Annotated in this window: 98 protein-coding genes and 1 tRNA gene (1 of these 99 cut by a window edge); 47 read left to right on the top strand and 52 right to left on the bottom strand. The window is 61.6% G+C overall.

Going from position 1 to position 88,324, the window contains the following annotated elements:
- On the bottom strand, positions 1–303 hold the 5' end (the start) of the coding sequence (locus MOV63_RS04650; RefSeq protein ID WP_247032016.1) for a Crp/Fnr family transcriptional regulator. The gene continues 411 nt to the left of window position 1, outside the view; only the first 303 of its 714 coding nucleotides appear in the window; it begins with the start codon at positions 301–303; its stop codon lies beyond the left edge, outside the window.
- 219 nt (positions 304–522) lie between these two features.
- On the opposite strand from MOV63_RS04650, the gene MOV63_RS04655 reads away from it, so the two are divergent.
- The gene (locus MOV63_RS04655; RefSeq protein ID WP_247032018.1) at positions 523–1,248 is read left to right on the top strand and encodes a hypothetical protein; all 726 of its coding nucleotides are present in this window, start codon (positions 523–525) and stop codon (positions 1,246–1,248) included.
- A gap of 120 nt (positions 1,249–1,368) precedes the next feature.
- Here the strand turns inward: MOV63_RS04655 and MOV63_RS04660 are convergent, their stop codons facing one another.
- Positions 1,369–2,412: a diguanylate cyclase gene (locus MOV63_RS04660; protein WP_247032020.1), complete on the bottom strand. Its 1,044-nt coding sequence runs from the start codon at positions 2,410–2,412 to the stop codon at positions 1,369–1,371.
- Positions 2,413–2,618: 206 nt separating this feature from the next.
- Between MOV63_RS04660 and MOV63_RS04665 the strand changes: the two genes are divergently transcribed.
- The gene (locus MOV63_RS04665) at positions 2,619–3,308 is read left to right on the top strand and encodes a glutathione S-transferase family protein (protein WP_247032022.1); all 690 of its coding nucleotides are present in this window, start codon (positions 2,619–2,621) and stop codon (positions 3,306–3,308) included.
- 97 nt (positions 3,309–3,405) lie between these two features.
- Positions 3,406–3,828 carry a nucleoside-diphosphate kinase gene (ndk, locus tag MOV63_RS04670; RefSeq protein WP_247032024.1) on the top strand — a complete coding sequence of 141 codons (423 nt, stop codon included), beginning with the start codon at positions 3,406–3,408 and terminating at the stop codon, positions 3,826–3,828.
- A 92-nt stretch (positions 3,829–3,920) separates the two neighbouring features.
- Here the strand turns inward: ndk and MOV63_RS04675 are convergent, their stop codons facing one another.
- Together MOV63_RS04675 and MOV63_RS04680 are read right to left on the bottom strand one after the other, a co-directional pair.
- Complete coding sequence (locus tag MOV63_RS04675; protein WP_038541736.1) at positions 3,921–4,421, bottom strand: hypothetical protein; 501 nt, start codon at positions 4,419–4,421, stop codon at positions 3,921–3,923.
- Positions 4,418–4,966, bottom strand: a complete 549-nt coding sequence (locus MOV63_RS04680) for a CGNR zinc finger domain-containing protein (RefSeq protein WP_247032026.1) — start codon at positions 4,964–4,966, stop codon at positions 4,418–4,420. The genes MOV63_RS04675 and MOV63_RS04680 overlap by 4 nt, the downstream gene beginning before the upstream one ends.
- Before the next feature lie 63 nt (positions 4,967–5,029).
- Between MOV63_RS04680 and MOV63_RS04685 the strand changes: the two genes are divergently transcribed.
- Entirely contained in the window at positions 5,030–5,926 is an 897-nt protein-coding gene (locus MOV63_RS04685; RefSeq protein ID WP_247032028.1) for a branched-chain amino acid ABC transporter permease, read from the top strand.
- A gap of 1 nt (position 5,927) precedes the next feature.
- Here the strand turns inward: MOV63_RS04685 and MOV63_RS04690 are convergent, their stop codons facing one another.
- The 4 genes from MOV63_RS04690 to uvrC form a co-directional block, all read right to left on the bottom strand.
- On the bottom strand, positions 5,928–6,386 hold the full coding sequence (locus MOV63_RS04690; RefSeq protein ID WP_247032030.1) for a molybdenum cofactor biosynthesis protein MoaE: 459 nt from the start codon (positions 6,384–6,386) through the stop codon (positions 5,928–5,930).
- A 70-nt stretch (positions 6,387–6,456) separates the two neighbouring features.
- Positions 6,457–6,714 (bottom strand): molybdopterin converting factor subunit 1, encoded by a 258-nt coding sequence (gene moaD / locus MOV63_RS04695; RefSeq protein ID WP_247032032.1) that lies wholly within the window; start codon positions 6,712–6,714, stop codon positions 6,457–6,459.
- Positions 6,711–7,298 carry a CDP-diacylglycerol--glycerol-3-phosphate 3-phosphatidyltransferase gene (gene pgsA, locus MOV63_RS04700; RefSeq protein WP_038541747.1) on the bottom strand — a complete coding sequence of 196 codons (588 nt, stop codon included), beginning with the start codon at positions 7,296–7,298 and terminating at the stop codon, positions 6,711–6,713. The genes moaD and pgsA overlap by 4 nt, the downstream gene beginning before the upstream one ends.
- Positions 7,299–7,395: 97 nt before the next feature.
- A complete protein-coding gene (gene uvrC / locus MOV63_RS04705; protein ID WP_247032034.1) occupies positions 7,396–9,441 on the bottom strand; it encodes an excinuclease ABC subunit UvrC in 2,046 nt (681 codons plus the stop codon).
- 670 nt (positions 9,442–10,111) lie between these two features.
- Between uvrC and MOV63_RS04710 the strand changes: the two genes are divergently transcribed.
- Positions 10,112–10,747 carry an outer membrane protein gene (locus MOV63_RS04710; protein ID WP_038541761.1) on the top strand — a complete coding sequence of 212 codons (636 nt, stop codon included), beginning with the start codon at positions 10,112–10,114 and terminating at the stop codon, positions 10,745–10,747.
- Between the two features lie 59 nt (positions 10,748–10,806).
- Here MOV63_RS04710 and MOV63_RS04715 read toward each other — a convergent pair whose 3' ends face one another.
- From MOV63_RS04715 to MOV63_RS04725, 3 genes are read right to left on the bottom strand one after another with little or no spacing between them, the layout of a single operon-like run.
- Positions 10,807–11,403, bottom strand: coding sequence for a glutathione S-transferase (locus MOV63_RS04715; RefSeq protein ID WP_247032036.1), 597 nt, complete (start codon positions 11,401–11,403; stop codon positions 10,807–10,809).
- Positions 11,404–11,436: 33 nt separating this feature from the next.
- Positions 11,437–12,102 carry a ribonuclease T2 family protein gene (locus MOV63_RS04720; RefSeq protein WP_247032038.1) on the bottom strand — a complete coding sequence of 222 codons (666 nt, stop codon included), beginning with the start codon at positions 12,100–12,102 and terminating at the stop codon, positions 11,437–11,439.
- Between the two features lie 50 nt (positions 12,103–12,152).
- Positions 12,153–13,031 carry a 23S rRNA (adenine(2030)-N(6))-methyltransferase RlmJ gene (locus MOV63_RS04725; RefSeq protein ID WP_247032040.1) on the bottom strand — a complete coding sequence of 293 codons (879 nt, stop codon included), beginning with the start codon at positions 13,029–13,031 and terminating at the stop codon, positions 12,153–12,155.
- A gap of 83 nt (positions 13,032–13,114) precedes the next feature.
- Here MOV63_RS04725 and MOV63_RS04730 point away from each other — a divergent pair, with 83 nt between their 5' ends.
- The 3 genes from MOV63_RS04730 (at position 13,115) to MOV63_RS04740 (ending at position 17,203) form a co-directional block, all read left to right on the top strand.
- On the top strand, positions 13,115–15,268 hold the full coding sequence (locus MOV63_RS04730) for a molybdopterin-dependent oxidoreductase (RefSeq protein WP_247032042.1): 2,154 nt from the start codon (positions 13,115–13,117) through the stop codon (positions 15,266–15,268).
- Positions 15,265–15,858, top strand: a complete 594-nt coding sequence (locus MOV63_RS04735) for an NUDIX domain-containing protein (protein WP_247032044.1) — start codon at positions 15,265–15,267, stop codon at positions 15,856–15,858. Before MOV63_RS04730 ends, MOV63_RS04735 begins: the two co-directional genes overlap by 4 nt.
- A 175-nt stretch (positions 15,859–16,033) precedes the next feature.
- Positions 16,034–17,203, top strand: coding sequence for an alpha-D-ribose 1-methylphosphonate 5-triphosphate diphosphatase (locus MOV63_RS04740; RefSeq protein WP_247032046.1), 1,170 nt, complete (start codon positions 16,034–16,036; stop codon positions 17,201–17,203).
- 10 nt (positions 17,204–17,213) lie between these two features.
- Here the strand turns inward: MOV63_RS04740 and MOV63_RS04745 are convergent, their stop codons facing one another.
- From MOV63_RS04745 to purM, 4 genes are all read right to left on the bottom strand, one after another.
- The gene (locus MOV63_RS04745) at positions 17,214–17,732 is read right to left on the bottom strand and encodes an RES family NAD+ phosphorylase (protein ID WP_105435458.1); all 519 of its coding nucleotides are present in this window, start codon (positions 17,730–17,732) and stop codon (positions 17,214–17,216) included.
- Positions 17,729–18,055 (bottom strand): antitoxin Xre/MbcA/ParS toxin-binding domain-containing protein, encoded by a 327-nt coding sequence (locus MOV63_RS04750; protein WP_172717179.1) that lies wholly within the window; start codon positions 18,053–18,055, stop codon positions 17,729–17,731. The genes MOV63_RS04745 and MOV63_RS04750 overlap by 4 nt, the downstream gene beginning before the upstream one ends.
- A 105-nt stretch (positions 18,056–18,160) precedes the next feature.
- Positions 18,161–18,844 (bottom strand): phosphoribosylglycinamide formyltransferase, encoded by a 684-nt coding sequence (gene purN, locus MOV63_RS04755; protein WP_247032048.1) that lies wholly within the window; start codon positions 18,842–18,844, stop codon positions 18,161–18,163.
- Positions 18,841–19,914 (bottom strand): phosphoribosylformylglycinamidine cyclo-ligase, encoded by a 1,074-nt coding sequence (purM, locus tag MOV63_RS04760; protein WP_247032050.1) that lies wholly within the window; start codon positions 19,912–19,914, stop codon positions 18,841–18,843. Before purM ends, purN begins: the two co-directional genes overlap by 4 nt.
- A gap of 179 nt (positions 19,915–20,093) precedes the next feature.
- Between purM and MOV63_RS04765 the strand changes: the two genes are divergently transcribed.
- From MOV63_RS04765 to MOV63_RS04795, 7 genes are all read left to right on the top strand, one after another.
- Positions 20,094–21,326, top strand: coding sequence for an AI-2E family transporter (locus tag MOV63_RS04765; protein WP_247032052.1), 1,233 nt, complete (start codon positions 20,094–20,096; stop codon positions 21,324–21,326).
- Positions 21,327–21,333: 7 nt separating this feature from the next.
- A complete protein-coding gene (hdaA, locus tag MOV63_RS04770; protein WP_247032054.1) occupies positions 21,334–22,053 on the top strand; it encodes a DnaA regulatory inactivator HdaA in 720 nt (239 codons plus the stop codon).
- A gap of 60 nt (positions 22,054–22,113) precedes the next feature.
- Positions 22,114–24,306 carry an RNA degradosome polyphosphate kinase gene (locus MOV63_RS04775; RefSeq protein ID WP_258719108.1) on the top strand — a complete coding sequence of 731 codons (2,193 nt, stop codon included), beginning with the start codon at positions 22,114–22,116 and terminating at the stop codon, positions 24,304–24,306.
- 5 nt (positions 24,307–24,311) lie between these two features.
- Complete coding sequence (gene ppx, locus MOV63_RS04780) at positions 24,312–25,832, top strand: exopolyphosphatase (RefSeq protein WP_247032056.1); 1,521 nt, start codon at positions 24,312–24,314, stop codon at positions 25,830–25,832.
- A gap of 159 nt (positions 25,833–25,991) precedes the next feature.
- The gene (locus tag MOV63_RS04785) at positions 25,992–26,189 is read left to right on the top strand and encodes a hypothetical protein (RefSeq protein WP_038541799.1); all 198 of its coding nucleotides are present in this window, start codon (positions 25,992–25,994) and stop codon (positions 26,187–26,189) included.
- Between the two features lie 96 nt (positions 26,190–26,285).
- Entirely contained in the window at positions 26,286–26,993 is a 708-nt protein-coding gene (locus MOV63_RS04790; RefSeq protein ID WP_247032058.1) for a DJ-1/PfpI family protein, read from the top strand.
- Positions 26,994–27,112: 119 nt separating this feature from the next.
- The gene (locus MOV63_RS04795; RefSeq protein ID WP_247032060.1) at positions 27,113–28,033 is read left to right on the top strand and encodes a LysR family transcriptional regulator; all 921 of its coding nucleotides are present in this window, start codon (positions 27,113–27,115) and stop codon (positions 28,031–28,033) included.
- A gap of 1 nt (position 28,034) precedes the next feature.
- On the opposite strand, the gene MOV63_RS04800 is transcribed toward MOV63_RS04795, so the two are convergent.
- From MOV63_RS04800 to MOV63_RS04810, 3 genes are all read right to left on the bottom strand, one after another.
- Positions 28,035–28,988, bottom strand: coding sequence for an NmrA/HSCARG family protein (locus MOV63_RS04800; protein WP_247032062.1), 954 nt, complete (start codon positions 28,986–28,988; stop codon positions 28,035–28,037).
- Positions 28,989–29,266: 278 nt separating this feature from the next.
- A complete protein-coding gene (locus MOV63_RS04805) occupies positions 29,267–30,625 on the bottom strand; it encodes an esterase-like activity of phytase family protein (protein ID WP_247032064.1) in 1,359 nt (452 codons plus the stop codon).
- Between the two features lie 127 nt (positions 30,626–30,752).
- Positions 30,753–31,697, bottom strand: coding sequence for an AraC family transcriptional regulator (locus tag MOV63_RS04810; RefSeq protein ID WP_247032066.1), 945 nt, complete (start codon positions 31,695–31,697; stop codon positions 30,753–30,755).
- On the opposite strand from MOV63_RS04810, the gene MOV63_RS04815 reads away from it, so the two are divergent.
- Complete coding sequence (locus MOV63_RS04815) at positions 31,696–32,103, top strand: DUF2000 family protein (protein WP_247032068.1); 408 nt, start codon at positions 31,696–31,698, stop codon at positions 32,101–32,103. The genes MOV63_RS04810 and MOV63_RS04815 overlap by 2 nt on opposite strands.
- Here MOV63_RS04815 and MOV63_RS04820 read toward each other — a convergent pair.
- Positions 32,075–32,395, bottom strand: a complete 321-nt coding sequence (locus tag MOV63_RS04820; RefSeq protein ID WP_247032070.1) for a hypothetical protein — start codon at positions 32,393–32,395, stop codon at positions 32,075–32,077. The two genes, MOV63_RS04815 and MOV63_RS04820, sit on opposite strands and share 29 nt — an antisense overlap.
- A gap of 178 nt (positions 32,396–32,573) precedes the next feature.
- Between MOV63_RS04820 and MOV63_RS04825 the strand changes: the two genes are divergently transcribed.
- The gene (locus MOV63_RS04825; protein WP_247032072.1) at positions 32,574–32,753 is read left to right on the top strand and encodes a FitA-like ribbon-helix-helix domain-containing protein; all 180 of its coding nucleotides are present in this window, start codon (positions 32,574–32,576) and stop codon (positions 32,751–32,753) included.
- Between the two features lie 27 nt (positions 32,754–32,780).
- Here MOV63_RS04825 and rnd read toward each other — a convergent pair whose 3' ends face one another.
- Positions 32,781–33,926 (bottom strand): ribonuclease D, encoded by a 1,146-nt coding sequence (rnd, locus tag MOV63_RS04830; protein WP_247032074.1) that lies wholly within the window; start codon positions 33,924–33,926, stop codon positions 32,781–32,783.
- Between the two features lie 77 nt (positions 33,927–34,003).
- Positions 34,004–35,242 carry an MFS transporter gene (locus MOV63_RS04835; protein WP_038541815.1) on the bottom strand — a complete coding sequence of 413 codons (1,239 nt, stop codon included), beginning with the start codon at positions 35,240–35,242 and terminating at the stop codon, positions 34,004–34,006.
- A gap of 222 nt (positions 35,243–35,464) precedes the next feature.
- Here MOV63_RS04835 and MOV63_RS04840 point away from each other — a divergent pair, with 222 nt between their 5' ends.
- From MOV63_RS04840 to aspS, 3 genes are all read left to right on the top strand, one after another.
- Positions 35,465–35,866: a VOC family protein gene (locus MOV63_RS04840; RefSeq protein WP_038541817.1), complete on the top strand. Its 402-nt coding sequence runs from the start codon at positions 35,465–35,467 to the stop codon at positions 35,864–35,866.
- Between the two features lie 63 nt (positions 35,867–35,929).
- Positions 35,930–36,460: an isoprenylcysteine carboxyl methyltransferase family protein gene (locus MOV63_RS04845; RefSeq protein ID WP_247032076.1), complete on the top strand. Its 531-nt coding sequence runs from the start codon at positions 35,930–35,932 to the stop codon at positions 36,458–36,460.
- 169 nt (positions 36,461–36,629) lie between these two features.
- Positions 36,630–38,420: an aspartate--tRNA ligase gene (gene aspS / locus MOV63_RS04850; protein WP_247032078.1), complete on the top strand. Its 1,791-nt coding sequence runs from the start codon at positions 36,630–36,632 to the stop codon at positions 38,418–38,420.
- 67 nt (positions 38,421–38,487) lie between these two features.
- On the opposite strand, the gene MOV63_RS04855 is transcribed toward aspS, so the two are convergent.
- Positions 38,488–39,642 carry a serine hydrolase gene (locus MOV63_RS04855; protein WP_247032080.1) on the bottom strand — a complete coding sequence of 385 codons (1,155 nt, stop codon included), beginning with the start codon at positions 39,640–39,642 and terminating at the stop codon, positions 38,488–38,490.
- A gap of 337 nt (positions 39,643–39,979) precedes the next feature.
- Here MOV63_RS04855 and MOV63_RS04860 point away from each other — a divergent pair, with 337 nt between their 5' ends.
- Positions 39,980–40,300, top strand: coding sequence for a DUF1236 domain-containing protein (locus MOV63_RS04860; RefSeq protein ID WP_038541825.1), 321 nt, complete (start codon positions 39,980–39,982; stop codon positions 40,298–40,300).
- Positions 40,301–40,377: 77 nt separating this feature from the next.
- Here the strand turns inward: MOV63_RS04860 and MOV63_RS04865 are convergent, their stop codons facing one another.
- A complete protein-coding gene (locus tag MOV63_RS04865) occupies positions 40,378–41,568 on the bottom strand; it encodes a hypothetical protein (protein WP_247032081.1) in 1,191 nt (396 codons plus the stop codon).
- 258 nt (positions 41,569–41,826) lie between these two features.
- On the opposite strand from MOV63_RS04865, the gene parC reads away from it, so the two are divergent.
- On the top strand, positions 41,827–44,109 hold the full coding sequence (gene parC / locus MOV63_RS04870; protein ID WP_247032083.1) for a DNA topoisomerase IV subunit A: 2,283 nt from the start codon (positions 41,827–41,829) through the stop codon (positions 44,107–44,109).
- Here parC and MOV63_RS04875 read toward each other — a convergent pair whose 3' ends face one another.
- The 6 genes from MOV63_RS04875 to MOV63_RS04900 form a co-directional block, all read right to left on the bottom strand.
- Positions 44,110–44,367 (bottom strand): AbrB/MazE/SpoVT family DNA-binding domain-containing protein, encoded by a 258-nt coding sequence (locus MOV63_RS04875; RefSeq protein ID WP_247032085.1) that lies wholly within the window; start codon positions 44,365–44,367, stop codon positions 44,110–44,112.
- Positions 44,368–44,424: 57 nt separating this feature from the next.
- A complete protein-coding gene (locus tag MOV63_RS04880) occupies positions 44,425–45,330 on the bottom strand; it encodes a DMT family transporter (protein ID WP_247032087.1) in 906 nt (301 codons plus the stop codon).
- A gap of 9 nt (positions 45,331–45,339) precedes the next feature.
- The gene (locus MOV63_RS04885; protein WP_038541835.1) at positions 45,340–46,101 is read right to left on the bottom strand and encodes an arginyltransferase; all 762 of its coding nucleotides are present in this window, start codon (positions 46,099–46,101) and stop codon (positions 45,340–45,342) included.
- A 126-nt stretch (positions 46,102–46,227) separates the two neighbouring features.
- Entirely contained in the window at positions 46,228–46,686 is a 459-nt protein-coding gene (locus MOV63_RS04890; protein ID WP_247032089.1) for an RDD family protein, read from the bottom strand.
- Positions 46,687–46,747: 61 nt separating this feature from the next.
- Complete coding sequence (gene hemB, locus MOV63_RS04895; RefSeq protein WP_247032091.1) at positions 46,748–47,761, bottom strand: porphobilinogen synthase; 1,014 nt, start codon at positions 47,759–47,761, stop codon at positions 46,748–46,750.
- A 93-nt stretch (positions 47,762–47,854) separates the two neighbouring features.
- Complete coding sequence (locus MOV63_RS04900; RefSeq protein WP_247032093.1) at positions 47,855–48,235, bottom strand: cupin domain-containing protein; 381 nt, start codon at positions 48,233–48,235, stop codon at positions 47,855–47,857.
- A gap of 116 nt (positions 48,236–48,351) precedes the next feature.
- Between MOV63_RS04900 and MOV63_RS04905 the strand changes: the two genes are divergently transcribed.
- Both MOV63_RS04905 and ldtR read left to right on the top strand, forming a co-directional pair.
- Positions 48,352–48,789, top strand: a complete 438-nt coding sequence (locus MOV63_RS04905) for a DUF6163 family protein (protein ID WP_038585526.1) — start codon at positions 48,352–48,354, stop codon at positions 48,787–48,789.
- Between the two features lie 233 nt (positions 48,790–49,022).
- Entirely contained in the window at positions 49,023–49,538 is a 516-nt protein-coding gene (gene ldtR / locus MOV63_RS04910; protein WP_247032143.1) for a transcriptional regulator LdtR, read from the top strand.
- A gap of 125 nt (positions 49,539–49,663) precedes the next feature.
- Here ldtR and MOV63_RS04915 read toward each other — a convergent pair whose 3' ends face one another.
- Both MOV63_RS04915 and MOV63_RS04920 read right to left on the bottom strand, forming a co-directional pair.
- A complete protein-coding gene (locus tag MOV63_RS04915) occupies positions 49,664–49,900 on the bottom strand; it encodes a hypothetical protein (protein WP_038541845.1) in 237 nt (78 codons plus the stop codon).
- A 122-nt stretch (positions 49,901–50,022) separates the two neighbouring features.
- On the bottom strand, positions 50,023–50,244 hold the full coding sequence (locus tag MOV63_RS04920) for a hypothetical protein (RefSeq protein WP_105402967.1): 222 nt from the start codon (positions 50,242–50,244) through the stop codon (positions 50,023–50,025).
- A 421-nt stretch (positions 50,245–50,665) separates the two neighbouring features.
- Between MOV63_RS04920 and MOV63_RS04925 the strand changes: the two genes are divergently transcribed.
- The 5 genes from MOV63_RS04925 to MOV63_RS04945 all read left to right on the top strand — a co-directional run bounded on the left by MOV63_RS04925 (position 50,666) and on the right by MOV63_RS04945 (position 55,927).
- On the top strand, positions 50,666–51,997 hold the full coding sequence (locus tag MOV63_RS04925; RefSeq protein ID WP_038593113.1) for a murein L,D-transpeptidase: 1,332 nt from the start codon (positions 50,666–50,668) through the stop codon (positions 51,995–51,997).
- A gap of 177 nt (positions 51,998–52,174) precedes the next feature.
- Positions 52,175–53,464 (top strand): serine hydroxymethyltransferase, encoded by a 1,290-nt coding sequence (glyA, locus tag MOV63_RS04930; RefSeq protein ID WP_038541848.1) that lies wholly within the window; start codon positions 52,175–52,177, stop codon positions 53,462–53,464.
- Positions 53,465–53,526: 62 nt separating this feature from the next.
- Complete coding sequence (nrdR, locus tag MOV63_RS04935) at positions 53,527–54,006, top strand: transcriptional regulator NrdR (RefSeq protein ID WP_007771094.1); 480 nt, start codon at positions 53,527–53,529, stop codon at positions 54,004–54,006.
- Between the two features lie 2 nt (positions 54,007–54,008).
- Positions 54,009–55,313 (top strand): bifunctional diaminohydroxyphosphoribosylaminopyrimidine deaminase/5-amino-6-(5-phosphoribosylamino)uracil reductase RibD, encoded by a 1,305-nt coding sequence (gene ribD / locus MOV63_RS04940; RefSeq protein WP_247032095.1) that lies wholly within the window; start codon positions 54,009–54,011, stop codon positions 55,311–55,313.
- A complete protein-coding gene (locus MOV63_RS04945) occupies positions 55,313–55,927 on the top strand; it encodes a riboflavin synthase (RefSeq protein ID WP_247032097.1) in 615 nt (204 codons plus the stop codon). Before ribD ends, MOV63_RS04945 begins: the two co-directional genes overlap by 1 nt.
- 14 nt (positions 55,928–55,941) lie before the next feature.
- Here MOV63_RS04945 and MOV63_RS04950 read toward each other — a convergent pair whose 3' ends face one another.
- Positions 55,942–56,463: a GNAT family N-acetyltransferase gene (locus MOV63_RS04950; RefSeq protein ID WP_247032099.1), complete on the bottom strand. Its 522-nt coding sequence runs from the start codon at positions 56,461–56,463 to the stop codon at positions 55,942–55,944.
- Positions 56,464–56,670: 207 nt separating this feature from the next.
- Between MOV63_RS04950 and ribH the strand changes: the two genes are divergently transcribed.
- From ribH to MOV63_RS04970, 4 genes are all read left to right on the top strand, one after another.
- Positions 56,671–57,129: a 6,7-dimethyl-8-ribityllumazine synthase gene (gene ribH / locus MOV63_RS04955; RefSeq protein ID WP_247032101.1), complete on the top strand. Its 459-nt coding sequence runs from the start codon at positions 56,671–56,673 to the stop codon at positions 57,127–57,129.
- Positions 57,130–57,132: 3 nt separating this feature from the next.
- On the top strand, positions 57,133–57,612 hold the full coding sequence (gene nusB, locus MOV63_RS04960; protein WP_038593118.1) for a transcription antitermination factor NusB: 480 nt from the start codon (positions 57,133–57,135) through the stop codon (positions 57,610–57,612).
- Between the two features lie 31 nt (positions 57,613–57,643).
- Positions 57,644–58,867: an MFS transporter gene (locus MOV63_RS04965; RefSeq protein ID WP_247032103.1), complete on the top strand. Its 1,224-nt coding sequence runs from the start codon at positions 57,644–57,646 to the stop codon at positions 58,865–58,867.
- 219 nt (positions 58,868–59,086) lie between these two features.
- A complete protein-coding gene (locus MOV63_RS04970; protein WP_247032105.1) occupies positions 59,087–61,228 on the top strand; it encodes a sodium-translocating pyrophosphatase in 2,142 nt (713 codons plus the stop codon).
- A gap of 81 nt (positions 61,229–61,309) precedes the next feature.
- Here the strand turns inward: MOV63_RS04970 and MOV63_RS04975 are convergent, their stop codons facing one another.
- Positions 61,310–61,825 carry an outer membrane protein assembly factor BamE gene (locus MOV63_RS04975; RefSeq protein ID WP_038541863.1) on the bottom strand — a complete coding sequence of 172 codons (516 nt, stop codon included), beginning with the start codon at positions 61,823–61,825 and terminating at the stop codon, positions 61,310–61,312.
- Between MOV63_RS04975 and MOV63_RS04980 the strand changes: the two genes are divergently transcribed.
- From MOV63_RS04980 to MOV63_RS05015, 8 genes are all read left to right on the top strand, one after another.
- Positions 61,746–62,099, top strand: coding sequence for a hypothetical protein (locus MOV63_RS04980; protein ID WP_162182319.1), 354 nt, complete (start codon positions 61,746–61,748; stop codon positions 62,097–62,099). The genes MOV63_RS04975 and MOV63_RS04980 overlap by 80 nt on opposite strands.
- Complete coding sequence (locus MOV63_RS04985; protein WP_247032107.1) at positions 62,050–62,601, top strand: ubiquinol-cytochrome C chaperone family protein; 552 nt, start codon at positions 62,050–62,052, stop codon at positions 62,599–62,601. Before MOV63_RS04980 ends, MOV63_RS04985 begins: the two co-directional genes overlap by 50 nt.
- Before the next feature lie 6 nt (positions 62,602–62,607).
- Complete coding sequence (locus tag MOV63_RS04990) at positions 62,608–63,174, top strand: DUF177 domain-containing protein (RefSeq protein WP_038541865.1); 567 nt, start codon at positions 62,608–62,610, stop codon at positions 63,172–63,174.
- Positions 63,175–63,327: 153 nt separating this feature from the next.
- Entirely contained in the window at positions 63,328–64,374 is a 1,047-nt protein-coding gene (plsX, locus tag MOV63_RS04995) for a phosphate acyltransferase PlsX (RefSeq protein WP_038549014.1), read from the top strand.
- A gap of 20 nt (positions 64,375–64,394) precedes the next feature.
- Complete coding sequence (locus MOV63_RS05000; RefSeq protein ID WP_037080647.1) at positions 64,395–65,366, top strand: beta-ketoacyl-ACP synthase III; 972 nt, start codon at positions 64,395–64,397, stop codon at positions 65,364–65,366.
- 121 nt (positions 65,367–65,487) lie between these two features.
- A complete protein-coding gene (locus MOV63_RS05005) occupies positions 65,488–65,826 on the top strand; it encodes an integration host factor subunit alpha (RefSeq protein WP_007770264.1) in 339 nt (112 codons plus the stop codon).
- A gap of 154 nt (positions 65,827–65,980) precedes the next feature.
- On the top strand, positions 65,981–66,514 hold the full coding sequence (locus MOV63_RS05010; RefSeq protein ID WP_038541870.1) for a MerR family transcriptional regulator: 534 nt from the start codon (positions 65,981–65,983) through the stop codon (positions 66,512–66,514).
- 99 nt (positions 66,515–66,613) lie between these two features.
- Positions 66,614–67,081, top strand: a complete 468-nt coding sequence (locus MOV63_RS05015) for a BA14K family protein (protein ID WP_038541872.1) — start codon at positions 66,614–66,616, stop codon at positions 67,079–67,081.
- A 126-nt stretch (positions 67,082–67,207) separates the two neighbouring features.
- Here MOV63_RS05015 and MOV63_RS05020 read toward each other — a convergent pair.
- From MOV63_RS05020 to MOV63_RS05055, 8 genes are all read right to left on the bottom strand, one after another.
- Positions 67,208–67,284, bottom strand: a tRNA-Pro gene (locus MOV63_RS05020).
- Positions 67,285–67,619: 335 nt separating this feature from the next.
- Positions 67,620–67,808: a hypothetical protein gene (locus MOV63_RS05025; RefSeq protein ID WP_247032109.1), complete on the bottom strand. Its 189-nt coding sequence runs from the start codon at positions 67,806–67,808 to the stop codon at positions 67,620–67,622.
- Between the two features lie 104 nt (positions 67,809–67,912).
- Complete coding sequence (locus tag MOV63_RS05030) at positions 67,913–68,062, bottom strand: hypothetical protein (protein ID WP_038541876.1); 150 nt, start codon at positions 68,060–68,062, stop codon at positions 67,913–67,915.
- A 73-nt stretch (positions 68,063–68,135) separates the two neighbouring features.
- Complete coding sequence (locus tag MOV63_RS05035) at positions 68,136–68,429, bottom strand: helix-turn-helix transcriptional regulator (protein ID WP_038541878.1); 294 nt, start codon at positions 68,427–68,429, stop codon at positions 68,136–68,138.
- Between the two features lie 31 nt (positions 68,430–68,460).
- Positions 68,461–69,732 (bottom strand): O-antigen ligase, encoded by a 1,272-nt coding sequence (locus MOV63_RS05040; protein WP_247032111.1) that lies wholly within the window; start codon positions 69,730–69,732, stop codon positions 68,461–68,463.
- A complete protein-coding gene (locus MOV63_RS05045) occupies positions 69,729–71,282 on the bottom strand; it encodes an undecaprenyl-phosphate glucose phosphotransferase (RefSeq protein WP_247032113.1) in 1,554 nt (517 codons plus the stop codon). The genes MOV63_RS05040 and MOV63_RS05045 overlap by 4 nt, the downstream gene beginning before the upstream one ends.
- Before the next feature lie 99 nt (positions 71,283–71,381).
- Entirely contained in the window at positions 71,382–72,542 is a 1,161-nt protein-coding gene (locus MOV63_RS05050; RefSeq protein ID WP_247032115.1) for a glycosyltransferase family 4 protein, read from the bottom strand.
- A 7-nt stretch (positions 72,543–72,549) separates the two neighbouring features.
- Positions 72,550–73,134: a polysaccharide biosynthesis/export family protein gene (locus MOV63_RS05055; protein WP_038541887.1), complete on the bottom strand. Its 585-nt coding sequence runs from the start codon at positions 73,132–73,134 to the stop codon at positions 72,550–72,552.
- A 186-nt stretch (positions 73,135–73,320) separates the two neighbouring features.
- Here MOV63_RS05055 and MOV63_RS05060 point away from each other — a divergent pair, with 186 nt between their 5' ends.
- Positions 73,321–75,549 carry an exopolysaccharide transport family protein gene (locus MOV63_RS05060; RefSeq protein ID WP_247032117.1) on the top strand — a complete coding sequence of 743 codons (2,229 nt, stop codon included), beginning with the start codon at positions 73,321–73,323 and terminating at the stop codon, positions 75,547–75,549.
- Here the strand turns inward: MOV63_RS05060 and MOV63_RS05065 are convergent, their stop codons facing one another.
- Together MOV63_RS05065 and MOV63_RS05070 are read right to left on the bottom strand one after the other, a co-directional pair.
- Complete coding sequence (locus tag MOV63_RS05065) at positions 75,550–76,809, bottom strand: GNAT family N-acetyltransferase (RefSeq protein ID WP_247032119.1); 1,260 nt, start codon at positions 76,807–76,809, stop codon at positions 75,550–75,552.
- Positions 76,810–76,928: 119 nt separating this feature from the next.
- Positions 76,929–77,141, bottom strand: a complete 213-nt coding sequence (locus tag MOV63_RS05070; protein WP_038541894.1) for a DUF2842 domain-containing protein — start codon at positions 77,139–77,141, stop codon at positions 76,929–76,931.
- A 144-nt stretch (positions 77,142–77,285) separates the two neighbouring features.
- On the opposite strand from MOV63_RS05070, the gene MOV63_RS05075 reads away from it, so the two are divergent.
- Together MOV63_RS05075 and MOV63_RS05080 are read left to right on the top strand one after the other, a co-directional pair.
- Positions 77,286–78,386: a COX15/CtaA family protein gene (locus MOV63_RS05075; protein ID WP_247032121.1), complete on the top strand. Its 1,101-nt coding sequence runs from the start codon at positions 77,286–77,288 to the stop codon at positions 78,384–78,386.
- A gap of 157 nt (positions 78,387–78,543) precedes the next feature.
- A complete protein-coding gene (locus tag MOV63_RS05080; protein WP_038541898.1) occupies positions 78,544–78,951 on the top strand; it encodes a DoxX family protein in 408 nt (135 codons plus the stop codon).
- Here the strand turns inward: MOV63_RS05080 and MOV63_RS05085 are convergent.
- The 4 genes from MOV63_RS05085 to MOV63_RS05100 form a co-directional block, all read right to left on the bottom strand.
- Complete coding sequence (locus MOV63_RS05085; protein ID WP_247032123.1) at positions 78,948–79,799, bottom strand: aminoglycoside phosphotransferase family protein; 852 nt, start codon at positions 79,797–79,799, stop codon at positions 78,948–78,950. The two genes, MOV63_RS05080 and MOV63_RS05085, sit on opposite strands and share 4 nt — an antisense overlap.
- Positions 79,799–80,731 carry an N-acetyl-gamma-glutamyl-phosphate reductase gene (argC, locus tag MOV63_RS05090; RefSeq protein WP_247032125.1) on the bottom strand — a complete coding sequence of 311 codons (933 nt, stop codon included), beginning with the start codon at positions 80,729–80,731 and terminating at the stop codon, positions 79,799–79,801. Before argC ends, MOV63_RS05085 begins: the two co-directional genes overlap by 1 nt.
- A gap of 65 nt (positions 80,732–80,796) precedes the next feature.
- Positions 80,797–81,756 carry an agmatinase gene (speB, locus tag MOV63_RS05095; RefSeq protein ID WP_247032127.1) on the bottom strand — a complete coding sequence of 320 codons (960 nt, stop codon included), beginning with the start codon at positions 81,754–81,756 and terminating at the stop codon, positions 80,797–80,799.
- Positions 81,757–81,842: 86 nt separating this feature from the next.
- The gene (locus MOV63_RS05100; RefSeq protein ID WP_038541907.1) at positions 81,843–82,634 is read right to left on the bottom strand and encodes a phenylalanine 4-monooxygenase; all 792 of its coding nucleotides are present in this window, start codon (positions 82,632–82,634) and stop codon (positions 81,843–81,845) included.
- A 149-nt stretch (positions 82,635–82,783) separates the two neighbouring features.
- Here MOV63_RS05100 and MOV63_RS05105 point away from each other — a divergent pair, with 149 nt between their 5' ends.
- Entirely contained in the window at positions 82,784–83,245 is a 462-nt protein-coding gene (locus MOV63_RS05105; protein ID WP_038541909.1) for an Lrp/AsnC family transcriptional regulator, read from the top strand.
- A gap of 66 nt (positions 83,246–83,311) precedes the next feature.
- Here the strand turns inward: MOV63_RS05105 and rpsI are convergent, their stop codons facing one another.
- The 3 genes from rpsI to MOV63_RS05120 all read right to left on the bottom strand — a co-directional run bounded on the left by rpsI (position 83,312) and on the right by MOV63_RS05120 (position 85,386).
- Positions 83,312–83,779, bottom strand: coding sequence for a 30S ribosomal protein S9 (gene rpsI / locus MOV63_RS05110; protein ID WP_037080614.1), 468 nt, complete (start codon positions 83,777–83,779; stop codon positions 83,312–83,314).
- Positions 83,780–83,781: 2 nt separating this feature from the next.
- Complete coding sequence (gene rplM / locus MOV63_RS05115) at positions 83,782–84,246, bottom strand: 50S ribosomal protein L13 (protein ID WP_037080613.1); 465 nt, start codon at positions 84,244–84,246, stop codon at positions 83,782–83,784.
- A gap of 789 nt (positions 84,247–85,035) precedes the next feature.
- On the bottom strand, positions 85,036–85,386 hold the full coding sequence (locus MOV63_RS05120) for a hypothetical protein (RefSeq protein ID WP_247032129.1): 351 nt from the start codon (positions 85,384–85,386) through the stop codon (positions 85,036–85,038).
- A gap of 87 nt (positions 85,387–85,473) precedes the next feature.
- On the opposite strand from MOV63_RS05120, the gene MOV63_RS05125 reads away from it, so the two are divergent.
- Positions 85,474–85,902 (top strand): CoA-binding protein, encoded by a 429-nt coding sequence (locus MOV63_RS05125; protein ID WP_247032131.1) that lies wholly within the window; start codon positions 85,474–85,476, stop codon positions 85,900–85,902.
- Between the two features lie 33 nt (positions 85,903–85,935).
- On the opposite strand, the gene MOV63_RS05130 is transcribed toward MOV63_RS05125, so the two are convergent.
- Positions 85,936–86,373, bottom strand: coding sequence for a DUF6455 family protein (locus tag MOV63_RS05130; protein ID WP_247032134.1), 438 nt, complete (start codon positions 86,371–86,373; stop codon positions 85,936–85,938).
- A gap of 124 nt (positions 86,374–86,497) precedes the next feature.
- Here MOV63_RS05130 and MOV63_RS05135 point away from each other — a divergent pair, with 124 nt between their 5' ends.
- A complete protein-coding gene (locus MOV63_RS05135) occupies positions 86,498–87,781 on the top strand; it encodes an O-acetylhomoserine aminocarboxypropyltransferase (protein WP_247032135.1) in 1,284 nt (427 codons plus the stop codon).
- A gap of 15 nt (positions 87,782–87,796) precedes the next feature.
- On the opposite strand, the gene MOV63_RS05140 is transcribed toward MOV63_RS05135, so the two are convergent.
- The coding region (locus MOV63_RS05140) for an SDR family oxidoreductase (protein ID WP_247032137.1) at positions 87,797–88,324 on the bottom strand (528 nt) is incomplete at its 5' end.

Genomic DNA, 88,324 nt, shown 5'->3' on the forward strand with positions numbered 1-88,324 from the left:
CGCGTTCGAGGAATGCCGGTAGTTGAGAGCGAACTCGATCTCGCCGACTGCGTCCCCCGGTTGAAGGTCGGAGAAAATCACCTCATTGCCTTCCTCGGATATAAAATAAAGATAGATGCCTCCGGAGAGTATAATATAAAGTGTATCGCAAGGATCGCCGCTAAGAAACAGGGTTTGTTGATCTTTGTATACATTTATATTTGTCTTTTTTGCAAACGTAGAAATAACGGCGTCATCCGCGGCGCTGAATAATTCCATCTTTCTTATTTCGTCCGAAATCGTCGGATTCTTCATCGTTTTCATCTGCTCGTGACCACCCTGAAGTCGGAAACATGGCTGCCGTGTGTAGGGGCGATATTTAGCAAAAATGCAAATCAGGGTTGTTACCTGTGTGACATATTTTCAGATTTAAATATCCTAGGTTGTGCTTGTGCAAATGATGCTCCGCGGAAGCCGGTGCCGTGAGCACAGATGCCGTCACCGCATGGTGTGGTGGCGGCAACCCAAATGAGGAGATGTATTATGACCATTTATATGGGGCAGAAGGCGATCAAAGCCTTCAGCGCACAGGCAGCGGCGGCGGGCCAGCCCTACAGCCTCACGGTTCTCAACGAAAACGCGAAATGGCAGCAGTTTGCCCTGTTCCAGACGATCCCACAGGTTATCGGGCCGTCGGTCGACCCCCTGTCGCTGGCATGGATGGTCGGCGGCGCCGCCGCCGGTACCCCCGACCAGCCGAGCACGTCTTCCTTCAACTGGACGATCGATTATTCCGTGACGGTTGGCTACATTCAGCAGCAGGGTACGCCCGGCTCGCCGCGTTCCTTCCAGACAGCGAGCTCGGTCGGCGTCATGATCGACAACCAGAATCAGGTGCCGGTGACCTATCAGGGGCCGTTCCCCTATGGCGCTCCCGGTTTTCCGGCGGGGCCGTCCGACGCGACCAAAGGCCTCATCCTCGCCAAGGCCGACGACACCATTCCGACCGTCCTGGTGCAGGCCAGCAAGAACGTCTATCTGAATGTCGGCATCGCCATGGCCACCAAGCCGACGATCGCGGTCCAGCTCGAACCCAGCCTCTTGTACCAGTTCACCCCGAAGCCGAAATATTACATCCTCGCCGGCTCTTTCGTCCAGGGACAGGTGATCGACACCGCCACGTCTTCGGCGGCCTACGAGGTGAGCTTTGCCGGTGTCACGGATGTCTCCGTTCGGTTCACGCAGAAGAACCAGTTCGTGCCGGCATAATTCCGCCGGCCTGCTGGTAGGACAAGAGGGCGGCCGTCGGACGTATTGCTATCAGTCGCCGATCTTCGTTCGCAAAACAGAAAGGCCGTGGGAAACCGCGGCCTTTCTGTTTTGGAAACCCTACCCCTCGGAGGATGATCGTTTAGGCGCTCCGCCGTGAAGCGCGACGATCATTCGCGGATTGGCCTTGGCCGTTTCAAGCGCCGTCCCGGCCTGCAGGCGCAGTTCTTGCGGTGAAAAGGCGTCTGCGGTCAGCGCCGCACCGACCGAAAGACCGATCCCGCTCGTACCATCGGAGGCGGCGAAGACGAGATTGTCGGTGATCGAGGCGATCAGCCGTTCGGCGATCGGCTGCACGCTGTCGCGGCCGACGTCGCGGAAGACGAAAGCGAAATCGCCCTTGCCGATACGCGCCAGGAAATCGTTTTTCTTGATCGCCTTGCGGAAGATCGAGGCGGCCTTCTTGACGATCCGGTTGACGGTGGGATCGCCGTAGGTACGGGCGAAATGCGGCAGGTCGGTGATCGTCACCAGGAACAGCGCGGTATCGCGGCTGTCGGCATCGACGCCGTAGAGGGCCTCCAGCCGTTCGGCAAGCGCCGCATGATTCGGCAGCGAGGTCAGCCGGTCGCGCAGGGTCACCGAGCGGGCAACCGACGCTTCGCGTTCGGCCTTGACGAGACGATCGGCACCGGAGCGAAGAATGGCTTCCAGTTCGGTTTCGGCGACCACGGCATCGGAGAGCGAAACGCTTAAGTATTCGATTTCGGCCAGAATATCCTCAGGTCCCGCGGTGCTGTCCTGGCGCAAGCTGCGGGCGACGGTTTCCAGCACCCGGCTGAAACCCTTTTTCTGGGCAACGCCGCTTGCCATCTTGTCCCGGAGTTCCAGCAGCAGCTTTATTTCCTGATCGCGACCTCTGACCGGCATGAGTGCCACGAAGGCCGGAAGCTGATGACGCAGCCCCATCTCGTCGAGCACCGTCTGCGAAGGACCGGCCGTGAGCGCCAGCACTTCGCGCGACAGGGCGGGGTCGCCGCCCAGGAGCGCCTCGTGGAAGAGTTCGTAATTGCGCGGCAGGCCGCTCACGTCCAGCTTCGCCATCAGCTGGACGACAGCCTGCAGGCTGCGATCCTGTGCCATTCTGCTCACTTCGCCGGCCATCTCTCGTCTCCACAGGTGTTCTATAGTGCGACAAGGAATGTGGGACCGGCTTTAACATTTGCTGAAAAGGGCCGGATCGTCGGGAGTTACGGTTAAGGGACCGTCGAAACGGTCGATCGAATGCGATCCATGAAATTTCCTGATTGGATTCAAAAGGCAATTTGCTTTCAATATCGCCAGCCGAATGTCTAGATCAGGAGCCTGCCGTGACCCGTATTCTCTATTCGCTCTGCGGCGCCGACGAGAGCCGCCCGTTTTCACCGCATTGCTGGAAAGTCGTACAGGCGCTTGCTCACAAGGGCCTCGATTTCATCGAGAAGCCGACGCCGTTTACCGAGATACCCAGCCTCGAAGGCGGGTTTTCGAAGACGGTACCGATCCTGAGGGACGGCAACGAACTGATCCGCGACAGTTTCGAGATCGCGCTCTATCTGGAAGAGGCCTACCCGGACCGGCCGACGCTGTTCGGCGGCCCGGCCGGCAAGGCGCTTGCCCGGTTCGTCGAGGGTTTTTCCCAGATGGTGGTGCATACGGCGATCACCAAGATCGCGGTCAAGAATATTCATGACATGCTCGGGGAGACCGACCAGGTCTATTTCCGCGCCAGCCGCGAGGCCCGGCTCGGCAGGACGCTGGAGGAGATGGAAGCGAGCCGCCAGGCCGAGATCGACGGTTTCGCGCCAAAACTGGAGCCGATCCGCCACACCCTGAAATATCACGACTTCATCGGCGGCGACGGCCCGCTTTTTGTCGACTATATCCTGTTCGGGGCGCTGCAATGGATGCGCGTCACCGCCGGCGCCAAGGTGTTTTCCGATGACGACCCCGTCGGCTTGTGGTTCGAGCGCTGCCTCGACCTGCATAATGGCGTCGGGCGCAGTGTGACAGCGGCGTGAAATTGCCCGAACCCCCTTGTTTCCAGTGAAAGGGGCGGGTAAAGACCGCCCACTTTCCCCCTTAGTCACGGGGCCACAGGAAACGAAGGATAGAACGATGGCGATTGAACGCACGTTTTCGATGATCAAGCCGGATGCCACCAAGCGTAACCTCACGGGCGCCATCACCAAGGTGTTTGAAGACAATGGCCTGCGCGTCATCGCTTCCAAGCGCATCTGGATGAGCAAGCGCGAAGCAGAAGGCTTCTACGCCGTTCATAAGGAACGTCCGTTCTTCGGCGAGCTGGTCGAAGGCATGACCTCCGGCCCGACCATCGTTCAGGTTCTGGAAGGCGAAAACGCCATCCTGAAGAACCGCGAGATCATGGGCGCCACCAACCCGGCCAATGCCGACGAAGGCACCATCCGCAAGACCTTCGCGCTGTCGATCGGCGAGAACTCGGTTCACGGTTCCGACGCTCCGGAAACCGCCGCCCAGGAAATCGCCTACTGGTTCTCCGAAACCGAGATTGTCGGCTGATCTAAGCCCGTCTCGACGGACGATTTTGATGAAAAACCGGGGCTTTGGCCCCGGTTTTTTCGTTCTGGGATATTCGGCTTCCGTCTGTCACCTCACGCCGGGCAGTCGTCGGGTTGGGCGTAGTCGAGCGTCCCATCCGGCTTGAAGACTTCCGGGTTCCGCTCATAACCGGCTCCGAGCACCAGCGGCTTGCTGGGAAGCACCGACTGGTCGACGTCCGAGACGAGCTGGGTCTTCAATTCCTGCAATGTCCGGCCGCCCGCATCCACCAGCCGGATATCCACGGAATAGGGTTTGTCCTTGCGCACGCAGCGGACATTGGGGCTCTGCAGGGTGATCTTGTTCCATGCGGGGAAGATCTTTTCGTTGATGACGATCGGATCGCCGCCGGCGGGGTCGTCGAATTTGGCGATTGCCACGGTTCCGTCCGGGATCGGCCCGGTCTTGTTGAGCGTCACGAGATAGGTGGCGCTGGCGACCCGGTAATTGAACACGAAGATATGCCCGCTCACCTCCACCAGCTTTTCGGTTTCCCGCTGGCATGCGGAAAGGGCAAGGGCTGCAAGGCTGAGAACCATAAACCGGCGCATCATGACGCGGCCTCCTTCTTCCTGCGATGATAATGGCGGCTGGCTTTGACCCGGTTGCCGCACACCGCCATGTCGCACCAGGTGCGGCTGCGGTTGCGGCTTCGGTCGAGGAACAGCCAGCCGCAACTGCCGCAGATCTTCATCCGCGAAATCTCTTCGTCGGCAAGCAGCCTGAGCGCCGAATGGGCGGTCGCCGCCTCCAGCGAATTCCTCTCCGCACGGCGAAGGATCGCTGCCGTCGCTTCGAGGAAATCGGCAAGCAATGTCTGCGCGTCGTCGCCGAGAACCCGGGCGCGAAAATAGCGGTCGATCGCTTCGCGTAGCGTGAGGAACGGCGTCTTGTTCTCGGCCTGGACTGGTGCGAGATCCCCGAACAGCGCCCGTTCGGCCGAGAATTTCTCGGCCGCTTTCGGAAAGGCGTGCATCTGCTGCGGTTCCGCAAACCGGTCGATGCTGCGTGTCGGATCGAAGCGCAGGATGACGCTGTTGGCGACATCCAGCGCCAGCGCGCCGCCGGCAAAACGATGCGGGGTCCAGGAAAAGCTCATGCGATATTATAACTGGTAAAATACAGTTGACCAGTTATATTCGTTATCGCAATCGGAGTGCCCATGGCCTATCTCTTGCAGCAACTGGCGAACGCGGTTCCGCTGGCGGCGCTCTATGCGACGCTCGCCTTCGGATATGCGATCGCCTTTGCCGTGACGAAACGGGCCGACATCACCTATGGCGCGATCTTCGCCTTTTCCGGCCATCTCTACCTGCTCTTCGCCCATTTCAGCTGGAACCGGTTGTGGCTGATCCTGCCGGCGGCTCTGGCTTTGGGTGCGGCGGCGGGCATCGCCGGCGGTATCGGGGCAGGGGTGACCATCGGACAGTTCGTCATGCGCCCGCTTGCAAAAATTTCGCCGAATGCAGTGATCGTCGCCTCGCTCGGCGCGCTGATGGTGCTGATGGAAGGTGCCCGCATCGCTGCCGATACCCGCGAACTCTGGCTGCCGCCCTTCCTCAACGACGCGGTCGTCTTCTGGCACGCAGACGGCTTTCCGGTGACCCTGACGCTGATCCAGCTCGCCAACGTCGCCATCATGCTGGCGGCCATCGGCGCGGGCTATCTGATCTTGACGCGCACCCATTGGGGCCGCATGTGGCGGGCAGTCTCAGACGATCCGCTGGCGGCGGAACTCTCCGGCACCAATTCCGCGCGGGTCTTCGTCGTGGCCTACGCGGCGGCAGCGCTCTATGCCTCGATCTGTGGCGTGCTCGCGACCTCCCACTACGGCACGATGGATTTTGGCGCCGGCCTGCTGTTTGGCCTGAAAGTGGTACTGATCGCTGCGGCCGGCGGCCATTCAAACCCGCTGCGTGCCGCCGCCGGCGCCGCCGTCATCGGCTTTGCCGAAACGCTCTGGAGCGGCTACGGCCCGATCGTCTGGCGCGACCTGGTGATCGTCGCCATGCTGGTCCTGGTTTTGGTGATGAGCCGGCGGGAGCGGGTGGTGCCTTAGATCACCGCCACTTGTCGCGCGCAGTGTCGTCCGCGTCCTTGGCGGCGATCCAGTCGCCTTGACTGCCGTCGGCGGCGTGTTCCTTCTTCCAGAACGGGGCCGAGGTCTTCAAAAAATCCATGACGAAATTGGCGCCGTCGAAGGCGGCCTGCCGGTGTGGTGCGGCGGCGATGACCAGCACGATGTTTTCGCCGGGCATGATCTTGCCGAAACGGTGGATGGCGGTGAGACCGAGCAGCGAAAAGCGATCGATCGCCAGTTCGCCGATGCGAAACATCTCCGCTTCCGCCATGCCTGGATAGTGTTCGAGTTCGAGTGCCGACAATGCACCCTGTTCGTCGCGGCAGAGGCCGGTGAAGGTGACGACGGCGCCCACGTTCTTGCGGCCGGCGGTCAATGCCGAGATTTCGGCCTGCAGGTCGAAGTCGGTCGACTGGACGCGGATGGTGGGAGCGGTCATCGGCAACCCCTTCCTCTCCGCGCTGGGGAGAAGTGGGATGTTCCGCAACTGGCGCCGGCCCCAGTCATTGTCACCCGCCCGTCATCGGTGGAAAGATGCCGATCTCCCGCGCGCCGGCGATCGGTTCGTCGTGTTCGGCATGTTCCTGGTTGATGGCCACCCGGATGACGTCCGGGAACTGCAGCGCGTTTTCATATTCCTCGCCGAGCGTCGTCAGATGGGTGAGCAAATCACGAACGGTGACGACGCTTGCCGGCAGGTCGAGGTCTTCTTCTTGCCTGCCGATCCGTTCACGCACCCAGGCGAAATAGACGAGTTTGACGGTCATTCTTCGTCCACCAGATGTTTGACGCCGGCCTTGAAATAATCATAGCCGGTATAGAAGGTCAGGAACGCGGCGATCCACAGAAGCGCGATGCCCATCTGGGTCGTGTAGGGCACGATCTTGTCGCCGGCAGGCCCGGCGAGCAGGAAGGCGATCGCCACCATCTGGATCGTCGTTTTCCACTTGGCGATGCGCGTCACCGGCACCGAGACCTTCAGAGCGGCAAGATATTCGCGCAGGCCCGAGACGAGGATTTCGCGGCAGAGAATGGTGATCGCCGCCCAGAGCGACCATCCGGCGATCGTCTGGTCGGCGGCGAGCAGCAGCAGCACCGCGGCGACCAGCAGCTTGTCGGCGATCGGGTCGAGCATCCGGCCGATATTCGACGTCTGGTTCCAGATGCGGGCGAGGTACCCGTCGAGATAATCGGTGATCGAGGCGACGGCAAACAGAACCAGCGCCGTCCAGCGCGCCACATCGGAGCTTTCAAGCTGTCCTTCGATGAAGAAGCAGCCGACGATGATCGGCACGGCCACGATGCGCGCATAGGTTAGAAGATTGGGGATATTGTATGCGCGCGACGCCATGGGGAGCCTTCCGGATGTTTGCTCCTAGTTGATGTGTTGAGGCCAAGGCGTCAACAGGGTTTCGCGGCTTTTTTGCAGCCGATGGCGTCATGCCGATTTAGCCAGCCCGGTTCTCGTGGAAATGGTTGTAGATCTGTTTGGCGACAGCCTCGGAAATGCCCTCGACCGCCATGAGGTCGGTCAGGCCCGCCCGCGACACCGCCTTCGCCGTGCCGAAGTGCTGCAGAAGCTTGCGCTTGCGGCCGGGTCCGATCCCTGAAATCTCGTCGAGCGGGTTCTTGACCATCTCCTTCTTGCGCCTTGCCCGGTGCGAGCCGATCGCAAAACGATGGGCCTCGTCGCGCATGCGCTGGATGAAGTAGAGGACCGGATCGCGCGGCGGCAGCGAGAAATCGGATCGGCCGTCGGCGAAGAACCGCTCGCGGCCGGCGTCCCGGTCGACGCCCTTGGCGACGCCGATCGCGGTCACCACGTCGCGGATGCCGAGTTCGTCGAGAATGGCACGTACCGCGCTCATCTGCCCCTGGCCGCCGTCGATGAGGATCACGTCCGGCCAGGCGGGGAAGGCGGCATCGGCCGCATCCTCGGCGCTGGCGCTGGCGCCGGCAACGGCGGTGCGGTCCGGAATGCCCTCTTCCTTGAGGAGGCGCGAGAAGCGGCGGGTCATCACCTCGCGCATCATGCCGAAGTCGTCGCCGGGGGTGATATCGGTCGATTTGATGTTGAACTTGCGGTACTGGCTCTTCACGAATCCTTCCGGCCCCGCCACCACCATGCCGCCGACCGCATTGGTGCCCATGATATGCGAGTTGTCGTAGATCTCGATGCGGCGCGGCACGGAGGACAGGCTGAAGGTCTCCGCGAGCCCCTGCAGCAGGCGGGCCTGCGACGAGGTTTCGGCAAGCCGGCGGCCATGCGCCTCGCGGGCATTGGCCAGCACGTGGTCGGTCAGGTCCTTCTTCTCGCCGCGCTGGGGCACGGAGATCGTCACCTTGTGGCCGGCCTTTTCAGAAAAAGCCTGGGCGAGCAGATCCTGTTCGTCGACGGTTTCCGAGAGCAGGATCTGCTTCGGCACCGGCTTGTCGTCATAGAACTGGGCGAGGAAGGCGTTGAGCACTTCCGGGCCGGAAAGCTGCGGGTCGGCCTTGGGGAAATAGGCGCGGTTGCCCCAGTTCTGGCCGGTCCTGAAGAAGAACACCTGGATGCAGGACATGCCGCCCTCGTTGTAGATGGCGAAGACATCCGCCTCCTCGACGCCGGCGGGGTTGATGCCCTGGTGACTCTGGACATGGCTGAGTGCCGCCAGCCGGTCGCGATAGATCGCGGCGCGCTCGAAATCGAGGTCCTCGGAGGCTTCCGCCATCTGGCGGGCGATTGCCGACTTGACGTTCTGGCTCTTGCCAGAAAGGAAATCCTTGGCTTCGCCGACCAGCGCCGCATAACCTTCGTCGCTGATCTCGCGGGTGCAGGGTCCCGAGCAGCGCTTGATCTGGAACAGCAGACAGGGGCGGGTGCGGGTCTCGAAGACGCTGTCGGTGCAGGTGCGCAGCAGGAAGGCGCGCTGCAGCGAGTTGATGGTGCGGCCGACAGCGGCAGCCGAAGCAAAGGGGCCGAAATAATCGCCTTTGCGCGCCCGCGCGCCGCGATGCTTGAAGATCGCCGGAGCCCGGTGGTCGCCGGTGATCATGATGTAAGGAAAGGATTTGTCGTCGCGCAGAAGAACGTTGAAGCGCGGCCGCAGGCGCTTGATGAGATTGGCCTCGAGCAGCAGCGCCTCGGTCTCCGTCCGCGTCGTGACGAATTCCATATGGGTGGTTTCGCGCACCATCTTGGCGATGCGGTTGGAATGGACACGGCCCTGCGCATAATTGCCGACGCGCTTCTTGAGGCTGCGCGCCTTGCCGACGTAAAGTACGTCCTGCGCATCGTTGAACATCCGGTAGACGCCCGGCGCGTTCGGCAGGTGTTTGACGAATTCGGCGATCAGGTCGGCGCCCTTCAGCCCGCTGTCGTTCTTCCAGCCTTCGTTCCAGTCGATCGACGCAGCGGGGCCCTGGGCCGGCTCGGTGACCAGCACATCGTCGTCGTCTTCTTCCGTCTCGTCGTAGAGAACGCCGCCGTCGGGCAGCTTCGTTCCGTTCATTCCTAGTCTCCGCCGGATGTCGGCATCCGGCCATCACCGATTCGAACCATGCGTCCATGACATGTGCCGACGACGGCAGCTTGTCAAAATATTGCGCTGAAGCGGCCCGATTCCCTGCGCAAAGGCCGCTGCCGGAGAAATAGTGTCTCGGGGCAGATATTGAAAGCGCTGGCAAAAATTCCGCCCATGCTCTTGACGAAGGCCGAAATGGCCGTTCCCGCGGTGGAATATTTAAGGCAGAAATCCGGCGGCGGGCGCCGGCCGTCCGCCTGCGGAGAGGCGAAATACGTCCGTGTTTCTGCTCAAGTTTTGATTTCTACAAGCGGCCGATCCGGTTTTGCTGCGAATACAAGTCGAACTTGGCGAGTGGCGCCCGCGCCGGTTCGCGCTGACAAGTGTATTGACTGAGTTGTGCTTTGGATTTAAGAAGTAATTTATAAATGTAAAAATATTTATATTTAAAGTAAGCGTTGCTTAAGGTTAATCAAACGTGTGTTGCGATACAGCAACATCAAATTTTGGCCTTCTGTGTGCCACAATCAATTCACATTTCGGCTCTTTCTATTCCTCAATTGCCCTCCACATTCCGTTTCAGCGGGCAGGGAACAAATGTGTCGCCAACCATGTTGTCGCGGCGAATTCCCGGCGCAGCAGTAAAAGGAGAAAATGTATGCGTACTCTCATCGCAACTCTGATGGCCTCGGCAGTCAGCTTCATCGCCATCTCCGCGGCCAATGCCGCTGATGCCGTCGAACAAATTCCGCAGGCCCCGGTTGCAACCGAAGAGCCGGCCCCGGCTGCCAGCTGGCAGGGTTTCTATCTCGGTGGTTATGGTCAGTATGACTGGGGTCGCTTCGGTAGCGGCGACCGCGACGGCCAGTTCGGCGGCGGTGCTTATACGGGCTACAACTTCCAGAGCGGCTCGATCGTTTACGGTGTCGAAGCAGACGTCGGTTACAACGGCACGAAGAGCACCACGGACGATGGCTTTGAAGGCAAGGCTGGCTGGAACGGCTCGGTTCGTGGCCGCGTCGGCTACGACCTCAACCCCTTCCTGATCTACGGTACGGCCGGTGTCGCTCTGCAGGACAACGAACTGCGTGACGCGACCTCGTCCGACAGCAAGACCGGCGTGGGTTACACGGTCGGTGCCGGTGCTGAAGCCTTCATCACCAACAACGTCACCGCTCGTGTCGAATACCGCTACACGGATTACGGTTCGGACAGCTACTCGCTCGATTCCGGTTCGGTCTCGAAGGGCTTCGACGACCACAGCGTCAAGGTCGGTATCGGCGTGAAGTTCTAAGTTCAATAGCCTTAACAGGCTGGGGAAAGCCCGGGCTTCGGTCCGGGCTTTTTTTGTTTTTAGGCTGCCGATTTCATCGCGGTATAGGAAGCGAAGCGCTTGGTGAAGACGTCCGGCCAGGAGGCAAGTTCCGGCCGGCCCGCGGCCCATTGCCCGTTGAAGCGCAGATCGAGGTAACCGATCAACGCAGCCAGCGCGAAATGGCCGCCATGCAGTTTCTTGCCGGTTTTCGGCAGGTTATTCTCGAGGTGATCGAGCCCGCGCACGACCTTGGCCCACTGTTTGTCGATCCATGGCTGGTGGACCTTGTCCTCGTCGCGCGAGCGGCGCTCGTAGACGATTGCCAGAAGGCAATCCGTGATGCCGTCGCAGAGCGCTTCCAGCACTTCCGCCTCGGTGCGCTTTGCATCCTTCTTCGGATAGAGCTTGCCGCCCGACTGACGATCGAGCCAGTGCATGATCGCGACGCTGTCGTAGATCGGCGGCTCGCCATCACGGAGCAGGACAGGGATCTTGCCGAGCGGGTTGTTGCTCACCAGTTCTGGCGGAGCCGCGTTGGTGTCGGTCTTCACCTCGGTGATCCCGATGCCGAGATGGCGCGCCGCCATGCGCACCTTGGCGGAATAGGGCGAGGCCGGGGAATAAAGCAGCTTCATGATCTTTCCTTCTCGACGAACTTCAGCGCGCCGTCATTTCGCGGGCGGCAGGATGATCTGGCTGACCTTGCAGCTGTCGCGGTCGACCTCAGCGCAATCACGGAATTGCAGATCCTTGGTGAAACAGATGCGCACCTCTTCCAGCTGACGGCCCTCGCAGCTCGTCGAGATGCCGCGGTGGCTCATGCCCGGATTGGCGGCAACGAATTTCTCTTCGATCTGGTCGGCCGACAGCGTCATGGCCGAGTCGCCGCGGGACAGATCGGCGGGCAGTTTGATCCGCGAAAAGGCCTCACGGACCTTTTCGAAATAATCAGCCTGGCTGAGCCCGGTGCAGCTTCCGTGCTTGCGCCACTGATGTCCGATCAGGCCCATCGACGGCATGATGTCGAAGAGCGGTTTGCCGAGCGACTGCGGCACACGGCCCGGCTCCTTCGTCTCGCAGAAATCCGGATAGCCCTTTTCGTATTGCGGCCACAGCCCGTGGACGATGAAACGGAAATCCTTGTCCGTGCTGCATTGCTGGTCGTTTTTGCCGCCGCTCTGCGAAGCGCAGAAGGTTGGCGACCAGGAAAGCGACAGGACGTAGAAATCGAACTGTCCCGCGTGATCCTGCCGATTGTCCGATCGGCGCTCCTGGGCGGAGGCGGTGGATGCGAAAAGCGCGAGAAAAAGGAAAGCGATAAAACGGTTGGTCATCGGCCGGCCCCCTGCAATGCGCGGCACCATGGGCGGGAAGCCACGCCTGGTCAAGACTCCGAATCGAGGTCGTTGTCGACGGTCTCGCCGGTCAGCCAGAAGGCTCGCTGCGAGGCGAACCGATCCTGCGCCAGGATGGTTTTCAACGTCGGCAGAAGCGTGTGCAACTCCTCCTTCAGCGTGAAGGGCGGGTTGACGATGATGAGGCCGGAGCCGGACAACCCGGTCGTCTCGCGGTCGCTTTGAACGGTCAACTCGGCGCACAGCATTTTCGGGATGTCCAGCGCCTTCAGCTCATCGTGAAAGGCCCTGAGCGGCGCGCCCTTCTTGATCGGATACCAGAGGCAGAAGGTGCCGCCTTGAAAGCGGCGCCAGCCGGTCGACAGGCCTTTCACCAGGCGCCTGTATTCGCCTTCTTCCTCGAAAGGCGGATCGACGAGCACAATTCCGCGCTTTTCCTTCGGCGGCAGATGCGCGCCGAGCGCCAGCCAGCCGTCGAGTTCGGTGGCGCGTACCTGAAAATCGCCCTCGAACAGATTGTGCAGGCGATTGAAGTCTTCCGGATGCAGTTCCATTGCCGACAACCGGTCCTGAGGGCGGAACAGCATACGGGCAAGTTTCGGCGAGCCGGGATAAAGTTTGAGCGCGCCGGTCGGGTTCAATTCCCTGACCGCCGTCAGATAGGGATCCAGCAGGTCCGCGACCTTTGACGGCAGTTCCGCGTCCATCAGCCGGCCGATGCCGTCGCGCCATTCGCCGGTCTTCTGCGCCTCGTCCGAGGAAAGGTCGTAAAGCCCGATGCCGGCATGGGTATCCAGCAGGCGAAAAGCCTTGTCCTTGTTCTGCGCATAGCGGATCAACCGCGCCAAAACCGCGTGTTTGAGGACATCGGCAAAATTGCCCGCGTGATAGATGTGCCGGTAGTTCATCGTTGCTGGTGTCTCGCTTGAATTAAATTGATGCGCTGCAAATCACGCTTTTTGCGGACGTCAGCTTGCAATATAGAAAAGCCATGAACGTTGCGACCCCGATTACCGCGAAAACCCCAATCGCCCCAGAAAAGTCCGGCCACAATTCCGTCGGACACACCGTTTGTCCGCACGACTGTCCGTCGGCCTGCGCACTGGACATAGATATCACCGCCGACGGCCGCATCGGCCGCGTGCGCGGGGCTGCCGACAACAGCTATACCGCCGGCGTCATCTGCGCCAAGGTCGCCCGCTATTCCGAGCGGCTCTACCATCCCGGCCGGCTGATGCACCCGAAGCGCCGCTTGGGCGCCAAGGGCGAGGGGAACTGGCAGGAGCTGTCCTGGGAGGCCGCACTCGACGAGATCGCTAACGCCTTCGTCAAGGCGGAGGCGAGATACGGATCGGAAGCGATCTGGCCCTATTTTTATGCCGGCACGATGGGCCAGGTGCAGCGCGATTCGATCGAGCGGCTGCGGCACGCGAAAAAATACTCAGGCTTCTTCGGCACGATCTGCACCAACATGGCCTGGACCGGTTACGTGATGGGAACCGGCGCATTGCGCGGTCCGGATCCGCGCGAGATGGCAAAGTCCGATTGCGTGGTGATCTGGGGCACCAACGCCGTCTCCACGCAGGTCAACGTCATGACCCACGCGGTGAAGGCGCGCAAGGAGCGCGGCGCCAAGATCGTCGTCATCGACATCTACGACAACCCGACGATGAAACAGGCCGATATGGCGCTGACCGTGCGCCCCGGCACCGATGCGGCGCTTGCCTGCGCCGTCATGCACGTCGCCTTCCGCGACGGATATGCCGACCGCGCCTACATGGCGCAATATGCCGACGACCCGGTCGGCCTCGAAGCGCATCTGAAGGCGAAGACGCCGGAATGGGCCTCCGCCATCACCGGCCTGTCGGTCGAAGAGATCGAGACCTTCGCCCGCCTCGTCGGCACCACCCAAAAGACCTTCTTCCGGCTGGGCTACGGTTTTGCCCGCCAGCGCAACGGCACCGTCGCCATGCATGCGGCGCTGTCGATCGCGACCGTGCTCGGCTGCTGGCAATACGAGGGCGGCGGCGCTTTTCACAACAACGGCGAGATTTTCCGGCTCAACAAGTCCGAGCTGATGGGCACGGCCTATGCCGATCCCGATATCCGCCAGCTCGACCAGTCGCAGATCGGCCGGGTGCTGACCGGCGATGCCGAGGCGCTGCGGCACGGCGGGCCGGTGACGGCCATGCTGATCCAGAACACCAATCCGATGAACGTCGCCCCAGAACAGCGCCTCGTCCGCCAGGGCTTCCTGCGCGACGACCTGTTCGTCGCGGTGCACGAGCAGTTCATGACCGATACGGCCGAAGTCGCCGATATCGTCCTGCCGGCAACGATGTTCGTCGAGCATGACGACCTCTACCGCGCCGGCGGGCAGCAGCATATCCTGCTCGGCCCGAAGCTGGTCGAGCCGCCGTCGACGGTGCGCACCAACCTCTTCGTCATCGAGGAACTGGCCAAGCGCCTCGGCGTCGATCATTTTCCTGGTTTCGGCCTCGACGAACGCCAGCATATCGACCGCATTCTGAAGGCCAGCCACTGGGGCGCCTACGAGGATCTGGCGCGGACCAAATGGATCGATGCGCAGCCGGATTTCGAAACCGCCCATTACATCAAGGGGTTTGGTTATCCGGACGGAAAATTCCGCTTCAGGCCGGACTGGGCGAACGGCCCGTCGCCGGACAAGCCGCCGAAAAATGTCGGGCCGCTGGGACCGATCGGCGAACTGCCGGTCTTCCCCGACCAGGTCGATGTCATCGAAGTGGCGGACGAGGCGCATCCCTTCCGGCTGGCGACTTCCCCGGCCCGCAGCTTCCTCAACTCCTCCTTCACCGAGACGAAAAGCTCGTACGAGCGGGAAGGGCGGCCGGAAGTGATGATCGAGCCGACCGATGCGGAGCGCCTCGGCATCGTCGACGGCGATATCGTCCGGCTCGGCAACACCCGCGGCGAAATCCGTCTGCATGCAAGGCTCGTGGCCGGCGCAAGGCCGGGCGTGCTGATCGCCGAGGGGCTTTGGCCGAACCGCAAGCATCTCGACGGCGAGGGTATCAACGTGCTGACCGGCGCCGACGCCGTGGCGCCCTATGGCGGCGCGGCCTTCCACGACAACAAGGTATGGCTTCGCAAGGACCCAGCATGACCGGGCGGATTGATCGGGTGAAGCTCGTCAGCGAGAAGACGTTGTCGGATGGCTGGACGCGGCTTTCGAGCTACGAACTCGACTACGCCGATCGCAGCGGCGAAACCCACCGCCTGCATCGCGAAATCTACCATAAGTCCGAGGCCGCCTGCATCCTTCTCTACGATGCGAAGCGCGACATGGTCGTGCTGGTGAGGCAGTTCCGATTGCCCGCCTATCTGACCGGCAAGCCGGCATGGATGGTCGAAGTGCCGGCCGGGCTGCTCGACGAGGACCACCCGGAAGAGGCGATCCGGCGCGAAGCGATGGAGGAAACCGGCTACCGCCTGCGGGATGTGCGGTTTGTCTTCAAGGCATTCATGTCGCCCGGCGCAATCACCGAGCTCGTGCATTTCTTCCATGCGCCGATCGATCTTTCCGATCGCGTGAACGGTGGCGGCGGGCTTGCCGAGGAGCACGAGGATATCGAGGTTCTCGAACTGCCACTCGACGAGGCGTTTGCGATGATCGGCAATGGCGAAATCATCGATGCGAAGACGATCATGATGCTGCAATGGGCGGTGATTAACCGGTCATCGTTCGCCGCCTGATCTCCGGGCGGTGCCGCGGTAGAGGCTTGAAACGCCGATAAACCCGGTCGCCTGTTGTTTCAGTCGCCGCGTGATTGTGATTTGACCTTGAGCCGCCCGGATTTCACATGAATGTCACGAATGGCGGCTAAGCGCTGCCTCTTGATAATCATCCTTATATGGTCAGGAGAAAGCCATGTGGCTCGGCAATTTCACCCTCGTTCTGCCGAACGAGGTAGTGAATTCAGGTTCTGTGCGGATTGAAGATGGCGTGATCGCCGAAATCCGCGCCGAACCGGTCGCGGGCGCCGTGATCGACGGTGGCGGGCGGCTGCTGATGCCGGGCTTCGTCGATCTGCATGGCGACATGATCGAGCGCGAGATCGCGCCGCGGCCGAACGCCCAGATGCCGATCGATTTCGGCATCCATGAACTGGATAAGAAGCTTGCCGCCGCCGGCGTCACCACGGCCTATGCGGCGGTTTCCTTCGCGACCGAAAGCGTCTACGGCCATGTCCGCTCGCTGGAGACGACCTCGGCCATCATCGAAGGCATCAACCGCCTGCGCGACAACCTGCTGATCGACCACCGCGTTCACGCCCGTTATGAGATCACCAATGTCGGAGCCGCGCCGGCGCTCGAACGGCTGCTGAAAGCCGACGAGATCGACATGGTATCGCTCACCGACCATACGCCGGGCCAGGGTCAGTACAACAACATCGCCGCCTATATCGCCAGCATTTCCGAGCGCCGGGCGATTTCCGAGGAAATGGCCGCCGAGATCGTTCAGAAGCGCATTGCCATGCGCGAAGATCCGCAGATCGAGGTGAAGCTGAAGGAAATCGTTTCGCTCTCCTTGCAACACGGCCTGTCGCTTGCCTCCCATGACGACGACAGCGTCGAGAAGGTGGCCGAGATGTTCGATCTCGGCGTGACGATCAGCGAATTCCCGGTAAGCTTGCCGGCCGCCGAGGAGGCGCGCCGACGCGGGCTCTGGACGCTGATGGGCGCCCCGAACGCGCTGCGCGGCCAGTCGATGTCCGGCAATCTCAGCGCGCTCGACGCCGCCAAGGCCGGTCTGTTGACGGTGATTGCCGCCGATTACCATCCGGCCGCCTTCGTGCCGGGCATCTTCAAGCTGGCGGAGGCATCGGCAGGCGGCCTGCCGGCAGCCGTCGCCATGGCGACCGGCAATGCTGCCCGTTCCGCCGGTCTGACGGATCGCGGCGAGATCGCGGTCGGCCAGCGCGCCGATCTGGTCGTGGTGGAAAAGGGCGACGTGCACCGCATCCGCGCCACCTTCCGCGCCGGCCGCTTCGTCTATAGCGACGGCACGCTGCACCCGCTCCGGGCATTGGCGGCGTAAGGCTCGGATTCTATTCCTCCCAGGACTTCTGGTTCTTCGGCAACCTGCCTGTCGGGTCGATGACGTGGACGCGATGCGGCAGGTCGGCTCCCCAGTCCCACAGCACGAGATTGCTGACCGAGGTTGCGGCCCGGTGGGCGAAGGAGGGGACGAGGATGCCGGCATAAGTGCTGGAAAGATCGTCATAGATCACCCACGACTCCGGTCGCCTGCTTTCCGAGAGTGCGGACGCCCAGGCGGAGGCCATGACATCAAGCGATATGCCAAGCGCATTTTGCGAAACCTCGTCCGTAAGGTCGGCGATATCGTCGCAATCGATATCGTAGGAGCAGATCGTCAACGGATGGATCTTGTGTCCAAACCCTTGGCTTGCTTCGGTGATCGCACCTTCGATCGAAGTAGAGAGATAGAGTGCCGGTATGCCTTTGGGATTGAAGCGGGCACCGCGAATGGCCGCGCCTTCGCCGGAGATCGGGCTGATCGCCCAGCGAGGATCATGGGCGCGATAGCAGACGCCCTGGAACCTCAAGCAAAGCCGCCGATCGCCAGGTGATCGAGGTAGTCGCGCAAGGCTGCCGCCTTGCCGCTCTTGACGATGCTCTCTGCTGTCCGGCCACCGAAGGCCGGAATGGGCTCGGCGCGATACCAGGCGAGGGCTTGCCGTTCGCTTCCTGCCCATTCGCTGACGCGGTGGATGATCTCCGCCATTTCACCGATCCGTGTGGTCGCTGCAGGAGACTGCGCTCGCTCCTTGCGCTGGAGCGTGTTGGCGGAAAGCCCGGCCGTCTCAGCCAGTTCGCGTTTCGAAATCCCAAGGCGGATAGAGACGGCTTCGGCTTCCATCGACGGCATCCCTAAATCGAGAATTCGCTGAGTTTTGCCAACCATATCCGGTCTCCTGTACGAAGATTACGTACAGAATGTAGGACGTTTGGCGCTCCATGTCGAGTCCCGGCTCTATCTGCCCGCCGAGAAGATCCGCTGATCCGCGATATCGGTCGTTGTGCCGGGGGAGGTGATCGTCCGGCCACCCTCCATCCGCACCCTGCCTTCCGCGAGCAGTTTCAGCGCCAGCGGATAGAGCTTGTGCTCGACGGTCAGCACGCGGCCGGCCAAGGTCTCGGCGGTGTCGTTGGCAAGCAACGGGACGGCGCCCTGGGCGACGATCGGGCCTTCATCCATGCCTTCGGTGACGAAATGTACGGTGCAGCCGGCGATCTTCACGCCGGCCTGGATGGCGCGTTCATGGGTATGGAGGCCCGGGAAGAGCGGCAGAAGGGCAGGATGGATGTTGAGGATGCGGCCCTCGTAGCGGCTGATGAATTCGGCGGAGAATAGCCGCATGTAGCCGGCGAGGCAGAGGATGTCTGGCCGGACCTCGTCGAGGGCCGCGAGGATCGCCGCCTCGTGTTCGGCCTTGCCGGCAAAACCCTTGCGTTCGAAGACGAAGGTTTTGATGCCGCGCGCCTGCGCCTTCTCGATGCCGCCCGCCGAGGGTTTGTCGGAGAAGACTGCGACGATTTCGGCCGGGAAATCCGGTGCGGTGCAGGCATCGGCGAGCGCCAGCATGTTGGAGCCGCCACCGGATATGAACACGGCGACGCGCTTTCTGCGCGCCGTTTCTGCCGCCAGTGCGCTCATAGTCCGAGCGTGCCCTGGTAGATCACGCCGGGGCCGCCTTCGGCGCGCTCGACCATGCGGCCGAGCGGCACGACGATCTCGCCCTCACCGGTCAGGATATCGGCGACCGCCTGGGCGTTCTCGGGCGCGACCACGACGATCATGCCGACACCGCAGTTGAAGGTGCGCAGCATTTCCTTCGGTTCGACGCCGCCGGTTTTGGCGAGCCACGAGAAGACGGGCGGGACAGGGATGGAGTCGAGATCGATTTCGGCCGCCAGGTTTTTCGGCAGCACGCGCGGAATGTTTTCCGGAAAACCGCCGCCCGTAATGTGGGCGAGCGCCTTCAGGGCGCCGGTCTCGCGGATCGCCTTCAGCAGCGGCTTCACGTAGATGCGGGTCGGCGTCAAAAGCGCCTCACCCAGAGTCATGCCCTCACGGAAGGGGGCGGGTGCGTCCCAGGCGAGGCCCGAAAGCGTCACGATCTTGCGGACCAGCGAAAAGCCGTTCGAATGAACGCCGGAGGAGGTGAGGCCGAGGATGACGTCGCCGGAAGCGATATCGCCGACCGGCAGCAATTGGCCGCGCTCGGCGGCACCGACTGCAAAACCGGCGAGGTCGTAGTCGCCGTCGGAATACATGCCGGGCATTTCGGCGGTCTCGCCGCCGATCAGCGCGCAGCCCGCCTCGCGGCAGCCGGCGGCGATGCCGGAGACGATTGCCGCACCCTGGTCCGGGTCGAGCTTGCCGGTGGCGAAATAGTCGAGGAAGAGCAGCGGCTCGGCGCCCTGGACGACGAGATCGTTGACGCACATGGCGACAAGGTCGATCCCGACGGTGTCGTGGAAATTGGCGTCGATGGCGATCTTCAGCTTGGTGCCGACGCCGTCATTGGCGGCAACCAGGATCGGATCGGTGAAGCCCGCGGCCTTGAGGTCGAAGAGGCCGCCGAAGCCGCCGATCTCGCCGTCTGCGCCGGGCCGGCGGGTCGAGCGCACGGCCGGCTTGATCTTCTCGACCATGAGGTTGCCCGCGTCGATATCGACGCCGGCATCGCTATAGGTGAGACCGTTCTTGCCCGCCTCGCTCATCGTTCATCTCCAATGATCGTTGTAGCGGCCCGCAATTGCACGACATGGCGCCGGATGCAAGCGTTGGACGCGGTTTTGAAGGCTTTTCACAGGTCTTGCTGCACCGCTTCCAAACCCTTGACCTGCGTTACCGGCTTCCCTATCCCTTTTTTCGCCCGGGCAATTCAGAGGAAGCGGCGATGGCATATCATATCAGCGGCGCGAGCCTGAAGCGCTACATCTTCTTCTGGGTCGGCGTTCTCGTCGTCTTCGTGGTGTTTCTGTGGTTCTTCCGTTCGATCCTGCTGCCTTTCGTAGCTGGCATGGCGCTCGCCTACTTCCTCGATCCGGTGGCCGACTGGCTGGAACGGCGGGGCCTGAGCCGGCTGATGGCGACGGTGGTGATCCTCGTCTGTTTCGTGCTGGTCTTCGCCCTGTCGCTGATGCTGGTGATCCCGATCATCATCAACCAGTTCACCGAGTTCGCCGCCGCCCTGCCGGGCTATATTTCCCAACTGCAGCAGATCATATCGAGCCCGGAAAGCTCGTTCCTGCCGCATTGGATCAGCGCCCAGATCGAGACGGTCAAGCAGAATTTCTCCGAAGTGCTGAGCCAGGGCGCCGGCTTCGTCGGTTCGCTGCTCACCCAGATCTGGAATTCCGGCAAGGCGATCATCGATGTCGTGTCGCTTTTGATCGTCACGCCCGTCGTCGCCTTCTATATCCTGCTCGACTGGGACCGCATGGTTGCCAAGGTCGATAGCTGGGTGCCGCGCGACCAGGTGGCGACGGTGCGCGAGATCGCCCGGGAAATGGATGAATCGGTCGCCGGTTTCATTCGCGGCCAGGGCTCGCTCTGCCTCATCCTCGGCATCTTCTATGCGGTCGGTTTGTCCGTTGTCGGCCTGAATTTCGGGCTTCTGATCGGCTTCGTCGCCGGCATGATCAGTTTCGTTCCTTATATAGGCTCGCTGATCGGCTTGGTGCTCTCTGTCGGCGTGGCGCTGGTGCAGTTCTGGCCGGATTATCCGTGGATCATGGCCGTTGCCGGCGTCTTCTTCGTCGGCCAGTTCATCGAGGGCAACATCCTGCAGCCGAAGCTGGTCGGAGAAAGCGTCGGCCTGCATCCGGTCTGGCTGATGTTCGCGCTGTTTGCCTTCGGCGCCATATTCGGCTTCGTCGGCCTGCTGATCGCGGTGCCCGCTGCGGCCGTTGTCGGCGTCCTTGTCCGTTTCGTGCTGTCGCGGTATCTTGACAGCGACATCTATTACGGCCGAGCGGCCGCTCTTCCCTGGGAAGAGGCCGAACCACCGCATGTGCTGGAACATGCCGAAAACGGCGCAGAGATAACCGCCCCGAATGATCCTCACGCGCCGGATAATTCTCAAGCGCCGGATGATCCTCAAGCGAATGACTCTCAGAAGAGCATTTGAAAGACCAATGACCGAGACCAGCGAGCGCGAGCGGCGCAGACAAGAGCAGCTGCCGCTGCAATTCACTCATGATGCGGCGAGAACCCGGGACGACCTCCTGGTGTCCGAACGCCTGGCTGCGGCCGTGGCGATCGTCGACGAATGGCCGGCCTGGCCGTCGCCGGTCGTCGTGCTGGCCGGCCCGGTAGGTTCGGGAAAATCCCACCTGGCGCATATCTGGCGGGAAAAGGCGGGAGCCGCCGAGATCCATCCCGTCGCCGGCTCGAATGCCGCGGCGATTGCCGCAGCGGGTCCAGTCCTGTTCGAGGATGCCGAACGCCGCGGTTTCGACGAAACCGAACTCTTCCACGTCATCAACAGCGTGCGCGAGAACGGCCATAGCCTGCTGATGACCTCACGCCTGTGGCCGGTCTCCTGGGGCGTTACCCTGCCGGACCTCAAATCCCGGCTGAAGGCGGCGACCGTCGTGGAAATCGGCGAGCCGGACGAGGACCTTTTGGCCCAGGTGATCGTCAAGCTGTTCGCCGACCGCCAGCTTTATATCGACGATAAACTGGTGGGCTACATCGTCAACCGCATGGAACGGTCGCTCGGTGCGGCGCAGACGATCGTCGAGCGGCTGGACCGCCTGGCGCTGGCGCGTGGTACCAGGATAACCCGTCCGCTGGCGGCGGAAGTGTTGAACGATTTTGGGAATTCCGGGACCGCTGCCGGCGCTGACGATTGACTGTGACAGTTCCCTCGTCAAACTGTATTCGGCCCCAAGGGGTAGCATGGGATGGATGAGATGGATTCGATCACGACTGAAACGCGCGAGCCTGGTCTGGAAGCGGCCAATACCGATTTCGACCTGATGAGCAGTCCGGACCGGTTCATCAATCGTGAATTCTCCTGGCTGCAGTTCAACCGCCGCGTTCTCGAGGAAACGCTGAATACCGCCCATCCGCTTCTGGAGCGGGTCCGCTTCCTGTCGATCTCGGCGGCCAATCTCGATGAATTCTTCATGGTGCGCGTTGCCGGCCTCGAAGGCCAGGTACGCCAGGGCATCGTCATCCGCAGCCCGGACGGCAAGACGCCGGCCGAACAGCTCGACAATATCCTGCAGGAGATCGACAACCTGCAGATGGAGCAGCAGGCCTCGCTTGCCGTGCTGCAACAGTATCTCGCCAAGGAAGACATCCTGATCGTCAGGCCCGCGGCGCTGTCCGCCGAGGACCGCGTCTGGCTGGCGAACTCCTTCGACGACGAGCTTTTTCCGGTCCTGACGCCGCTGTCGATCGACCCGGCCCATCCGTTCCCGTTCATCCCTAACCTCGGCTTCTCGATGGGCCTGCAGCTGCACAGCAAGCACGGCAAGGAGCCGATGACCGGACTGTTGCGCCTGCCGACCACGCTCGACCGCTTCATCCGCCTGCCGGACCTCAATTCCGCGATCCGCTACATCACCCTGGAAGATGTGGTCGGCATGTTCACCGACCGGCTCTTCCCCGGTTACGAGGTGAAGGGGGCCGGCACGTTCCGCATCATTCGAGACAGCGATATCGAAGTCGAGGAAGAGGCCGAAGATCTGGTGCGCTTCTTCGAGACGGCGCTGAAGCGCCGCCGCCGCGGCAAGGTCATCCGCATCGAGACCGATTCGGAAATGCCGGCGTCGCTCCGTCAGTTCGTGGTGCAGGAACTCGGCGTGCCGGAAAACCGCGTCGCGGTCCTGCCGGGCCTCCTGGCGCTCAACACCATGTCCGAAATCACCAAGGCGCCGCGCGACGACCTGCGCTTCGAGACCCACAATGCCCGATTTCCCGAGCGGGTTCGCGAACACGCTGGCGACTGCCTTGCAGCCATCCGCGAAAAGGACATGGTGGTCCATCATCCTTACGAATCCTTTGACGTGGTTGTGCAGTTCCTTCTGCAGGCTGCGCGCGACCCGGACGTGCTCGCCATCAAGCAGACGCTCTACCGCACCTCGAACGACAGTCCGATCGTCCGGGCGCTGATCGATGCGGCCGAAATGGGCAAGTCGGTGACGGCACTGGTCGAGCTCAAGGCCCGGTTCGACGAAGAGGCGAACATCCGCTGGGCCCGCGACCTGGAGCGCGCCGGCGTGCAGGTGGTCTTCGGTTTCATCGAATTGAAAACCCACGCAAAGATGTCGATGGTCGTGCGCCGCGAGGACGGCAAGCTCAGGACCTACTGCCATCTCGGCACCGGCAATTACCACCCGATCACCGCCAAGATCTATACGGACCTGTCCTTCTTCACCTGCAATCCGAAGATCGCCCACGACATGGCGAACATCTTCAACTTCATCACCGGTTACGGCGAGCCGGCGGAAAGCATGAAGCTGGCGGTTTCGCCCTATACGCTCCGTCCGCGCATCCTGCGCCATATCGAGGAAGAGATCTGCCACGCCCAGGAAGGCAAGCCGGCGGCAATCTGGATGAAGATGAATTCGCTGGTCGACCCGGAGATCATCGACGCGCTCTATCGCGCCAGCCGCGCCGGCGTCGAGATCGATCTCGTCGTGCGCGGCATTTGCTGTCTGCGCCCGCGGGTAGCCGGCCTCTCCGACAATATCCGCGTCAAGTCGATCGTCGGCCGTTTCCTGGAACACAGCCGGATCTTCTGCTTCGGCAATGGTTTCGGCCTGCCGTCCGACAAGGCGCTCGTCTATATCGGCTCGGCCGACATGATGCCGCGCAACCTCGACCGCCGGGTCGAGACGCTGGTGCCGCTCCTCAATCCGACCGTGCACGAACAGGTGCTTTCACAGATCATGCTCGGCAACCTGATTGACAACCAGCAGAGCTACGAGATATTGGCCGACGGCACGTCGCGGCGCATGGAAGTGCGCAAGGGCGAGGAACCTTTTAACGCGCAGCACTATTTCATGACCAATCCGAGCCTCTCGGGGCGCGGTGAAGCCCTGAAGTCCAGCGCTCCGAAACTTATCGCCGGCCTTGTGTCGGGACGCAAGAAATAGGCACTATGGTACGATCAGAAGCCCAGGGGCGCCTCCCGGGAGTCGCTCCTGTCTCCGTTATCGACATCGGCTCTAACTCCGTCCGCGTCGTCATCTACGAAGGCTTATCCCGCGCCCCGACTGTTCTCTTCAACGAGAAGGTGCTGTGCGGCCTTGGCAAGGGGCTCGGTTCGAACGGGCGCATGGATGACGAGGGTGTCGAGCGCGCCCTGTCGTCGCTGAAGCGTTTTCGCGCGCTTTCCACCCAGGCTCGCGCCACCGAAGTCTATGTGCTGGCGACCGCTGCCGCTCGCGAGGCGTCGAACGGCCCGGATTTCATCCGCCAGGCAGAGGAGATTCTCGGCCAGCAGATCCAGCTTCTGTCCGGCGAGGAAGAGGCCCGTTATTCGGCACTCGGCGTCATCAGCGGCTTTCACGATCCGGACGGCATTGCCGGCGACCTTGGCGGCGGCTCGCTTGAACTGATCGATATCAAGGGCAAGGAATTCGGCAAGGGCATCACCCTGCCGCTCGGGGGCCTGCGACTGTCGGAATCCTCCGGAAATTCGCTCTCCAAGGCGCGCGCCTTCGCCCGCAAGCAGGTCAATACGGCGCGGTTTTTGGAGAACGGCGCGGGCCGCACCTTTTATGCGGTCGGCGGCACCTGGCGCAACATCGCCAAGCTGCACATGGAGATGAGCAAATATCCGCTGCACATGATGCAGGGCTACGAGCTTACGCTTGAGGAGATGCAGAAATTCCTCGACGAGGTGATCGCCGCCAAGGATAGCAAGGACCCGGCCTGGCAGGCGGTTTCGAAAAACCGCCGTTCGCTGCTGCCCTTCGGCGCAATCGCCATGCAGGAAGTGCTGGCCATCATGAAGCCGGCCAGGGTGAGCTTTTCCGCCCAGGGCGTTCGCGAAGGTTATCTGTTTTCGCGACTGCCGGACGAGGAGCGGGAAAGCGATCCGCTGCTGGTCGCCGCCGACCAACTGGCCATCCTGCGCGCCCGATCGCCCGAACACGCCCGCGAGCTCGCCGAATGGACCGGCCGCATGGTGCCGGCCTTCGGGATCGTCGAGACGGAAGAGGAAAGCCGTTATCGCCAGGCCGCCTGCCTGCTCGCCGATATCAGCTGGCGCGCCCATCCAGATTATCGCGGCCTGCAGGCGCTAAACCTGATCGCCCACTCCTCCTTCGTCGGCATCACCCATGCCGGCCGGGCCTATCTGGCGCTCGCAAACTACTACCGTTTCGAAGGCTTGCATGACGACGGTGCCACCGGCCCGCTGGCGACGATCGCGACGCCACGGCTGCTCGATCTTGCAAAGCTGCTCGGCGGTCTGCTCCGGGTCGTCTACCTCTTCTCGGCCTCGATGCCGGGTCTCGTCCACCACCTGACCTTCCGCCCGTCCTCGGAACCGGATCTCGACCTTGAATTCGTGGTGCCGTCCGCCTACCGCGATTTCGCCGGCGAGCGGCTGGACGGCCGCCTGCAGCAGCTGGCGAGGCTGACGGGCAAACGGCTGGCGTTCCGGTTCGAGTAGGCCGGGCAGGGGCGCGCGAAGCTGGGGCCAGGCACGGGATGCGATCCCATGCCGGCCGCCTTCGGCACCCTCATTCGACCTGAGAGCATACTCCGATTGGACGACTTCCCTGGCGACGCCGTTGATTTATTTTACGGGCCGCCAAAAGGGAGGAGATGGATGTCATACCTGCATATCTGGATCTGGGCGACGCTCGCGTTCGTCGTTTGCGCGACGCTGATGACGCTGGGTTACTTCAACATCGAAGGAAAGCTGCTCGCCCCGCCGCCCTTCTATCTGGAAACCTGGGCGGGACTGATGGCCTTCGTGACGATATCTGCCGCATTCATCAAATGGCTGTTCAATTATCGCGGGTAGGGAGCCGGAGGCGATTTTTTCGGTTGCGTCCACCAGCATTTTCATGTGCATGCTCGCGAAACCGATATTATTCGTCAACTGGCTGAGCAAGCTTGGATGTCTGTGAGCGCACCCCCTCGTGAGATCGGCTTTGTCCTGTTTGCCGGGTTGAGGCAACTCGATTTGACGGGGCCTTGGGAAGTTCTGACGCGGCTGCCGAATACGCGTTGCCATCTGCTGGCCGAGGGACGCGCTCCCGTTCGAAGTGCGAGCGGACTGAGTATCGTCCCAAGCATGTTGCTTGAAGAATGCGGTCAACTCGACATCGTTGTTGTTCCGGGCGGGCCCGGTCATCTCGATGCGATGCAGGACGAACGTCTTCTCTCGTTTCTACAGCGCCAGGAGCCCGGCTGTCAGTTCCTGATGGCCGCCTGCACCGGAACACTGGTGCTTGCCGCCGCTGGTCTGCTTCAGGGCTACGAGTGCACCACTCATTGGACGGCGCTACATCGGCTCTCAGCTTTCGGAGCAATTCCCGTAAATCGGCGGGTCGTGTTTGACCGGACGCGAGCCACTGGTGGCGGCGTGACGGGAGGTATCGATCTTGGCTTGGTCATGGCCGCCGAACTGGCAGGTGAAGATGTCGCGCGGAAAATCCAGCTGATGATGGAATATGCGCCAGAACCTCCATTCGCCGGATCGCCCATCACCGCCGACCCCGCGACAGTGAAGGCGTTGGAAGCACCATCGGATATCGCAGATCAGATAAGGGCCATCGATGCCGACGCGATATCCAGACTTCGGCGAGACGCTCGGCTCATCTAGCGATGAGTGGAAGAGCTGTGAACGCGCGCTGTGTTCGAAAAGGCCGGTTTTGCGCTTCGAACTAGGCACAGGCGAGATTATTCCCTATAGGGGCATAATGAGGATAGCTGTGCTGAAAAATGGATAACGCGGGGCTGTCTCTTGACAGAATGCGCACCTTTGTTCGCGTCGCCGAGCGGGGCAACCTGTCGATGGTCGCGAGAGAACTCGGTGTCGGTCAATCGACCGTGACACGACACCTGAATGAGCTTGAGGACGCAGTCGGCGTCTCTCTGCTTAGCCGAACCACACGTCGCGTGATCCTTACGGACGAAGGTAGCCGTTATTATACGAATTGCCGTCAGATATTGCGCCTAGTCGAACAGGCTGCCGAAGAGGTGAGAAATGCCCGTCAGGCCTCGGCGGGTACAGTTCGGTTTTCCTGTACTGCGGCGCTCGGCGTGATGCACATCACCCGCCTCATCTTTGAATTCCAGGACATGCATCCGGACATCAGGATCGATCTCAACCTGACCGACGAGCGTATCGACCTGGTTCGCGAAGGCGTTGACATTGCGCTCCGTCTTGGGCCTCTCACCGACAGCTCGATGAAGCTTCATGCGCTGGGAGAAAGCCATCGGCTGCTGGTGGGTGCTCCGAATTATTTGTCCGTTCGCGGACGGCCTGAGCACCCAGCCGATCTGTCACGGTTCGAAACGGTCGTGATGTCGAATGTTGCGGGGAGCGATCAGATCATTCTTTTCTCTCACGATGGCACAAGCCTGATGATACCAGTCGGTGGGAAATTGCGCGTCGATCACGGGCTTGCGGCGCGCCAAGCCTTTGCCGCCGGACGCGGCATTGGTCCTGCACATCTCTGGCTGGTCCACGATCTTCTGGACGACGGTCAGCTCGAGATCGTGCTTGGGGACTATCGTCCTCCACCCGTCCCGGTGAGCTTGCTGATCGTTCCAGAGCGGGCAGCCATTGCACGCGTCCGGCTTCTCGCCGACTTTCTTGTCGCCAAGGTTTCTGAATTACCGGGAATCCGGCCATCGTGAACTAGAGGCCGAAGGATCGCCTATGGCCACGCCACCCCGTCGTCCGCAGATACTGCTCCCAGTTGAGCGTGTCGGGGTTCAGACGACGGCTCCATTCGAGATCATGCTCTTTGCCGAAATAACCGTATTCGACAGCGTACTCGACCATCCCCAGAATCTCTCGCACGAGAAGTTCGTTAGCGGCAAACTCCGGAAAATATTGCAGAAGGCCATCCCTGGTGAACGCGTTTCGATACTCAGCTTTAAGGCCGGTCACGCGCTGAAAAGTTTCGATCATCTCGCGCGGAGAAATGATATCGCCAACGATCGGCAGAGTTTTCCCATTGTAACGCCCGGGATCTGAAAAAATGTCGAGGACAACCGGTCCTGTCGCCGTGAGCGGATCGACAAAAGGCGCTCGGAAATCCTCAGGAAGATAAACCGGCAAGAGCAGAGTATCCCCCTCCAAGCGCGGCACATAATATTCGAGAAGGTTCGTGTAAAAGAATGCCGGCATTATGAAGGAATGAGAGATCGGCAGGCCACGAATGTAGTCTGCAACGCACGCCTTATCGGTAAAGTGCGGGGCGTACTTCGTCCCGCCGGAGATCTTGTCGACATTCTCAAGGGTGCTGAAAACAATATGTCCGACGCCTGCCTCAACTGCGGCATCCGCCAGTTCGCGGCCGAGAGGAGCCTCGGTTGCCTGCTGCGGGGCGATGGGTGGCGTCATCAGAAATGCGCCATCCGCGCCCTTGAATGCAGCAATGAGATCCTTCTTAAAGCCAGGTTCAAGAGGGACCGTCACGATTTCGGCACCGAGTTTCTCCAGGCTTAAAGCCTCGGTTGAATCTTTTTTCCGGGTTAAAGCACGGACACGGAAACGCTCGCTACGAAGGAGTGCCGCGGCTACGCTTCGCCCCTGTTTGCTCGTTGCCCCGACAATCGCGATAAGTGGCTTCTCTTTTGTGGACATTTTTGAGTTTAAACCTTTCCAGTCACTGGCTGCCGGCTACGCAGGCAAGCTCACGTTGCGGCAAGAGCTGTCAGCCCATGCCGCCACCTCAATGACGGAGACCCTATCTCAACACGCTTTATTGCTGTAGATGTGCGAAATGCATAACATAATGCCATTTAATGGATGAATGGCCACCGGTGAATTGCCAGTGTAGGCCACCGCTCTACCCCTGTGTCCCAAACAAAAAAAGCGCCCGGCTTTCGCCGGACGCTCTTCGCTGTTGGGACGCCTGCTAATTACTTAGCAGACAGGAATTCGCCGACTTCGAGCACGCTGAACTCGTTGTTGTCGGCCTTGTCGACGGCGCGGCCGGCGGAGAAGGGCAGGTTGTTGTCGTTGCCGATGATGATGTGGGTGGCGTCGATCACGTCGACGTTCTCGATCGTCACGAACGGCATATCGTAGACGCCGGCGACACTGCCGGCCTTCTTCTTGTTGTCCGGGTCCTGGATGTTCATCAGGTCGATATAACCGATCTTGCGGACGGCCTTGCCGACATTGGCGTCGTTGAACTCGATCTTATAGACGCGCTTCAACTCGGCCGGAGCGTCGAAGCAATCCGGCTTCGGCTGCTTCGGATCGGCGCAGGCCTTGTCCTTGGTGCCGGCGCCGTTGTCGCGCTCGATCACGAGGGCCGTCGAGGCGTCGATCATGTTGAAATCGCCGATCGCGGCGCCCTTGTCGGCGAACGGATACAGCCACGAACGGCCGGTCCACTTCTTGGAGGCGACGTCGAATTCGATGACGCGGATGGCGGTCTTGCCGTCAGCCTGCTCGACCTGGCCGTCGTCCTTGTAGAGCGGGCCTTCGAGGAGGCCGTAGAGCTTGGAGCCGTCCTTCGCCATGGCGAGGCCCTCGAAGCCCCCGGAACGCTTCAAGTTGAAGACCGGCATCTTGGCGGCGGGGTTGCCCGGCAGCTGGATGAGCGGGTTGTCCGGCGAAAGCACCGGCTTGCCGTCGACGGTGGTAGCGATGACGTCGGTAAGACGGCCCTGAATATCGAATTTGAGCAGGTAGGGGCCGAATTCGTCGCCGAGCCAGAAGCCGTCGGTGACCGGCTGCACGGACTCGATGTCGAAATCCGCGCCGGTCAGGTAACGGGTTTCGCTGGCTTCGGTGACGATCGGAAACGGAGCGATCTTGTTCGGGTCGGAGAGGAAGACGTTCTTGACGACTTCAGCCTTGTTGGCGGCCCAGTCGAACTTCATCTGGTGCAGGAAGAGCATCGAGTCGGACGAGTTGAACTTCGAGCCGAAACCGTTGTCCGACAGCGTCCAGAAGGTGCCGTCAGCCATAGTCTTGATGCCGGAAAAGCCCTGGATTGGCTGGCCGTCGAGCGGCAGCTTGACTTCGGTGATGCGGGCGCCGTCCTTGCCCGGCAGGGTACCGAGGGCGTCGGTGCGCTTGCGGTCGGCGGTGGTGAACTTGCCGGAGGTCTTGAGGAACGCCGGCGCATCGGCCGGAGCCGGAACGACCGTGTTGGCGGGGAGGATCGCCTGGCCGGTGAGCTTGGCCGGAAAAACCTTGTCGTCAGCAGAAGCGGAGCCACCGATCAGCGCTGCGAGCGCGACGGTGGTGAGCAGAAAGCGGGTCATGAATTCACCTGTTGGTTGGCGTGTCGAAGACGCCAACCGGTTAAGGTGGGCGCATGACGCCGAGGTGATGGAAGATTGAAGCTTCGATGAAGCTTTGATGACTGAAATTTCACAAAAGCCGGCCGCCTCAGGCGCTCCTGCGAAGCGCCATCCAGCGGCCCGGCGTCATGCCGAACGCCTTCTTGAAATGACGGGTGAAATGCGCCTGATCGGCAAATCCCGTATCGGCCGCGACACCCGCCAGACTGCCGCCTTCCGACAGCATAATCTTTGCCCGATCGAGCCGGCGCATGACCAGATAGCGGTGCGGACTGGTGCCGAGAAGCTTCCGGAACTGCCTTGCGTTCGTGTAGCGATCGAAACCGCTGACTTCCTCCAGTTCCTCCGAAGAAACCGTCCGGTCGGCGTTCGCCTGCAGGTAATCGCGGCAGCGCAGAACCGCCTGCTGCGCACGCGGGGTGCCCGGCGCGCCACTCTTGCCGTCCGCATGGCGCCAGAGGCTTGTCGCCATGCGGGTGATCAGGTCGTCGAGCAGCAGGTCCTGCGGCTCGGCTTCGAGATCGTCCAGGGCTTCGACAAGACATTGCCGGAATTCCACATCGGCTATGATGGGATCCGGCACGAAGGGCAGGCCGCGCGCACCGCCAGCCGCCTCGATCAGCCGTTCCGGCGGCAGGTAGAGCATGCGGTAGCGCAGTCCGGCGTCGGTGCCGGCCGCACCGTCATGCACCTCGTCTGGATGCAGCACGATGACATTGCCGGGCAGGCTGGCGCGGGCGGCGCCGCGATACTGGAAGGTCTGCACGCCGGAAAGTGTCATCCCGATCGCATAGGTGTCGTGGCGATGCGGCTCGAAACCGAGCCCATGGAAGCGGGCCTCGATCCGCTCGATGCCGCGCGAGGAGGGCGCCTGGACGATGCCGTCAGGAGCGCCGCTTGCGCTGCCGTCGGGCCCGCATCTTATGCTGCCGCCGGCTGCGGCTCCCGGGCTGCACGAACGTTCAAGACCGGCCGCATCGGCTGCCAGTATCTCGTTGGTTCCCGCATAACCTTCGACGGAGTTGTTCTTCATGTTCGATACCAAGATCGCGATCGTGCTTCGCGATGACCTTGCCCGCTGGCAGGAGCTTAATGTGACCGCGTTTCTGACAAGCGGCATCATCGCGCAAAATCCCGCGATCATCGGTGAAGCATATCGGGATGCGGCAGGTCATGTCTACAATCCGATGAGCATCCAGCCGATCGTTGTGCTGACCGCCGACCAGGAGACGCTGCGCACCATCCACCGGCGATCGCTGGAACGGGAGGTGACGACGTCGGCCTATGTCGAGGAGATGTTCTCGACCGGCCATGACGCGGCCAACCGCGCGGTGTTCGCGCAGTTTGCGCCGGAGGATGCGAAACTGGTGGGCATTGCACTCCGGGCCGAGAAAAAGATCGTCGACAAGATCACCAAGGGCTCGAAAATGCATGCCTGACGGCTAAGAACATGGTCTTCGGAATGACCCAGAGCGCGGCGATCGGCGTGGTCGAGGCCACCACATAGGCGGCGATGCTAAGGAGCAGGTAGTTGAGCCAGGCGATGTGCTTTGCCGTCATCAGGCCCGGCAGGGCAACCAGCAGGTTGGCGGCGCAGATCACCCGGACGATCGGGCGGATCCAGAGCGGCGAGAAGGCTCCGAACCCCGACGCTTCCATCAGGGCGATGAGAAGCAACGACAGGAAGACGGCAATCGCCACCAGCACGCGAGAGGATGGGAGAAGCCTCATCCGAAGCTCGCCAGCCAGTGTTTGCCCACATAGTCGCCGGGGATATAGGGCAGGGCGCTTGTCACGAAATGCTGGGCGGTTGTTGGGTCAAGCGATTGGGGCATGGCTGGGCTTGCGTTGAAAAGCGTTTGATCAGGCGATATCATGGATAAACGAATTGTATCGAGCCGGAGGTGCTATGATGCATGCCATCACCATATCCCTGTCCGACGAACTGATGCGATTGCTCAAAGCGCGCGCCGCAAAGAACGGACGAAGCGTCGAGGCTGAAGTGGAGAAAATCCTGACCGACGTTTTGCTGCCAGATTTGAAGGCTACGCAAACCCCAAGTAGCCAGCATAGATTTAACGCTGACTGATCGCCTCACGGTGACGCAGCGATGGAGTTAAAGCTCCACCGCCTCGACCTTCTTGTTGACGAAGCGCAGGGCCACGCCGCCGTTGATCAGTTTGAGCGCTGTTTCGCCGAAGAGATCGCGGCGCCAGCCGGAAAGGGCGCCGACATTGGCGGCCTCGCCCTCGGCGGCGATCCTTTCGAGATCGTCGGTATTGGCGATGATCTTGGCGGCGACGCCCTGCTTGTCGGAGATCAGCTTCAGGAGAACCTTGAGCAGTTCGACCGCAGCGGCGGTGCCTTCCGGGACATGCACATGTTTCGGCGCATGCGGCATCTCGGTCTTCGGCAGGGCGAGCGCGGCGTTGACGGCTTCGATGATGGCGGCGCCGGAGGCGGAGCGCTCCCAGCCTTTGGGAATGGTGCGGAGCCGCGACATGGCTTCCACGTCCTTCGGCTGCTGCTGGGCGATCTCGTAGATCGCATCGTCCTTCAGCACGCGGGAACGCGGCACATTGCGGCTGCGCGCTTCGCGCTCGCGCCAGGCAGCGACAAATTTCAGAACGGCGAGTTCGGTCGGCTTGCGCAGGCGCGACTTGAGGCGCGCCCAGGCGTCGTCCGGATGCAGGTCATAGGTGCCGGGAGATTCCAGCACGGCCATTTCCTCGGTCAACCACAGGGCGCGGCCTTCCCGTTCAAGCTGGGCTTTGAGGAAGAGGTAGACGTCGCGCAGGTGGGTGACGTCGGCCAGAGCATATTCGAGTTGCTTGTCGGACAGCGGCCGGCGGCTCCAGTCGGTGAAGCGCGACGACTTGTCGATATGGACGTCCTTGATGCGGCTGACGAGCTGGTCGTAGGAGACCGAATCCCCGAAGCCGCAGACCATGGCGGCGACCTGGGTGTCGAAGATCGGATGCGGCACCAGATTGCCGAGATGGTAGACGATTTCGATATCCTGGCGGGCGGCGTGAAACACCTTGGTGACGGCGGGATTGGCCATCAGCTCGAAGAAGGGTTTCAGGTTCAAGCCCTTGGCGAGCGGATCGACAAGGACTTCGACAGTCGGGCTCGCCATCTGGATGAGGCACAGCTCGGGCCAGAAGGTCGTTTCCCTGAGGAACTCGGTGTCGATGGTGATGAAGTCCGATTGGGCCAGCTGGATGCAGGCTTCTTCGAGTGCGGCGGTCGTTTGGATCATCGTTTCATTCACGTGAGGGTGATCAACCTTCCTTCTCCTTCCGGCCGCATATGTCAATACGGAACGGTGCTTAACCTTTACTGGCGCTCGTCTTTCTCGGGCGGGCCGGCAAGCCTGTTGAAATAGGCAGACGTCCGAAGCAGCGAGCGGAAACGCCAGGAACGCTCCGATGGCGGCACCGAGGCGCGCGCCCGCATCCGCCTCAGCGTGAAGATCATGAAGCCGAGGAAAATGAACGAGGTGTAGGCGAAAAAGGCGCGGGGTCCGTAATATTGCAGCAGGATCGAGGCGAGCAGCGGCCCGATCGTCGCACCGACCGACCAATAAAACAGCAGGCCGGCCGAAACCAGCGCATGCTCTCCCGGTTTGGCGTAGTCGTTGCCATGCGCCGAGCACAGCGAATAGAGCGGCATCGAAAAGGCGCCGAACAGGAAGACGCTGACGATATTGGCGGTCTCGCTGGTGCCCGCCCCGAAGGAGAGGTAGGCGCCGGTTATGATCGAGCCGATCGTCGTCCACAGGATGACGCGGCGCCGGTCGAGCCGGTCGGAATAGATGCCGAGCGGATATTGCAGCACGACGCCACCGATGATGCCGGCGCTCATGAAGGTGGCGATCGAGGTGATGCTCATGCCGATCTCTGCTGCATAGATCGGCCCGATATTGCGGAAGGCCGCCATCGACAGGCCGACCGAGATGACGCCCACCACCGCGAGCGGCGAAATCCGCCAGACGGCCTTGAGGTCGAAGGCGATTGCCTGCGGCGGCGCAGGGCTGGATTTGTCGGCGATCGAGATTGGCACCAGCGACAGGATCAGCGCGATTGTGATGATGTTGAAGATGAACGGGCCTTCGATGCCGACGGTCGGGATGATGTATTGCGCCACCGTCACCGAGCCGAGATCGACGAAACGGTAGATGGAGAGCGTGCGGGCCCGGTTGGCGTTGGTGACCTTGGCGTTGATCCAGCTCTCGACCGTCGCAAACAGGCTGGCGACCGCGATGCCGGTCACGAAGCGCATCGCGAACCAGAAGGTCGGGTCGACGATCATCGACATGCCGATCGACGCGGACGCCGTCACCGCGGCCATCGCCGAGAAGGTGCGGATATGGCCGATCTGGCGCAAGAGCCGCGTCACGTACATGCAGCCGAAGGCAAACCCGATGCTGTAGCCCGCGCCGATCATGCCGATCGTCGAGGGCGAAAAGCCCTCAGCCGAGCCGCGCAGCGCGATATAGGTGCCCTGCAACCCGTTGCCGCCGATCAAAATGCCTGCGGTGACGAGGAGGGGGATCAACGGACGGATATGGCTCATCGGGGGAGGGCTTTGCGCGGGAATCGGGAACGGTTTTGGGCGGTTCTACCCGTTCTATATCCCGAACGGCCGGTGGGGCACAGCGATAAGCGACACCTACGAATTTTATAGAGGGCAGGCCGCAAAATGCGGTGCCTTCTGCAATTTCTCGTCGACGACTGTCGGAACGATGCCGCCTCAAACGTCAATTTCGTGCCACCGTTGTTCGTCTGACCTGAAAGGATGCCCATGCTGCCCGATACGCTCGAAGTCATTACCCTTTTCGTCGACGATATCGACGAGGCGAGGACCTTCTATCGAAAGGTCTTTTCGCCGAGGATCGTCTATGAGGACGCGGTTTCCTCCGTTCTTGAATTTTCGAACCTGATGATCAATCTGCTGCAGGTGACGCAAGCGCCCGAGTTGGTCGAGCCGATGCCGGTTGCATCGCTCCGTACCGGCGCGAGCTTCCTCCTCACCATACGGGTAGACGATGCCGACGAGGTCTGCGCAAGGCTGGGGGACCTTGGCGTCTCCCTGCTGAATGGGCCGACAGATCGGCCCTGGGGGCGCCGGACCGCCGCCTTTGCCGATCCTTCGGGGCATGTCTGGGAGGTCGCGCAGGTATTGAAGCCTGCCGACTAGCTCACCGGCTCTGGCCTTGCCGCTGTTGTTACCCTAATCCGAGGGAAACGGAGGCGCCAGAACATGAGTCCCATCCTCATCGTCATCTTTTTCGCGGCAGTGGCGGTTCGAATCGCGAGCGTCATCGTCTCGAAACGCCACGAGCGGATTTTGCGCGATGAGGGCGCCGTCGAGCATGGTGCGTTGAACACCCGGCTGCTGGCACTTGCCCACAGCCTGTTCTATCTCGCGGCATTCGGCGAAGGCTGGGTAAGGCACGCCGAATTCGACGGCCTGTCCGCGATCGGCCTCGCGATCTTTGTTGCCGCCTTGGCGATGCTTGTCTGGATCGTCCGGCTGCTCGGCCCTGTCTGGACGGTGAAGATCATGATCGCCAGGAACCATCCGGTCAGCCGGCACTGGCTTTTCCGTAACCTTCGGCATCCGAACTATTTTCTGAACATCCTGCCGGAACTCGTCGGTTACTCGCTGATCTTCCATGCCTGGCTCACGCTTATGACCGGGCTACCGGTCTATCTGGTGATCCTGATCGTCCGCATCGTCCAGGAGGAGAGGGCGATGCGCGGCCTGTTCGGAACCGCCTCGGCGTCCTGACCTGCCGCCCGGAATCCCGCCGATCCTTCACGACGTTTTGGGGCCAAGGTCGGTTCTACCTTGACAAAGCATGTCCATCATGCGCTTTTCCCGCCGATTTTCCATAAAGCCGGCAGGCCGTGCATCGCACGCCGAAAGACCGCAAAACCTACCAGTCCAGGATACTGAAATGCACCGTTACCGCAGCCATACCTGTGCCGCCCTCAAGAAGTCCGACGTCGGATCGACCGTCCGCCTGTCCGGCTGGGTGCATCGCGTGCGAGATCACGGCGGCGTGCTGTTCATCGACCTTCGCGACCATTACGGCATGACCCAGGTCGTCGCCGATCCGGACAGCCCCGCCTTCAAGACCGCCGAGATCGTCCGCGGCGAGTGGGTGATCCGCATCGACGGCCTCGTCAAGGCGCGCTCGGAAGACACCGTCAACAAGGGCATGGCGACCGGCGAGATCGAACTCTATGCCCAGGAGATCGAGGTGCTCTCCGCCGCCAAGGAACTGCCGCTGCCGGTGTTCGGCGAGCCGGACTATCCGGAAGACGTGCGCCTCAAGTACCGCTTCCTCGACCTGCGCCGCGAAACCCTGCACCGGAACATCGTCAAGCGCACCCAGATCATCTCCGACATGCGCCGCCGCATGGGCGAGATCGGTTTTGCCGAATATTCGACGCCGATCCTGACCGCATCCTCGCCGGAAGGCGCACGCGACTTCCTGGTGCCGAGCCGCATCCATGAGGGCAAGTTCTTCGCCCTGCCGCAGGCGCCGCAGCAATACAAGCAGCTGCTGATGGTCGCCGGTTTCGACCGTTATTTCCAGATCGCCCCCTGCTTCCGCGACGAAGACCCGCGCGCCGACCGCCTGCCGGGCGAATTCTATCAGCTCGACCTGGAAATGAGCTTCGTCACCCAGGAAGACGTCTGGGACACGATGGGTCCGGTGATGACCGGCGTGTTCGAGCAGTTCGCCGAAGGCAAGCCGGTCACCAAGGACTGGCCGCGCATTCCCTACGACGTGGCGATCCGCAAGTACGGCTCGGACAAGCCGGACCTGCGCAACCCGATCGAGATGCAGGCCGTCACCGAACATTTCGCCGGCTCCGGCTTCAAGGTGTTCGCCGGCATGATCGCTTCGAACCCGAAGGTCGAAGTCTGGGCGATCCCGGCCAAGACTGGCGGTTCCAGAGCCTTCTGCGACCGCATGAACGCCTGGGCGCAGTCGACCGGCCAGCCGGGCCTCGGCTACATCTTCTGGCGCAAGGAAGGCGACAAGCTCGAAGGCGCCGGCCCGCTCGCCAAGAACATCGGCGAGGAGCGTACCGAAGCGATCCGCACCCAGCTCGGCCTCGATGACGGCGACGCCTGCTTCTTCGTCGCCGGCGACCCGGCCAAGTTCTACAAGTTCGCAGGCGAAGCCCGCACCCGCGCCGGCGAGGAACTGAACCTTGTCGACCGCGACCGTTTCGACATGTGCTGGATCGTCGATTTCCCGTTCTACGAATGGAGCGAGGAAGAAAAGAAGCTCGATTTCGCGCACAACCCCTTCTCCATGCCGCAGGGCGGCATCGAGGCGCTGGAAAACCAGGATCCGCTGACGATCAAGGCATTCCAGTATGACGCGGTGTGCAACGGTTTCGAAATCGCTTCGGGCTCGATCCGTAACCAGTCGCCCGAATTGATGGTCAAGGCCTTCGAAAAGGTCGGCCTCAGTCAGGCCGATGTCGAGGACCGGTTCGGCGGCATGTACCGCGCCTTCCAGTATGGCGCGCCTCCGCATGGTGGTGCCGCTTTCGGTATCGACCGTATCGTCATGCTGCTCGTCGGCGCCAAGAACCTGCGCGAAGTGACGCTGTTCCCGATGAACCAGCAGGCCCAGGACTTGCTTATGGGCGCCCCGTCGCCGGCGACGCCCCAGCAGCTGCGGGAACTGGCCATCCGCGTCGTGCCGACGCCGAAGAAGGACTGAGTTCTTAAGAACAGAAGAGCCCGGCCGCGTGCCGGGCTCTTTGATTCAATCTCTGAGGATGGCGAGCCTAAAGGTCGGCGGCGACGGCTTTTTTCAGGTCGAGCGTAAATTGGCCCGACATGCCTTCGAGCGTGGTATTGGTCAGCCCCACCAGCGTGATTTTCTTCGCAAGGTCCATGAACCAATGGTGGCCGTAGACGCCGCCCCATTGCAGCGAGCCGGGGGAAACAGGCAGTCCGGCCTTTGCCGGATCGAGCACGACCGCCCAGCCGAACCCGAACCCGAAACCCGGCCGCGTCGGCTCCAGCAGATCGCCGATCTGGTTGGTCGTCATCTGCCGAACCGTCTTTTCCGACAGCAGCGGCGCGCCGCCCTTGAGAATGGTTTCGAGCACGGTCAGCACGTCTAAGGCGGTTCCGGCCATGCCGCCGCCGCCGGAATGGAACGAGGCGAGGTCGAAGATGCGGGCGGGGGCGAAGGTCACCGTGCCGTTGAGGACGGGCACCTTTTCCGTCTCTCCCATCCGCGTCGGTTCGGGCGAACCATCGACATAAGGGGCCGCCAGCCGGCTGCCGTCGGTGACGGTGAAACCGGTATCGGAGAGGCCGAGCGGTCGCATCACCAGCTCGTTGACGACTTCCCCGAGGCGCTTGCCGGCTTCCCTTTCGATGACGCCGCCGAGCACATCCATGGAGACCGAATATCGCCAGTCGGTGCCGGGCGCAAAGAGCAGCGGCACGGATGCGATACGGCGCAGGTTCTCGCCGAGCGAAAGGCCAGGCTGATCGACGCCGTCAGAGACGCCGGCGCGGACGTAAGGTCCTTCTTCCAAGTGGAAACAATAGCTGAGGCCGGAGGTGTGGGTGAGGAGATGCCGGATCAGGATCGCCGGTTCGGACCCGTCTTCGAGCCGCGGCCGGAAATCCGGCAGCCATTTCGTCACCGGATCGTCGAGGCCGATGCGGCCCTGTTCGATCAGCCGCATGGCGGTGATGGTGACGATCGGCTTGGTGATCGAGGCAAGCCGGAAGATCGTGTTCTCTTGGGTCATGAGGCCCGCTTCCCGGTCCGCCAATCCGGCGGCGCGGCGGTAGACGATCTCGCCGTCCCTGGCGATCATCACCACAGCACCGACGAGACGCCTGGAGGCGAGCGCGCTGTCGATCGCGGCCTCGATCGTGGGGAAGGGTATCTGGGCCGATGGATGGATTGGCAAATTCATGGGACAAAACCTTCGCTAAAGACGCTTTTATCTAGGGTCGCCTCGGCGAGGGGGCGATCCGGTCGGCCACAAAAAACATTGGGCGACATGCTGCAGACGATCGCGGACGACGGAACTGTTCAGTTTCATATTCTCGATCAGCCGCCAGCCGGGAGCCGATCAAATGGACCTAGGCAGCAAGTCGGGCTGTCCCTGTCTCATCACCGCAATCTTGTCGCTTGCGCCCACCCGTGGCGTCAAGACGCCGCCCCCTGGCTTTCCCGAGCGTCGGGCGAATAGGGGAACCATATCCGTGCGCTTTTGTTGTTAGGGCAGGCAGAAGCATAGGAGTTACGATATGCACAAGACCCTATTGGCCGCGTCGGCGGTCCTGATCGCACTCTCCGGTGCAGCTTACGCCCAGACGACGATCATCACCCAGGATCCGGTCACCACCAATTCGGCGGTCGTTCTGCCGGGCGAAGTTCGCACCTATGTCATGGAGCAGAGCGTTCCGTCGGTTTCCTATCAGGGCGACATCACCGTCGGGACCGCCCTTCCGGATACCGTCGAGGTGCATCCGGTCGATGGCTACGACAACTACGCCTATACGGTCGTCAATGACCGCCGCGTCATCGTCAATCCACAGACCAGGACCGTCATCCAGGTTCTGGAATAATTTCATCCGACTCTTTTCGAGCAACAAAAAACCCGGCGAGCGATCGCCGGGTTTTTTTGTTGGCGGACGCATGGTCCTCAGTCGTTGGCGGTGACCTTGACGCCGAGGACGTTCGGAAGCGTGTTCGGCGCGCCCATTGCGGCACCCATGATCATCGGGAAGGGGACGGCATCGGCCGGTTCCGCGGTGATCGTGAAGCTGCCGGGCTTGTCGAGATAGGTGTTGATCGCAGCGCTCACCATGTTCTGCAGTTCCGGCACGTTGTACTGCGCCAGCATCATCGGCGTCATGCCCTTCAGCATCTGCGCCATGGCTTCGCCTGTGGTGCCCTGGCTCTTGCCGGCGTAGTCGAGCGCCTTCTTGGTAATGCCGGCATCCTCGAAGCGGATTTCGGCGCTGTTGAAGGTGAGGCGCTGCATCAGGCCGAGCATCGCAAGGCCCGCGGCCTGCTGTGCTTCTTCCTTGTTCGGATTGGCTTCCATCGCCTTGGCCGTTTCGTTCGCGGACTTGATGAAGTCGAGCGTGTAGCCGGATACGCTGAAGGCGAGGTTGAGCTTGCCGACCTTGGCGAAATCGATCGCGTATTCGTCGATCTCCAGATTTCCGTCCGCCAGTGTCCAGCTTCCCGTCATGTTCACCTTGCCGTCGATCGAAGTGACGCCGAGCTGCTGCAGCGTGTCCTTCGCCTGGGCGTCGTCGACGAGGCTAAGGTCGCTCTTGACCCCGTTGATCTGAAGGTCGAAGCCGACGGAGGAGCTGTCGTCGGCGACCTCGGTGGTGAGGTTCATCCCATCGACCGAAAAGGCCTGCTTGCCGTCGACGGCGGCGGTCATCTTGCCGATATGCGCTTCGTCATAGAGCATGATCGCATCAAGGCCGTCGCCGCTTGGATTGCCGGGGACGGTAAGGCCGCTGATCGCGATGTCCGAGGCGGTGAAGACCGTCTTGTCCTGGCTGGTGTTGACGTTGTCGAAAGTGACCTTCTCGACGGTGTAGCCGCCATTATTCTCTTCGACGCCCTCGAACTTGACCGTGCCGAGCGGCAGGTTTTGCTTGCCGGCCTGGACCAGCAGCTTGGCGTTGGCGAGCGTCACGTTCGACCCGCTGACAGTGGCCTTTTCAGCCGAGAAGCCGGCGCCGCCCTGGATCGAGAGCGCGCCGTTGATCTTGGCGACGAGATCGTTGCCGTCGAGCGCGAATGCCGGGCCGGCGAAAATCGAAAGCGCTGCGCCGGCGAGCAGAAGCCGGGCCTTGGTGGAGTATTGCATCGGAGTTCCTCCTGGCGGGCGATGGTCCGGCCCGCGTTCCATTAGGGTTTTGTCGATAGTTCGGTCTGCTTGTTCGCGGCACCTTATAGGCAAGCCGGGTAAAAGGTTTATGGCTTTGTTCCACATTCCTTTCGTCAAAATTGCGGCTGACGATTCAGGGTAAATCAAACACTGATTTTAGTCCGGGAAAAGCCTTCATCCACAGGCTGTCGCCGGTACTTTCTTGCCGAGAATCGGGCTTTCCGCTAGTCAAGGCCCATGGGAAAAAATCTGACACCACCCGGCGGCGACGGCGGCGACAACATCTTGCCTGTCGATCTGAAAGCGGCGCTCGAAGAGCGTTACCTCGCCTATGCGCTTTCGACCATCATGCACCGCGCGCTGCCGGACGTGCGCGACGGCCTGAAACCCGTCCACCGCCGCATCGTCTATGCGATGAGCGAGATGGGCCTGCGCCCCAACGCCGCCTTCCGCAAGTGCGCCAAGATCGTCGGCGAGGTGATGGGTAATTTCCATCCGCACGGCGACCAGTCGATTTATGACGCATTGGCGCGCCTTGCGCAGGATTTCTCGCAGCGTTATCCGCTCGTCAACGGCCAGGGCAATTTCGGCAATATCGACGGCGATAGCCCCGCCGCGATGCGTTATACCGAGAGCAAGATGACGGCGGTCTCCGAACTGCTGCTCGAAGGCATCGACCAGGACGCGGTGGATTTCCGCGACACCTACGACGAATCGAATTCCGAACCGGTCGTATTGCCCGGCGCCTTCCCGAACCTGCTGGCCAACGGCACGTCCGGCATCGCGGTCGGCATGGCGACGTCGATCCCGCCGCACAATGTCCATGAGCTTTGCGACGCCGCGCTGCACCTGATCAAGAACCCGTCGGCGACCATCGAAGACCTGATGGCGGATCCGGCCGAGCCTGCCAAGGGCGGCATCGAAGGCCCGGACCTGCCGACCGGCGGCATCATCATCGACAGCCGAGAGTCGATCGTCGAGGCCTACAAGACCGGTCGCGGCGGTTTCCGCGTCCGCGCCCGCTGGGTGATCGAGGATCTCGGCCGTGGCGGTTATCAGATCGTCGTCACCGAAATTCCGTTCCAGGTGCAGAAATCGCGCCTGATCGAAAAGATCGCCGAACTGCTGCTCGCCCGCAAGCTGCCGCTGCTGGAAGACGTGCGCGACGAATCGGCCGAAGACGTGCGCGTCGTGCTGGTGCCGAAGAGCCGCACCGTGGATGCGACCCTGCTGATGGAATCGCTGTTCAAGCTGTCCGAACTGGAAACCCGCCTGCCGCTCAACATGAACGTGCTCTCCATGGGCCGTGTGCCCAAGGTGATGGCGCTCAACGAAGTGCTGCTGGAGTGGCTGGCGCATCGCCGCGACGTGCTGGTGCGCCGCTCGCGCTTCCGGCTGGCGGCGATCGACCGGCGCCTGGAAATCCTCGGCGGCCTGCTGATCGCCTACCTCAATATCGACGAGGTGATCCGCATCATTCGCGAGGAGGACGAACCGAAGCCTGTCATGATGGAGCGCTGGTCGCTCTCCGACATCCAGGTCGAGGCGATCCTCAACATGCGGCTGCGTGCCTTGCGCAAGCTCGAAGAATTCGAGATCCGCACCGAGCACGAAAACCTCACCAAGGAAAAGGCGGATATCGAATCGCTGCTCGCCTCCGAGGACAAGCAGTGGCGGGTCATCGAGCACGAGATCCAGGACGTCCGCAAGAATTTCGCCAAGGGCCGGGGCAAGCCCTATGCGCGCCTGACGACCTTCGCCGATGCGCCGGATGCCGATATCGACGCGATCAACCAGGCGATGATCGAGAAGGAACCGATCACCGTCGTGGTCTCGCAGAAAGGCTGGATCCGCGCGCTGAAGGGACATATCTCGGATACCTCGACGCTGACCTTCAAGGAAGGCGACGGGCCGAAGATCGCGTTTACCGCCCAGACGACCGACAAGCTGTTGCTCGTCACCACCGGCGGCAAGGTCTATACGCTCGGTGCCGACAAGCTGCCGGGCGGTCGCGGCCACGGCGAGCCGATCCGCATCATCGTCGACATGGAGAACGACCAGGACATCCTGACCGCCTTCGTCCATGATCCGCAGCGCAAGCTGATCGTCGCTTCCACCGCCGGCAACGGTTTTATCGTCGCCGAGAGCGAGATGATCGCCAATACCCGCAAGGGCAAGCAGATCATGAACGTAGCCATGCCCGACGAGACCAAAGTGGTCGTGCATGTTTCGGGCGATCACGTGGCCGTCGTCGGCGAGAACCGCAAGCTGCTGGTCTTCCCGCTGACCCAGCTGCCGGAAATGACCCGTGGCAAGGGCGTGCGCCTGCAGCGCTACAAGGACGGCGGCATTTCCGACATCCGCTGCTTCACCATGGCCGACGGCCTTTCCTGGGAAGACAGCGCCGGCCGCTCGTTCACCCGCAACAAGGACGAACTGCTGGAATGGATCGCCGACCGCGCCACCGCCGGCCGCGCCGTTCCGAAGGGCTTTCCGCGGAGCGGGAAGTTCGCCGGGTGATCAGCTTTTGGCGAGTGCGCTGAGGGCTACGTGATACTTCCTCATCGCCATCTTGGCGGCGAGGAACTGACGCTGGAAATCCTCATCCGATATCGTCTTGGGATCGAAAAGCTCGATCCCAGTATCGTCGATATGAAGCTCCAATACTTGGCCTTCCTTCCAGCCAAGACGGTGAAGGATATCCTGGGGCAAGGCGATGCCGTGGTCTTCGCCGATCTTCTGAATAGTGATCTTCTGAACAGTGCTTTTCGCGTTCATCGTCAGCCACCTATAGTAGTGTGGAGACGCTACCACATATAAGGGCGCTCGCGAATATCAAATCGCTTGCGAGGCTACCGCCCTGGCCCGCAACCTCTCCACCCGCCGCATCTGCCAGGCCGAATAACCGATTAGCGCCAGCACGAGGATCGAGCCGCCCAAGAGCGTGCGGGAGGATGGGATCTCGGAAAAGATCAGCCAGACCCAGATCGGTGCGAGGATGGTTTCGAGCAGGTAGAACATCCCGACTTCGGGGCCGGAGAGATATTTCGGGCCGGTTGCAAGACACCAGAAGGCGAGCGGCATCATGATCGCGCCGTCGAACATCACCCAGATGGGATCCGCCACTGAAAAGCCGCCCGTGCCGGCAAGCGAAGACGCGCCGACGAACGAGAGCCCGATCGTTGCCGGTATGATGGTCGCGACGAGCGGCACGAAGCCCATGTCGATGCGGGCCGCCCGGCTGAGCGTGATCGCCAGAGCCAGCAGGAACGAAGCGGTCGCCGCGAGGATGTCGCCAAAAATATGCCCGCCGGCAAGCCCGCCCGAGACGATCAGGCCGACGCCGAAAAACATCACCAGCATGGTGACGAGTGTCGAAGGCGAGGGGCGCTCCTTGAGGACCAGCCAGCCGAGAACGGCGGCATACATGGGCGTGAAGGCGACGATGAAGACAACGTTGGCGGTCGCCGTGTTGAACACGGCGCCGAGGAAGGCGATCGTCGAAATACCGTAGCAGAAGCCGGCGGCAAGACCCGCCTTTCCGGGGATCAGCACCGGACGGGTCGAGCCGAAGCGCCGGACGAGCAGCCACAGGATGATGGCGGCGGCGAAGGTCGCGGTGCTGCGCAGCACGACAGTCGACCACATTTCGCCATGCCCGAGCCGCACCAGCGGCACGTCGAAGGAGAGCGCAAGGCCGCCGATTGCGGTGAGCACGAGGCCCTTTTTATGATCGTTCATGGGATGATTTCAGATGTCCGTGGCGGGATCGAAGATTTCCCAGCCGCGCGGGGTCAGGTGTTCCTGGGGCTGGAACCGGGTCTTGTAGCCCATCTTCGCCGAACCCTTGACCCAATAGCCGAGATAGACATGCGGCAGGCCGAGCGTCCTGGTGCGGGCGATATGGTCGAGGATCATGAACGTACCGAGCGAGCGCTTTTCATACTCGGGATTGAAGAAGGAATAGACCATCGACAGGCCGTCGCTCATCATGTCGGTAAGCGCGACGGCAAGCAATTCCCCCTTCGGCTCGACGCTGATGCCGGAGCCCGGCTCGCGGCGCCGGTACTCGATGATGCGGGTGTTGACATGCGTGTCCTCGACCATGATCGCATAGTCGAGCGCCGACATGTCGGACATGCCGCCCCGCTGATGGCGGTCGTCGAGATAACGACGGAAGAGCGAGAACTGTTCGGTGGAGGGTTGCGCGGGGTAGACCGTCGCGATCACGTCGCGATTGGTGGCAAGGACCCGTTTCATCGAGCGCACGGGCTCGAACTCGTGAGCGAGGATGCGCACGGAAATGCACGCGCGGCATGATTCGCAGGCCGGCCGATAGGCGATGTTCTGCGAACGGCGGAAACCGCCCTGGGTCAGTAGGTCGTTCATCTCGGCGGCGCGAGCGCCTACCAGGTGAGTGAAGACCTTTCGCTCCATTTCACCCGGGAGATAGGGACAAACTGCCGGGGCCGTCAGGTAGAACTGCGGTGAGGGCGTTGCCTGGGTATTCATTGCGTCGTGGCAGTCCGGTCTTTAGGGTCGTAATGTCATACCATGGCGCATAAAAGTAAAACGTCAACCATATGCTGCGGCAGGCGGCAGGCTAGTGCCATAAACTTTCGGCCAGTAGCGTAATCGTTACGACGTACGCACCACGACAGTGCCGAGCAGCAGGTCGTGCACGAGGCGCGAACGCTCGATGAACAGGCCCGCGAGCAGAATGAGCGGGGTCAGCACCGAATTGATGATCCAGAAGATCACGGTGTGGGCCATAGCGGTGAGGAAATCCATCCGCCGGCCGTCGAGCCGCACCATGGCGAGCCCCATGGCGCGCATGCCGGGCGAAGTTTGAGCCGAGCCGCCGAGCGTCATCCCGAAATAGAGAAGCGCGACGATCACGAACAACACCGGATAGAGCATGAAGCCGAGGCCGAGCGTGATGATGCCGAGGAAAAACACCACGACGGCAGCCGGAATGCACAGCAAGAGCACGATCACATAGTCGATGATGAAGGCGAACACCCGGCGAGAAAGAACGCCGCTATAGGCGCGCCAATCGTCCGGTGCGGCATAGGCCGGGTTCGGGTCGAGGCTCATCGTTTCAACATCTCCTGTTTCTCCCCGATGATATGGGAAGAGACCGCCGCGGCAACAAGGCTTATCCGTTTTTCGCCAGCTTCCTGGCCACGTCCATCGCAAAATACGAAAGAATCCCGTCGCAGCCGGCGCGTTTGAAGCAGAGCAGCGTCTCCATCATGATCCGGTCGCCGTCGATCCAGCCGTTCATGGCCGCCGCCTTGATCTGCGTGTATTCGCCGGAGACCTGGTAGGCGAAGACGGGAAGGCCGAACGCTTCCTTGATGCGCCAGCAGATGTCGAGATAGGCGATGCCGGGCTTGACCATCAGCATATCGGCGCCTTCTTCGACGTCGAGGGCGGCGTCCCGCACCGCTTCGGTGCCGTTAGCCGGCGAGATGTAATAGCTGTTCTTGTCGCCCTTCAGGAGACCGCTGGTGTTGATCGCCTCGCGATAGGGGCCGTAGAAGCCGGACGAAAATTTCGTCGCGTAGGACATGATGCCGACATCCTGGTGGCCGCTCGCATCCAGCCCGCGGCGGATGGCGCCGATCCGGCCGTCCATCATTTCCGAAGGCGCGATGATGTCGGCGCCGGCATCCGCCTGCATGACGGCGGCGCGGACGATCTGGTCGACCGTCTCGTCGTTGACGATGATGCCGTCCCGGAGAATACCGTCATGGCCGTGGCTGGTGAACGGATCGAGCGCCACGTCGGTGATGACGCCGATATTCGGCACGGCTTTCTTGAAAGCGGCGGTCGCCTGGTTGATCAGGTTGTTGGCGACCAGGCTGTTGGAGCCGGTCTCGTCGCGCAGTTCCATCTCGATATCGGGGAAAGTGGCGATCGCCGGAATACCGAGATCGGCCGCTTCCTTCACCGCCTCGACCGCCTTGTCGACGCTCATGCGGTTTACGCCCGGCATGGCGGTGATTGGATCGACGATGCCGGTGCCGGGAACGATGAAGATCGGCCAGATCAGATCGTCGACCGTCAGCCGGTTCTCCTGCACCAGCCGACGCGTCCAGTCGGCCTTGCGGTTGCGCCGCATGCGGCGGTGGCCGGTGATCTCGTCGACCAGATGCGTCTTGTCCATGGCAAAGTCTCCAACTTCTCTTCCCGTGCGCGCGTCATTATCATGCAGCACGCCATTTGCGAATGGGAACGATCGCCGCAGTTGAGGCCCGGGCTAGATCCAGAGATCGTTTTGAGCCGTACGTTCGCCGCCCTCGTTGCCGGTGTTCAAAACGCCACGCGGCTCGATCACCATCATCTTCACCTCCTTTTCAGCGAACGGCTTGTGCTGCACCCCCTTCGGCACCACGAACATTTCGCCTGGACCGATGTGAACGCTGCCGTCGCGGAAGTCGATCCGCAAATGGCCTTCGATAACGATTAAGGCTTCATCCGTTTCCGGGTGATCGTGCCAAATGAAATCGCCTTCGATGCGGACGAGCTTGAACTGGTAGTCGTTCATTTCGGCGACGACGCGCTGCTGCCAGAGATCGGGTATCCGTGCCAGCTTCTCGGCGAAGTTTATCGGCTTATGTGAAAAGTTCCGCTCGGTCATGTCTTCTCCTTTGATTGGCGGAAAACCTATCAGGTCAGGGCGCAGGGCTCTTGAACGATCGTGCGGACGACGGGCTGGTACTGGCGGGCGGCGACCGTGGCGGCTAATGTAGTCCCATGGAACCCGATTCACTCACGGTGCCGAAGCGCACGCTGACCGAAATTCTCTATGTCGCCTTCCTCAGGCTGATCGCGATCGCCTGTTTCTGGTTCGGCCTGCAATATTGGGCGATGCTCGTCGGTTATTCGCTGAAGGGCATGGCCCGCTTCGATCTGCTGACGCTTCCCTGGAAGGTGGCGGCGTCTTCGCTTGCCGTGCTGTTTCCAGTCGCCTCGCTTGGCCTCTGGCTCACCGTTTCCTGGGGGCCTGTGCTCTGGACGATCGCTGCAATCTCGCAGGTGTCGATGTATATCGTCTGGCCGGAGATTTTCGGACACAACCGTCTCGTGCCCCTCATGCACGGCCTCGTCGCAGCGCTCTATGTCGTATTTCGGCTCTCACTATGGGTCGAGGCGCGCCGCAAGGCGGAGCGGGTAAGAATTGATTCACCTTGAAATTAAAGCTTTGACGGCCTGAATTGACCAGAAATTCGCCGCTAAGTGATTGATTTATTTTAAATCTGAATGACAGCATCCTGGGCCGGCGAGGGCGGGCCGGAATTCGAACGAACGCGTTAAGCGCTTGTTAAGCCTATGTTTTAAGTCGAATTTTATGCGTATTGGATAGTGTCTGTCTCAAGGCGGGAAGAAACAAACACCGCCAAACAAAACAGGATGAGGCAGTCATGATGAACACGAAACTGAAGCCGCAGACGGCACCGGCAGTAGCAGATCCGCATGAAGACACCATTCGCGCCCTCTACATGGAATCGCTGCATCTGGTCGAGCGCCTCCACCGCCGCCTTCTCGATGTGATCAAGGACGAGTTCGACCGCCAGGGTCGTGACGACGTCAACGCCGTCCAGGCGCTCCTGCTTTTCAACATCGGCAATTCGGAACTGACAGCCGGCGAACTGCGCTCCCGCGGTTATTATCTCGGCTCGAACGTCTCCTATAACGTCAAGAAGCTGGTCGACCTCGGCTTCATCAACCACCAGCGCTCGCGCATCGACCGCCGCTCGGTCCGCATCAGCCTGACGCCGGAAGGCCAGGCGATCGCAGAAACCGTCGGCAAGCTCTACGAGCGCCATATCGGCTCGATCGAAAAGGTCGGCGGCATCGGCGAGGGCGAATTCTCTCAGATGAACAAGCTACTCCAGCGCCTCGACCGCTTCTGGAACGACCAGATCCTCTACCGCCTTTAATCCACCGGGGGCTTGCGAAACACTCCATTACCTCCAGTCATGCGGTGCTACGCAAAAGCGTAACGGGGTGTCGGAAGACGCGCCGTTACGCTTGTTTGCGTGCAAGCCGCTCAGCCGGATCGAGCCTATCGTTGGGCGAGCAGGGCGCGGCCGGCGTTTCGGATGGTGAGGGCGGAATCCGCCATCTGGGCAATCAAGCCGGCAGTCATCGCTGAGGCGAGGGTCTCGGTATAGTCTTCGCCCTGGAGACCGTGCTTTTTGCAATAATTCTGGACGGCCCCGCGTGTGGAGGTCGGCGAGACGCCAAACTTGTTGTTCTGGAAAGCATTGACAATAATTTGGTATTTTTCGTCCAGGGTCACGGTAGCTCTCCAATGGGTGATGTTTGGGGTGCCTACCAGTATGGGAGCCGGGTTGATAGACGAATTCGGCTATGGGCGTCGGAAATACGTTCCGATAAGTCCGTTTGCGCCGGAATGCTCGCCTACATTGTAGCTGCTGCTGCCCGGCGAATCTCGGTCGTCATGCCCGCAAACATCGAGGAGAGGTCGAGCCAGCCGTCTGGTCTGCGGCCCGTCACCTTTTCCGGCCAGCCGCAGACGCCGTCCTGTTCGACATAACCGACGCATTGCGGGGCGGTCTCATCGCGAAAATGCAGGACGACCAGCTTTCCAGGCTCAAGGGCTTCGATCGGGTACCAGTTCAATTCTCGTATTCCTCACTTTGACGGTCGACTTTTAGCCAATCCGCTTGTCCCAGGCTTACGGCTTTTACGTTTCCAAACGAGGGCTTGCTGTCCAGAATGCCGCGCCGGTTCCGTAAAAGAAGCAGGCCCCGGATCGACGATCCCGCAGCCCGTTCCGGGATCGCTTGCGTTCGCAGGGTGTGGCGCATATGCCGCCTGAAAAAATCACGTGCCAACACGGCTTTGTGACGCGCAAGTACCTGACACGAATTGGCCATATTGCTATGGGACCGGCTGGATGCAACGGGCCGGCGGGAATTCGCGCTTTCACGACATTGCGATGACGACGAAGCCCCCTTGCGGCTGCGCTAACTTTTTGCGCGTTCTTAACCATATCCCTGTAGGCGTCTTTGATGCTGCTCGGGACCAGATGGGTACTATGATGTCGAAGAAGATCGGATCTGAAGCTCTTTCCCGCCGTGCCTTGCTTCGCACGGCCGTCTCTGCTGGTGTTGCCGCACTTGCAGCGCCCGCATTCGCCCAGACGGCGATGGATGATCTGATCAATGCGCCTCGCCGCGGAACCTGGGACGACCAGTTCGACGCCAAGGCCGCATCCAGAACCGCCGTCAATGTCGTCTCCAACAATCCGGTGCTCGGCGCCGGCGGACCGGCGAACATCCAGCAGGCGATCGTAGACTACCAGCAGATCGTTGCAAACGGCGGCTGGCCCGAGGTCAATCCCGGCCAGCAGCGCCTGCGTCTTGGCGTCGTCGATCCTTCGGTGCAGCAGTTGCGCCAGCGTTTGATGATATCGGGCGACCTGCCGCGCGAGGCGGGTATGTCTTCGTCGTTCGACAGCTATGTCGACGGCGCTGTGAAGCGTTTTCAGGCCCGCCACGGACTGCCCGCCGATGGCGTGATGGGCGAGTTTACCGTCAAGGCGATGAACATATCGGCCGACGTGCGCATGCGCCAGCTGGGGACCAACCTGGTGCGCCTGCAGTCCATGTCCGGCGATCTCGGCTCCCGCTACGTCATGGTCAATATTCCGGCCGCCTACATCGAGGCGGTGGAGAACGACCGCGTGGCGCTGCGCACCAATGCCGTCGTCGGGCGCATCGACCGTCCGACGCACGCCATCAACTCGAAGATCTACGAGGTCATCCTCAACCCCTATTGGACTGCGCCGCGCTCGATCGTCGAGAAGGACATCGTGCCGCTGATGCGCAAGGATCCGACCTATCTCACCCGCAACAACATCCGCCTGATCGACGGCAAGGGTAACGAAGTGGCGCCGGAAACGGTCGACTGGTTCGCGCCAAAGGCGCCGAACCTGATGTTCCGGCAGGATCCCGGCAAGATCAACGCCATGGCCTCGACGAAGATCAACTTCCACAACCCGAACAACGAATACATGCACGACACGCCCCAGCAGGGCCTGTTCAACAAGCTGATGCGCTTTGAGTCCTCCGGCTGCATGCGTGTTCAGAACGTCCGCGACCTCATCACCTGGTTGCTGCGCGACACAACCGGCTGGTCGCGCCAGGAGATCGAGCGGGTGATCTCGACGCGCCAGAACAACCCGATCAAGCTTGCCGTCGAAGTGCCGGTCTATATCGTCTACATCACCGCCTGGTCTGCAAAGGACCGTGTCGTGCAGTTCCGCGACGATATCTACGAGCGTGACGGCAACCAGGAACTGGCGCTGCAGACGACCACCGGCATAGAAAAGCCGGCCGGTGCTGCCGACGACGATCTGCTGCCGCAATAAGATCTGCTTCTTTTTCCGTCCATGAGAAGCCGCATCCGCCAAGGGTGCGGCTTTTTCGTTTTCTAAGAGCATCTCCGCGTCTTCCGGCGAGCAAATGTCGTTCCCCGTATTGCTCTGCGCAAGGCGTAAGGCTAAGACGCGACATTGCAATGCCCACCCCTTTGAGGAGCCTCGCACATGTCGAACACCGACGTCTTCTTCTCCCGCCCGCTCGCAGAATCCGATCCGGAAATCTTTGGCGCGATCGAGAAGGAACTGGGTCGCCAGCGCCACGAAATCGAGCTGATCGCTTCGGAGAACATCGTTTCCCGCGCTGTGCTTGAGGCGCAGGGTTCGATCATGACCAACAAGTATGCGGAAGGTTATCCGGGCAAGCGTTATTACGGCGGTTGCCAGTTCGTCGACATCGCCGAGGAACTCGCCATTGAGCGCGCCAAAAAGCTGTTCGGCGTCAATTTCGTCAACGTCCAGCCGAATTCCGGCTCGCAGATGAACCAGGCCGTGTTCCTCGCGCTGCTGCAGCCCGGCGATACCTTCATGGGCCTCGACCTCAACTCGGGCGGCCACCTGACGCACGGTTCGCCGGTCAACATGTCCGGCAAGTGGTTCAACGTCGTCTCCTACGGCGTGCGCGAAGGCGACAACCTGCTCGACATGGACGAGGTGCAGCGCAAGGCCGAGGAAACCAAGCCGAAGCTGATCATCGCTGGCGGCACCGCCTATTCCCGCATCTGGGACTGGAAGCGTTTCCGCGAGATCGCCGATTCGGTCGGCGCCTATCTGATGGTCGACATGGCCCATATCGCCGGTCTGGTTGCCGGCGGCCAGCATCCGTCGCCGTTCCCGCACTGCCACGTCGCCACCACCACCACCCACAAGTCGCTGCGTGGGCCGCGCGGCGGCGTCATCCTGACCAATGACGAAGAACTGGCCAAGAAGTTCAATTCCGCCGTTTTCCCGGGCCTGCAGGGCGGTCCGCTGATGCACATCATTGCCGCCAAAGCCGTCGCCTTCGGCGAAGCGCTGCAGCCGGACTTCAAGGACTATGCTGCGCAGATCGTCAAGAACGCCAAGGCGCTGTCCGAAACGCTGATGGCCGGCGGCCTCGACATCGTCTCCGGCGGCACCGACAATCACCTGATGCTCGTCGACCTGCGCAAGAAGAACGCCACCGGCAAGCGCGCCGAGGCGGCACTCGGCCGCGGCTACATCACCACCAACAAGAACGGCATTCCCTTCGACCCGGAAAAGCCCTTCGTCACCTCCGGTATCCGTCTCGGGACGCCTGCCGGCACGACGCGCGGTTTCAAGGAAGCGGAATTCAAGGAGATCGGCAATCTCATCATCGAGGTTCTCGACGGCCTGAAGGTCGCCAATTCCGACGAAGGCAATGCCGGCGTCGAAGCCGCCGTGCGCGACAAGGTCGTGGCGCTCACCGGCCGCTTCCCCATGTATCCGTATATGTGATCCCAACTGGTACCAATGGGGGCCGCATCTCGCGGTCCCTCTTGCAAGCCTAAGGAGAGGCGATGCGCTGCCCCTATTGCGGTTCGGAAGACACGCAGGTCAAGGATAGTCGTCCGGCCGAGGATTACACCTCTATCCGCCGGCGGCGTATCTGCCCGGATTGCGGCGGCCGCTTCACGACGTTCGAGCGTGTGCAGCTTCGCGAACTGATGGTCACCAAGAAGACCGGCCGCAAGGTGCCGTTCGACCGCAACAAGCTGGTGCGATCCTTCCAGATCGCGCTGCGCAAGCGGCCGGTCGACAACGACCGCATCGAGCGGGCGGTTTCCGGCATCGTGCGTCGACTCGAGAGCTCGGGCGAGAACGAGATTTCGTCGGAAGAGATCGGGCTGCAGGTGCTGGAAGCATTGAAAAGCCTCGATGACGTCGCCTTCGTGCGCTACGCCTCTGTCTATCGCGATTTCTCCCATGCGGAGGATTTCGAAAAGGTGATCCAGGAGATCAACGCCAAGATCGCCCGCGATCCCGGCATCGAGCCGTAGCCATGACGAGCGCTGCCGAAGACCGGTGGTTCATGGCGTCGGCGCTGCGCCTGTCGCGCCTTCATACCGGTCAGACAGGCACCAATCCTTCGGTCGGCTGCGTGATCGTCAAGGACGGCGAGGTGGTCGGCTCTGCCGTCACCGCACCAGGCGGGCGGCCGCATGCGGAAACCCAGGCGCTCGATATCGCCGGAGAGAAGGCGAGGGGAGCGACCGCCTATGTCACGCTCGAGCCCTGCTCGCATTACGGCCGCACGCCGCCCTGCGCCAATGCGCTTGTCGAGGCGGGCGTCGCCCGTGTCGTCATCTCGTTGACCGATCCCGATCCGCGCGTTTCCGGCCGTGGGATCGCCATTCTGCGCGATGCCGGGATTGTCGTGGAAACCGGCCTGATGGAGGACGAGGGGCGCCGGGCGCTCGCCGCCTACCTCACCCGCCAGACGAAGGGCCGCCCGCATGTGACTCTGAAGCTTGCAGTTTCCGCCGACGGCATGCTCGGCCGCCGCGGCGAGGAAGTGTCGATCACCGGCCCCGAGGCGCGGGCGGAAGTACACCGCTTGCGGGCCGAGGCCGATGCGATTCTTGTCGGCATAGGCACGGTGCTGTCGGATGATCCGGAGCTGACGGTGCGTATTTCGGGGCTGGAGAAACGCTCTCCGGTGCGCATCGTGCTCGACCGGCGGCTCGAACTGCCGCTGGATTCCAAGCTGGTGAAGAGTGCGCGGGACGTGCCGGTGATTGTCGTGGCGGCGCCTTCTTCCTTGGAGACTGGGGCGACACCCCCCTCTGCCCTGCCGGGCATCTCCCCCTCAGGGGGGGAGATCGATCAGCGGCAGGCTCATCCGTCCCATTCAAGCTCCGATATCGGGGCGGCAGAGGAGCCGCCTGGAATTGCGCAGGGTGCAGGCTCCTTGCCGATCTCCCCCCTTGAGGGGGAGATGCCCGGCAGGGCAGAGGGGGGTGCTGCTCCGCGCTCCATCGCCAAAGGTGATCTGACCTCGAAGGCCGCGGCCCTCCAATCCGCCGGCGTCGAGATCATGGAGAGCACCGAACTCGACATCCTCCTGGCGATCCTTGCGGTTCGCGGCATGTCCTCGCTTCTGGTCGAGGGCGGCGCAACCATCGCAAAGACATTCCTCGAGGCAGATCTCGTCGACCGCATCCTTCTCTTCCAGGGCGCCGGCATTGTCGGCGAGGGCGGGCTTGAATCGCCGCTGACGCCATCCGATATGCCGGCAGGATTTAAGCTCGTGCGCGAGGAAAGCTTCGGGCCGGATCGCTGCTTCGAATACGAAAGAGGTTTCTGATGTTCACCGGAATTGTCACCGATGTCGGCACGGTCGCGGCAACGACGCCCATGGACGAAGGCGTCAAGCTCAGGATCGCCACCAACTACGATCCGAAAACCATCGACATGGGCGCCTCGATTTCCCATGGCGGCGTCTGCCTGACGGTGACAAACCTGCCGGACGAAGGCAGCAACGAGCGCTGGTTCGAGGTCGAGGCCTGGGAAGAGGCGCTGCGGCTGACGACGATCGCTGAATGGACCGAGGGCACGCGCGTCAATCTGGAGCGGGCGCTGAAGATCGGCGACGAACTCGGCGGCCATATCGTCTCCGGCCATGTGGACGGCAAGGCGGAAATTCTCGGCATCGAATATGAAGGTGAGGCGGTCCGCATCCGCCTTCGCGCACCCGAGGCGCTTGCCCGATTTGTGGCTCCGAAGGGCTCGGTCGCGCTGGACGGCACGTCGCTGACCGTCAACGCCGTCGAGGGCACCGATTTCGACGTTCTGCTGATCCGCCACACGCTCGCCGTCACCACCTGGGGTGATCGCAAGGCGGGCGATTTCGTCAATTTCGAAGTCGACACGATGGCGCGTTACGCAGCACGGCTCGCGGAATTCCCGGCGAAAAGCTGACGGCGCCTCGGCGATCAGTTTTCGCGCGCCAGCACCACGATCGGGCCATGGTAGTCGGCGCGGGCGAACTCGCGGAAGCCAAGTTTCGCGGCGACCTTCAGCGACGCGCCGTTTTCGGGGTTGATGATGCAGGTCATCCGGCGATCGGAAAAATGGGCCTCGCCCCAGGAGATCATCGCGCCCACCGCCTCGGTCGCGTAACCGCGGCCGTGGACGGAAGGGATGAGTGCCCAGCCGGTCTCGAGCGTCCCCTCGATCGAGGGCTGAAACTCGCGGCGCATGTCCTGGAAACCAGCTTCGCCGAGAAAACGCCCGGTTGCCTTTTCTTCGATCGCCAGGAAACCGAAACCCATCAGGTGCCACATGCCGTTGACACGCAGCATGCGGCTCCAGCTGGTTTCGCGGGACGAAGGGATGCCGGAAATATAGCGGACCACCTCCGGCTCGGCCCAGAATTCCGCATAGGTCTCGAATTCGTCCAGCCGGTGAGGACGCAGGATCAGCCGTTCGGTTTCGAGGGTCGGGATGGTGGTCATGGCGGGCTCCATGGTGCGGGGTGGCACTGATCTTTATCGCGCCTCGCTCAGGTATTCCCGATTCGCATCGCTGCGTTCAGCGAAAATTGCTTGCCATTCCCCTCAGAGCGTGTTTTGACCGCCACCTGCCCGAGACCCATATGACTATCGGCCCGCTTTGAAGGCGATATCGATCTCATGCTGGGCCGATTTGAACAAAGGTGAATCATGTCACGCGAAACCGCTCCACACCTCCTCGTCGTCGAGGCGCGTTTCTACGACGATATGTCCGATGCGCTGCTCGACGGCGCGACCCATGCGCTGAAGGAGGCCGGGGCGACCTATGACGTGGTCACCGTTCCGGGTGCTCTCGAAATCCCGCCGGCGATCGCCATGGCGCTCGACGCGTCGGAAGAGGGTGGCACCGATTACGACGGTTTCGTCGCACTCGGCATGGTTATCCGCGGCGAGACCTACCATTTCGACATCGTCTCGAACGAATCCTCCCGTGCGCTGATGGACCTCGCCGTGTCGGAATCGCTTGCGATCGGCAACGGCATCCTCACCGTCGAGAACGACGAACAGGCATGGGCACGTGCCCGCCGTTCGGACAAGGACAAGGGCGGCTTTGCCGCCCGTGCAGCGCTGACCATGATCGCGCTGCGTGACAAGCTGAACGGTGGTTGATTGATGGCCAAGGAAGGCGAACACCCGGTCAAGCCGGCAAACCAGCGTGGCGCCGCCCGCCTGGCGGCCGTGCAGGCGCTCTACCAGATGGATGTCGGCGGGACCGGCGTGCTGGAGGTCGTGGCCGAATATGAGGCGCACCGCCTCGGCCAGGAACTCGACGGCGACACCTATCTGAAGGCCGACGCCTCCTGGTTCCGCTCGATCGTTGCCGGCGTCGTGCGCGATCAGGTGAAGATTGACCCCTTGATCCGCGCCTCGCTGCAGGAAGACTGGCCGCTGTCGCGGCTTGATTCGACGCTGCGCGCCATCCTGCGTGCGGGTACGTTCGAGATACTCGAGCGCAAGGACGTGCCGGTGGCCGTCATCGTCACCGAATATGTCGAGATCGCTCACGCCTTCTTCGGCGAGGAAGAACCGCGCATCGTCAACGCTGTCCTTGACCGCATCGCCAAGCAGGTGCGTGGCGAAACCAAGAAATAACAAACTAAAAACAACTCGGGATGGGACAGGCATGGACGGTGCGGTGAACGGTCTTCAGACGCAGATGAGCACCGCCCGGCGCAGTGTCGCCCTGCTGGCCGGGGCCCAGGCGGTCCTCGGTTCGGCGCCACCTCTGGTCTTCGCGCTTGGCGGCCTCGTCGGGTACCAGTTGCTCGGCGACGACAAGTCGCTGGCGACCGCGCCGCTGACCGGTTTCAATATCGGCATGGCGGCGGGCGCTATCGCGGTTGCCATCGCTTCGCGGTTCCTCGGCCGCAAGACGAGCTTCATGCTGGGCTCAGTCCTCGGAGCGCTCGGTGCCGCGACCGCGGCGATCGCGCTCTTCCATGCCAACTTCTGGCTCTTTGCGACCGGCCTGCTGATGATCGGTCTCTGCAACGGCTTCACCCAGAAGATCCGCTTTGCTGCAGCCGATGCTTCGCCTTCGTTCTACAAGCCGAAGGCGATCTCGTGGATTCTCGCGGCCGGCATCGTCTCGGCGGTTCTCGGACCGCAGCTTGCGATCTGGACCAAGGACCTGCTGTCGCCGGTGCTGTTCGCCGGCGCCTTCGTGGCCGTCATTCCGCTCTATCTGATTGCGCTGGTGATGCTGTCGCCGCTGAAATTGCCGCAGTTGAGCGGCGGCCAGACTGCTTCGGTACCTGCACGCCCGCTCGGCGAGATCGTCGTCACCCAGCGGTTCCTGACCGGCATGATCTGCGGCATCTCCTCCTACGCGCTGATGACCTTCATGATGACCGGCGCGCCGCTTGCCATGGTGATCGGCTGCGGTTTCCCGTCGGAAATGGCCACCCTCGGCATCCAGTGGCATGTGCTCGCCATGTTCGCGCCGAGCTTTTTCACCGGCATGCTGATTTCCCGCTTCGGCGTCGAAAAGATCGTCGCCGCCGGGCTGGTGATCCTGATGGGGTGCGCCGTGATCGCCCATATGGGCATCGAGCTCTGGAACTTCTGGGGCGCGCTGGTGCTGCTCGGCATCGGCTGGAATTTCGCCTTCATCGGCTCGACCGCGATCGTCGCCTCCAGCTACCGCCCGCACGAGGCGGACAAGGTGCAGGGTTTTCACGATATCATCCTGTTCACCACCGTCGCGCTCTCCTCTTTCTCCTCGGGCAAGGTGTTCACCGCCTATGGCTGGTCCTTCATGAATCTGATCATCTGGCCGGTCACGATCGTCTGCCTCGGTCTGGTGTTGGCGCTGATGTTCAAACGCTCTTCCGTGAAATCCGCCTAGAGTCTTGTCCCTTCGGGGCTTGACGCCAATTCATCTCCACCGCAATCTCCCGTCCGCGCAGGCGATCCCGGATTCCTTGGGAGGGGAGCGGTCGGCTGCGCGGGAATGCGCACTATGGAGTATTGCGGCGGACCTTGCTCATCCCGTGGATGTGCGCCGCTGCAGGGGTGCACGGCCGGAGGGTATGGACCACCCGGCGCTAAGGGAGAGGAAAAGCGAATGACTGTAATTCTGGGTGTGATCGTGTGCGGGTTGCTATCGATCATTTATGCCGTCTGGGCGACGCGTTCCGTGCTTGCTGCCGATCAGGGCAGTATCCGCATGCAGGAGATCGCCGGATATATCCGTGAAGGCGCACAGGCCTATCTGATGCGTCAATACATGACCATTGCCATTGTCGGCGTCGTCGTGACGATCCTTGCCTGGGTTCTGTTGTCCGGCACCGCTGCGGTCGGCTTCGTCATCGGCGCCGTGCTTTCGGGCGCTGCCGGCTTCATCGGCATGCACGTCTCGGTCCGCGCTAACGTGCGCACGGCGCAAGCTTCTTCCCAAAGCCTTGCGGCCGGTCTCGACATCGCTTTCAAATCCGGCGCCATCACCGGCATGCTGGTAGCAGGCCTCGCTCTCCTCGGCGTCTCGATTTATTATTGGATTCTGACCGCCGGCCTCGGCCATCCGACCGGCTCGCGTGAAGTCATCGACGCGCTCGTCTCGCTCGGCTTCGGCGCTTCGCTGATCTCGATCTTCGCCCGTCTCGGCGGCGGTATCTTCACCAAGGGCGCCGACGTCGGCGGCGATCTCGTCGGCAAGGTGGAAGCCGGCATTCCGGAAGACGATCCACGCAATCCGGCGACGATTGCCGATAACGTCGGCGACAACGTCGGCGACTGCGCCGGCATGGCCGCCGACCTCTTCGAAACCTATGCGGTCTCCGTCGTCGCCACCATGGTGCTTGCGGCAATCTTCTTCGCCGGAGCGCCGATCCTCGCAACCGTCATGGTCTACCCGCTGGCGATCTGCGGCGCCTGCATCATCACCTCGATCATCGGCACCTTCTTCGTCAAGCTCGGCTCCAACGGTTCGATCATGGGCGCGCTCTACAAGGGCCTCATCGTCACCGGTCTGCTGTCGATCGTCGGTCTCGCCATCGCCACTTCGATCACCATCGGCTGGGGCACGATCGGCACCGTCGCCGGCAAGCCGATCACCGGTACGAACCTCTTCATCTGCGGCCTTCTCGGTCTGGCCGTGACGGCGCTGATCGTCGTCATCACCGAATACTACACCGGCACCAACAAGCGCCCGGTGAACTCGATCGCCCAGGCCTCGGTGACCGGCCATGGCACCAACGTTATCCAGGGCCTTGCGGTCTCGCTCGAATCGACCGCCCTTCCGGCGATCGTCATCGTCGGCGGCATCATCGCCACCTACCAGTTCGCCGGCCTGTTCGGCACCGGCATCGCCGTCACCACCATGCTCGGCCTGGCCGGCATGATCGTGGCGCTCGACGCTTTCGGTCCGGTCACCGACAATGCCGGCGGCATCGCCGAAATGGCGCACCTGCCGCCGGAAGTGCGCAAGTCGACGGACGCGCTCGATGCGGTGGGCAATACGACCAAGGCCGTCACCAAGGGTTATGCGATCGGTTCTGCCGGCCTCGGCGCGCTGGTGCTCTTCGCCGCCTATTCCAACGACCTGCAATATTTCGCCGCCAACCCCGCCCAATATCCATACTTCCAGGGCATCGGCGAAATCTCCTTCAGCCTCTCCAACCCTTATGTCGTTGCCGGCCTGATCTTCGGCGGCCTGATCCCCTACCTGTTCGGCGGCATCGCGATGACCGCCGTCGGCCGCGCCGCGGGCTCGATCGTCGAGGAAGTGCGCAAGCAGTTCCGCGAAAAGCCGGGCATCATGGCGGGGACTGAAAAGCCGGATTATGGCCGCGCCGTCGACATCCTGACCCGGGCTGCGATTCGCGAGATGATCATTCCGTCTCTGTTGCCGGTTCTGGCGCCGATTGTCGTCTATTTCGGCGTTCTGCTGATCTCCGGCGGCGACAAGGCTTCTGCCTTTGCTGCCCTCGGGGCATCGCTGCTCGGCGTTATCGTCAACGGCCTGTTCGTGGCGATCTCCATGACCTCGGGCGGCGGCGCCTGGGACAATGCCAAGAAGAGCTTCGAGGACGGTTTCGTCGACAAGGACGGCGTTCGCCACATGAAGGGTTCGGAAGCTCATAAAGCATCCGTTACCGGCGATACCGTCGGCGATCCCTACAAGGATACGGCGGGCCCGGCCGTCAACCCGGCGATCAAGATCACCAATATCGTGGCGCTTCTGCTTTTGGCAGTGCTTGCCGGCTGATCTCTGAACCAAGCCAGACAAAAAGCCCGCGAGGAGTGATCCTCGCGGGCTTTTTGGATTTTTGTATCCGTTTTCCGGTGCTTATTTGCCGAAGCCGGACAAGATGCTGCGCGCTGCCGCTCCACCAGCGCTGGAGCCGCCGGAAAGCAGCTGCTGCAGGAAGGTGAGGTCGCGGCCGCCGGTCGGTGTCGTGCGCGAAATCGTGTCGAACACCTTGCCATCCTGCATCGCATAGTTGGCGCGACGGGCGACGACGCCGTCCTTGTCGAAATAGATGGCGAGCACCGTCTGGTCGACGATCTTCGGCTTCATGAAGGCCGCCGCACGCTCGCGTTTCTGCGAGATGTAGTAGAACACCTCGGTATCGAAGGTGGCCGTCGTCGAGGGTGTGCCCATCGTCAGCAGCACCTGCTCGCGGCTCGACCCGACCGGAATGAGTTCCAGCGATTTCTGGTCGACCACGTAGCCGTTATACATGGTGTCGCCGATATGCATGGACGTGCAACCCGAGACGGTGATGGATGCGACGACCATTGCCATCGCGGTTTTACTCAAGAATGTCATCTCGTATCCGAAAACCCGCTTGTTCAACGGCATCCCCCAAACTCAACCTGCCCCTGCTGACCCTACCATTGTGGCTATTCAGGGACATAAGACCGATCCCGACCTGGATGTTAAGGCCGCGAAGATCCCACCCCGTTCGCTGATCCGGCGGAACGGCATTGCAATTCGTGCATGCTTCGGTAAACCAGCTTTCGTTTCCATGCAACATGGCCGGCGGCAGGCTGGCCCATTCCTGGAGGCAAATAACGGGAATTCAGATGATCTTCGGCCTTTTCAAGAAGAAAAACCAAAACCACGCGATTGTTGACCGCCAATACTCGACCTTGACGTCGATGGCGCGTGTACCGTTCTTTTATAGCGATCTGGACGTACCGGACACGGTCATGGGCCGTTTCGAGATGCTCTCGATCGTGATGATCCTGTTCTTCCGGCGCACCGCGAAGTCCGATTCGAGCGGGCAGGAGCTGGCCCAGGAGATCGTCGACGCTTTTTTCCAGGATATCGACCACTCCATCCGCGAGCTCGGCATCGGCGACCAGAGCGTGCCGAAGCGCATGAAAAAGCTGGCCGGGATGTTTTATGGCCGGGTGGAGACCTATGCCGCCGCTCTTGAAGGCAAGGACAGCGGGGCGCTTGCCTCGGCCCTCAGCCGGAATATCTATCCCAAGACGGAGGATGCGCCTGGGATGCGAGGGCTGGCGGACTGGATGATCGTTGTGGAGAGGGCGCTTGCCGGCATTTCCGAAGATGAGATTTCCCGCGGGCACGCGGTTTTGCCCCTGCCGGGCCCGCTGCCGCGAGAAGAGTGAGGTTTGATGAAGAACGACCATGGCGCAGGCGAAAAGCCTCCCTTTTCCTATCCCGTCAAAGTCGGGAATATTTCCGCCAATGCGGTGACCGTGAAGCTCGAAGCGGATGCGCGCGAGCTCGTGGGTCTCGCAAAGCTGTGGCAGGTCGTTTCGGTCGGTTCGTTGAAGGCCGAACTGCAGATCGCCCGCTGGAAGAAGGACGGGGTGCGTCTCAAGGGACGCGTCCAGGCCGATATCGTCCAGTCCTCGGTCGTCACGCTCGAGCCGGTGGCATCGAAGATAGACGAGCCGTTCGAGCAGATCTTCGTGCCTGAAGGGTCGAAGCTCGCGCGGGTCGTGACCAGCGATACGGCGGAGATGGTGATCGATCCCGATGGTCCCGATCTTCCCGAAATGTTTGTCGGCGACACGATCGATGTCGGCGAAGTGGTGGCCGAATTCGCAGCACTTGCGATCGATCCTTATCCCCGCGAACCCGGCGTCGAGTTCGCCGATCACCTGGAAGGCGATCCGGATGAAAAGTCCGGACGCCCCAATCCCTTTGCCGTCCTTAAGGACTGGAAAAAGGATTGAGGACGGGTTGTAAGCGACAGCAAAAACTATATTTTGGCCACGAATTCGCCGACACGGCCCCGCATGAGGAGCGAAGGGCCGTTGGAGACGTGAGAACTGGCGCATGGTCCCCGATTGGGGCGTGCGTTCGGCGAAGATAAGGATCAGGGACGCGTGATCAGAATTTCTATCGATGCCATGGGCGGCGATTTTGGTCCCGAGGTCGTCATTGCCGGTGCCGCCAAGGCACTGGAACGCCACCCGGATGTGACCTTCCTCATCTATGGGCTGAAGGTCCAATGCGAGCCGGTCTTGGCGAAATATCCAAAACTGCGGGATAAATCCGTCTTCCACGAATGCGAACTGGCCGTCAGCATGGAGGAGAAGCCGAGCGCGGCCTTGCGCCGCGGCCGTTATGTCTCGACAATGTGGCGGTCGATCGAGGCGGTAAAGCTCGGCGAAGCGGAAGTCGTGGTCTCGGCCGGCAATACCGGTGCCCTGATGGCGATGGCGAAGTTCTGTCTGCGCACCATGGCCAATATCGAACGCCCGGCGATCGCCGGCATATGGCCGACCCTCAAGGGCGAGAGCATCGTCCTCGATATCGGCGCGACGATCGGTGCCGACGCTCAGCAACTTTTCGATTTTGCGATCATGGGCGGGGCCATGGCACGCTCCCTCTTCGAAGTGGACCGACCGACCGTCGGGCTTCTGAACGTCGGCGTCGAAGAGGTGAAGGGCCAGGAAGAGGTCAAGGAGGCCGGGCGGCTGATCCGCGAGGCCAACCTGCCGACGATCGCCTATCACGGTTTCGTCGAAGGTGACGACATCGGCAAGGGCACCGTCGATGTGGTGGTGACCGAAGGTTTTACCGGCAATATCGCGCTGAAGGCGGCGGAGGGCACGGCCCGGCAGATCGCCACGCTTCTGCGCGAATCGATGTCGCGCACGCTGCTGGCCAGGATCGGCTATCTTCTCGCCAAGCCCGCCTTCGACAGGCTGCGCGAGAAGATGGATCCGAACAAGGTCAATGGCGGCGTGTTCCTCGGCTTGAACGGCATCGTCATCAAGAGCCATGGCAGTGCCAATGCCGACGGTTTTGCTGCCGCGATCGATGTCGGCTATGACATGGCACGCAACGATCTCAACGCGAAGATCCGGCAGGATCTTGCAATTTACCATGCCCGCCGCCAGCCCCCGGCTGGCCCCGAAGCGGCATGACGACAGGATGTGAGTTAAGAATGATCCGTTCAGTGGTTCGCGGTTATGGGGCAGCGCTCCCGAAGCGGGTAGTGACCAATCGCGAGTTGGAAGACATCGTCGAGACCTCCGACGAATGGATCGTGCAGCGCACGGGCATTCGTCAGCGTTATCTCGCCGGCGAGGGCGAGACGACCGCCTCTCTCGGCGAGCAGGCGGCGCGTGCGGCGCTCGAAAACGCCGGTTTGACGCCGGATGACATCGATCTCGTGCTGGTCGCGACCTCGACGCCCGACAACACCTTTCCGGCGACCGCCGTCAATATCCAGAATCGGCTGGGCATGACCCACGGCTACGCCTTCGATCTGCAGGCGGTCTGCACCGGCTTCGTCTACGCGATGGCGACCGCCGATCTGCATATCCGCGGTGGAATGGCAAAGCGTGTGCTGGTGATCGGCGCCGAGACCTTTTCCCGCATCCTCGACTGGAAGGATCGTACCACCTGCGTGCTTTTCGGCGATGGCGCCGGTGCGCTGGTGCTGGAGGCGGCGGAAGGCGAGGGGACCATTGCCGACCGAGGCGTGCTCACCGCTCATCTGCGCTCCGACGGCTCGCATAAGGACAAGCTCTATGTCGATGGCGGCCCGTCCTCGACGGGCACGGTCGGACATCTGCGCATGGAAGGCCGCGAGGTCTTCAAGCATGCGGTCGGCATGATCACCGACGTGATCGACAGCGCGTTCGCCGCGACCGGCACGACGGCAGACGATCTCGACTGGCTGGTGCCGCACCAGGCCAACCGCCGCATCATCGACGGCTCGGCGAAGAAACTCGGTATTCCTTTGGAAAAGGTCGTCGTGACCGTCGATCTGCATGGTAATACCTCGGCTGCATCGATTCCTTTGGCACTTTCGGTTGCCGCCTCCGACGGGCGCATCAAGAAGGGCGATCTGGTGATGCTCGAAGCCATGGGCGGCGGTTTTACGTGGGGCGCATTGCTGGTCCGCTGGTAGGGCTGCAATGATTGGCCGAAACGTAAATAAGCGATTGAGCACAGGTGCTTGACCCTCGCGCTCAAGCAAAATACTCTCTATCGGCTTTGATAAGATCAATTTCGAAAATTGGGCGGGGATCATGGCCGGCAAGACAGTAACACGCGCGGATCTGGCGGAATCGGTTTTCCGCAAGGTCGGACTTTCGCGGACGGAATCGGCCGAGCTCGTCGAGACGGTCATAGACGAAATCTGTAACGCGATCGTGCGGGGCGAGGTGGTCAAGCTTTCCTCCTTCGCGACCTTCCAGGTGCGTTCCAAGAACGAGCGGATCGGCCGCAATCCGAAGACCGGCGAGGAAGTGCCGATTTCTCCGCGTCGGGTGATGACGTTCAAGGCCTCCAATGTACTGAAGAGCCGTATCCTCAAGGCGCACACGGCGCGCAAGGCGAAACTGAAGCCGGCAAGCCCTGTCGCCTGAACCCCGGCGCCCTTTCCGCAATCCTGTGAACATGCTTGAATCTCCCGGCTTAAGCCGTTGAGATATGTCCGATTCGGCGCATAATCCGCGCATGAATTGGAGGCTATGAGTCTGCCCTTGGGGCATGGGCAGCCTGCCGTTTGGAGTGTGACCTTTGGAGAAGAGCCCGGACGCCTTTCGTACGATCAGCGAGGTCGCCGACGACCTCGACCTGCCGCAGCACGTGCTGCGCTTCTGGGAAACGCGTTTCCCGCAGATCCGGCCGATGAAGCGCGGCGGCGGGCGGCGTTATTATCGTCCCGAGGACGTCGATCTCCTGAAGGGCATCCGTCACCTGCTCTACGATCACGGTTACACCATAAAAGGCGTGCAGAAGCTTCTGAAGATGAACGGCAACAAGTTCGTCTCGGCGATCGCGTCTGGCGATCTCGCCACGATGGAAGCGATCATGGCGGCAAACAGCGAAAAGCAGGTCGAGCCGAAGATCAGCACGGCCGAAGAGGATCAGATCGTCGGCCGCCCCAAGGTGAAGCCGAGCGGCCGCTTTTTCGGCTTCGGCGGCACCCACGAGGACGACGTGGAAGTCTCGATCGGCAAGTCCAGCATTGGCAAGGAAGACCGCGCCCTGTTGCAGGAGGCACTGTTCGACCTTCTGGAATGCAAACGCCTCCTGGATCAGGTTCGCTAATTCAACTCGCGGCAAAGTTAAGAAAAATTTACCATTCACCTCTGGTTCAGGAGAAATGAAGGATCATTTCTTCACAAGGAGAATCAGAGGAGGTGAATTATGAAGAAAAAGCTCGCCGTCGCCGTTTTATCCCTGATTACGGCCTTTAGCGGTGTCGTTCCGGCCCAGGCTTTCCCGTCGATCGCCGCCCCGAGGATCGAAGCGTCCCAGGATATCCAGCAGGTACAGTACTGGCGCGATCGTGACGGCTGGGAAGGCCGCCGCTATTACCGCGACCGCTACGATGGCGACCGCTATTACCGCCGCCATCGCCGTGGCCCGGATGCCGGTGCGATCATCGGAGGGCTTGCCCTTGGCGCGATCATCGGCGGCGCGCTGGCCCAGCCGCGTTATGCACCGAGATACGCTCCGCGTTACTACCGACCGCGCTACTACGCCCCCCGGCGTTATGTCGGTGGCAATGCACATGTAAACTGGTGCTATGCCCGCTACCGGTCCTACAGGGCCTACGATAACACGTTCCAGCCCTATTACGGCCCGCGTCAGCAGTGCTATTCGCCCTACTGACATCCGTTGAACCGGATAACAACGTCAGCCTGCCCTGCCAATCCGGTGGGGCGGGTAAATCACGTGGGGAAGTCCCGGTTCTCGGAAAAGGTTTTTGATCTGACTGAGATTTCAAGGGGATTTAATTGGTCGGGGCGGCCGGATTTGAACCGACGACCCCTTGACCCCCAGTCAAGTGCGCTACCGGGCTGCGCTACGCCCCGACCTGCTCAATGAGCATGTTTTCCCTAGTCGCTCCGCTTTGCCGGCGCAAGCTCAAAATCCTTCGATCGGAAGAAAAAGAGGGTGGTCGGCATAAGAACGCGCCGGTGAACATAAAAGCCGCGTCCGAACTCGGGCATCGCGAAAGCCTTCGTCGTGGGCAGCGGCACGGGCATCACCGAGGCTGCAGCCGCGGTTAACCGCTCGGAAGACCAACTATAAGGGGATTGCAGAGATTTCTGCGGAAGATAATCTTAGATATAAAACGAAGTTGCGCATGCTGGAAACTTCGGCATGAAGGCGGGCTAAAAGATTAGCTGCGGTATCTATGTAATGCTTAGCGAAAACGCGGCGCCCGGCTTGCATTCATCAAGAGTTCTTGCTGAGACGCAAAAGGTCCGAGAAGTTTCAGAAGGCGGATTTCTTCGTCTTGATCGATACGATAGCGCTTTGCGAACTCCGCAACGCTCCAGACTTTCTTCAAGCCTTTACTATCGATATCGTCGAGATTCATATGCGTCGACATAAGTATCCCCTTTTCTTGCTTGTTCGAACCTAAACTCGCGTGGCAAATTTTGTTCCGGACAACTCTGAGCTTCTATCGTTAATAATGTATCCTCTAACGAACCCTCACTTTTCTTGGACTTTAATACCATTCTGGCCGATGCTGAGCTCGACGCCTCTGGGCTTGGTTTCTTCGCGATAGACGTAAAAACCGAGGCCGACGACGGCGACAAGCAAGGCGCCGATAATGAGATAAAGGTTATTGATGCGTGTCATGCGTACCCCCTGCACGTTGTCTGGCGGCGGGGAAACGCGTGAGATCTCAAAGAGTTCCCGCGCTGCAGCGATTTCAGTCGTCGTTTGCGGCGTTGAGGTTCTGGGGGCGGATTCCCTCGTCGTGAAACTGCTGGCGCAGCCTGAGCCCCGGCCCGGCGCCCGCATCGTCCTCACCCGCGCCGAGGAAAAGCACGCCCTTCGACTCGAAGATTGAACGCAACCGATCGGTGACGCCGGCGTTTGCGAAGACTTGCGAGGCCTCGGCTTCTTCGATCGCAGATTTGGAAAGCCCTGACGCGGCGGCCAACTCCTCCACCGTCATTCCTGTCATCGCGCGTGCGGCGCGGAGTTGAGAAACCGTCAGCATGATAGGGAATCTGGAGCGCTGGGCGCCGAAGTCAAGCGGCGTTGTCGGCCGCAGAGCAGGATCGTCGCTGCGATCGGATGAAACGATGTTCCAGCGCCACGCAGCCCCAGACGATGCCGAGCAGGAGGTAGAAATGCCGCCAGTGGTCGGTGTCGATGACGTTGCCGATGATCGCATGGCCCAATATCATCACCCAGGCGATCATCAGATAGGCCTGCCACGGGCGTTCGCGCAGCATGTAGCGGAAGCCAAACCACAGCGTCGACCAGATCATGATCTGATAGGTGATCGCGCCGAGCCAGCCATAGGTGGTGAGTGTCTTCAGCCAGATATTGTGCTCGTCCTCGCCGAAGATCTTGCCAAAGGCCATCGGCCCCAGCCCGAGCGGCCGTTCCATGGCCATCAGGAAGCCGATCTTGTGGCGCTCGAAACGGCCAAGGCGGGCGCCGTCATAGTCCTGCACCAGCTTGGCGCGGTTCGTGAACAGGTCGGAAACCTGCGGGAACTGCAGCGCGATCGCCAGGGCGAGGACGAGGAATATCGCAGCACCTCCGGCGATCGCCAGGATCTTGAACCGGAAGGCGGTCGTGCGCTCCTTGAGGAGCATGACGATCACCAGAGCGACGCCGGCAAATATCAGAAGGCCCCAGGCGGCGCGCGAGAAGGACAGGAAGATGCCGAGCGCCAGGATGAGGATGCCGGCGATCAGCAGCGGCGCTTTTATCAGCGGTCCGGTCAGCAACCGGTAGAGGAGGTAGAGGAGGGGGGCGACGAGATAGGGGCCGAAGACATTCGGGTCCTGGAAGGCACCCATGGCGCGATTATAGCGGGTGAACACATGCGAGCCCGGAAAGGCGTTGAAATAGCCGAGAACGCCGAGCAGCGAGGTGATGATTGCAGCGATGACCCAGGCCTTGAAGATCAGGTTCAGGCGCCGGTGGTCGTTCTCGATGATCGCCGCATAAAAGACCGAACTCAGCGCCAGGAAGGTGGAGACGGCGAAATACATCGGCGCCTCGCTCATGTCCTTCATGACGAACATGGAGAACAGGCCGCTCATGTTGAACGTCAGCATCATCACCAGAAGCGGTCCGACGGTACGCGATATCTTCAGGCCGAGCAGGAACCAGATGCCGATCTGGATTACCATGATCAGTTCGTAAGGCGCAGGTTCGGAAATGACGAAGCCGGAAAGGAAGACGCCAAAAGCGATCAGGCCGGAACCGGCCAGCTTTACGGCCGCCAGCCGGCTGTCGAAACCCACCGGGTGGCCGCCTGCGCGGTTATAGTCGAGCGTGCTCAATAGGCATTGTCCGTGTTGAGCAGCCGGATCGGCGTCAGGAACAGGATCTTGAGGTCGAAGAGCAGCGACCAGTTCTCTATATAATCGAGGTCGTAGGCCGTGCGGGCACGGATCTTCTCGTCGCTGTCGAGCTCGCCACGCAAGCCGTTGATCTGCGCCCAGCCGGTGACGCCCGGCTTGACGCGGTGGCGGGCGAAATAGCTCTCGACTACGTCGACATATTTGCGCGTGCCCGTCTGGGCGAGCACCGCATGTGGGCGCGGTCCGACGAGCGAAAGCTGGCCGCGCAGCACGTTGAACAGCTGCGGCAGTTCATCGATCGAGGATTTGCGCAGGAAGCGACCGACCGGGGTGACGCGCGGGTCGCCCTTGGTGACCGCCTTGATTGCGGTCTGGTCGCCGAGGTCGGTGTACATTGAACGGAACTTCAGGACGTCGATGATCTCGTTGTTGAAGCCGTGGCGCTTCTGGCGGAACAGGATCGGCCCCTTTGAGGTCGCCTTCACGGCGATTGCCGCAGCCAGCATGATCGGCCAGGTGAGAAGGAGGCCGACAACCGAAAAGACGATGTCGAAGACGCGCTTGGCGACCGAGTCCCAGTCGCGGATCGGCTTGTCGAAAATGTCGAACATCGGTACCGCGCCCACATGCGAATAGGAGCGGGGGCGGAAACGCAGGCGATTGGCATGGGCGGCAAGGCGGATATCGACCGGCAATACCCAGAGCTTGCGCAGCAGCTGCAGGATGCGGGCCTCGGCCGTTGCAGGCAGCGCGATGATCAGCATGTCGATGCGGGCAAGGCGGGCGAATTCGATAAGCTCGGCGAAGGTCCCGAGCTTCGGATAGCCGGCGACGACGGTCGGCGAGCGTTCGCTGTTGCGATCGTCGAAAATGCCGCAGATGCGGATGTCGTTGTCGGGCTGCTGTTCGAGCTGGCGGACAAGCTGCTTGGCCGGTTCACCGCCGCCGACGATGATGGCGCGACGCTCCATCACGCCATTGCGCCCCCAGTGACGGATGGCAAAGGCGGTGAGCTGCCGTTCGAGGAAGAGGAACGCGGCGCTGGTGACGAACCAGGCGATAAAGCCGGAAAGCGGATAGGGCTCGTGTTCGACGAGGAAAAGGGTGGACGCCGTCAGCAGAAAACCGATCGTCCAGCAGACGAAAACACGTTTGGCGGCGCGCGAGGCGCCACGCAGCGAGGGGATCTGATAGGTATCGGCCACCTGCAGAAGCAGGACCGTGAGTGTCGAGCCCCAGGCGACGAGGGCGAAGCGGGCGAAAAAGCCGGTGAGATCAATCGGTGCGAAAAGCGCCCCGACGCCAAGGCCGATCCCGAGCATGGCCAGCAGCTCGAACAACCGGAACTGGCCGATCAGCATCGTCGGCGAATAGCTATCGTTGCGGAACTGCTCTGCAATCTGGCGCGCAAACGGATTGAGCACCGTGGCGTTCACCGGATCATGCTTTTCGTCGGCAGCTCGGAGTTCCGAAACCTTCTTGCGAAGGCTTTCGACATCGAACTGCTCGGACTTGTTCGGCTGGTTCATGGACCGATCCCTTTGGCCTTCCGGGGCCGGCGGCGCTGGAAGCCCCGGTAACGCTGGAAGCAATGGGAAACGCATACCAAAAAGAGGTGAAGGAAGCCTTTAGCCGCGCCCCGAATCCGGTCTCGAACCTGTCAGATCTTGATACAGGCCGAGCATTTCGCGGGCCATGACCGAGGCGGAAAACACCGCCTTGAAGGCCTCCGGTTTCGGCATCACCGCATCCTGCCAGCCGGGCGTCGTGACCGCTTGCGTCATGACGCGGGCGAGATCATCGGCATCGCCGGGGATGGCAAGGGCAGCACTCGCCTCGCCGAGCACTTCCGGAATGCCGCCGACCCGGGAGGCGATCACCGGCTTGCCGGCCGCCAGCGCCTCGAGCACGATATAGGGCATCGCTTCGGCACGGGATGGGACGACGACGATCTTCGCCATGGCGAACGCGTCGCGCGCCGGCATGGCCGGCTTCATCTGGATGCGCCGGCCAAGCCCGCGCTCGGCCATCATCGCCTCATAGCGGTCGCGATCAGGGCCGTCGCCGACCATCAGCGCCGAAAGCGGATGACCGACCGCCCTTTCGGTGCGGGCGAAGGCGTCGATGAACACATCCGGCCCCTTGAGGTCGCGCAGCATGCCAATATAGAGGAAATGCGGTGCCCCGTGGTCGGCGCCGATGGTTTCGAACTCGGCGTCCTTGATACCGTTGTAGATCACCTGGGAGACTTTTCGCGGCTTGCCGACCTTGGCCTCGTAGGTGCGCCGTTCGTAGTCGCAGACGAACACCAGCGCGTCCCCGAAATGCTCCTGGAAGCGTTCCAGCCGCAGCACGGCCTGGCCGGAAAGGCTGGACCGGCTGAAATGCAGGCTGCCGCCATGCGGCGAATAGAGGCGGGCTACGCGATACTTGTTGACCCGCAGGGCTGAGCCGATCAGCCGGGCAATGGCGCCACCCTTGGCGCCGTGCCCGTGCAAAATGTCCGGCTGCAAGCTCTTGATATGTCTGTAACTCTTGTAGATCGCCACGAAATCGGAAGGCGCAATTGCGCGGCGCATCGGAATACGGGTGAGGCCGAGCGAAAGATGCGGCCTGATGCTGTCGAAGAGACGATCCTCATGCGCTCCACCGGTCGAGCTGTCGCACAGGATGCCGACCTCGTGGCCGGCCGCCCGGTGCTCCTCGACCAGATCGCGCACATGGCGGAAGATCCCGCCGACGGGCGACCTGAAGCAGTGGAGTATCCGCAAGGGAGCGCTATCCGCCATGGACCGGTCAGAACAGCCGCTCGCGGACGTAGATCGTGTCGCCGGCAAGCACCGTGGAAGAGATGACGGTGCGGCCGGTGATCACCTGGCCATTGATCTTGCGGGTGACGTCGACGTCGCGCTGGTTGCCGCGCGAGGTGAAACCGCCGGCGATCGCGATTGCGTTCTGGGCAGTCATCCCCGGCACGTAGGAATATTGCCCCGGCCGGCCGACTTCGCCCATGACGAAGACGGGACGGTAGCGGTCGATCTCGGCTGTGACATCCGGATCGCGCAGATAGCCCTGCTTGAGACGGGAAGCAATCGAGCCTTCCAGCGCCGGCAGCGTCTGGCCGCGGGCGACCACCTGGCCGATCAGCGGAAAGGCGATGTAACCGGCCTGGTCGACCGTATAGGTATTGGTGAGGCCGGGCTGCTCAAAGACGCTGACGCGCAGTCGGTCACCGCTGTCGAGCCTGTAGGGCTGGACGGTTGCCTGCTGGAAACTTTTCGGGGCGGGCGCGTAGCTCGTGCAGCCGGCAAGCGCCGTCGCAGCGAGCGCTAACGCCAGCACATGTTTGGCCATCACGCGATTGAAGGGGGCGAAGGACATTTCCGCGTTCGAGGCTCCGGCTGTTCATACCATCTGCCCCCGTTATCGATCCGTTAGGGTTAATGCCCGGTAAAGAGGCCGGTAATTTGGGGATTTTCTTGGAGCTCCGACGCTGTACTTGGCCATTAACCCTCGCGTTACCATGATCCTTTACTCTTCGCCGAAACCGATCAGTTGGAGCGTATCATGTCAGGCGTAAACGGTGGCAATCAGGACGTGGATATCGACCTCGGGCGGGTCATCTCGGCGGTCTGGGAACGCAAGGCCAGGATATTGGCCGCAACGATCGTTGCGGCGGCGGTCGCACTGGTCGGCACCAGCCTGATGAAGCCCAGCTACAAGAGCGAGACGCGGATGCTGATCGAATCCCGCTCGCCCAACCTTTCGGGAGGGGATGCCGCGGCGCAGGCCAACGACCCGCTGCTCGACTCGCTCAACATCACCAGCCAGGCGCAGCTTCTGCAGTCGACCGATCTCATCAAGCGGGTCGCCCGCGACCTCAACCTCGCCAAGCTCAAGGAATTCGATCCGGCCGCCCAGTCCTTCCTTCCCGACCCGCTGGTCCTGATCGGCCTGAAGCAGGATCCGATGAAGCTCGACCCGGAAGACAGGGTGATCAAGGAATTCCGCGATAAGCTGAATGTCTATGCCGTCGAGAATTCGCGCGTCATTGCCATCGAGTTTTCCTCACGCGATCCGAAGCTCGCAGCCGAGATCCCGAACCGGATGGCGCAGGCCTACCTTCAGATCCAGAGCGGTGCCAAGCTCGACACCCATTCCGAGACCGCCAAATGGCTGGAGCCGGAAATCGCCAGCCTGACCAGCAAGGTCAAGGAGGCGGAGAAGAAGGTTGCCAACTACCGCTCTTCCAACGGCCTGTTCCAGACCACCGAAACCAACAGCTTCTCGACCCAGCAGCTCAACGACATTTCGACCGAACTTGCCCGTATCCGCGGCGAACGGGCGAATGCCGAGGCGCGCGCTGAAAACGTCCGAACGGCCCTGAAAGCCGGCCGCGCTTCCGATACGCTAAGCGATGTCGTCGGTTCGCAGGTCATCCAGCGGCTGAAGGAAGCGGAAGCCAACTTGCAGGCGCAGATTGCCGACTCCTCGACCTCGCTGCTCGAAGGCCATCCGCGGCTGAAGGGACTGCGCGGCCAGCTTTCCGGCATCCGCCAGCAGATCGAGAGCGAGACAAAGAAGATTCTCGCGAGCCTCGACAACGAAGCCGAAATGTCGCGCATCCGCGAACGCCAGTTGATGGGCCAGCTCAACGGCTTGAAGGCGGACTCCGCCAAGGCGGGCGAAGAGGAAGTGGGCCTGCGCGCGCTGGAACGCGAGGCCGCCGCCCAGCGCCAGCTTCTCGAAACCTATCTTGCCCGCTACCGCGAAGCGAGTTCCCGCCTCGAGGGCAATTCGAGCCCGGCCGATGCCCGTGTCGTCTCGAAGGCCGTGGAACCGTCGGAACCCTATTTCCCGAAGATCATCCCGATCGTCATCGTCGTCTCGCTCGCCACCTTGATCTTCGGCTGCCTGATCGTCATCGTCACCGAGCTCTTCTCCGGCCGCGCATTGCGCCCCTCCGGCGTTCGTAACGCCGACAATGACATCATGCTGGAACCCGCCGCATCCGCCCCTGCTGCTGCCGCTCCGCTGCCGGTCCACCAGATGCAGGCAGAGGCGGCACGCTTCGACCGGCCGGAACCGGCCCAGGAAAACGCGAGAAATGCGGCAGCGCTCGCCTATGCCAAGATCGCCGAACAATCGCTCTCCGAGAAGGAGAGTGAGGCAGAGGGTGCCGTAGCGGAAGTCGACGACCGCGGCTTCACGATCGGCTCCGTCGCGCATTACCTGCAGCGCCACGATGTGCCTGTGGCGATCGGCATTTCACCGGGTGGCGACGAGGGCTCGACTGCGACCGTCATGCTCGCCCGCGAACTCGCCGAGCGCGGCCGCACTGTCGTGCTGGTCGACATGACCGGTTCCGCCGCCCCGACGCAGATGATGGTGGAAAATCCGAAACTGCCCGGCATTACCGACCTTCTGTGCGGCGAAACCGCCTTCGGCGATGCGATCCATCCGGACCGGTTTTCCGACGCCCATATCATCCCGCACGGCGCTTCGGATCCGGCGCGTGCCATGCGCGGCGTCGATCGCCTGTCGATGATCATAGATGCGCTGGCGGATGCCTATGACCTGGTGCTGATCGAATGCGGTCCCGCCGAGATCGCCGGCATCTCGCGTCTGACCCGCAATGCGATGGCCGAGATCGTCCTGTCGGTTCCGGGCTTCAAGGATGAGGAAGTCGCCGAACTGGTGACGGATTTCGAAGCGGCCGGCTATGGCAATCTACTGGTCATGGCGCAGACCGCCGACCGGCATTCGCCACGTCCCGGAAAACGCCGCGCCGCCTGATTATTCGGCTGCTGGTTCCGTGTCGGAGGCGGGAGCTTCCGGCAGGTTCGGGCACCGGCGGGACCGCCACCGCTGCACCAACGCATAGACGTGCGGATTACGCTTGATCGCAGCCTTCGCCTTGGTCACTCCGATCAAAAGCGGCCGCATCAGCGAACCCTTCCAGGTGAGCGGCAGCAGGATGTCGTACTGCACCGTTTCCTGGGTACACCAGTTGCGCTTGTAGGGCTGGTCGCCGACGCCGAAATCGAACACCGAAGCGCCCTCGCGGCAGGACTGCTCGATCATCAGCCAGAACAGCAATTCGCCGGGGCTCGCCTCCGGGCAGATCGTCTCGTCGATCGAGCTGAACTGGCAGATGACATGGTCGCCCTTGCGCGACAGGCCGGCAATCGCCGCGATGTGCCCTTCGTGCTCGCCGCGCAGCCGAATGGCATGCAGCATGAGCGGCGTATCTGTCCCCTTGACCGGAACGTCCATCAGGTGGTGGAAGAAGTCTTGGATACCGGGAAATTGAAAGACGTCCGGCAGGCCGAACAATCGCAGCCGCTCGCCTTTCTGGCGAAAGAAGATATCGAGCAGAACATGCTTTTCGGCCGGATCGGTCGGGACGATGTGATCATAACCGCCGATCGCCTCGATCTTGCGGCTCTGCGAGCGGAATTTCTTGCGGCGGCTTTTCGCATTGAGTTGCGCCAGCGTCGCCTCGAAATTCTGAAAGAGCGGCAACTGGAAGGAATGGTTCTGGTTTTCGATCGAAGCAAGCGCGGACAGCGGATGCTGTATGCCCCGCCAGACAAGCGGGATATTGTCGAGAACGACCAGGTCCGCCTTGTCGGAGAGTGCGAGCCTTATGCCATAGGCGAAGTTCTGCAGTTCTTCCGCATCGGGTGCGGCGAGTTCCGCATCGAAGAGGCCGGTATTGACGTTGTTGAAGCGGTGGCCGAGCAGACGGGCGATCCGGGCGCGGCGTTCCGGTATGACTTCGAGCGGCAGGATGAAAAGCGTGCGGCCATCGACAACGCCCTGGATGATCGCAAGTTCGCTATGATGCGCCTGGACCCAGGCAAGACACCAGTCGAAACTCTGATGCAGGGAGTTCTTGGAAAGCCGTTCGAGGCGCCGCCACTCGGCTTCAACGGACCGGAGATCGTTGGTCGAAACGAGGGTGAGCTCGGACAATCGTATCGTCCGGTCATCGGTTCCGAGAGGATCCGCATCCTTGATCTGCTCTTCGTGTTGGATCTTCCGCTGCTGCATGGCCTCGCCCGCTGATGCCGTTTTGCCGGCAACATAAGGGGAGGGCGCCAAGAATCAGTTTACCGATGAGCGAAAGCCGCGCGAAACCGCTGCCGCTGGTTAACCGGGGGTAAAGCCGCCTATTCCTTGGGCTTCGGCCCGGCCATCCATTTGATGATCAGCATGGCCGGCAGGATCCAAAGGAGGCCGCTGATCAGGAAGTAGAGGAAATGCACCCACCAGGGTGAAGTGGCGAGCAGCAGCATGGCGAAAGTCGTGGCGGCAAGCGCATAAACGATCACCAGGATGATGATCAGGATCGTACCGATGAAACTTCTCAAACGCGGGACCAAGACGTCTTCTCCTATCCGCGACCGCATGCCGCAAAGCGCCGGGGCTTGTTTTGCATGGGTTGATGGGGCAAAGCAACGCGAAATGCTTGATGGATGCTTGGCCCGCACCCGCGTCCTTTTGGCTTGAGCGACAGGAGCACACCCATGTCGGCAACCGATGCTGTGATCATCGATGTCCTGAACCACACCAAGCGCCGCGAGCGTGACCGCAAGGCCGTGCGCATATGGCTTGGCGTCGTCGTCTTCACGCTGTTCTGTCTGGTTCTGGTGGGCGGCGCGACACGGCTCACCGATTCCGGATTGTCGATTACTGAATGGAAGCCGATCCACGGCGTCATCCCGCCGCTGTCGGCTGCGGAATGGGACGAGGAATTCCGCCTTTACCAGCGCATTCCGCAATATCAGGAGATCAACCGGGACATGACGGTCGACGAGTTCAAGTCGATCTTCTGGTGGGAGTGGGCGCACCGGTTCCTGGCCCGCTCGATCGGCATGGTCTTCGCCCTGCCGTTGATCTTCTTCTGGCTCACCGGCCGTATCGAAAAGCGCTTGCGCGGTCCGTTGGTCGGCCTTCTGGCGCTTGGCGGTTTCCAGGGGTTCATCGGCTGGTGGATGGTGTCTTCCGGCCTCACCAAGCTGGTCAGCGTTTCGCAATACCGGCTCGCAACGCACCTCGTCATCGCCTGTCTGATCTTCGCCGCCTGTATCTGGATCATGCGTGGGCTTTCGCCGCATAGCCGTGATCTTCCGCCGACGGCAAGGTCCAAATGGGCAGCCGGCGGCATCGCCTTCCTGGTCCTCTTCCAGATCTATCTTGGCGCGCTGGTAGCGGGGCTCGATGCCGGCCTTTCTTACAATACCTGGCCGCTGATGGATGGTGCACTGATCCCGAGCGATATTTTTGTCCAACAGCCCTGGTGGATCAATCTGTTCGAGAACCCGAAGACGGTGCAGTTCGCGCACCGCTGCGGCGCCTACCTCTTGTGGGCTGCCACCCTCGTGCACACGGTGATCTCGCTTCGCCTGGCTCCCGGCTCGACCCATGCCCGTCGTTCCGTTCTGCTGTTCGGGCTGGTGACGCTACAAGCCGTCATCGGCATTTCGACACTCGTCATGCAGGTGCCGCTCGATCTGGCGCTGACGCACCAAGCCGTCGCCCTGATCGTACTCGGCTTTGCTGTCGCCCATTGGCGCGGTTTCGTCGGCGAATATCCGCCAGAGACTGCAATCGTCACGCGGACCTGATCTCCCGTCTATCGAATGGAAGCCTTGCCTTAGGCGGGCGGATCGATGTCCGCCTGTCGTTTCTCCAAAAAATTTGCGGCCTCGTGTCGGAAGCGGTGACCGTCGCCCGTCCTTGGGACATAGTTCAATCGGCTTCGGCCAAGGAGAGGGTAGGGTTATGGCAAAGACAATCGCAATTCTCGTCGCAAGGCTGATCTTCGGCAGCGTGTTCGTCATGGCGACGACGTTCAAGTTTCTCGATATGCAGGCGACCGCCGGGTTCATTTCGGGCGCCGGGTTTCCGTTCCCGCTGTTCCTCGCCTGGATCGCGGCGATCTTCGAGGTGGGGCTGGCTCTCGCATTCCTGACCGGCGCCTTTTTCTCCGAAGCGGCGCTGCTTGCCGGCGCCTACGTCATCTTCCTGGCCTTCGCTTTCCATGGCCCGAGCCATTGGCAAGCCAACCAGGCGGAGTTCGGCTTCTTCGTCGACCACTTCACCTTCCTGGCCGGCCTGCTCTTCGCAGCCGTGCATGGCCCCGGCGAGAAGCTCGCCGTCCATCTGGGTTTGAAGCGGACGCTCGCTTAAGCCTGTTGCAGCACACTGTGGACCGCGGCGGCGACGGCAAGCTCGGCGTCGCGGTCTTTCGCATTGCCGTCCTCTTCGTGCCATGCGGCCGAGAGACAGCCATAGGCGAAGGCATAACGCAGAATAGTGCGAACATCGCGGCTGAGCGTCTCAGCGAAGACGGCAGCCATGGAGGCAATGCGTTCTTCGCTGCGGGTGAGGTCGAAGCGGTCGAGCGGATTGGAAAACATGTTGGCGACGTCCATCGCGGCATCACCGATCAATCCGGCTGGATCGATGATCAACCAACCGCGCGGGCCAAGCATGATGTTTTCGTGATGCAGGTCGCCATGCAGCGGCTTGATGTCCCGCTGATCGGCGATCAGCGTCTCCGCCATTTCCGCCGCCTCGATAAAGGGGCCGGCAATGCCGTCACGCCGGTCCGTTTCGGCCTTTCCGAACAGGCTTTTGAAATAGCAGGAAAGCGGCATCATGGTTGGGGGCGGAGCGATGTCGGACGGCCGGTGATACTCCATGAGGACTTCGGCCGCGATGCGGGTGGCTTCCGCGTCGCCATGAGCTTCCAGATGGTCGCGCAGCGTCACCTTGCCCGCATGCTCCATCAGCAGGAGCTCGCCCGAGCGCGCAATCAGCCGAATACAGCCGACGCCATCCCGCCAGGCCATGAAATCGGCCCCGCGAAGACTGTCTTCCAACACTTTGGGCTTCAGGACCTTGACGATATCGATCTCGCCGTCGGCGCGCGTCACTTCAAGGACGGTGCCGACGACGGTATCGGCGATCTGTCTGGCGATTTCGATCCGCCATTCGGCAGGAAAGGAAAAAGGGAAGAGAATGCCTTCGGTCATCAGGCCGAAAGCATCAGGTCCATGTTCTGGACGGCCGCACCCGAGGCACCCTTGCCGAGATTGTCGAGCAAGGCCACGAGATTGACATGCGCACCGCCCGGCGTGCCGAACACGAAAAGCTTCATCGTGTCGGTGTCGACCAGCTCTTCCGCGTCGACGCGGGCAAGCGCCTTGCTCTCTTCGAGCGGCACGACGGTGACGATGTCCTGCCCGGCATAATGCTCGACCAGCACCTTGTGGATGCTCTCCATCGTCGCGCCGTCCTTGAGGTCTTCGAGGAAGAGCGGCACCTGGACGATCATGCCCTGCGGGAAGCGGCCGACCGACGGCGAGAAGATCGGCGCACGGTCGAGCTGGCCGTGGATCTTCATCTCCGGCACGTGCTTGTGCTTGAGTGGCAGGCCATAAAGAAAATTGTTGGCCGAGATCGCATCTTCGCGCGACGGGTCTTCCATCTGCGCGATCATCTGCTTACCGCCGCCGGTATAACCGGAGACCGCGTTGACCGTGACCGGATAACCGTCGGGCAGGATGCCAGCGGCGCGCAGCGGCCGGATCAGGCCGATCGCGCCGGTCGGGTAACAGCCCGGGTTGGCGACATGCCGGGAGGCCTTGATCTTGTCTGCCTGCGCCTTGTCCATCTCCGCAAAGCCATAGGCCCAGGAAGGATCGACGCGGAAGGCGGTCGAGGTGTCTATCACCCGCACCTTGTTGTTGCCGGCAAGCATGGTCACGGCTTCCCGCGAGGCATCGTCCGGCAGGCAGAGGATGGCGACATCGGCGCTGTTCAGGAGATCCTCGCGCATGGCGGCGTTGCGCCGCTCGGCTTCCGGGATCGACAGCAGTTCGACGTCGCGGCGGCCGGCCATGCGGGTGCGGATCTGCAGTCCCGTGGTGCCGTGTTCGCCATCGATGAAGATTTTCGCTGTCATGGTCATTGTCCTGTTAGATCAGTGCCTTGGATTGGATGCCGGATTCAGTTTACCAGCAGGTTGATTCAGAAATTTAACGCAGCCGCACGGCGTTCCGCGCGAAGTCCGAGCATATACATCGCAACCGTCGCCCCCGCAATGGCGGTGATATCCGCATGGTCATAGGCCGGCGCCACCTCGACGACATCGGCGCCGCGGATATCGAGGCGGCCAAGTTGGCGCAGGACCGAGAGGATCTTGGCGCTGGAAGGCCCACCGGCGACCGGCGTGCCGGTGCCCGGCGCGAAAGCCGGATCGAGGCAGTCGATGTCGAAGGTGAGGTAGGTCGGCGTTTCGCCGACGTGATCGAGGATCATCCCGGCGATCTCGGCTGCCATCATCTCCTCGACCTCATGGCCGTAGACGAGGCGGATCCCGAAATCTTCCGGCGCGTGGGTGCGGATGCCGACCTGGATTGACCGGGCAGGGTCGATAATGTCGGCCCGCACCGCCCGCGCCACGAAGGAGCCGTGATCGATACGACCTTCGTCGTCGAGCCATGTATCCTGGTGCGCGTCGAACTGCACCAGCGCCATCGGTCCGTGTTTGGCGGCATGCGCCTTGAGCAGCGGCCAGGTGACATAATGGTCGCCGCCGAGCGTCAGCAGGAAGGCACCGCTGTCGAGGATGACATTCGCCTGGGCCTCGATCGCAGCCGGGGTCTTCTGATGGTTGCCGTAGTCGAGCAGGCAGTCGCCGTAATCGACGACGGCCATCTCGGCGAAAAGGTCGCGCTGGAACGGATATTGCGGATCGTTGTCGAAGATCGCCGACGCCCGCCGGATCGCCTGCGGCCCGAACCGCGCGCCCGGCCGATTGGAGGTCGCGGCATCGAAGGGAATGCCCCAGACGACAGCATCGACACCCGTCAGATCCTTGGTGAAGCGGCGGCGCATGAACGACAGAGCCCCGGCAAAGGTGGGGTCCGACGCGGCCGAGGTCAGGCTTTTTGCAGTGAAGGCATGGTCGATCGACTTTTCCGCCATGGCGTCCCTCCATCGTTAACGTAACGGGAACGTTGGACAATAAGGGCCGACAAGGCAAGCCTGGGCGAGACGAAAATTCCTCCCGTTCAGGAAGCCTTGGCTTCGAAAACCGGCGGAAAATCCCCCAGCGCCTTGGCCTCGCTGATACGCGCTCCGATATCCTCCTCGATGATCGATTCCAGCTGCGCAAAGCTGTCGATGACATAGTAGATCGGCTGGACGATATCGATGCGGTAAGGGGTCCTCAGCACCGTCATCAGATCGAAGGGCCGGAATTCGGCTTCCCTGCCTTCCATCGCCGCCCGCGTCTCGTTGGGGGAGGAGACGATGCCGGCGCCGAAGCAGCGGCGTCCCTGCGGCGTGTCGATCAGGCCGAACTCGACGGTGAACCAGAAGATCCGGAACAGGTGCCAGGAATATTCCTTGCCAAGTCCGACGGCTTTTTCGCCGAAGCGGCGAACGAAATTGGCATAACTCCGGTTGGTGAGGAGCGGGCAGTGGCCGAAGACTTCGTGGAAGATATCCGGTTCCTCGATATAATCGATGTGCTCGCGGCGGCGGATGAACGTTGCCAGCGGAAACTTGCCCTGCGACAGCAATTCGTAGAAACGCGATGGCGGAATAAGGGCGGGTACGCCCTCGACGCCGAATCCGGTGGTCTCGTTGAGGCGCCGGTCGACATCGCGAAGCTGGGGAACCTTGTCCGCCTTCAACCCGAGTGCCTGAACGCCGTCCAGATATTCCCGGCAGGCCTTGTCGGCCAACAGCCTCATCTGGCGTTCGTACAGTTCGCTCCAGATCCGGTCTTCTTCGTGTGTGTAGTGGTAGATGCCGTCTGCATCCGGCAGGTTTGCCGTGTAGGTGCTTTGCTTGGTCATCAGCGCCTCCCGTTGCGTGATGGAATGGCCAGGTGCTCCAGCCGCCGGCCGTCAGATCACCACTATATCTCCGAAAATGCGGGTAATCATTTCAGCTTTGCCGAATTGAGCGTAAATAATGGGAGGATATTTCGGGAGGAGAGGACATCATGAAAGAAAACCTGCAGGCGGCCCGCAAGCTTCTGCAACTCGTGCAGACGGGCGATGGTTCGTCGCTTGCCGAACTGGCGGAGAAGGCCGGCATGTCGCAAAGCACCGCATGGCGCAAGATCCAGGAACTGGAGGCCGAGGGCGTCATTCGAAAGCGGGTGGCGCTTCTCGATCCGGCAAAACTCGACCTCAAGCTCTGCATCGTCGCCCATGTGACGCTGGAGGATCACCACGAGGAGGCGATCGAAGCCTTCGCCACGGTCGTGCGCGACCGGCCGGAGATCATGGAGTGTTACGCGCTGTCCGGGACATTCGATTATATGCTGAAGATCCGGGCGCGTGACGTCGAAGCCTATGAGGCTTTCATGACCCGCCACCTGATGCGCAACCCGCATGTGCGCAACGTGGTCTCCAGCTTTGTCCTGCGCGAACTGAAATCGACGACCGAACTGCCGATATGAGAAGGCCTACAAACGAAAAAGGCGGAGCCGAAGCCCCGCCTTTTGAAAGTCCAAGTCCAGAAGCGATTAACGCTTGGAGAACTGGAAGGAGCGGCGGGCCTTTGCCTTACCGTACTTCTTACGCTCGACCACGCGGCTGTCGCGGGTCAGGAAGCCACCCTTCTTGAGCACGCCGCGAAGGCCCGGCTCGAAGTAGGTGAGCGCCTTGGAGACGCCGTGACGAACAGCGCCGGCCTGGCCGGAAAGACCGCCACCGGTGACTGTCGCGACGATGTCGAACTGGCCGGTGCGGGCAGCGGCGATAACCGGCTGCTGCAGGATCATCTGCAGGACGGGACGGGCGAAATAGGTCGAGAAGTCACGGCCGTTGACCGTGATCTTGCCGGTGCCGGCCTTGACCCAGACGCGGGCGACGGCGTTCTTGCGCTTGCCGGTCGCATAGGAGCGGCCGAGGCTGTCGACTTTGCGGACATAGACCGGAGCGGCAGCTTCGGAAGCCGGCGCGAGGTCCTTCAGGGAGGAAAGATCGGCCATTATCAGGCGCTCCTTACGTTCTTGCTGTTCAGCGATGCCACGTCGAGGGCGACCGGCTGCTGTGCTTCATGGGGATGGTTGGAACCGGCGTAGACGCGCAGGTTCTTCATCTGGCGACGGCCGAGCGGGCCACGGGGAACCATGCGCTCAACAGCCTTCTCGATAACGCGCTCCGGAAAGCGGCCTTCGATGATCTGGCGCGCGGTGCGCTCCTTGATGCCACCCGGGTAACCGGTGTGCCAGTAGTAGGTCTTGTCGGAATATTTCTTGCCGGTGAGGACGCACTTTTCCGCATTGATGATGATGACGTTGTCGCCATCATCGACGTGCGGAGTGAAGGTGGCCTTGTGCTTGCCGCGGAGCCGGTTGGCGACGATGGTGGCGAGGCGACCGACAACGAGGCCTTCGGCATCGATGATCACCCACTTCTTCACCACCTCTGCAGGCTTCTGAACGAAGGTTGACATGTTTTTAACTCTTTCTTCTAGGACCCATGACATCCGAAACCTTCGAATGCAGGGCGTTTCTTGTTGCTTGGATTGCCATGGCTGACGCCGGCAAAAAAGAAAGCGGGCCGAAACGGTCCGCGATCTGGGGCGGCTTATACCGAGGGAGGCCGAAAGCGTCAAGGTGATGGTTTTACGTCGCTGAAAAATAGAATAAGCAAAATCAATGACTTATATATGTGGTTATATGATACCACAGTTTTCTGGGTGAAATTCGCACGCCGTTGACGCCGGAATGCTGGTTCTGCTCATCGTAACCGTTGAGCGGGGGCTCGATTGCTGTCCGGAAGGGCTGTTGGTCTTATGTGCCGATGGGAAAGAAAACCCATCCTCATACCGGGAGTTCCATCCAGGAGCCGCCCTGTCGGAAGCTCGCAAAGACCCGCTGACATGAAAGCGATCTGCGCCATTTTTCCCGCGTATCGCTTGTCTGGTCTACACCCTGGAATTGTGTTTAACGAAAGATGGCGGGCGGGCGCAAATGGCAGAATAGACGCTCTCTTGAAGGTTTTACGACGGATTTCACACATGAATAGCTGTCAATCACTCACGTTTTAAGAGGATCCGCCACAGAACAAGAAAACTGACAAATGTTCAGAAAAATAAATTTGCCTAGCAAAATCTAGTAGCACTTTCTAATTCAACCATAAGATGGTGCTAATATGTACAAGTACAAAAAAGGGGTATTCCGCGAACCTGTGCAGAACATCGCGTGCTAAGCATTCTCGATTTTTTGAGTCAGGAAGCCGACTAAAATCTCAGGCAGCCTGCCTGTAGAGGAAAACAATCTTCTGGGTCGGGTCTTCTTTTGCAGGCACGAACGGGACAGCTCGGTGTGTCGGCCGTCGGCACCGTCGCCCGGTCGGCAAATTCATGGGAGTCGCAGTAGCCGCTATCGATGACATAGCGGTCGTAGAGCGTCATCCGCGCCTTGTTGCGGGACGGGTAACGCAGGATCACCGCGCCCTCCCGGCCGATCGCCCGCTGCACGGCGGCACAGGACATGCCGGTGGAATTGTAGCGCGAGATCGCGGCGGCCGGCTCGCCTGAGAGGAGGGTGCCGCAGGCAATGACCGCAAGGCAGCCGAGAAATTTTTTCATGATCCTCATCCCTTTTGACGAGACGCGGACTTACATAGCGCAGAAGCACCGCGCCGCCAGAGGCGCGTTATTGCGGGAGCCGCCGTCATGAACCATGATCATTACGACAATGCCTATATCGCCGATATCCTGAAGAACACCAGGACCATTGCGCTCCTCGGCGCATCTCCAAATCCCGACAGGCCGAGCAACCGGGTCATGGGGTTCCTGCTTTCCAAGGGCTATACGGTGTTTCCGGTCAATCCCGGCCAGGCAGGCAAGCAGATCCTCGGCCAGACAGTCTACAGGACGCTGGCGGACGTGCCGCAGCCGGTCGATATGGTCGATGTCTTTCGGGCCGCCGAGTATCTGGACGGCGTGATCAACGAGGCGATCGGGCTGGAAACCAGGCCGAAGGTGATCTGGGGCCAACTCAGCGTGCGCGACGACAAGGCCGCCGAAAAGGCGGAAGCCGCCGGCATCAAGGTTGCCATGGATCGTTGCCCGGCGATCGAGTATCCCCGCCTGGTTGCCTGAGGCTGCCGCCTGGGTTCGCCGCCGAGCGTCCGGCTATTTGGCGAGCAGTTCCGGCCGGTTGCGCATGTCGTCGAGCAGGTCGGCGTTGCCGCAATAGCTTGCGAAGTCGGCGGCGGCGCTGCCGTCGGCCAGTTCGCGCCGGCAGCGGGTCTTCTCGCCGCAGTGGACACAGGTCACGTGCATTTCGCGGAATTCCACCGGCTCCTCCAGCCTGGCTTCTTCCGGATCAATGTTGAGCAGCTTCATCAGCGCCAGCATTTCGTCGGCCGCATGCGGGCCTTTGGCGATCAGTTCGCGCAGTTCCTGTTCCGACAAGGCGTTGTCCTGCGCCAGCAGCTTGACGGTTTCGTCGTCGAGGCTGGCGAGAAGCTTGGCTTCGTTGATCGCAGCCCAGGTGGCGGAACACCAGCGCTTCAGCCTGTCGGTGAGATTTTCCGGGGCGGGGTCAAGGGTGGGAATTGTGTTGTCCATTGCAAACTCCTCTCTATTTCCCCGGAGGATAGGTTCCGGAGAACGATATACCTTGATCGTGATCAACCGCCGGGGTCTGTTGGAGCGCTAACGATCAGGCGCCATTTCAAGGGGAGGGACTAACATGCCGACACTCAATCCGGGGTTTTCGACGCTGGCCGTGCATGCGGGGGCGCAACCCGACCCGACGACCGGGGCGCGGGTGACGCCGATCTACCAGACGACCGCTTTCGTCTTCAACGACGCGGACCACGCCGCCGCCCTGTTCGGCCTGCAGCAGTTCGGCAATATCTACACCCGCATCATGAACCCGACCCAGGCGGTGCTGGAGGAGCGGGTGGCGGCACTCGAGGGCGGCACCGCGGCGCTCGCCGTCGCCTCCGGCCATGCGGCGCAGATGCTGACCTTCCACACGATCATGCAGCCGGGCGACAATTTCATCGCGGCGCGAAAACTCTACGGCGGCTCGATCAACCAGTTCGGCAATGCGTTCAAGAGTTTCGACTGGCAGGTGCGCTGGGCCGATACCGACAATCCGGCAAGCTTCGAGCCGGGCATCGACGAGCGTACGCGCGCGATCTTCATCGAGAGCCTTGCCAATCCCGCCGGCACGTTCGTGGATATCGCGGCGATCGCCGAGGTGGCGCATCGGCGGGGCATTCCGCTGATCGTCGACAACACCATGGCGACCCCCTACCTCGTCCGGCCGCTCGAGCACGGCGCCGACATCGTCATCCACTCGCTGACCAAGTTCATGGGCGGCCATGGCAATTCCATGGGCGGCGTCATCGTTGACGGAGGCACTTTCAACTGGTCGAAATCGGGCAATTATCCGATGCTCTCGGAGCCCCGTCCCGAATATGGCGGCATCGTCCTGTACCAGGCTTTCGGCAATATCGGCTTTGCCATCGCCTGCCGCGTGCTGGGCCTGCGCGATATGGGACCGGCGATCTCGCCCTTTAACGCGTTCATGATCCTGACCGGCATCGAAACGCTGCCGCTCAGGATGCAGAAACACTGCGACAACGCCGTTGCCGTCGCCAGATGGCTGAAGGCGCATCCGAAGGTCGCCTGGGTCAGTTATTCCGGCCTCGAGGAAGATCCGAACCACGCCCTGCAGAGGCGGTATTCGCCGAAGGGCGCCGGCTCGGTGTTCACCTTCGGCGTCACCGGCGGCTACGAGGCGGGCAAGACGCTGGTCGAAGGCCTGCAGCTGTTCTCCCACCTCGCCAATATCGGCGACACCCGTTCGCTGGTCATTCACCCGGCCTCGACGACCCACCGGCAACTGAGCGAAGAACAGCTGATCGCCGCCGGCGCCGGGCCGGACGTGGTGCGCCTGTCGATCGGCATCGAGGATGCCGCCGACATCATCGCGGACCTCGACCAGGCCTTGTCGAAGATCTGAGGGAAGGTCTTGGCGTCAGGCGCCGAAACCGCCGTCGATCGTCTGCAGGGAGCCGGTGATGAAGCCGGCTTCCGAACCGGCGAGATAGGCGGCAAGACCGGCGATCTCTTCCGGCCGGCCGTGGCGCTTGATGGCCATGAAACCGTGCATGAAGTCGCTCATCGGGCCGTCTTCCGGGTTCATGTCGGTGGAGGTCGGGCCGGGCTGGATGACGTTGACGGTGATGTTGCGGTCGCCGAAATCGCGGGCAAGACCGCGCGCCATGCCCTGCATTGCCGACTTGGTGAGCGCATAAGCGGCTCCGCCGGCAAACGGCATGCGGTCGCCATTGACCGAACCGATGACGATGATTCGGCTGCCGTCCGGCATGCTGCGGGCGGCTTCGACGGCCGCATGGTAGGGGGCGCGGACATTGACGTCGATCATCCGGTCGACCGCGTCGGCGTCGATCTCCAGCGGATTGCCGAGCGCCAGCGTGCCGGCGCTGATGACCAGAATGTCCAGCGGGCCGGCCTCGCGCACCGTGCCGATCACGGCCGCGAG

Origin of the sequence: Neorhizobium sp. SHOUNA12A, from assembly GCF_023006505.1 — a bacterium.
Taxonomy (GTDB): domain Bacteria; phylum Pseudomonadota; class Alphaproteobacteria; order Rhizobiales; family Rhizobiaceae; genus Neorhizobium.

Bases quoted from the DNA above. Each gene is read 5' to 3' on its own strand.
- MOV63_RS04885 (WP_038541835.1), bottom strand. From the start codon at position 46,101: ATGAATACCCAGGCAACGCCCTCACCGCAGTTCTACCTGACGGCCCCG.
- MOV63_RS05060 (WP_247032117.1), top strand. From the start codon at position 73,321: ATGTCAGGCGTAAACGGTGGCAATCAGGACGTGGATATCGACCTCGGG.
- MOV63_RS04990 (WP_038541865.1), top strand. From the start codon at position 62,608: ATGAAGAACGACCATGGCGCAGGCGAAAAGCCTCCCTTTTCCTATCCC.
- MOV63_RS04890 (WP_247032089.1), bottom strand. From the start codon at position 46,686: ATGAGCCTCGACCCGAACCCGGCCTATGCCGCACCGGACGATTGGCGC.
- MOV63_RS04975 (WP_038541863.1), bottom strand. From the start codon at position 61,825: ATGCCGTTGAACAAGCGGGTTTTCGGATACGAGATGACATTCTTGAGT.
- MOV63_RS04710 (WP_038541761.1), top strand. From the start codon at position 10,112: ATGCGTACTCTCATCGCAACTCTGATGGCCTCGGCAGTCAGCTTCATC.
- MOV63_RS04945 (WP_247032097.1), top strand. From the start codon at position 55,313: ATGTTCACCGGAATTGTCACCGATGTCGGCACGGTCGCGGCAACGACG.
- ppx (WP_247032056.1), top strand. From the start codon at position 24,312: ATGGTACGATCAGAAGCCCAGGGGCGCCTCCCGGGAGTCGCTCCTGTC.
- MOV63_RS04985 (WP_247032107.1), top strand. From the start codon at position 62,050: ATGATCTTCGGCCTTTTCAAGAAGAAAAACCAAAACCACGCGATTGTT.
- MOV63_RS04790 (WP_247032058.1), top strand. From the start codon at position 26,286: ATGTCTGTGAGCGCACCCCCTCGTGAGATCGGCTTTGTCCTGTTTGCC.
- MOV63_RS04660 (WP_247032020.1), bottom strand. From the start codon at position 2,412: ATGGCCGGCGAAGTGAGCAGAATGGCACAGGATCGCAGCCTGCAGGCT.
- parC (WP_247032083.1), top strand. From the start codon at position 41,827: ATGGGAAAAAATCTGACACCACCCGGCGGCGACGGCGGCGACAACATC.
- rplM (WP_037080613.1), bottom strand. From the start codon at position 84,246: ATGTCAACCTTCGTTCAGAAGCCTGCAGAGGTGGTGAAGAAGTGGGTG.
- MOV63_RS05050 (WP_247032115.1), bottom strand. From the start codon at position 72,542: ATGGCGGATAGCGCTCCCTTGCGGATACTCCACTGCTTCAGGTCGCCC.
- MOV63_RS05075 (WP_247032121.1), top strand. From the start codon at position 77,286: ATGTCGGCAACCGATGCTGTGATCATCGATGTCCTGAACCACACCAAG.
- MOV63_RS05015 (WP_038541872.1), top strand. From the start codon at position 66,614: ATGAAGAAAAAGCTCGCCGTCGCCGTTTTATCCCTGATTACGGCCTTT.
- speB (WP_247032127.1), bottom strand. From the start codon at position 81,756: ATGGCGGAAAAGTCGATCGACCATGCCTTCACTGCAAAAAGCCTGACC.
- MOV63_RS04750 (WP_172717179.1), bottom strand. From the start codon at position 18,055: ATGCCGTCGATGGAAGCCGAAGCCGTCTCTATCCGCCTTGGGATTTCG.
- MOV63_RS04825 (WP_247032072.1), top strand. From the start codon at position 32,574: ATGATGCATGCCATCACCATATCCCTGTCCGACGAACTGATGCGATTG.
- ldtR (WP_247032143.1), top strand. From the start codon at position 49,023: ATGAACACGAAACTGAAGCCGCAGACGGCACCGGCAGTAGCAGATCCG.
- MOV63_RS04925 (WP_038593113.1), top strand. From the start codon at position 50,666: ATGTCGAAGAAGATCGGATCTGAAGCTCTTTCCCGCCGTGCCTTGCTT.
- MOV63_RS04800 (WP_247032062.1), bottom strand. From the start codon at position 28,988: ATGTCCACAAAAGAGAAGCCACTTATCGCGATTGTCGGGGCAACGAGC.
- purM (WP_247032050.1), bottom strand. From the start codon at position 19,914: ATGAGCGAGGCGGGCAAGAACGGTCTCACCTATAGCGATGCCGGCGTC.
- MOV63_RS04675 (WP_038541736.1), bottom strand. From the start codon at position 4,421: ATGATGCGCCGGTTTATGGTTCTCAGCCTTGCAGCCCTTGCCCTTTCC.
- ribH (WP_247032101.1), top strand. From the start codon at position 56,671: ATGTCACGCGAAACCGCTCCACACCTCCTCGTCGTCGAGGCGCGTTTC.
- MOV63_RS04775 (WP_258719108.1), top strand. From the start codon at position 22,114: ATGGATTCGATCACGACTGAAACGCGCGAGCCTGGTCTGGAAGCGGCC.
- MOV63_RS04720 (WP_247032038.1), bottom strand. From the start codon at position 12,102: ATGACCAACCGTTTTATCGCTTTCCTTTTTCTCGCGCTTTTCGCATCC.
- MOV63_RS05080 (WP_038541898.1), top strand. From the start codon at position 78,544: ATGGCAAAGACAATCGCAATTCTCGTCGCAAGGCTGATCTTCGGCAGC.
- rpsI (WP_037080614.1), bottom strand. From the start codon at position 83,779: ATGGCCGATCTTTCCTCCCTGAAGGACCTCGCGCCGGCTTCCGAAGCT.
- MOV63_RS04865 (WP_247032081.1), bottom strand. From the start codon at position 41,568: ATGCAATACTCCACCAAGGCCCGGCTTCTGCTCGCCGGCGCAGCGCTT.
- MOV63_RS04950 (WP_247032099.1), bottom strand. From the start codon at position 56,463: ATGACCACCATCCCGACCCTCGAAACCGAACGGCTGATCCTGCGTCCT.
- hemB (WP_247032091.1), bottom strand. From the start codon at position 47,761: ATGGACAAGACGCATCTGGTCGACGAGATCACCGGCCACCGCCGCATG.
- MOV63_RS05055 (WP_038541887.1), bottom strand. From the start codon at position 73,134: ATGTCCTTCGCCCCCTTCAATCGCGTGATGGCCAAACATGTGCTGGCG.
- MOV63_RS04835 (WP_038541815.1), bottom strand. From the start codon at position 35,242: ATGAGCCATATCCGTCCGTTGATCCCCCTCCTCGTCACCGCAGGCATT.
- MOV63_RS05005 (WP_007770264.1), top strand. From the start codon at position 65,488: ATGGCCGGCAAGACAGTAACACGCGCGGATCTGGCGGAATCGGTTTTC.
- MOV63_RS04900 (WP_247032093.1), bottom strand. From the start codon at position 48,235: ATGACCGAGCGGAACTTTTCACATAAGCCGATAAACTTCGCCGAGAAG.
- MOV63_RS04785 (WP_038541799.1), top strand. From the start codon at position 25,992: ATGTCATACCTGCATATCTGGATCTGGGCGACGCTCGCGTTCGTCGTT.
- MOV63_RS04655 (WP_247032018.1), top strand. From the start codon at position 523: ATGACCATTTATATGGGGCAGAAGGCGATCAAAGCCTTCAGCGCACAG.
- MOV63_RS05030 (WP_038541876.1), bottom strand. From the start codon at position 68,062: ATGACACGCATCAATAACCTTTATCTCATTATCGGCGCCTTGCTTGTC.
- argC (WP_247032125.1), bottom strand. From the start codon at position 80,731: ATGACAGCGAAAATCTTCATCGATGGCGAACACGGCACCACGGGACTG.
- MOV63_RS04980 (WP_162182319.1), top strand. From the start codon at position 61,746: ATGGATGCGACGACCATTGCCATCGCGGTTTTACTCAAGAATGTCATC.
- MOV63_RS04965 (WP_247032103.1), top strand. From the start codon at position 57,644: ATGGACGGTGCGGTGAACGGTCTTCAGACGCAGATGAGCACCGCCCGG.
- MOV63_RS04715 (WP_247032036.1), bottom strand. From the start codon at position 11,403: ATGAAGCTGCTTTATTCCCCGGCCTCGCCCTATTCCGCCAAGGTGCGC.
- MOV63_RS04905 (WP_038585526.1), top strand. From the start codon at position 48,352: ATGGAACCCGATTCACTCACGGTGCCGAAGCGCACGCTGACCGAAATT.
- MOV63_RS04970 (WP_247032105.1), top strand. From the start codon at position 59,087: ATGACTGTAATTCTGGGTGTGATCGTGTGCGGGTTGCTATCGATCATT.
- MOV63_RS04855 (WP_247032080.1), bottom strand. From the start codon at position 39,642: ATGAATTTGCCAATCCATCCATCGGCCCAGATACCCTTCCCCACGATC.
- MOV63_RS04805 (WP_247032064.1), bottom strand. From the start codon at position 30,625: ATGACCCGCTTTCTGCTCACCACCGTCGCGCTCGCAGCGCTGATCGGT.
- ndk (WP_247032024.1), top strand. From the start codon at position 3,406: ATGGCGATTGAACGCACGTTTTCGATGATCAAGCCGGATGCCACCAAG.
- hdaA (WP_247032054.1), top strand. From the start codon at position 21,334: ATGACCGAGACCAGCGAGCGCGAGCGGCGCAGACAAGAGCAGCTGCCG.
- nrdR (WP_007771094.1), top strand. From the start codon at position 53,527: ATGCGCTGCCCCTATTGCGGTTCGGAAGACACGCAGGTCAAGGATAGT.
- MOV63_RS05045 (WP_247032113.1), bottom strand. From the start codon at position 71,282: ATGAACCAGCCGAACAAGTCCGAGCAGTTCGATGTCGAAAGCCTTCGC.
- MOV63_RS04860 (WP_038541825.1), top strand. From the start codon at position 39,980: ATGCACAAGACCCTATTGGCCGCGTCGGCGGTCCTGATCGCACTCTCC.
- MOV63_RS05065 (WP_247032119.1), bottom strand. From the start codon at position 76,809: ATGCAGCAGCGGAAGATCCAACACGAAGAGCAGATCAAGGATGCGGAT.
- MOV63_RS04820 (WP_247032070.1), bottom strand. From the start codon at position 32,395: ATGAGGCTTCTCCCATCCTCTCGCGTGCTGGTGGCGATTGCCGTCTTC.
- MOV63_RS05025 (WP_247032109.1), bottom strand. From the start codon at position 67,808: ATGTCGACGCATATGAATCTCGACGATATCGATAGTAAAGGCTTGAAG.
- MOV63_RS05100 (WP_038541907.1), bottom strand. From the start codon at position 82,634: ATGACCAAGCAAAGCACCTACACGGCAAACCTGCCGGATGCAGACGGC.
- rnd (WP_247032074.1), bottom strand. From the start codon at position 33,926: ATGATCCAAACGACCGCCGCACTCGAAGAAGCCTGCATCCAGCTGGCC.
- MOV63_RS04735 (WP_247032044.1), top strand. From the start codon at position 15,265: ATGACCGGGCGGATTGATCGGGTGAAGCTCGTCAGCGAGAAGACGTTG.
- moaD (WP_247032032.1), bottom strand. From the start codon at position 6,714: ATGACCGTCAAACTCGTCTATTTCGCCTGGGTGCGTGAACGGATCGGC.
- MOV63_RS05125 (WP_247032131.1), top strand. From the start codon at position 85,474: ATGAACCATGATCATTACGACAATGCCTATATCGCCGATATCCTGAAG.
- MOV63_RS04765 (WP_247032052.1), top strand. From the start codon at position 20,094: ATGGCATATCATATCAGCGGCGCGAGCCTGAAGCGCTACATCTTCTTC.
- purN (WP_247032048.1), bottom strand. From the start codon at position 18,844: ATGAGCGCACTGGCGGCAGAAACGGCGCGCAGAAAGCGCGTCGCCGTG.
- MOV63_RS04740 (WP_247032046.1), top strand. From the start codon at position 16,034: ATGTGGCTCGGCAATTTCACCCTCGTTCTGCCGAACGAGGTAGTGAAT.
- uvrC (WP_247032034.1), bottom strand. From the start codon at position 9,441: ATGAACGGAACGAAGCTGCCCGACGGCGGCGTTCTCTACGACGAGACG.
- MOV63_RS04725 (WP_247032040.1), bottom strand. From the start codon at position 13,031: ATGAACTACCGGCACATCTATCACGCGGGCAATTTTGCCGATGTCCTC.
- glyA (WP_038541848.1), top strand. From the start codon at position 52,175: ATGTCGAACACCGACGTCTTCTTCTCCCGCCCGCTCGCAGAATCCGAT.
- nusB (WP_038593118.1), top strand. From the start codon at position 57,133: ATGGCCAAGGAAGGCGAACACCCGGTCAAGCCGGCAAACCAGCGTGGC.
- aspS (WP_247032078.1), top strand. From the start codon at position 36,630: ATGCACCGTTACCGCAGCCATACCTGTGCCGCCCTCAAGAAGTCCGAC.
- MOV63_RS04810 (WP_247032066.1), bottom strand. From the start codon at position 31,697: ATGAAGAACAACTCCGTCGAAGGTTATGCGGGAACCAACGAGATACTG.
- MOV63_RS04875 (WP_247032085.1), bottom strand. From the start codon at position 44,367: ATGAACGCGAAAAGCACTGTTCAGAAGATCACTATTCAGAAGATCGGC.
- pgsA (WP_038541747.1), bottom strand. From the start codon at position 7,298: ATGGCGTCGCGCGCATACAATATCCCCAATCTTCTAACCTATGCGCGC.
- MOV63_RS05120 (WP_247032129.1), bottom strand. From the start codon at position 85,386: ATGAAAAAATTTCTCGGCTGCCTTGCGGTCATTGCCTGCGGCACCCTC.
- MOV63_RS04730 (WP_247032042.1), top strand. From the start codon at position 13,115: ATGAACGTTGCGACCCCGATTACCGCGAAAACCCCAATCGCCCCAGAA.
- MOV63_RS05035 (WP_038541878.1), bottom strand. From the start codon at position 68,429: ATGCTGACGGTTTCTCAACTCCGCGCCGCACGCGCGATGACAGGAATG.
- MOV63_RS04815 (WP_247032068.1), top strand. From the start codon at position 31,696: ATGTTCGATACCAAGATCGCGATCGTGCTTCGCGATGACCTTGCCCGC.
- MOV63_RS04795 (WP_247032060.1), top strand. From the start codon at position 27,113: ATGGATAACGCGGGGCTGTCTCTTGACAGAATGCGCACCTTTGTTCGC.
- MOV63_RS04880 (WP_247032087.1), bottom strand. From the start codon at position 45,330: ATGAACGATCATAAAAAGGGCCTCGTGCTCACCGCAATCGGCGGCCTT.
- MOV63_RS05085 (WP_247032123.1), bottom strand. From the start codon at position 79,799: ATGACCGAAGGCATTCTCTTCCCTTTTTCCTTTCCTGCCGAATGGCGG.
- MOV63_RS04840 (WP_038541817.1), top strand. From the start codon at position 35,465: ATGCCCATGCTGCCCGATACGCTCGAAGTCATTACCCTTTTCGTCGAC.
- MOV63_RS05135 (WP_247032135.1), top strand. From the start codon at position 86,498: ATGCCGACACTCAATCCGGGGTTTTCGACGCTGGCCGTGCATGCGGGG.
- MOV63_RS04690 (WP_247032030.1), bottom strand. From the start codon at position 6,386: ATGACCGCTCCCACCATCCGCGTCCAGTCGACCGACTTCGACCTGCAG.
- MOV63_RS04845 (WP_247032076.1), top strand. From the start codon at position 35,930: ATGAGTCCCATCCTCATCGTCATCTTTTTCGCGGCAGTGGCGGTTCGA.
- MOV63_RS05000 (WP_037080647.1), top strand. From the start codon at position 64,395: ATGATCCGTTCAGTGGTTCGCGGTTATGGGGCAGCGCTCCCGAAGCGG.
- ribD (WP_247032095.1), top strand. From the start codon at position 54,009: ATGACGAGCGCTGCCGAAGACCGGTGGTTCATGGCGTCGGCGCTGCGC.
- MOV63_RS05105 (WP_038541909.1), top strand. From the start codon at position 82,784: ATGAAAGAAAACCTGCAGGCGGCCCGCAAGCTTCTGCAACTCGTGCAG.
- MOV63_RS04680 (WP_247032026.1), bottom strand. From the start codon at position 4,966: ATGAGCTTTTCCTGGACCCCGCATCGTTTTGCCGGCGGCGCGCTGGCG.
- MOV63_RS04685 (WP_247032028.1), top strand. From the start codon at position 5,030: ATGGCCTATCTCTTGCAGCAACTGGCGAACGCGGTTCCGCTGGCGGCG.
- MOV63_RS05130 (WP_247032134.1), bottom strand. From the start codon at position 86,373: ATGGACAACACAATTCCCACCCTTGACCCCGCCCCGGAAAATCTCACC.